This is a genomic window from Bacillus sp. SM2101 (genome assembly GCF_018588585.1).
GTDB classification, from domain to species: domain Bacteria; phylum Bacillota; class Bacilli; order Bacillales; family SM2101; genus Nanhaiella; species Nanhaiella sioensis.
Genome location: NZ_JAEUFG010000007.1, coordinates 57,672 through 173,014 on the forward strand (window position 1 = coordinate 57,672; position 115,343 = coordinate 173,014).

The following is a 115,343-nucleotide window of genomic DNA, read 5'->3' on the forward strand; positions in this document are numbered from 1 at the left end:
TTAATGTAGTTTTAGAAGGTTCTCATACTAAAAAATAAAGGTTTCGAGGCATCTATTCTTCGATAACGATGACTTATGTATAATGTGACACCTTTATCTTCTGCAATAGCAACAAGCGTTTTTATTATAGGATGTTTGCGCATTAATTGTTGCTTTTCGTACTAAGAGCCAAACACGTATACAACTTGAGATCGTGGCATCTTTCCTTTTGTACACCAACGACTAACCATGTTAAACCATTTTTTTGTGCTATTTGGACAACATTATCAAACAAAGTATACGAAAAGAGCCCTATAATTCAACCTTGATATGAGGATAGATCATTGACAAAATGACCTTTTAACAAGTACACTTCAATATGTTAACATTATGGTTTTATAAGTTAACAATTCTTTTGTGTAGAATTAATGGAGGAAGGGAGAATACATCATGGGAAAGAATTCAAGGAAGTTCAGGGTGATTGACGTAACATATGGAGCTGTGTTTGTAGCATTAATGGCAATTGGGGCTAATATTATTTCTTGGCTACCTTTCTTAAAAGTTGGGAATGTACCACTCTCAATGCAACCATTTTTTGCTATTTTAGCAGGATTGTTGTTAGGAAGTAGAGTTGGCTCTTTATCAATGGTCGTTTATGCTCTTGTCGGTATCGCTGGTTTACCAGTGTTTGCCGAATTTAAAAGTGGATTACCAGTTCTCATGTTACCTACAGGTGGATTTATTATTTCATATATTTTTGTAGCTTATTTTGCTGGTAAAATTGTCGAGCGCAAAGAGCAGCCGACTTTGTCAACATTTATGATTGCATCATTTGTTGGTATTATACTCGTTTATATGATTGGTACTAATTATATGTATCTTTCTATAAACACTTGGACTGGTGCAGAAATTGGATACTCAGCTGCATGGAAAACAATGATCTTTTTTGCGATAAAGGATTTTGTCTTTACGATTATTGCAGCGATGATCGCACCAAGAATTTATCATTTAGTAAATAATACTAAATCGACACCTACTTATAATAAAGCAATGTAAACTTTGAAATTTAACAAATTGAAACCCTTGATCGAAGGCATGAACACAAACCTTTAGATCAAGGGTTTCCCCATTTTACCTTTATTTACATGTACAGTGATGTCGTTCAAATGACTATTAACGTGATTCCTGTATACTGATTTTATAAAGCTTAACGGCATGGGAGATAACAACTTTTGCAACAGCATAAGTAGGGATGGCAAAAATAATACCTAGTATCCCGACTAAATTCCCTGCAGTTAGTATTAAAATGATAATTGTTAACGGGTGTATATTCAATGTCTTTCCCATTATTTGTGGTGATATTACATTACCCTCAACTTGTTGTGCAATGAGCATAATAATAGCAACATAAATTGCCATTATAGGATCTTGGAAAAGCGCAACAAGAAATGCAGGAATAACAGCTAGATAAGGTCCTAGAAACGGTATCACATTCGTAAACATACCAAAAATAGCTAAGATGATCGAATAATCAAGACCAATAATGAGATAGCCTATAAATAGCATCAACCCAACAGAGACACTGACGATTACTTGTCCTTGTACATAGGAAGAAATGGTTTTATCCATATCTTTCAACACTGCAAGAATATTACCACGCTTATTTTCAGGAAAGAATTTAGCGACGCTCGGTTGGAAACGATCTCCATCCTTTAACATATATAACAATATAAAAGGAACGAGGAACAGATAAAAGATCGTATTAACGAATCCACCAACAAAGCTAATGATCCCACTAGATATATTTCCGATATTTTCAGTTAGTTTTTGTTCGAAGTCTCCACTGAAGGATAAGGCTGCTTCTTGAAAATCAGGGAATAAATCCATGTTTTTTTGTACATACTCGATCCCCTCAAACATCACATTTATCATAGATGGTAAGTTATTCATTAGTCTTTCTAGCTGATCATTAATAACAGGAGTTACTAGTTTGTAGAAGATATAAAAGAATAGAATGATTACCAAATAAACGATTATTATCGCTAACCAATTTGGAATTCTTCTTTTTTCTAACCACTTAATAAGTGGCCTACATAAATAAAATAAGACCCCAGATATAACGAATGGTAAAAAAATCGTTTTAATTAGTACGAAAACCGGGGTAAACACAAATAACGTTTTCTCAAGAAGAAATGCAATTAATAGAATCAAGATGATTCCTATCATTGTTCTAAACCAGCGTTTTTCACTTAAACTCATTTTTTCACTCTCATTCCATAGAATCACTTATTTCATATTCCTATCATTAAGCTTTACCATTATAACTAATCATAAACCGTCGCAGATATATTATTGTTAGTCTCATGTATAATATGAAATTTTAAGTTCAACAGATTTAACTCTGGTAACCGCTTAAGGAATATAAAATTCTATGACATATATTTTAACATAATTGCCTAAAATTCGTGAAATGAATTGTGAATAAGATTGTAAGTAGGAGTAATATGCCTGTAAAATCATAATTGATATGTAACAAATTTCCTTAAGGCTCTCTTTACAGCTTACCACAATCGTTTTGCATCGTAATAGACTTTACATGTTGAGCAATAGATGGCTGCTTGTCCAATTTTCATTTCCTCATTTAATTTTGAATGACATTGCTTACATTTTGCATCAATATATTGTAAATATTTAGCTAAAATTTTGTCAGATAATACACGTTTACTATAGCAATGCTTACACTCAAGTAGAATCTTTCCTTCCTCATCTATAAAACTACTCTGCTGGTGATTGCAAACGTAACAATAGTGCCAAGTTGCAATATACTTCTTCAGTGAAATCGTTGGATGATGTAGAAGTATTGTTTCTCTAACTTGCATCTGATTTCGTTTAGCCAATGGGATATTTAAGTATTTTAATAGCAACCGAACTGTTTGTGGCGCGTTCATCTTTGCTGCAACCTGTATATCTGTTTGAGCGATAGCCCATATGATTCTTTCATCAATAATCACAAACGGCTGTAAAACTCTTTTTTGTACTAAATGGTAGCTTTGTAGTGGAATTTGTTCAGGTTCTTCAGTAATAATTGTTATGACCAATTTATTAGATAAATCTTTTAACACTGGCCAAAGTTGATTATGATAGTTGTGTAATTGTGGTACAGAGATCATAATTCTTTTGTTGGCATTTGAAATATCCTTTAATAATATATCATTCACTTCATTATTCCGATACCAAGTTAATTGTTTACTACCTCGTTCATCTGTTAATGATGCTACAATGTTGTCGTGGCTCTGTTTGTGATTTTTCTTATGCATATGATTTAACAGTTTACTAATCGCTTTATCTTTACCTACCTTGCTCTTAATAAAAGGTTGATCAGCAATTGTTAATAACTTGCCTTTTGCTCTTGTGACAGCTACATTTACTAGTCGTGATGATTGTTTATTAGTTAACAACTGACCAGCAGTAAGCTGACCATTACTGTCCACAATATCAAATATCATGAAATCTCGTTCAGAGCCTTGGAATTTGTGAATAGTTGCAGCTGTAATTGTCGTACCTTCTGCTAATTTTGATAATGGCATTCTTTCATTTAGCCAAGTGGATATGATTCGAGCTTGGGCACGATATGGCGTCACGTACCCTATGGATTTATGCCCGTTTCGATAGGCAACAAATATATGGTGTAGTGCAAGACAGGCTGTGATTAAGTTAAACCTTGATTCATAGATTTCATCCTTCATAGCAAAAGCTTGAAAATAGGAGCTATCAATGAAAATCATTGCATCACCCGGATAAGGCTTTTTTCTAGCTATGATTGCTCTCTTTTTAACTGTTAAGTGATCACTTACATTGGATTGATACATTTCTACATTAGAAAATGCGGAAATATCAGGATGCATCCTTCTCTGTTTAGTTAACATAAACAAATTCGGGTGTCTTCCCTGTTGTTCCAAAGTTGTCACAATGTTTGTCTTCCGAAATATATCTTCCTTAAGCCATCTATTTACATACATATTGTCTGAAAGAGCAATAGGAGGTAACTGTTGAAAATCACCACAAACAACAATTCTCTTACCAAGAGTAGCTGCAAAGGCTATTTGTGGGACATACGCCATACTTGCTTCATCAATCACGATAAGATCATAGTTTCTATCAAAAATTTGCTTATCCACTGCCGCTTTCGTTAGCGTTACCCCTATTACTCGTGCTCGCTGGATAACTTCTTTCTCAGCCTCTGTTAATTCAGAACGATACCCTTCTAGCTCAGTTTGTAATGACGTAACAGATTGTATCGGAACGTGTTGCTTAGCTTCTATTTTCTCTTTTACATAATCTTTTTGTTCAGTAATCACCATTTTTCGGTCACGTATTTGATGATGGATCTGTTCAGCTATTGTTGAAGACAGTAGACTATCGTGTGCAATGACCTGTTCGTCTCGACTCATACCGTATCTAATAATATCACCTGTTTTCCAACGTCCACGTTCAGACAAGAAATTTGTAACAGCAAGCATTACTACATCAAGTGCAGCATTGCTATGTGTTAAGACGAGGATTTTTTGTCCTTTTACATAATTTTGGACGATAACTCTGGAAAGCGTGAACGTTTTTCCTGTACCAGGTGGTCCCCAAACATAAGTTGTATCGTTATATAAACTTCGATTAACAACCTCTTTCAAAGGAGTTTCAGCATGTTGCTGATGATGATTATCAGCCGCATTACCTCTTAACAACTTTGACACTTGTCTAAGTTTTTGTTGATCGTTTGAAGCTTCATCAAGTCTTGTTAATAAAGCTTCAATTAAACGCCAAGGTTCCGTACTCAATTCTAAATCGCTGACTGTTTTCCCAATATAAGTAGCTAGTGTGACTATAAGTTGGTTACCTTCAACAGATATAATCTCTCCAAGATAATCTTCTTCGTTGTACTTAATTCTTACTGCTGCACCTTCTACCAAATAGACATCTGAACTTGTATAAAAAACATAAATATATTCATCTTTATGAGAAGAAATCATCTTTCCATGTCGAATGTGAACACTAGAGCCACCTTTGTCTTTTAACGTAGATATTTCTGCTTGAAGTGCCTTTTGCCATTGCTCAAAAATCTCATGAATAGTTAATTTCATCTCAGTTTCCCTTCTAATTACGCTTTAATAATTGCAAAAAATAGTATAATATACGAAAATCATAATTATATCAATTAAATCCAACGTGGGAAAGGTGTAAAATAATGAAAACGAACCTCTATTATTCAGACCCAAATATGACTACTTGGCAAACTGTCATTACAAATAAATATGAAAAGGATAATAACTACTTCGTTATCCTTGAAGAAACTGCATTTTATCCAGAAGGTGGAGGACAACCAGCAGATCATGGAACGATAAATGGTGTAGAAGTTATTGATGTGCAAGAAGATGGTACAAGTATCGTTCATCAAGTGACAGCGCCATTAAACATTGGTGAGGCGGATTGTCAAATTGACAAACAACGACGTATAGATCATACACAACATCATACTGGGCAACATTTATTATCGGCTGTATGTATTGAACTGTTTGAACTGGAGACTTTAAGCTTTCACCTTGGGTCAGATACTGTATCCATTGATTTGGATACTCCTAGCATTTCTGATGATCAATTGTTCCAAGTAGAGCAACAGGTGAACAAATATATTTTTGAAAATAGGAAAATAAAAACTTATTATGTGTCTAATGATGAATTACCTTCATTACGATTACGTAAACTTCCGAAAGTATCTGAAAATATTAGGATCGTTGAAATTACTGGCATAGATGTGTCAGCATGTTGCGGTACACATGTGGAATCTACAGGACAAATAGGTATGCTAAAGCTACTTAAAACCGAAAAGCATCGGGGCAAAACAAGACTATACTTCGTATGTGGCTTTAAAGCTTTAGCTGATTATGGATCAGCACATTCAGTAATATCAAATATCGGTTTAAAGCTAAGTACGAGTAGGGAGAATTTTGTAAATAAGCTAGACAAAATGGAACAAGAAAGAAGGCAATTACAAAAAGATCTAAGCGAGGTAAAAAGTCAATTATTTTCATATGTGGCGGATCATATAATTCACGAAGCAAATGACCATGTTATACACTTTATATCAAAGGATTACAGTAGTAAAGACTTACAAATCATATCAAAACAAATTTTAGCAAAACAGCAGGCTATCGTGTTATTACTATCAACGATCGAAAATCGGCTATTGATAGCACAAGACGGTAAATTTGATATACATATCGGGGCTATGGTTAAAGAGCATGCTAAAGAGTATGAAGGTAAAGGCGGAGGAAACGACAAACAAGCACAAGTCTCATTTTCATCAACTAGTGATGCTACAAAATTTTTGACTTTTGTAAAAGAGTATACTAAGAATAGTAAGGTTAGCGAAAAGATATAGTATTTTTAACAAAAAGTTAAAGTGAGTACGAATACATACCCCCAAGTCATCATATGATTTTGGGGGTGATAGCAAGTGGGGTAATTATTTTTTGGCTACCTCTCAATGAAAGCGTTTTAACGTACCATTATTTAAAACGATGCTTAATTTATACGAGCAATGCTATTTTAGTTACAATAAGGACCATCTTTCTCAAATAGTATTAATTATTAGAACTTATACTTCACCACCTCCTATTACATTAAAGAAATAGCATTTTTGGGTTATATATTTCACCCTGTTTAGTACTTTAGGCTGTTTTCGCATTGATTGTTGCTGTGCGTTCTAAGAAATAAGCATGTATACATTTAGTGATCGGGGCATCTTCCCTACTTTTTCAATTATTAAGCACTAATATAACTAGCAACAAAGTTAACGAAAAAAGTCATACTTTAACGAACTCACTTCAATAGGTTAATATTATATTTTTCGACAAATTCTTTCACTCTAGGTAAACTAGTTTCAATAAAATCTACAGGATCATTACTAACTTCCAATATATAATTCAAGAAGTTCACTCTTCTAGCGGTCATAAATAGCTCTAGCTCGTAGTCAGTTATATTAGGTAAATCGCGGACCTTTCTATAACCTTGAAAATAGAAACGTTTTACTTCATCAAAATTTTGCGTCTCCTCATACTTGTAGTAATACAACATAATGGATATGTCGTGTATTGGCAACCCAAACATAGAATCCTCAAAGTCTATTAAATGCATTTGTTCCCCGTTAACTTTAATATTCGATGGGTTTAGATCACCATGTATTAATTGAAGGTCTTCATTATTATTTTTATAGTAAGTCGATAATTGATCATTTAAAAAAGGAATGATCCCATCCATTATTTGATGGAATTCGTTTGACAAAAACTTCTGGTATTTTTCATGTTTATAGATTGCTTCTTCTCCCTGATAATAAAATACTTTATCCCATGTTTTTGGAGTAATTTTTGAAGGAATCTGTATCCCATAAGTTGTTTTATGCAGACGAGCAGTTAACTCACCTAATTGTATAAAGCGCTTCTCACATTCATTCCCCTCTAGATCATCACCTTCCAACCAACTATATAAAGCAACACGTTTGGGTGTAGAAGTATATGTTGATTTAATAACTTGTAATTTTTCCCCATCTTTCCCTGAGATCATTCTCGGAGCAGAGACGTAATTTGCTTTATTTACAATGTCCATAAAGAATATTTCCGTAAGATTATCCTCTAAAGAACTAGATTCCTCTTGAAAGATCTTCATGACATATGTGTAACCTAAATGATCTTTAAGTTTATATAAGATGTTAGTTTCTTCACTTAGAAAAACTAACTCATCAACTTGTACATCATATTTCTCTGTCGCAAGTTCTGCTACCTTATACAATGCTTTATCTTTTGTTATTACACCACTTTGTTCTTGTTCCATAAATATAACTTCCCTTCTACTATAAATAAAGATTGAAATAATCTATTTAGTTTGTTTCCTAATGTCAACTCTAATTGATGTATAAGCATTTAGAAATAGCAAGAATCATTTGTAATCAAACTTGCCATAAAAAAGCTGATCATCCATTGAGTTTTTATTTATTTTTTGTATAAACTATTTTTTTCAGTATCTGGTAATAGGAAACATAGTTCAGCTAGCGGAATTATTTTAAAATTGCACTACATCATTTTTCAGCGAGCCCATTATTAAAAAATTCATTACCTTTGCAAGATTGAGTATTTATTACTTAGTTAAAATAACTCCATAGAGTTTGAAAGTTTAGTACCAGTTTAACCCCTAAAAATTGTGGCATGCCGAGTATGTGTGTACTCACCTATTAATTAGAATCATCTTTACAGAAAGAAAAATCTCCTGTATAGTTAGTTACACGAGTGACTAACTATACAACTAAGCTGTATTTTTACGTAAAGTGAGGTGGCACAAATGAAATCAACTCTTGATGAATCTCAACCTATTTTCCAACAAATTGCTGTGATGATAATGGATGACATCGTTGACGGAAGGTTAAAAGTTGAAGAGCAAGTTCCATCAACAAATGAGCTTTCACGATTCTACAACATTAATCCTGCAACCGCACGAAAGGGTTTGCAGTCCCTTGTTGATAAAGGAATCATATACAAGCAACGAGGTGTTGGAATGTTTGTTGCAAAAGGAGCGAGAGAAAAATTGCTTATAGAAAGAAAACAACATTTTTATGAAGAATACATCATGCCTTTACTTGAAGAAGCACGCCGCATTCACATTGATGAAGAAATGATTATTGACTTAATAAGAGGACAACAGAAAAAAGATAAGGAGAGTGAATCATGATTAATGTACAAAATGTCACTTACGGATACCATCAGACACCTGTGTTGAATCATTTTTCATTTAAGGAGGATGCACCAATTATTTCCGGTATATGGGGGAAAAATGGGGCTGGAAAAACAACACTTATGAGTTTGTTAGCAGGACATGACCGACCAGATAATGGGGAAATCACCATTATGGATCAAAATCCATACAACAACTTATCTGCACAGCAACATATATGTTACATTCAAGAAAATCATCCCTTCGGTAAAAATTGGACAGTACAGGATGTATTAAAATACGGTCAATATTTTCATCCAAATTGGGATCATGAGCTAGCAAAATCTTTGTGTGATCTATTCGAATTACCTGTAAAAAAGAAAATTACTAAATTCTCTAAAGGAATGAAAACCGCAGCACAAATCATACTAGGCTTGGCAAGCAACGCTACCGTGACAATTCTAGATGAGCCAACAAATGGTTTAGATGCAGTGAAGCGCAAGCAGTTTTATGATGTATTATTAGAAAGCTATGAAGACCATCCTCGATTAATTTTACTCTCCACCCACCATATAGAGGAAATTCAGCCTTTATGTGAATCGCTAGTTGTTGTACATGAAGGAAAAGTATTGTTCCATCATCAAATGGAAGAAATGCGTGAACGTGGTATTCTCCTATCAGGTACTGAAGAAGATATTCATAAAGTGTCGAAGCATGCAAAAATCATAGAATCTTCAACAATAGGCTCTACAACTAAAATTATGATTGATGCTCCATACTCTAAAGAATGGAAAAAAATTGCTTCTGAACAAAATCTCTTGATTGAAAAAGCTACTTTACAAGGCTATTTAATTAACATGACTACGACTAAGAAGGTGGTTAATGTATGAATGCTGTAAAAGGAACATACAGACTGTTATTCGAAGATATGCGTTGGTGGTTATTGTTATTTTCAGCGATAACATTAGGGCTAGCTGTTATTTTTATAGCAATTGGGGTTATTTTTGAAGTCAGTTTTTCTGCTTCCCTTTTCGGCCCAATATATGGAGCTATTTGTACAATTGCGTGTATTGGAATTGTTTATTCCTTCCCAGTTTTAATAGGCCTAGGCAGTACTCGAAAACAGTTTTTAAAGTCATACTATTTTATCGCTTCCATTATGGTTATTTGCTTTATTACCGTTTTAAATATTATATATTTTATTATGAACACATTGAATCAATTAGGTGTTCACAAATTATCCTTCTTTCATCCAGGCATGTTCTATTCAATGAATTATCATATTCTAGCATATGTGTGGATTGATTTGATGGTTGGTTTTTTATTACTTGGACTAAGTGCCTTTCTTACCGTCAGTTGGAAAAGACTAGGAACCCGAAATTTCTTAATCATTTTTTTCGCATTTAACCTTCTTATTACAATATTAATAAATATTATTAACATTACTTCTTTATTGGAGTGGGTTTTTGAATTAAATGTCATTTATACATTTACAATTGTAGGATTTATAGGATTTTGTTTGTTAATATGCACTTTCCCAATGATGAAACATGCGCCACTTGTAATGAAAGCAAGAAACGCTTAATTGACCAAACTTCTCATAGAATTTGTACGATATGTTTTAACTCTTTTTCTCATATTGTAATTAGCACGAGAATATTATGTAGATATCTATGCAGATTAGCCGCATTTATAGTGTATTAGACCGACATTGCCTACTATTTACTCAGCTATAGACATATTCTCAATCAAAAAGTGTGATCCTAAAGCTAGAATGTACAATTGAACTATTACTTATATTAGGAAGTCCTTTAACCAATTTCCATATTACGACGGTTAATTAGATCCTGAAAAATAAACCTTTATAACTACCAACGATACGATCATTTTAAAATTAATCGTATCGTTTTATTATTAGTGCTTTAAAAAAAATTCTTATTCCTCCAGGTGTTCCCATTATGCAACCTTGTTGAAGTGGTAAGAAATTTCATCTATCACTTAATTTATAGCTGTTTTCGTATGAATTGTTGTTTTTCTTTTTAAGAAAGTATACAAGGTAACATAATTCGTATCAGCTAACCTTAAGTAATACAACGAAAAACGTATAATAATACATATTATTGTTCTAGTTTGATATCAATAAGAACAAAGTCTAAGAGTATATTCATCGTAAAATATCCTTCCGTTCCATAACTATCTATCTTGATACACTTTGTACTAAAGAAGCTCTTCTTAATACTAACCATGTTAGGAAAATAAATGTGATTACAACTATCGTAACTGCGCCAAAATTTAAGTCTATCGTGCGCCCCTCTATACTCATAACAAAATCTATAAATAAATCACGGACGTTAGGTATTAAAATGAATATACCTAGCAAAGCTAGGTTGACGAACCCACCAATTAGACCGAACCTGTAGAATATAGCACTAGAGAAGAAACCCACTGATATGATGAAAAGACAAATGACAAAGTCAATGAAAAAGTGATTGAACCATGTAAATGATAATGTTGTAGCATCTAAAGTGTAAAATATCGCTAAATTTGATAGTTCCGGCGAAGTAGTTATTAATTGAAAAATAACAGATACGAGTAAATTCATTGCAGACATAAAAATGGCAAAAAGAATAGCGAAAAAACTAGCTGCTATAATGTAGTTATTCCGTGTCGCTCCCATTTTAATACAATTAGGAAAAATTTCTTTAGTAATTGAAAATCCAGCAATAGCAGCATAAATGTATACCGCTAAACTAGTATTTATTCTCACAATTGAGTCAAGAGATAATGAAGCTATAGAAAGTACTACTAAACTTGAACACAACACAACCCAAAAGATACTTATCGTGAAGCGAAAATCATAAATGAAATAATTTAAGGTTGCTCGAATATCATTATGCATATAAGCGTCCCCCTTCTTTTTCTGTCAAGTGAACCATTAATTCCTGAATATTGCACCGCCCTACATCTAAGCCTTTTAATTTTGCCTCTTGTATGTTTAATTTTTCACCAAATAACATAGCTGTTTTTCTTCCAATCATCTCATTCTCAAAAATAACATTTTTTTCATGACAATACTCATTAACTGCTTGTATATTCCCACTTATTTGAAGACTCATTTCTTGTAATTCATCTGCCGTTTTGTGTAGGAGCAACTCCCCATCCTGGATTAACAAAATTTCTTCAAATAAATTACTCGCCTCATCAATTAGATGGGTTGATAAAATAAACGTTCGAGGATTCCTCTTATACTCGTCTAGTAAAAGATCATAAAACTTATATCGTGCTGATGCATCTAAACCGATATACGGTTCATCAAAAATGGTTATTTTTGCTCCGCTTGAAAGTCCTATAATGATACCTAATGCAGATTCCATCCCTTTAGACAATGATCTAGCACTCATATTCGGATCTAAATTGAACACATGTAGTAAATGATCGGCTGTTTGCTTTGACCATGTTGGATAAAATTTAGATGCAACGTGTAGTACATGTTTAAGCTTTAATTTTCTTTTAAAATTATTACTTTCATTAATTAGGCAAACACTTTTTAACACGTTTCGATTATTGAAAGGTTGTTCGTTATTAATTAATATTTTACCTTTGCTTGGTAATATATGACCAGCAAGTATTTGCATAAATGTCGTCTTCCCTGCCCCATTTCTACCTAATAGCCCATAAATTTTATCCTCCTCAAGCGTGATGTTAAGGTTATGTAATGCTGTTTTGGAACCATACTTCTGACTAAGGTTTTGTATATATATTTTCATCATTCTTCCTCCTTGTTAATCATAATAGAAAGTTCTTCCTTAGCTAAACCAAGCTTATTTGCTTCAGCTTTTAATGGAATGATGTAATCATTGTAAAAATCTTTTTTCCGCTTCTCGAAAATCATTTCTTTTGCACCATCTGTGACAAACATACCTATCCCTCTTTTTTTAAATAATATCTTTTGATCCACAAGCTGATTAATTCCTTTTGCTGCTGTAGCAGGGTTAATTTGATAATATTTGCCAAACTCATTTGTAGAAGGTACTTTTTCCCCTTCCTTAATAGACCCATCTAAGATACTTGATTCAATATTTTCAGCGATTTGAGAAAAAATGGGTTTTTCACTGTTTAATTTCTGATCCATAATGGTTCCTTCCTTCATTGGTTAGCTACTTATGTAACTAACTTAAATGTTTTTGAATAAAATGTCAATACTTTCTATATAAAAATTTTTTTTACTTGTTTTGTGGACTATGCAGTTTTTTCTCTATGATGAGCAATTCAATTAGTACGGTTATAGCAAATGGGAAATAGTTTATGCTATGAAGATATTTGATTAAATCGTATTTTTGGGCTTGCAAATAACCCCCCCTAGGGGATATAGTGATCAGTGAGGTGATAACATATGTCAGAACATCATAAACATCGCAAAAGTATAGTAAATCGGTTAGCCAGGATTGAAGGACATGTTCGTTCTGTGAAAGATATGGCTGCATCAGATAGAGATTGCGGTGATCTACTTATTCAAATAGCCGCTATTCGTTCAGCACTTGACAATTGTGGCAAACTGATACTAAAGGACCACCTTGAGGGCTGTGTAGTCGAAGCTGTCAAAGAAGGTGATGATCAAGTAATGGATAAATTAAACGACGCTATTGACAAATTTATACGTTAGAGGAAGGTATATTAATGGAGCATCAAATTGAACAACAAAAGAATTCATCGGAAACAACAAAACATTTAATCATCACAATTTTAGCTCTAGCATTACCAGCAGTAATCGAGAATTTTTTTCAAACAATACTTGGATTTGTAGATACGTTATTTGTTTCAAAGCTTGGTTTAATTGAAGTGTCTGCTGTCGGAGTTACGAACGCTATTTTGGCTATTTATTTTGCAGTATTTATGTCGTTAGGGGTTGCGACAAATGTTTACGTAGCAAAAAATATAGGAGCAAATAACAAGGAAAAAGCGAGTCAAATTGGCCAACAGGCCATTATTTTGGCGACATTATTTGGTATTTTCTTTGGTGTTATATCGATATTCTTTGCTGAATCTCTATTACTCTTAATGGGTGTAGAACACGATGTGTTAAGCGCGGCAGTTACATATTTTCAAATTGTAGCCATCCCTTCAATTTTAATATCACTAATGTTTGTACTTAGTAGCATTATGCGAGGAACTGGTGATACTAAAACACCCATGAAAATAAGTGTTACGATCAACCTATTAAATATATTACTAGATTATATTCTCATTTTTGGATTTTTCTTAATCCCTTCTTTCGGACTTGCGGGCGCTGCCTTTGCTACTGTCATTTCTAGGTTTATTGGTGTAATTGGCTTAACAATCTACTTAGCAAAATCGAACATTCTTGCATTTAAGAAAAAAAATTGGAAGATTAATAAAAAGTCCCAGCTACAATTAATTACATTAGGTGCCCCAGCTGCTGGAGAAAGACTTGTTATGAGAGTCGGCCAGGTGCTTTACTTTGGGATGATTGTTGCTCTTGGAACAAACACATTTGCAGCCCACCAAATTGCAGGAAATATTGAAATATTTTCTTATATGATTGGGTATGGATTTGCAACAGCAGCAACCACATTAGTCAGTCAAAAGCTTGGAGAAAAAGATTTTGCAGGAGCACAAAGGTATGGGAATTATTCGATTCTAATTGGCACGATTGCTATGACTATTTTTGGTCTACTACTCTTCTTCTTTGGAGAATGGGCAGCATCATTTTTCACAACAGATACTAATGTTATTCAACAAATCACACTTGCATTGAAAATAGATGCATTTATTCAACCGGTTCTTGCATTTGTTCTCATCCTAACAGGAATTTATCAAGGCGGAGAAAATACTAAATTTCCGATGTATACAACTGCAATCGGGATCTGGTTAATTAGAACACTAGGTGTTTATCTACTAGGATTATACTTTGGTTTTGGAATTGCGGGCATATGGATTGCAATTGGTTTAGATAACTTATTTAGAGCAATCTTTTTGTGGATACGATATAAAAATAATAATTGGATAAATAATATAACAAAGTTGGAAGCATAACTTTGTTAATTATAAAGAACTTTGTTCTTATTACATTTTCAATTTTTTAAAAAAAACTCTATTCGAAAACTTTGCTACCATCGTTCCTATACTAGATTATATATACGTTTTTCAATCAAAAGTCATCGCTATATAGAAGAAAAGATGCCACGAAATGTTGGAGTATACATGTTTTGTGCTTAGTATAATAACTACAATACATGGGGAAAAAGTACTTCATTCAGACATAAATTAAAAGGGAGTTATAAGATTTAGAATGTAATCTATAAGACTCCCTTTTGTTATGCTCATTTATTTATCTACGTGTGTAAGTTTTATAAATTAACAAGGATGAAACTAATAATTTAGAATATGGAAAAATCATTGAAGGTCCAACCACATTATAACCTATCTCTTATTGAATCATATAGTAAACAAGGTTTAGCACAACCGCAACAGTAAGTAAGGTAACTGCGACTGTTAACTGAATGCTGACTATTTCTTTTTTAAGAATATTTTTTTGCATTTTTTGCTGTTCTTGCTCTTTTATCGTATCAGGTTCAACCTTGTAATCTACTAAGCTGTTAGCATGTTTTTCTTTCGAACGAAAATCTTTACCCGAACTCATCAAAAAAACAGGAGTGAACCAACGCTCCAATAAATAAAAAATCGTGCAAAGCGTTAACATAAGTAATCCAAATATAAATGTGTAGTTTGTTAGAGTAAATATAAAACCTTTATCATTGACAAATAAGAAACTTAACACGATACATAACAGTAATATAAAAATACTTAAGATGTATTTTGTATGTTTGTAAGAATACACAAAAATCTTTCCTTTCTTACAATGAGAAATGATCTATCTGCATAGGTTGTTGTTATTAATTTCATATACAGCTCGCGTTTAGTTGCATATAATTTTCTAGAAAATCTCGTTTTGCAACATTAAATAACATAACTATTAAATGACAACAAGAGCTCATTAGTAAATATTGAACATAGATTATTATAGATTTAGATGTTCAACATAATGTATTTCTGACATGCTATTCATATAAATGACAAGCAACAAAATGACCTTTTTTGACCTCCACCAGCTCAGGTTTTATTTCTTCGCATTCTTTTTTGACATAAGGACATCTTGTGCGAAAATGACAGCCACTAGGAGGGTTCATTGGACTTGGCACGTCTCCCTGCAGAACGATACGTTCCCTGCTTTGTTCAATATCTGGATCTGGAATAGGTATAGCTGAAAGTAGAGCCTGTGTATACGGATGAAGTGGATCCTCATACAATTCTACACTTTCTGCTACTTCAACTAGTTTACCGAGGTACATGACACCAATGCGATCAGATATATGTTTGACCATCGCTAAATCATGAGCGATGAATAAGTAAGTTAGCTTGTGCTTTTCCTGTAATTCTTGAAATAAATTAACAACCTGTGCTTGGATAGATACATCTAACGCTGATATTGGTTCATCTGCTATAATAAATCTCGGCTGAACTGCTAGTGCTCTAGCGATACCTATACGCTGGCGCTGTCCACCAGAAAATTCGTGTGGATACCTGTTTGCATGATTTTTATTTAAGCCAACCAATTCTAACAACTCGTATACTCGTGCAAGCTTTGCCTTTTTATTCTTTTTGTACATTTTTTGTGCATCCATTCCTTCAGCAATGATCTCAGTGACTGTTAACCTTGGATTTAATGATGCATATGGATCCTGAAAGATCATTTGGATATCACTGTGTAAGGCTCTTTTTCTTTTTTTATCCATTTTTGAGATGTCTTCACCATCAAATATAATTTCACCGCTTGTAGCTTCATATAACTGCAATATTGTTCTTCCTGTTGTTGATTTTCCACAACCTGACTCTCCTACTAAACCAAAAGTTTCACCTTCATTTACTGTAAAAGATACGTCATTTACTGCTTTAAGCTTCTGGCCTCCTCCAACTTTAAACTCTTTGTGTAAATTCTTCACTTTTAGTAACGGCTTAACGTTTCCCATTATACATGTCCTCCTATCTGCATAGGCTGATGTATCGGAGGAACCGCTGGATCCTCAAGCCAACAAGCTACTTTATGAGTTGCTGATTTAGTAGTTTCATAAGGAAATTCTTCGGCACAAATATTCATAGCGTAATCACAGCGCTCTGCAAATGGACAGCCGTTAGGTGGGTTATTCAATGGTGGTGGTGTACCAGGAATTGATGTTAACCTTCCGTGTTCCCTCGAATCTAGACGGGGGACAGACTTTAACAATCCCCATGTATAAGGGTGCCTAGGGTTATAAAATATTTCTTCTAAAAAGCCTTGTTCAACAATCTTTCCTGCGTACATAATCATGACTCTCTGTGCAATATTAGCTACAACTCCTAGGTCATGTGTAATTAAAATAATGGATGTATCGATCTTTTTTTGTAAATCTTTCATTAAATCTATAATTTGAGCTTGTATCGTTACATCAAGTGCAGTAGTGGGTTCATCTGCAATTAACAGCTTCGGGTTACAAGCTAATGCAATGGCAATCATGACACGTTGTCTCATTCCACCACTAAATTGATGTGCGTAATTATTTAATAGTTTTTCAGGGTTAGGAATACCTACTAAACTAAGCATTTGAATGGCTTTTTGTTTAGCAGCTTCCTTTGATAACCCTTGATGCTTTATTAGGCCCTCGCTAATTTGTTTGCCAATCTTCATTGTTGGGTTTAACGAAGTCATCGGGTCTTGGAAAATCATTGATATTTCAGCGCCACGTACTTTTTGCAGTTCTTTATCGTTTAGTTTGGATATATCTTTTCCTTCGAATAGTATTTCACCTGATTTATAGCGCCCTGGAGGCATTGGGTTTAACCCGACAATGGTTTGAGACGTAACACTTTTTCCAGAACCTGATTCTCCTACTAAGGCGATTACTTCTCCCTTCTTCACTTCAAAGCTTACTCCTCGTATTGCTTCAACTTCACCTTCAAATGTATCAAAAGAAAAGTATAAGTCTTTTACTTCTAATAGCTTTTTCATTAAGTCTATACCCCCCTAAGCTGAAAAAAATAGTTGATTATAAGGCTATTGATATTTAGTACATTGAATAAATTAACATGGAACATTTCTGTTATTTTCGAAGTCTTGGATCTACTGCATCACGTAAACCGTCTCCAAAAATACTGAACGAAAGAATAATCAAAGTAATAATCGTTGCTGGGAAAAATAACAAGTGTGGTTCTAAAAGAAGTAACTTTCTTCCATCATTGACTAAAGAACCTAAAGACGCATCTGGTAATGGTACACCTAAACCAATAAAACTCAGTACAGCTTCAGCAAAAATAGCTGCCGGTATCGTAAAAGACATGTTTACCATCATTGGACCTACCATATTAGGAATAAGATGTACACGTATGAGTTTCATAGGTTTTGTTCCTAAAGAACGTGCTGCTAATACGTATTCTCTACTTTTTAAGCTCATTACTTGACCACGGATGAGGCGGGCCATCCCGACCCAACCTGTAAGAGCAATTGCGATAATAATAGCTAATATTCCTCGGTCAATGACCATTAATAGTAAAATTGTAAATATAATGTTAGGTATACTTACGATTATTTCTATAAAACGCATCATGATAAAATCAATTCTTCCTCCAAAGTAACCCGCAATAGCTCCATAAACAACGCCAAAAATAACATCTAATGTTGCTGCGACAACACCAATGAGTAGAGATATTTTTGCACCTTCCCACGTCCTGGTCCACATATCTCGACCTAATGTGTCTGTGCCAAACCAATAATCATTTTCCATCGTGGGTTCCATTTTAATACTGTCATAATTTTGGTAGTCTGCATCATGTTCATTCATATATGGACCAGCAAACGCCATAAAAGTAATCACTATTAGGAAAAAAAATGAAATCATGGCTGGTTTATGCTTTTTTAAACGGCGCCAAACATCTTGAGAAAAAGACATACTTTTATACTGCTTATCATGATCAGCTTTATAGATACTCTTGTCTAAAGGCTGGAATCTCTTATCTTGAATCATAGGATCTGTATTCATGCTATTCAGTCCCCCCTATGATACGAATTCTTGGGTCAACAATAGAATACAATAGGTCCACAATAAATAGACTAATGATGTATAAAATCGCATAAAATAACGTCAAACCCATCGTTACTGTATAATCTCGTGTTATGACTGAAGTTACTAATTCCTTACCAATACCTGGGATGGCAAAGATTTCTTCAACGACTAACGAGCCTGTCATACTGAAAATGATTACAACTGGTAAGCTAGTGATGAGTGGAATCATCGCATTTCTTAAACCATGTCTCATAAGAACAAGAGGCTGAGACAACCCTTTAGATTTTGCAGTTTTTATATAGTCTTGTCCTAATACTTCGAGTAGCTCCGAACGCATCATCCTTGTGTAATATGCAAAACCTCCTAACGCAATTGCTAACGAAGGTAGTATCGTATGTTTATACGATTCAAATTGCGCAATAGGTAATAATTCTAGTTTCCCTGCAACTACATATTGGAGTAGTACTGCTGCTACAAAGCTTGGAATTGCGAATCCAAATACGGCAATACCGACAGCTAAATAATCTATTAATGTATTTCTCCATATCGCAGCAATAATGCCAAGTAATATTCCAAATGGGATACTTAACGCAACTGCTTGCAACCCGATTGCCGCAGAAGGTCCAATTTTCTCTGCAATAATAGTCGTTACTTCTCTATTTTTTATTCTGTACGATACACCAAAATCAAGTTGTACAACATTTGACAAATATATTGCATACTGTTCTGGTATCGGTTTGTCTAATCCGTACTTTGCTTTCATATTTTCTAACACTGCTGGTGGAATTTTGTCTTCTTCAAAAGGCGTTCCAGGAATTGCTTTCATAAAGAAAAATGATAACGTACATATTACCCATAAAGTTAAGATCATAAAACATAAACGCCGGAGGAAAAACTTTAGCATACTTATCCATCTCCTATCTTGGTGTGACTTGAAAAAAGAGTAGTCAAGTTAAATCAAGGTATATGTACAAAACATATACCTTGATTATTTTGAAATTCAAATTAGTACATACCTTTTGAGTTAAAGCAATAACAATAGAAGTTACGTTTGTGTTTTTTTACTTTTCTGTTACCGATGCCCATTTGTATGATGATCTTGGACCAACAGCATGAGTGACAATACCATCAACATATGTTCTTTCTAAACTATAATACCCATCATGTGATAGAGGAATATATGCATAATCTGACACAACAATTCTTTCCAGTTCAGCGTATAAGTTAAATTTCTCTTTCATGTCATTCGTTGCTCTAACATCCTCAAGTACTTGATCGTATTTCTCACTTACATATCCATTTTTGTTAAACGATCCTGTTGAAACAAATAAATCTAAATACGTACTTGGCTCATCATAATCTGCAGTCCATCCTGCTGCTACTAAATTGTAATCTCTACTATCCATTAATGCTCTTCTTATTTTGGAGTCTGTTTGTTTAATCGTAAATGGGACACCGATTTCTCCCCATTTTTGTTGTAAGTACTGTCCTGTTTTTGCCCAATCATCACTTTGATAAACGATTAATTCAAATTCTGGAACATCTTCACCAATTTCAGCTTTTGCTTCTTCAATGAGTTGTTTAGCTCTATCAAAATCAAATTTTAGCAAATTAGAATTTTCTGTGAATTCAGAACGGAAATCTACACCTGATTGTGAACCAGCCATACCTGGAGGAATGATACCACCTGCAGGAACCTGTGTTCCTCCCCATGCAACTTGACTCATTTCTGCACGATCAAAGCCAATTGCTAATGCTTCACGAAATTTTGCATTTCTTAAATACTCACCTTGGAGACCTTCTGCTTCTTGGTTTAATACAAACCACCACGTATTCGCTCTTGTACGCAACGTTGCTTCATCACTATTTGCATATTGATCAATATAATCACTAGGGAGAGCTACACCATCAATATCACCTTGCTCATACATTTGCATTCTTGTATTATCATCTGAGATCCATGGCATGTTGATTTTATCAAGTTGAACCGTATCCTTATCCCAATATTTTTCATTTTTCGCTAAAACAACTACTTCATCGTGGGACCACTCTTCTACTACAAAAGGACCTGCATAAAGCATATTACTTGCTTCAGTTCCATACACATCTACACCGCCAACTTCTTCAAAATACTGTTGTTGAATTGGTACTAACGATGGAAAAGCAAGTAACTCTAGAAAAGCTGGGCTTTCTCCATTCACTTTAATCTCTAGTGTTTTATCATCAAGTGCTTTGACACCTACAGCATCTTTCGCAGTTTGTATAGCTGTTTCAGCTTCAGCCTCGTTTTCTGGAATTTCCATATACACCAAATCCGCCGCTCCAGTAATTAATGTAATTTCAAACAAATACCCATATTCTGCGGCATTGCGTGGATCCATCACAGTCTTCCAACCGAATTCAAAATCATAAGCCGTTACAGGCTCACCATTTGACCATGTTGCGTCTCTTAAATAGAATGTATAGGTATTATTTTCAAAATCATGACTTTCTGCTAAGCCATATTCAAGAGTAGCACCATCTTGCCCTTTTCTCATTAACCCCTCTTGAATGTTATTTAAGAGAAGTAAATCTTGAGTATAGGCACCATAGACAGGACTTAATGAAGTAGGTTCACTCATAATCGTGTTATAAACTTGTTCACTATTCGTGCTTTCAGCTTCCTTATTGTTATTATCGCTACTACTTTCGTTACTTTTTTGAGATGATGAGTCGGATGTCTGTGAAGCTCCTTCACTATTGCAACCAGCAAGACCAAGTACGACTGCCAATACAACTGTTAACATAACCATTAACCAACTTGTTCTCTTTTTCATAATTTCCCCTCCTCTTATTTTTGCGTGAGCCTTGAGTTACGGAAACATTACCGGTAACCTTTATTGCAATCTTCAGTGGATGCTGTCATAGAGTGATTACAATTATTCCACGCTCTTACATATGTATATTGCAAGATGTGTGCCAAGGTAAATTAAATGTGTATCAAAGTATTTGAAGTCAATGTACAAATTGGATATCGTGCTCATATAAAGATGTGTGATAAAAACAGGGATCTTTGTTGAAGGATAAATAATTTGTATTTAGTTATGGACGGTGATAAGAGCTTGTTAGTTATGTGTATATGTATCCATACACATTGTAAAAATATTTTAAATATTCAATGTTTTTATCTTCTATGTTGTACATATAGATTCTTCTGCTCTAGTGTTACACACTAACAAAATAAACAAGTATTTAAGTAGCGTTCTTGGCTTTTTTCTTATTTAGAATTCTTGTTATAATTATAAAACTACTATCTACCTGTTTAAATTTTATTGAAAAGGAATTCAGCTTACGAAAAGTGCCTACAGCAATTTTTCTTCTTTTTGAAACCATGTTGGTATTTTTACGTAAATTGGACAGCATGAATTTGATAGGTTTACTAATCAAATGTTATATTGTGTTAGTTTTGTATGACATTCATTAATGTGTGCGACACCAGATTGAAACTGTTATTAAACACACCTACGGATGTTTTCATTAATAATTTTCAGTCATATAACAAAAGTAGTCTCAGGAAGGTGCTTTCCCAAGACTACGTTTATAACCTATATATTCTCCATTTTTAATTCATCAATAATATTATCTTTTTTTACTTTAGTACTGGAATACAGCATAGATACAACTACAATTAAAAATATAGCAATAATAACAATTATCATATCCGCCCAAGGGATCGAAAACTCAAGTTTGATTGTGTTCAACATGGCCCGGTGAATGGCATAGATGATTACGATACTAATTGGTAAGCCATATAACAAAGACTTTATTCCGTAAAAGAAACTTTCATAATTAATCATTTTGTTAAACTCTTTAGAAGTCATACCAATTGATTTTAGCATTGCAAATTCTCTTTTACGTAAAGCAATACTAGTTGAAATCGTATTAAATATATTTGCAACTGATATCACTGTTATGAGTATCGTAAATCCATAGGAAAATGCTTTAATTAATAGCATCAGCTGTTTGTTTTGTTTTCGTTCTACATGAGAACTATAAATAGTGAAATTGGCATCATTTAGCTCTTCGATTTCAGTGTATGTTTGCATTGGATCGGAAGATGTTAAATAGAGATCCGTAAAAAATCCTTGAACATAATTAGTAGGAAACAGTTGTTCCACTAAGCTTTCTGGTATGACGATTTCAAATTCAAGGAAATCTATATTAATATCTCCCATTGGATATTGGTCAGTGACGGCTGCTATTTGCACAGAATTTATAAATGTTTCGCCTGCTTGTTTACCAGTTCCGAAAACTTTGTCAATTAAACTTATTTTCATTTCAGGTTGTGCGTAAATAGATTTTTCTTCAATTATTTGCTGCGTCTTTTCATCTATGTGTTTAAATGTATCTATCAATATCACGTTAAGCTGATCAGAAGTCTTCAACTTTTCGGGATCTACATTAATTGATTTAGCATATTTAATGTAGCTATCTTCATCTAGTACATTTACATCTACGTTATAGAGGATTTTTCCACCTTCTTTTTTACTAGTTGGACCAATCCATTTTTTAGAATCATCAGGTACGATGTTATCATCAATCCATGAGTATAGATGCATTGTTTTTACAATACTAGCACTCGTCACATTATCTAACGTAGATAAAGGCTTTAACATTGTTGTATCTTCATTTCTAGTTGTTATTTGAATGTCATAATTAACGTTCCTTTGTGAAAGTTCTATTGATTTTTGTAAATGATCGGTAAAAAAAGAAACTGTTATAAAAAGGATAATACTCACTACAAAAGAAAAGATAGTTACTTGGTACCTTCTTTTATTTCTCTTTACATTTTTCAAACCGATTTCAGCCTGAATTCCAAACAAATTCCGAACAATTTTTGATGTTTTTATTTCTTTCCCCGTTAGCTTCACATCTTGAGTTTGGCGTATGGCATCAATAGCTGAAACTTTTGAAGCTTTCCGAGCTGGTAAATAACATGATATAAAGATTGTTATTAGTGAAACACCAATTGCAACCAACATTGACATTGGCGTAACGGTTAGCGTTAATAGTTTCTCACCTATATTTAAAGATTGTTGTATATATGTGTTAATGATTGAGAGAGTAATCATTACACCTATTAACCCTATAATAATACCTATTGGAATGCTAATGAAGCCGACAATTGCTGCTTCGAATAAAACAGAATTACGTTTTTGAATCTTTGTTGCACCTACACTGCTTAACATACCTAAATATCGAGCACGTTCAGCAAAACTTATGGTAAAGGCATTATAAATTAAGGCTACCGAGCCAGCGACAATAACCGCTATAATAATGAATTCTGAAGCCAAGATCGTCAATCTCAAGTTTCCTAAACCTGTCACTCCATAATAACCCAATAAGTGAGTATTATATTGGATCTTATCAGCATCGATATTATTTTTCTTAGCTAAAGAACTCGAGGTATCATATAAAGATTGACTGACTTTATCTAGAGCTAAATATGCATCAACTGTTTTGTTTGATGGAAGTAAATTCTCATCTAAATAGCTAATAATCATATATCCAGGTGTCGATAATGTTGACTCCCATGACGGACTTTCAATCTCCCCAACAATTGTATAAGGTTTTATTTGTGTATTTTTTAATGTTTCGATGTTAACTCCATTCGCCCTTTGTAATGGTACCATATGGTCTAAAGGTTCGCTAGCACTCTCACCAGTTACATATCGTTCGCCAATTTCTAATGTTATTTGATCACCAACTTCGTATTTTCCACCTGTATTTGCTACGAGATCTTTTGAAATAACGACTTCATTATCTGATTTCGGGAACCTTCCAGCAAGTAATTGAAACGGAAATTGGTTATATGCCTGCTCATTATATTCTTTTACGAATAAATAAGGCTTACTCGTGTTTTCTGCGCCTTCTAAAAGAACAGTCCCAACCTCATTACCAAGCGACATTGCCTTAATATTTTCATCCAGTTTAATACTTTCAATCTGATCTTTATTAACATCATTGTAGACAACATGCCATTCCCCAGTTTGTTCCATCGCATTTTTTTGCAAGGCACTTATAAATGAGGTCGTAAGCGTCGCTGCAGCCGTCACCATTGCAACAGAAATAACGATCCCAATAATGGTTACGATTGTACGCCTTTTATTTTTCTTCAAATGCCTAAGGGTTAGTTTGTTAATAATATTCATGGACGAATGACCTCGTTTTTGACAATTCTTCCATCTTCAATAGATATAATTCGATCTGCTTGCAAAGCAATTTTTTCATCATGTGTAATGACGATCAATGTTTGGTTATATTTTTTATTAAACAGTTTTAATAAATTTATTACTTCATTACTGTTCTTGCTATCTAGGTTACCTGTCGGCTCATCCGCTAACATAATGGTCGGATTACTAATCAATGCTCTTCCGATCGATATTCGTTGTTGTTGTCCACCTGAAAGTTGATTTGGTAAATATCCTAAGCGGTTATTTAGCCCTATGGTCGTAACGATTTCATTAAGTAGCTTGTTATCTACTTTATGTCCATCGAGTAATAATGGCAACGTAATATTTTCTTCAACGGTTAATATCGGTATTAGATTATAAAATTGATAAATTAAGCCTATTTGCCTTCGCCGAAAAACAGCTAATTGAGTCTCGTTTAGCTGATAAATATCGGTGTTATCGACTACTACTTTTCCGCTTGAAGGTTTGTCGACACCTCCCAGCATATGAAGTAGTGTTGACTTCCCAGATCCTGACGGTCCAATAATTGCGACAAATTCACCTTTATGAATCGAAAATGTAACATCATCAAGTGCTTTAACTGCCGTGTCACCTTTACCGTATATTTTAGACAGATTATCTATTTTTAAAATTTCCAATGGTATAACCTCCAAAAGTCGACGTACTTCTAATATAACTGTCTAAAATGACTATCCAATGACTGTAAAATGACAATATAGTCACCTACTGATATTATATAACTTGTTTATAAAACTTAATCAAAAAGCGTGTTCCCTCACCTTCCTTACTCTGAACCTCAATATCACCGTTTTGACTAGTAATGATACTGTAAGCTATCGCTAGACCAATACCGATACTATCGGTATTGGCATTTTTTCCTTTATAAAAACGTTTGAAAATATAAGGTATGTCTTCCTTTGGAATCCCTTTACCATTGTCAGCAATGATGAGTTCAGTGAACAGCGCATTTTCTGAAAAAGAAATGGTGATTACACCACCGTCAGGCGTGTGTTCCACACAGTTTTTTAATATATTTATAACAGCTTCGGCTGACCAGTTAAGGTCCCCAAGAAAAGATGTTGTGTCTTCACCATTAATTGATAATACTTGTTCTTTAATATCCATCGGAATCAAAACAGGATCTATTGATTTTTGGATAAGGTTTTTCACGTTTATTCGATCCTTTTTGAATTGAACCGTTCCTGCATCGATTTTAGATATCTTTAATAATGAGGAAACAAGCCATTCAATACGCTCAATTTGAATACGTAGATTATGAGTGAATTCATCTCTTTTTGCTGTTGGCAGCTCATCATCACTTAACAAATCTGTCATTACCATCATTGAGGTGAGCGGGGTTTTAAGCTGGTGGGAAATATCTGAAATAGCATCAGTTAGCTTGCTTTTGTCTTGTTGCAATAGAGATTTATGCTCCGATAGCATAGACGTGACCTTATAAATATTGTTCTTTAGTATACTTAACTCACCTTCTTCGTTATCACGGACATCAAGAGTGTAATCACCTGAGCTAATTCGGCGCAAATAATGAGAGAGCATTTCTATTTCTCGGTATCTCCGGTGTGTAAAAATGAGGGTGATACTAATTAACATTGTGGAACATATGAAAATAAGTACCATTGCACTAATTGACAACAAACCACCAAGCATCGTTGCACAAAGACTAATCAAACACATAATAAATAAAAACATTTGTACCTCTTTATGACGTAACAAGCTATTCACCAACCCTATACCCTAACCCACGAATTGTTTTGATTATCGTCGGTTTTTGGGGGTGATCCTCTAGCTTTTCACGTAGTCGCTTAATATAAACGGTTAAAGTGTTATCGTTTACAAAATCCCCTGCTACATCCCAAATCTGTTCCAATAGCTGGTTTCTTGAAAGAACTTGACCGATATGGTTAGCGAAGATAAGTAAGAGACGATATTCTAAAGCTGTCAAGGTAATTTCCACTCCATTTTTATACACTTTACCTTCATTTGTATTAATTTGAACATTTTCTATTGTAATGACAGATTTTGTCTGTGTCTGCTTTTGGTATCTTCGTAAAACTGATCTGATCCTTGAAAGTAGCTCACGAATACGAAACGGCTTGGTTATATAATCATCTGCGCCCATGTCTAGACCCATTACAACATTAACTTCATCATCAACCGCAGTTAAAAAAATCACCGGAACATCAGCTTGTTTTTTCACAATACGGCATAAATCATACCCACTGCCATCAGGCAGAGATAAATCAAACAAACATAACGCTAATTCGTCTAATTGATCTGAGAGCTCCTTTTTCGCACATGCAACATCATGACAAAGAATTGTAGAATAGTTTTCTTCTTGCAAAGAATATTCAAGCCCTGAAGCAATCGTCTTATCATCTTCCACAATCAATATTTTCATCTCATATTCATCCTATCTATATATTTCTTACACTTATTTAAGTTCTAACCTTTGATTAAATAATCTAAACTTATTTTAGTTTTTAAAGATATATCATATGTAAACGAGCTCGGCCAGTCGTAGTTTATGGATTTTAACGACTTGATTGTTGTTTCCCAATCAAGTAATGGAATGTATACGACTATCGCTCTCTAAAAAACGATGTTAAATGTATTAACCCCCTTCTTACTATGGTAGTTTGGTCAGAATTTCAACAAAGTTTCCGAAAAATGCCAGATTTATTTATGAATTACATCCTCCACTGCTATAGGTTGCTTATGATTATTTATAGTACGCCAAACCAGTAGTTTATACAAACTACATACCTCCACAAAATCTTTGAGCTAATTTTTAAACTAGGCTATTTAGCATTGATTTTTGTTTTTTGGTTAAAGATGGAACCTTACCTCACTGCTTTGCTCCAAAACAAAATAACCACCTACATAGGAGGTGGCTATTTTTGTTATGTTTTTATTAATATCGATGGCTATGATCATGATGAGTAACCCATGCATCTTACCACTCAAATTATAATGATAATCTTCTTTTAGGCACAATCATTATCCTTCCAAATCACTCGCAGGGCCGAAGAATTCATAATGAATGTTGTCTTGTGGTGCACCTATTTCTTTTAGTAACTGATACACTGTTTTCATAAATGGAAGAGGACCACAGAAATAAAAATCAGCGTTTGTATTATGAACTATTTGTTGTAACCACTCTAGTGTAATGAATCCTTCATGGTCAAAGGCTTTATTATTTATATCTTCTACCGTTGGAGCATTGTAGCTATAGTATGCTGAAATTTGTTCATTTTTTGACGTAACAGCACTTACCTCATCCTTCATCGCATGAACATTTCCGTTAATAGCCGCATGGATAAAAGTAACTTTACGTTCAGGTTGAGTATCCGCGATCGTATTAAGCATACTTACCATTGGTGTAATTCCTACCCCTCCACTTAATAAGACAACATCATTTTGTACTTCAGTATTAAGTACGAAATCACCAGCTGGGGCACTGAGGTTTAATATATCCCCTTCTTGTACGTCATCATGTAAATAATTAGAAATTTTACCGTCAGGAATATCCCCCTGTCCCGTTTCTCTTTTAACACTTATACGATAATGCCCTTTATTTGGAGCATCTGATAAACTATACTGGCGAATATGAGTGTATTCTTCACCATCAATGCTACATTTTACACTAATGTATTGACCTGGTATAAAGCTAGAAATAGCTTGTTTATCTTCTGCTTTTAAATAGAAAGATGTGATGACATCACTTTCCTTGACCTTTTTATCTACAATAAACTTCCTAAAACCTTTCCAACCACCATGGCTTTGTTCAGCTTCATTATACATATCGGCTTCAACTGAAATAAACGCATCTGCTATCACACCGTATGCTTTTTCCCATGCATTCATGATTTCGTCTGTCGCGGCGTCACCTAACACATCTTTAATAGCTAATAACAAATGCTTACCTACTATCGGATATTGTTCGGCTGTAATTCCTAAACTTCGATGTTTATGGCCAATTTGCTTCACCACAGGAATAATGGCTTCTAAATTATCAATATATTTTGCCGCATTATATACTGCACTAGCTAATGCTTTTTGTTGTCTGCCTTGCTTTTGATTAGCGTGATTAAAAATATTCAATAATTCAGGATGATTTCCAAACATTAATTCATAAAATCTAGTTGTAATAGCTTCACCATGTTCTTCAAGTACTGGAACTGTTGATTTAATAATTTCAATTGTTTTTTGATCTAGCATCTTCTATCTCTCCTAGTCAAGTAGTTATTATCGTTTACAATGTAATTATAGTAAAAACTAAGACCTCGACTTGTGATTTGAATCACATATAATTTGTCTAATTTGTGACAATGATTTTCCTTCAAAAAAAACGACCTTTCAGATTCAGATATAAACTCACTGAAATCAGATTAGAATAGCATACGTCTAAACCGAGATAAAACCTCTTACAGCTAAAATATACCCTTTTTAATGGAATTTATGTATTTTAAACGTAAAGTATGGACGTTTATTAGTTCTTTCTTTATAATAGTTCCATGAAACATATATTTCACGGAACTATTAATACGAATATTATAGACTCATAGTTAAGGGTGAACGATTATGTCAATCTTTCATAAGATTAATCAATCAGATGAACTACAAACTTTAGCAATTGACAATGACTATACTGATGTCGAAAAAAACTATCACTATTTTTCTAACATGCCTCAATTTATACAGGCATATTTAATAAGTAGAATTTCTTTAAACTATTCAACAAATACAATTCAACGCTACATATACGACTTCAAGTTTTTCTTCGAGTACGTCATCGAAAAAGCGAGTATTGAGCTTAATATGAATGACATTACGTTGGATGATTTTATAGCTTTGGAGCCCTCAGGCGTTAGAAATTACGTTCGTTATCTTGCGATTGAACAAAAAAATAATCCAAAAACAATTAATAGAAAATTATCAGCGTTAAAATCTGTCTTCTCTTATTTGCAGCAACAAGACGTAATTATAAGTAACCCAATTGAAGGGATCGAAAGACCTAAAGTAGGACGTTCTGAGCCGGTATTCTTAACAAAACAGGAATGTAGTGAATTATTAACATTTATCAATAACGAAGATAATTATAAATCTAACAGGGAGAAAACTTATCAACAGTTATTTAAATATAGAGACATTACAATCATTCACTTAATGATGATGACAGGATTACGGATTTCAGAATTATGTAGCTTACAAGTACATAATATTTCATGGCATCGGAAGGAAATTACAGTCATCGGTAAAGGTAGTAAACAAAGAAGTGTCCCCTTATCAGACGACACACTTAACAATATACAATTGTATCTACATAAGCTTGATGAAGACATTCGTCCCACAAAACCAAATGATCCACTCTTTGTCGGTTATGATTTTAAATTAAAAAAACTAAAACTCGGAATTTCAGTTAGTGCAGTACAAAAGATGATCAACCGCCATCTAATTAGAGCAAAGGAACACCTGCCATTTTTGACATACAAACATATTACTGCACATAAACTCCGACATAGTTTTGCAACAGAGCTAGCTCAGCAAGGGGTTGATGTATTAACGATTCAAAATTTATTAGGGCATGAATCTGTTGCAACTACTCAAATTTATGCACATATCCAAAGCGAAACGAAGAAAAAAGCAATCGCTCTACTTAATGATGGATAGATCATTTGCCTAATGATTGATGTACAATGCTCTAGTTTTATAGAAGGTGAACTACCTTAACCTTGTCATTTTACGTGTGTATTAGTTGCATAAAAGCATGCGATATCAGCTTAATATAGTGAGTGATGAACGAAATCTTTATTATCCTCTACGCGAACAGGTTATACAATCACTCAATATAATCACCACAAATTTATGTTGAGTATTAATCATACAAATAAAAAGGACTATATATGTCAGAAATGACACTTATATTAGTCCTTTTATTAGTTGTTTTCATAATCCTAGTAAAAAATACATATCTTCTACCTTCGAAGTTAATACTATACATAAATATAAAATATTTCCTGTTTCAAAATATAGGAGAACAATCATGCAAGAAAAACTTTTTCCTTATCAAGTTGCAATACTTATCTACATGACTCAAATTAGTGTAGGTATTTTTAGTTTACCTCGTGTTACAGCAGAAGCTTTTGGAACGAACGGCTGGATTGGAATAAGTATAGTATCAATGATTTTCGTAGTGAATATTTTACTAATAGGGCTTGTATTTCATTATAGTAAAGGTAAATCGATCTTCCAGATTTTTAACAGTCATTTACCCAACTTCTTATTAAAGCCATTTTATATTATTATTGCTTTAATTTATAGTTCACTTAGCATCTTAATAGCTAAAAACTTTCAATTAATAATAGGTATGCAATATTATCCGACAATGCCACCATCATTATTTGTTATTATGGTTTTACTTATCACCTACTGGCTAGTTAGGAGTGGTATATACCATATTGCAAAAGCTACAGTTGTTTTTTTTATAACAATTTTAATTGTTTTCGTATTGGGATATAATCTAGGGGAATTTAGACTAACAAGATTAACACCCTTTATTTTTGAGGGAGAGAAAGAACTGCTAAAAAAAGGTAATCAAGTTGCATTGCACTTCTTAGGTATCGAAATGTCATTATTTTTAATACCGTATATCGCAAAATTAAAAGGAGCTTTTAAGCCAGTTTTATTTTCCCAATTATTGCTTACTTTCATATATTCCATCACGTGTCTCATTTCATTCGGTTTCTTTAGCTATGACCAATTATCTAATGAAACGTATCCGTTATTAACGATGTTTGAGTATATTGAGTTCCCTTTTATAGAGCGAGTTGAAGGGATCGTAATCCATTTATTTTTGTTTGAAGTACTCATTACGATTATTGTATTTTTTTGGGGGGCCGACCAGTTAATCCAACATGCAATTCCTAAAATTTCTCCAAGACTTTCGATCATATGCTTATTGCTCGTTTCTTTCCTATGTACTATTGTAGTAAATACTCAAGTTGAATTAGAAAAGTGGATTTATTTTCTTCGTTCAGCTGAGTTCATTATCGCATTCTTACTCCCAATATTACTTCTATTATTAATTAGTATTTCAACATTACGCAAAAAACTTAAAAAATAACAATAAGAACATATTTTAGTTTACATAATATTATTATTTTATACTTATATGATAACATAGATTATTTATATATATTTGGTTATCAATATAGAGCTATTACCGTACCACATATTATAACAATAACCTTTATTTTAAATCAGTTAGTACGACTAATGAACGCAATATTATTAGCTAACCCTTGTTAAATACTTTTTCATCACTATATTCAGCCATATGATATGAACAAGAAGACCGATAGCATATAATAAAGCTACACGATTACTATCCTCCATAAAGATGATTGCTGGCCAATAAAAGGGTACAATTCCAAACAACATCGTCCAACTATTGTGAAAAATATATGGTGGGACAGGTGTGAAAAACATTAGTGTAAGGACCTTCGAAATTGCTAACCCTTCTACTTTATTTGATGCAACAGTAACCATAATAAGTGATAGCAACGGTGCTTCCAATGCCAACATGACTGCAATTGGGAAAAAATTAATAACATGCCAAGGTACTAAACCTTGTAACATAATAACTATATAAGACAGAAAGAATGTTAGAACAGCTGGGCTAAAAACCCTGAACATGAAGTACCCAGACTTCGTTAATGGAGTCACAGCAAAATAAAGATCAACACCTTCATCTTTTTCATCTAATAAAATAAACCCCATTAACACTCCCATCCATAAAGGCGTCATTAATAATAACAAACTAATAATAAAGGGATAATGATTTGATAGATCAAATTGAAATGTGCCAAGTACCCAGCTATGAATAACTGGTAAGACGAACCGTGCAGTCAATCCTAAAATAAAGGGAAAACAAATTGCGATGACAAGTATCGGGTCTTTAATAATATTTCTAGCGTCTTGTACAGCTAATGCAGCTACTCGTTTCATTATTTGCTCCCTCCTATACGTAACACAATAAATTTATAAAAAGCCTTATATGCAATTACATAAACGACCAATATCCAAACAGCTTGAATGATACAAGCATATATGAACTGTGAAACAGTTATTGTATCGAGACTGCCATCAAGTAACAACAGTGTAGCTCTTGTCGGTAATAAATTCATAAGCCATGTATCATAAATGTTGAAATACTCTAATAAAGGAAGAAAAAACACAATGATGTATAGAGGTGATAAATATAAGTACCCGTTCACTGAAGAAACCCTTACAGCTAAAATTAGTCCAAGTAAGGTAAAGAAAATTGAAGTTAACACCACTGCTACAGAAAAGGTGAGTATATTCAATTGATCATGATGGAAAATGAGCATGGTGAAAGTACTCGACATTAGCGCTAATATAGTAAGTGACATTATTTTTGAGATGAAGTACTCATGGATGCGAAGTGGTGTAACGAATAACGAATCTAAAGTTGATTGCTCACGCTCTAATAACACAATTCCACCAATAAAGAAAAAGCCTAAGGCAGAAGGGTCAGAAAAAACTATAGCAATAGAGACTTTTTCCAAATGGGCATCAGGTAAAAAGTGAAATACGATCACATAGAATAGACACACTAATGCGTATGCATAATAGAACCCTTGACGCATCTGAAAGCGAATATCCATTCCAACCGCATGTACAAGTCTCATGCCAATCTCCTTCCTGTCATTTCAATAAAAATATCTTCAAGTGTCGCTTCTTGTGTATGAATAGTTAAAAGTTCATAATTTCTAATAATTTGCTGAAAATCTTCATTCTCTCCTAGATTCATTAACGGAAATTCGTCAGCATAACAAGATTGATTGTTCCGATATTCTAATTTAACGATTTTTCTTCCTTTTGATAACTTTAAATTTTTTGGAGAATCGATTGCCGCAATTGTACCGTCTACAATGAAAGCTACACGATCACATAAATGTTCTGCAGTCAGCATATTATGAGTTGTTATAATAATTGTCGTACCTCTCTCCTTTTCTGCTAGAATGAGGTCTTTTATTTTTTTTGCATTTACTGGATCAAGCCCAGATGTAGGTTCATCTAAAAATAGAATGTTTGGATTATTAAGTAAGGCACGACAAAAATTCAATCTCATTTTCATACCTTTTGAAAATTTACTCACTTTCACATTAGCGTATTCCTCAAGGCCAACGAGCTTTAATAGTTTTTCTGGGTCACTCGTTTTTTCTGCATACATTTTGTTAAAAAATCTCAAATTTTCTAATGCAGTAAACTTTTGATAGAAATTAGGAAATTCAAATGCAACACCTATTTGTTCATAGTAAGTTGAGTTTAGAGAATGCAACTCATTTGAATTAACTTTCACGCTACCCTCGTAATTTTTTAACAGTCCTATCAAAATCTTTTGTGTTGTACTTTTTCCTGCACCAGATGGGCCTAAAAAGCCAAATATTTCTCCTTTATTCACACTGAAATCAAGGCCCCTAATCGTTTTTTCAGTAGCGCCTGGATATTGATATCTAAGCTTAGCAACTTCAATCAACAAAATCACCCCATAGTTAGCATTTGATTTAAGAGCATAGAATGTATGGATGCTTACCCTGAAACCATTACCGCTTTTACTTAAAACCTGATTCCAATTGCGCTAAAGCTTGGTCAATAGCGTCAACAACATTAACGTTAGGATGTTGAATACAATAATATGCCACTGAAAAAAGTGCACCTATTATAGATCCAGCAAGTGTAGTGACAGCTAAATCATTCTCATCACAACCAAGCCTCTCAGATATCAGCTTTGCAATTAACTTTGCAGTCCCGCTAGCATGAATTAATGTTGCTGCACGGAGTTCAGGTACAGACATAATTAGCTTCATTCTCTCTTGAAGTGCTTCTTTCCCTTCCTCTGGTATGTAAGACATCCCCTCATTTACTGCTCCTCGAAAAGCTTGGATTGGTGTAAGTTCCTTCGACTGCGCTTGAAATGCTTTAATTAAAATTGGATCATAATCATCGTCGAGTACGACAGATTCCTTCGTTGGGAAATAGCGAAAAAACGTACTTGGCGATATTTCTGATGCCTCTGCTATTTGTTCAACAGTCGTATTGGCATAGCCTTGCTGTTCAAACAAGGCTAAAGCATGATGTTGGATAGCGGCTCTCGTTTTTGCCTTCTTTCTATCTCTGAGACTTGCCTTTTTATGCTCAGTCATCGAATCGCCTCCTAGTTTGAAGTCGGACTTTAATTGTGGAATTATATTGATAGTCTATGCTAATTGACAGTCACTGTCAATTTTTATGAGACATATTTTTTTATCATTTTCCTTATGAACCTTATTAGCTAGGTAGCCCGCTTCATTCAATTGAATGGTTTTATTTGACTGCAAACTTTTATGTTTCAAGTGCTAAATGTATTTGTCTAATGTCTAAATACACTAATCAATACTCAAGGATCATTATTAAAAACATACGCTCTTACCCTCAACTTGCACCTAGTATGTAGTATTTCGCAGAGTCTTTTCGTAATCTTTTATTGCAATTGTAGCTAAATTAATACCAACTAAGTGGTTTTATATGTTAGTCATCGTTGGTACAGACTAAAAATGATAAGAAAAGTACCGTCTAATCTTTCCGTATAAATTATTGTTATTCGTTCTTAGTTATAATCACACATACACTTACGTTCGTAATATTTTTCTACTTTAAAAATTTTTGATTTTAAAAAACACGTAGATTGTTCTTTGTTAGGAAGGTTGTTCTCATATTAAGAAATAAACATATACTCAACTAGAGAGAGTGATTGATCTTTGTTCATTAAATAATTGATTAAACGTTTGTTGTTTACATAATGTTTTTATAATAAACACTCATATTTCTTTTACGTTAATTCTATTCGATGGAACATTTTCCCCTATTGAGGTGGTAAAATTAAATGAGGAACACAAATTGGGGGTGTAAGCGATGCCAGATTGGTCCTACCATCAAATATTTAAACCAGTAATTAAACACCTGTCGCCGACCACCTCTCGTGAGTTTATTCATAGAAGTATGAACATGGTTGCTTCTCTCCCAGATGGTCATCATATTATTAACTTTTTGGGTAGGGAAGAATCCTCACCCTTACTTACGACAGAAGTTAACAATATTCACTTCAAACACACTGTTGGTTTATCGGGAAAAATAGACCCATTACTTTCTGGGACAAAGGCCTTTTCCAACTTAGGATTTAGCTTTATTGAGATCGGGCCTATCACGATAGACTCAAAGAAAGGAACTGCACCAGAAGTTAACTTTCAGGAAGAGTATATTAAGTTTTCTAATGACTTCGAATCCATTGGTCTAGATGAAACTAAACGGAAATTACATAAACTAAAGCTACAACAGAAACTCTTAATGAGTTTAGTTGGGAATGAACAAGAACTTAAGACGATGATTCTAGAATTAGAAGAGTTAGCTGATGTTTTTATCATTCAAGAAGACATGGCGAAAAAAGGGAACATTTTCTCTACGACTAAACCTATTTACGTCGCAACACCTATTCAATCTCTCAACGATCACACGCTCGATTTCTTTGAGACTTTCGATGGTATTGTATTAGATGAGGATTGGTTAACTACAAATAATACAGACGAACTAATAAAAAAAATAAGATACTTGAAAAAAAGTGAGTTCACAAAACCTATAGTTACGGTTGGGGGGGTTAAAGAGCCTAATGACGCCTTATTGCTTTTAGAAGCTGGTGCAGATTTAATCATGCTTTCTAGTGGTTATGTTTTCGCAGGTCCAGGCTTAACGAAGCGGATAAATGAAGCGGTATTAACAACTAGACAAGAAAAAATAATACCCCAACTAGGTTGGAAATATTATTGGTTGTTCGGTTTATTTATTTTGTTTGGTGGAATAATTGCTCTCTTTATTAGCTTGACGTCTGTTCTGTTACCATATGATGAACAGTTCTTACGAATGAACAAGGAATCGATTTGGATTTTTAATGAACGCATTCTGTTATTTATGTCTCACGACCGAATGACGCTTGCTGGAACAATGATTTCAGGTGGCATTGTTTATATGAATTTAGCTTCATACGGTGTTAAGAAGGGGCTTCGATGGGCAAAACAAGCGATTGATCTTGCAGCTATAACCGGATTTCTCGGCATTTTTTTATTTATAGGGTATGGTTATTTTGATTGGCTTCATCTACTGTTTTGGCTACTATTATTACCCTTTTACGTGTTAGGGTTTTTAAAAACGAAAGGGATTATTAATACCCCTACTTCTACGAATACAAAAAACCATAAAATATGGAAGCAAAGTTTATTTGGCCAACTTGCTTTTGTAATGTTAGGATTTTCATTTGTTCTTGGGGGCATAATTATTTCTTATATTGGTGTTACATCGGTATTTGTACCAACAGATTTATTGTATATTTGCATGCCTCCAGAACTTATACAGTTGTTCAATGAGCGATTAATTCCTGTAATTGCCCACGATCGTGCTGGTTTTGGCAGTGCCTTATTTAGTGTCGGCTTATTAGTGTTAACGGTATCTTTATGGGGATTTCAACAAGGTAACAAATGGGTATGGTGGACTTTGTTCATTGGAGGTATCCCAGCTTTTATAACTGGGATTTCAATACATATAGCGATCGGTTATACGACCTTTATACACCTGTTACCAGCGTATATAGCATTAATGTTATTCTTTACTGGTCTAATATGGAGCTATCGATTTTTTCAAAAACAAACAGATGAACTCAGATAGTAAACTACAATAATATTAGTAGTTTACTATATTTTTTTCTGTGAAATTTAAACGCTTCATTATCCAAGCACGAATTATGTTATGATGATATATCATAGCAAATCATAGAGAATACTATAGCGAAGCCATTAATTTATTCATTCGAAAACAACAAAAAAGACATGAAAAAATGGGGGTAATAATCATGAAAAAATGGGCATTTGTTTCCGATTTCGATGGTACAATTTCGAAAAAAGACTTTTATTATATCGTCATCGAAAAATATTTTAAACAAGGTGAAGAGCTACGTAAGCAATGGAAGGCTGGAGATATAAAGGACATTGATTTCTTATCAACAGTATTTACATCCATCCATCAAGAAGAACAACAAATCATTAATGATATTCTTGCTATTCCGATTGATGAATACGTACCTACATTCATCGAACATGTTCAACAAAACGGTGGTGATTTTTATATTTTAAGTGCAGGAACTGACTACTACATAAAACATATTTTACAGAAATATCATGTATCTGACGTAGAAGTGCTTTCTAATAAAGGATTTTATCAAGAAAGAAATGTGCATTTAAATATTGACCCAGAACATAGACATTACTCTGAACGGTACGGAATTGATAAAGCAAAAGTAATTCAAGAGTTAAAAGAACAATATGACCTTGTATATTTCGCGGGAGATAGTGAACCTGATTCTCATCCTGCTGCACATGCAGATATCACTTTTGCCAAGAATGGACTACAGGATTTATTAAGTGAAAAGAAATTACCATATGTTGCTGTAGATGATTTCACAGAAATTGAACAGTATTTGGTGAACAAAGGAATGATATCTCAATGATCAATCCTGTGACTTCTATACCCATCCCTGCTATTTTAGAAATACGGCAAGGAGCTTCGCTACATCTAGAACAAATTTTACAGAAGCATGGTTTTACGAATGCGGTTATTCTTTTTGATGATTTTACTTACCATACTTATAAAGATACGATTCAACAATCGATAACAACGTTGAAGTTAGATATGAAACTGTTATCAAGTAATTTAGATATCCAAGCACTTATCAAAACTGCCTTTGAGATGGAACGTTATGAAGTCGTTTTGGCAATGGGCGGTGGAACAATCATTGATTATGGAAAATATATTGCTTTTTCTAGAAGAGTACCATTTATAAGTATACCTACCTCAGCGTCCAATGATGGATTTGCAAGCAGTAATTGTTCTATCGAGGTTAATGGCAAGAAAACAACGGTACCCGCGAAAGTCCCTTATGGTATTATTGCTGATTTGCAAATTATAGAACAAGTACCTAAGCGATTCATTTTAGCAGGTATCGGTGACTTAATGTCAAATATCACTGCATTGTATGATTGGGAATTTGAAGAGAACCATGGGGTGAGTTCTGTTAGCGCTTTTGCATCAATGCTTAGTAAAAAAGCTGTAAATAGCTTTATACGAACTCCGATGAATGAAATAAGTAGCCCTATTTTTTTAAAGGAATTAATAAGCTCATTGACTATGGGTGGAATTGCAACAGCGATAAGTGGCAATAGTTCTCCTATTAGTGGCTCAGAACATCTTATATCTCATGCACTTGATAAAATATCCACTTCACCACAAATGCATGGGATTCAAGTTGGCCTCGCTACATATATTATGGCTAATGTACAATGTCATCGTGCAGAACGAATGATGAAAGTATTTACTAGAACTGGCTTTTTTGAATATATAAAAACGTTACAATTACATAAGGATGAATACCGACAGGCCATTGAAATCGCTCCAACAATTAAACCGAACCGGTATACATATTTGCATGATGATGAGTATCGGCAGCAAGCATTGAAATTTCTAGAGGATGACCCTATGTTGCAACAAATTTTTGGGTGCTAAAGGGGTATGACCCTCACTGCGTAAAAGCAGTGCTAAAGGGGTCATACCCTACTACGATATTGATCAACTAAAAGAGTTTGCGGGTCAAATCCTATAGTTTATCGGTCAATTTCCTGGATTTACGGGTCAAATCTTTTAGTTTATCGGTCAATTTTTATCATTTTTGGGTCAGTTACTCGGGTTTATCGGTCAATTCGCATTGTTTATCAGTCGTGATTATTATCGGAGTGTGAAATCACCAGATGAAATATCAACAATTAATTCATGATCCCCAGATCCAATCGTGCCGATTATCCGGCCATCAGATTTCTCGTCATAGTTCACACCATCTAGTTCAACGACTCCATCACCTGAACTACTTCTAAAATTAATGTATAGAGATGACGGGGGTTTTATAAATTCGATATCTACATCACCACTCGCAGCATCTGCGGTAATGTTTCCAAAAGATTCCTCATTAAATATGGAAATATCCCCAGAAGCATTATTTGCTTTTACATCACCTATTACATTTGTTAAAATCATATCACCAGATGATGCCTTAAATGATGAATGAACAGCTTGCTGATCATCTACTGTAATATCTCCTGATGCAGTTGTTACAAAAATCCGATCAGCCTCTATGCCTTTCGTTTCAATATCACCAGATGCTGCTGATATATTAAATTCAGTAGCTTTTATTTGTTCAGCTTCAATATCACCTGACGCTGTGTGTAATGTTACTGATTCATATAACTTTGTAGGCAAAAACACTGATACAGTTGTATCTACTATAGATATTCCAATATGAAAATAAGTATCTGGTTTTTTAAACTGTACCTTCAACAAATCACCTGTTTCTTCTACTTCTAATTGATATTTTTCTTTCAGCTTTTCACTTACTTTACCATTTACCTCAATAGTAAAGCGGTCATCGTCAGAAGGTAACACTTCTATATCAGTTGACGCAAAGTCTATGTCAATTTTTTTTATCTCTTCATTCTGAACTACTTTTTTATCATGTAAAGTTACCGTATTAATTGATAAGCCTCCTGTTGCATTAATTGAAACGACGGATCCAACAACTCCTATAAGAAAAACGACTAGCAACCCAAGTAACAGTTTTTTCATACTGTCTGTCCTCCTTTAATAATATGAATGTTAAATTTAATGTAACGGAGAATAATATTATATAAATACTTTCCGAGCTTTATCATACCTATCCCCATTAATAAACCTAAGCTACATAATGTGATTGCTACAAAAAAGTTAACAGCTAAACTCCCTGCTGGGCCATTAATTAGTAGCGACAGTATAAGTACTACTGGCGAAAGTGTAAACGCAATAGCAACTCCACATAACGCAATATATACACCTATTAAACCTAATACAGGACCCAATACAAATACAATATTAATAAAACTAAGGCTCGTTGTAGCAAAAATTGCGTTCATCATATTTGAAACTGACTTGTCTTTTTCAGCTAACTCAACACGGTAGACTGTCAAAAGATCACGCGCAATCTGTTCTGGGTCACCCAGTTCACTTATCAATTCCTCTTCACTCTTTCCATTATCTAGCCCTACTTCAAAATGCTCTATATAGTCATATAACATTTCTTTTCGTTCATGCTCAGGAACACGCTTTAACAATTGCTCGAGCTTAGTTAAAAATTCTTGTTTACTCATGATTTAATCCCTCCTCTATAAATAAATTGACAGCCTTAGAAAATTGCTGCCATTCATCAACTAGAATGGTCATATAGTCGCTTCCTTTAGTTGTTAATGAATAATACTTTCTCGGTGGTCCTTCCGTCGATTCAGCTAAATAAGTTGATACATATTCGTCCTTCGTTAGCCTTCTAAGTAAAGGGTATAAAGTTCCTTCTGCCATTTGAATTTTATTCGATATATTTTGAGCTAGTTCATACCCATATTGATCTTTTTTTGATATTAAAAGTAAGACGCATAATTCTAAGACACCTTTTTTAAATTGTACATTCACTATATGCACCTCCTATTTTTCTTTCCTTTAAGTTTTTTCTAGTTACTACCTATAAAACTAATATTTACCACAACTTAATGATAATATACAGTATTGAATAATGCAAGGTACTAAACAAAGTTTTACCGCCCATATTTCATATATACAAACTGTGCATAGAAAATATGCAATAAAACAACATAGAATCTTTATCAATTTATTTCTACCTTCATAATGATCATTAATCCTATTTAAATTTTGTTGCTATTGAAATCCTATTTTAAATGTGCATTAAATTTCCACCAGACTCGAAATATACGTGAATATCCTAAGTACGAAAAATAACGAACAGTATAATTTAAAATAAGGAAAAAAATAAGAAGACGGTAAGTATTACAACACTATACTGTCTTCCACATTTAGTACTTATTACATTTGGTCACTTATGAATCTTGATTCTTTAGATAAGCTATTAATTCTACATCTACAATAGTCTACATTTAACGAGCGAAATTTCAATAACGAGTTCATTTATTTCTTGTCTTAAGAAACATGGACATAACAGTTAATAACACAGCTACAGACAGTAATATATCCGTCATAATTTGAAATAAGGTACTGCTTTCCATACCCAAACGAATGATTATGTAAAGAATTACGAAGATAAAAAAGATAAATATCCCAAATCCTCTTAGTATTTTCATGTTGTGTTAAGGTGTAAAATGAACCACCTTCAACCCTCCTGTAAGATTAATGTTATAGACTTATTAACCATTATAGTTCATATAGCTTGTGTTTTTTTAAGTCCCCATATAAATATGCTATAAATTCATTATTTTTACTCCCGAACTTTTGTTAATACCATTATGCTTAGGTTTTCAAAAAGTTTGAAATGACTTTTCCGTTAATTTATTCTTTAATAGGTCTTTCGTTGATTCTCCGCTTAACTATTAGCAACACAGTAAACGAAAAGAGGATGATATAATGAAAAAACTATTCTCTAAGATAAAAAACTTACATTTAGTTAGAGTAAAGTGTTGAGCTCTTCTCTATTTTACACTATAATTAAGAACAAATATTCTTAAGGAGTGATTATTTTGGCACAATCTAAAGCAAAAAAGATTCGGCTGAAAGCAATAAGAGAAGGAAAAAGGAACCCCGAAGAAAACAGGAGCCCCTTTGTTTTTGCTGATATGAGAACACGGAAAACGAAAACGAAAAAAGACTTAGTTTATAAGCACAAGCATAAGCATAAGAACCAATCTCCAGATAAAAATAGAGATGGTTCTTTTTATTTGCTTGTTTCAAATGAATAAATTAAAACATACAAGTTATACATGCTATTTATATATATGTCTCTTCTAAGTGTTAATTTCGCAATAACAGCTAAACACGAAAGAGCTAACATACTTGAACATCTTTTCTTCTTAAAAACTTACAAATTGCAAGTAAAAAAAAGCAATAAAGTATACGAAAAGAGTTTTTATAGAAAGATAAAATTTAAGAACATGAACAACAAAGTTAAAAAAGCTGTTATTTTATTCTTTGTTGTTGAATAGCTTCCTTGCCATTTTTCAACACTGCCTGAAGTAGTGAAAGCCAAACAGGATGATTATGTTTTATCTTTTTCCCTTGCCCTAATCTCTTCATTTGTTGTGAATACCATATTATTTCAAATGGCACCTTATTATCAATGCCTTTCACCCCGATTTTCTTTTGAGGTAAGACGACTTCTTGAAGACTTTTGTTTGCAATTAAACGTGGAAAGTCTGGATAAACTGCTAGTGGACGAGCAATTCCTATAAAATCTGTCGCATTAGATTGAATTGCATTTTCCATTCCTATCGTTGACCGGAATCCTCCTGTAACACATAATGGCATATGTACTGTTTTTCTAAGATTTTCAGCAAAATCAAGAAAATACGCCTCTCTAACCTTTGTACTCTCCTTCACATTTCTTCCTGTCATTTGAGGATTTTCATATGAACCTCCTGAAATTTCTAACAAGTCTACTCCTTCTATTTCTAACTGTTTAGCGACATACATCGCTTCTTCCTCAGTAAAACCTGCTTTCATAAAGTCAGCAGAATTCATCTTCACACTTATCGGAAACGATCCAGTTTGATTTCTTATTTCTCTATATATTTCTATTAAAAATTTCATTCTACCATCTATATCTCCTCCCCATTCATCATTACGTTGGTTATGTCTTGGAGATAGAAATTGACTAATAAGGTATCCGTGTGCTCCGTGAATTTGCACACCAGTAAACCCTGCTTTTTTTGCTAGCTTAGCACTGTTACCAAACCTACGAATTAAATCATTAATCTCCGAGCTTGTAATTTCCCTAGGGTGAGGAAAAAACCTACTTAAACTTTCATGCAACGGAATCGCTGATGGAGCAACTGTTTCTTTTACGACACCTTTTGGAGCTTGCTTGCCTGGATGATTCAATTGCATCCATAAGTGTGTATCATTTATTGTTCCTTTTTCTGCCCATTTTTCTAAAAAAGGTAAGATACTTTCATCTTCAACAACGACATTTCTCGTTTCACCTAATGCTTTTCTATCCACCATGACATTACCAGTCACAACTATTCCCGTGCCACCTCGCGCCCACGTTTCATATAAATGATAAATTGCTTCAGTAGGTTGATGATGCTTATTTGCGAGAGCCTCACTCATAGCACCTTTGAAAAATCGGTTTTTTATTTTAATTCCATTGTTTAATGTAAATTCTTTGAAAAGAACTGAATCCACAAATTTCACTCCTTTGGTTTCAATATGTTATGTAAATAATATAAGATGACCTATAAACCGTTATAATCAGGTGGATAATGTTTTCCACCTGATGATTTTTATTGTATAAACGGTGTCGCTGAGAATAATCCTTTGTATCTAATCGCTCTTGATTTATGAAAATAAACTAGCTCAGCATATCTATAGTAAGAACTAGAATTACTTGCAAAAGCCATCATCTGACGAGTGTAGTGCTCTGCTAGTGCAGCATGTTGCATAAATAGTTGCTGATAATTAGCGATATTCTGAGCTTGAGTAGTGCCCATTTGCTGATACTGCATATATCGTGCAAACCTCCTTTTTCTTACATGCTAATATATTATGTAAAGGAAGTTTGTCACGTCCAAATAAAAGTTAACCATACATTATCACAAGCTAAACGACAGGAAGTTTACGAAGTAACAAGTTTTTTACTGCTCTGTATCTAATCGTAATATAGATGTAACAAAAAGTGCAATCAAAAAAGTTGTCAATAGGTCTATCAATGTAATATTTCTCTATGATGTATATATATGGTATCGTAAAATATGTACATAAAGCTTTATTCCTGTGGGTCAGCCTTGTTCTCTCAATGTTATATATGTTTTTTTAAAAATTCTGTCTTTATAACTGGGTATTTTAACCAGAAATATGACAAAAAACAGCTGTTATAGTGGAGTTGTAAGCAAAACACCAAGGAGGAATGACATTATGAAAAAATCATTCTTATTATCAACTGCAGCGGCTGTAACATTATTAATCTCTTCACCTGGTATGAGTTCTGCAGCTAGTAACCCAAATACTAATACTTCTAATTTTAAAATAGATTGTCCAACTCCACAAGAAATCCAATTTAATGAAGGTCAATTGACTCCAAACTTGCAAAAAGTAATGACACAAATGACAGAGGGCAATGTAAATATACAAGATATGCTCAATCAAATTGCTGAGAAATATAATATTGATTTAACTGAAGTAAAAAAACTTTTAAATAATGGAAATGTAACTGTTCCAGAACAAGAAATATCTAAACCAAAACCAGTTGAGCAAAATACTTCTAAACCTGCTCCACAAACTGAAGTTAAAGAGCCAGCTACTGAACAGTCAAGCGCTTTAAGCAAGTTTGAACAAGAAGTCGTAGATTTAACGAATGCTGAGCGTGCAAAAAATGGATTATCGGCGTTAAAAATTGATGAGGAATTAAGTAAAGTAGCACGTACTAAATCTGCCGATATGCAGTCAAACAAATATTTTGATCACAATAGTCCAACTTATGGTTCGCCGTTTGATATGATGAAAAAGTTCGGTATCACATATAAATCGGCTGGAGAAAATATTGCTTACGGTCAACAAACACCTCAAGAAGTTGTGAATGCTTGGATGAATAGTGAAGGTCATCGCAAAAACATTTTAAATTCTAGCTTCACTCATATTGGTGTTGGTTATGTTGAACAAGGTAACTATTGGACTCAAATGTTTATTGGTAAATAATAATAAAACTATTAATCTCAAAGTTAGCTATTCTTAGAAATATAGAATAGCTAACTTTTTTTCGTATTAATCTTTTTAATTCTACATTTAAAAATGGTCTCTACATAATTATTTTCGAATCCATTTTTCATTTTGTCAGTTCAATACCTTTGTTCCAATGATTAGGTTTGCATACATCATTTTATAGAAGAAAAGATGCTACGAATACTAGTTTTTTCCTGATTTAATATCTTCTCACTAGAATATCGAACAATGTGAAAATAGCCCCTTTTTAACTTCATTCAACTTGTTATAAATTTAGCTATTCTTCGATATTTTTCTGCAATGATATACCAATGTCTCTCTTACCTTTATTCATGTCAGTATTTTTTAATTCTTATTGTAAGGCTCTTTTCGTAAACTTTGTTGCTATTGTTAACAATTTAGTCCAAAAAAGTGGTTTTATATTGTTAGGCATCGTTGTTCAGAAGAAAAGATGCTACGAACTTTAGTTGTGTAAAGTTTATTTCTTAATACGAAAAACAACAATCAATGCGAAAGCAGCCTCTTAATATGAACGTTAAAATATGTCTGAAGATTCTAACCTATAACTTAGCTCAAATCATGCAAAAAATATAATTTCAAAGATGGATGATCACAGTAATTCAACACTACAAATTATTATAGCAATTTTAACTATATATTCTTTACAAGTATTTTAATACTTAGTTACTAAATGTAATTTGCTTGAAATATAATTTGCAATTTAAAAAGTTGTCAATATATATATCAATGTAATATTTTTCTGTCTTAACTAATTTTGGTACAATTACCATTATGAATTATAAACTATATATTCCCTGTTTACCTTGATCTATCAGTATGTCTCACCTTTTCATCCTGCCTTTTGGCTAAGTGCTTAAATAACTAAGGTGATTTATTCCAGTATTATTACAAAAAACGGCTGTTATAGTGGATATGTAAGATAAACAACGAGGAGGAATAACAATATGAAAAAAACTTTCTTATTATCAACTGCAGCGGCTGTAACATTATTAATCTCTTCACCTGGTATGAGTTCTGCAGCTAGTAATCCAAATACTAATACTTCTAATTTTAAAATAGATTGTCCAACTCCACAAGAAATCCAATTTAATGAAGGTCAATTGACTCCAAACTTACAAAAAGTAATTACTCAAATGACAGCGGGCAATGTAAATGTACAAGAAATGCTTAACCAAATTGCTGAGAAATATAATATTGATTTAACTGAAGCAACAGAACTTTTAAATAACGGTAACGTAGCTGTGCCTGAACAAGAAGTAGCTAAACCAAAACCAGTTGAGCAAAATACTTCTAAACCTGCTCCACAAACTGAAGTTAAAGAGCCGACTACTGAACAGTCAAGCGCTTTAAGCAAGTTTGAACAAGAAGTCGTAGATTTAACGAATGCTGAGCGTGCAAAAAATGGGCTATCAGCGTTAAAAATTGATGAGGAATTAAGTAAAGTAGCACGTACTAAATCTGCTGATATGCAGTCAAACAAATATTTTGACCACAATAGTCCAACTTATGGTTCACCGTTTGATATGATGAAAAAGTTCGGTATCACATATAAATCGGCTGGAGAAAATATTGCTTACGGCCAAAAAACACCTCAAGAAGTTGTAAATGCTTGGATGAATAGTGAAGGCCATCGCAAAAACATTTTAAATTCAAGCTTCACTCATATTGGTGTTGGTTATGTTGAACAAGGTAACTATTGGACTCAAATGTTTATTGGTAAATAATAAAACTATTAATCTCAAAGTTAGCTATTCTTAGAAATATAGAATAGCTAACTTTTTTTCGTATTAATTTTCTAATTCTACATTATAAAATGGTACATACATAAATTTTATATATCTTAAGCTTCTGTTTGGTACCTTTGTTCCAAATATTAAGTCTGTAGGGATTCATGATCAGCATGTTTTAATTCTCATTGATTGGCTCTTTTCGTAAACTATGTTGTTATTGTTACCAATTTAATACCATCAAAGCAGTTTTAAATTGTTTGTCATCGTTGTTAAGAAGTAATGTTGCCTCGAACTTTAGTTGTGTACGGTTTGTTTCTTAATATGCAAAACAACAATCAATGTGAAAACTGGCTATTAAAAGTACCTAAAAATTTACCTGAAGACTTTTTAAAGTCAAATTGCATTTGTATCAAATTTTATTTAATAACAGTCTTGGCATTTTGAAACAGGTATTTTCAAACATGGCTATAACTAAATATTTTCTCCGAAAAAATAAATTATTTTTTCAATTTTTCCTATATGATAATTACACGTATTTTAACATCATGTTACTTAATGTAATATGTTTGAAATAAAATCTGCAATCTAAAAAGTTGTCAATACTTATATCAATGTAATATTTATCTTTAATGTTTATATATGGTATTCCAATATATACACGTATACCTTTATATTTATAGCTCAGCCTTGACTTCTCAATGTTTTATTAGTTTTTTAACTATTCTTTCTTTTACATTGGGTATTTCAACCAGAAATATGACAAAAAACAGCTGTTATAGTGGATATGTAAGATAAACAACGAGGAGGAATAACAATATGAAAAAAACATTCTTATTATCAACTGCAGCGGCTGTAACGTTATTAATCTCTTCACCTGGAATGAGTTCTGCAGCTAGTAATCCTAATACTAATACTTCTAATTTTAAAATAGATTGTCCAACTCCACAAGAAATCACATTGAATGAAGGTCAATTCTCTCCAAACTTGCAAAAAGTAATGACGCAAATGACAGAGGGCAATGTAAATATACAAGATATGCTTAACCAAATTGCTGAGAAATATAATATTGATTTAACTGAAGCAAAAAAACTTTTAAATAACGGCAACGTAGCTGTGCCTGAACAAGAAGTAGCTAAACCAAAACCAGTTGAGCAAAATACTTCTAAACCAGCTCCACAAACTGAAGTTAAAGAGCCGACTACTGAACAGTCAAGCGCTTTAAGCAAGTTTGAACAAGAAGTCGTAGATTTAACGAATGCTGAGCGTGCAAAAAATGGATTATCCGCGTTAAAAATTGATGAGGAATTAAGTAAAGTAGCACGTACTAAATCTGCTGATATGCAGTCTAACAAATATTTTGACCACAATAGTCCAACTTATGGTTCGCCTTTTGATATGATGAAAAAGTTCGGTATCACATATAAATCAGCTGGAGAAAATATTGCTTACGGTCAAAAAACACCTCAAGAAGTTGTAAATGCTTGGATGAATAGTGAAGGTCATCGTAAAAACATTTTAAACTCTAGCTTCACTCATATTGGTGTTGGTTATGTTGAACAGGGTAACTATTGGACTCAAATGTTTATTGGTAAATAATGAAACAACTAAGCTAACAAACTATTAAAAAATGAGCTATTCTATGACAAAATAGAGTAGCTCATTTTTTATTTTATTGGAGTAGTTTCTACATTGACTGTAGTTACTTGAGTTAGAAAGCCACCATTTCTGTTAAAAAAACGAGTTTGTATAAATATTTCAACGTAGGAGCTTTATTGTTTATTAAAGAAAAACGAATTGACGAGTGCTGCATACTCTCTAATATGCGAGTAGACTGTCTCATACAATGGGGTTTTAGCAGAAACTCCGTATGCATCATAGTCTAGACGGTTTGCTAGCATTTTAGCACGAAGCAAATGAAAGTCACTAGTTACTATAGCTACGCGATTATTATTATTAAAGTCAGTTATTAATCCTTTAGAGTAAAGTAAGTTTTCAAATGTACTCGTTGCGACTGTTTCGGGAATAATCAATGATTCTTTAACACCTAAGGATATTAGATATTCTTCCATAGCTTCACCTTCAGATTTTACTTCACCGATACCAGTTCCTCCAGTAGTAATTACCTGTATGTCGGGATGCTCTTTCATAAAATCGAAAGCCATATTTAATCTATTTTGTAAAGTTGCAGATGGTTTACCATCTTTTAAACCCGAACCAAGAACTATAATAAAATCAATATCAGCAGGAATTGAATCATTTTGTGCTTTATACATAAGAATTTCGAACGATAGGCTCATTAATACAAACAGCCCTAAAAATAAATAAAGTAAAAAGCTAAGCTTTTTTCTTTTTGAGATATAAAGCAACACTTGTTTATAATAAAATGTGCTCAATAATAAAATTAATGCAAAAATCGATAAAAAAATCGTTACAATATCAATATGACCTTTGATATAAATCATTGACAAGGCATAAAGAAAACAAGCTATAGATATAATTCTTAATAGAATTTTCATAAAACCCCCTATATTTTCATAAATGTCATAAACAATACTGAATAAATAAAAGAACATTCCTACTATTCAAATCTTTAGCTCGACATTGATTCAGCGATTTGTATGTCAACAAATACGACTCTGCTTTATTAAAGGCTGTTTTAACATTGATTGTTGTTTTTCGTACAAAGAACTAAATACGTATAAACCAAGCATTCGTGGCATCTTTTCTCATATAAAATGTAGTCAATTGCAAAAAATCATTAATTACTGTACTAAATAAGTCTCAATATCACAGATGTTGACGAATAGAGCCTCTCGTAAACTTTTGTGCTATTGTTCTTAATTTGGAAGATGAAGACATGAATTTACACAACAGTCATCGTTTAGCTAAAAAGTTGCACGATATCTAGTTGAATTCGTGTTGATTTTTATCGTAAAAAAACTATCCATACAAGAATAGCCACTGTACACCCAAAATACGTCAGTTTCAATGTTCAGCAGCTATCATTTCAGTCTACTTAATAATAATATAGTATAAATCTCAATTATAATCCACATTATTCCATATTGACTCTCACACAAATTTAAATGAATTACAAAACAAAAAGCAATTGCCTTTTACATGAAGGAATTGCTTTTTAGCACATTATATTGTTAAATTGCACTTATCGTTTATCTTACCTTAAGACGCTTTCTTAAGTCTCTTTTTCACATTGATTGTTGCTTTCCGTTGTAAAAAGTATAAGTCTCGTATATGCTGTTTCTGCTATTTTAAATATTATTCCCCCTCCCCTTTACACTTAACATATTGTCTGTTTTTAATAACAAAGCAACAAAGTTACGAAAAGAACTTATTGTAAACGTGTTTACTACTCGTTGCTGCGATGATAATGATAGTGAATACTACTGTTAATTTTTTCATCATTCAACTCTCCTTAATTGATAGTTTAGTGATCCTATTTTCTATTTGAATTGTGTAAAGTACAAAGTTAGCAAACAACTGTAAAAAAATATTTGTGATAAATTATACTACCATTTCATGTTCGTATATCGTCACGATTATTCCATCTATATTATTGCCTGAAAGCTCATAACGTTTGTTTTGTGGTAACTTTACCGAGCTCATTTGTGTCATATGGTAATAATAAACAGTATAACTAAGTCCGTTCACACTGACAGAAACAACCTTCTCTTCTTTTAAATAATCTAAATATTCTTCTAAAACAAGATTATTTTCATACATAATGGCGCTGTGCGGTAAACCAACATACCGAATATGCCACGGTTCGTATTGTATACCTGTAATTTCGGTCTTATCCTTTGGATAGCGTAAAATAAAACCAAACCGCCAAGCATTTTTTTCAATCCATTTTCCTTCAGCTGCATGAATCATTTTCGTTTTAGTTGAACCTACATCAAGTGATAAGCCGGCATTATGTTCACTATAGCCTGGGGGCATTGCAATCGTTGGTCCCATTTCTTTATAAAGTCTATTTTGCTCATCAAACCCTCTAAAACCACTATTAATTGTGAAATTCCGAACACCATCTCTTTTAGCGAAATATACCATTTGCGAAAACCTTTGTGCTACATCTCTAGATAATTCAATTTTAGTATTACGTAATCTATATCCCTGCTTTAATTCTTTATACTTGGATAATTTTACAATATCTGATCTTACACTTTCTTCACGAACAGGGTATTGAGACTTGATTAGGACTAAATCTCCCTGATAAATGAGTGATTTATTTAAAGGTTGTTCTACTACATTTTTATGTGTATTGATATCGTCTACTTTGACGACTTTATTATTATTTTCATTTATTGGTTGATTTCTTTGATTATCTTCAATAATTGGGTCAACGAATACATTTACAGCTGCTACACTTAGACATATTATTAAAACTAAAAAATATCCCCACTCAAGCAACTTCTGTTTCCTCCTTTGTGATAAGTATTTGTTAGTATTGTTCAATGGGTCAATCATTCAGCAAATGTAATTTTTAAGTTACTACTAATATACTGGATATTTATTAACTATAAGCTCATATAACTATGAAGAACTTCTTAAGATTCTTTTAATATAGTTAGCCAAAACTATTATATGCCATAGAAAAGAGGTGTCTTAAAGTCTGCATTTATACTTTTTAGACACCTCTTTTCTATGCAAATCTGTTACGAAAGAGAAACCGATATTTATACCTTTTCATTCTTATATCAACTGTATGCTCTTCGATTTTTGACAAATTAAACTAATTGATTGATGTGATGCGTTTCTTTAATCAAATTCATTTTATTGTTGCTTTCATTGTCATAAAAAGAGACTTTAAATGAAGCGTTATGTAATTTAGCCAATAAAAAATGCACAACTATTTGCTGCGCATTATTTTCCGACATTGTTAGCTTGTTTATGTCGTGTAAATCGAAAAAGAATTTACTAACAGATTTTTTTATTATTTTGACTTTATAGTATATAGTACAAACTTTTCTTCGCCACATTTGCCCCACTTGGCTAAATATGTTTATGGAGAATCTTAAATCGCATTTAAAAAGAGCACGATATAGATATTATATCCATATCTACTAAAATTCAGAAGAATTCAATGTATCCCTTCTCATCATTTTTTACAAATATGTTATATATCATCAAAATTATGTAATAAGCTGTAATAAAATTGTAGTAAATAGTGCTATCTAAAAAGTTGTCAATACTTATATCAATGTAATATTTCTCTTTAATGTTTATATATGGTATTTCACCATATGCACGTAAACCTTTATCTCTGTCGCTCAGCCTTGATCTCTCAATGTTTTATCAGTTATTTAACTATTCTTTCTTTTATATTGGGTATTTCAACCATAAATATGACAAAAAAGAGATGTTATAGTGGATATGTAAGATAAACAACGAGGAGGAATAACAATATGAAAAAAACATTCTTATTATCAACTGCAGCAGCTGTAACGTTATTAATCTCTTCACCTGGAATGAGTTCTGCAGCTAGTAACCCAAATAATAATACTTCTAATTTTAAAATAGATTGTCCAACCCCACAAGAAATCACATTTAATGAAGGTCAAGTGACTCCAAATTTACAAAAAATAATGACGCAAATGACAGAGGGCAATGTAAATATACAAGATATGCTCAATCAAATTGCTGAGAAATATAATATTGATTTAACTGAAGCTAAAAAACTTTTAAATAATGGAAATGTAACTGTTCCTGAACAAGAAATAGCTAAACCAAAACCAGTTGAGCAAAATACTTCTAAACCTGCTCCACAAACTGAAGTTAAAGAGCCAACTACTGAACAGTCAAGCGCTTTAAGCAAGTTTGAACAAGAAGTTGTAGATTTAACGAATGCTGAGCGTGCAAAAAATGGATTATCGGCGTTAAAAATTGATGAGGAATTAAGTAAAGTAGCACGTACTAAATCTGCCGATATGCAGTCAAACAAATATTTTGATCACAATAGTCCAACTTATGGTTCGCCGTTTGATATGATGAAAAAGTTCGGTATCACATATAAATCGGCTGGAGAAAATATTGCTTACGGTCAACAAACACCTCAAGAAGTTGTGAATGCTTGGATGAATAGTGAAGGTCATCGTAAAAACATTTTAAACTCTAGCTTCACTCATATTGGTGTTGGTTACGTTGAACAAGGTAACTATTGGACTCAAATGTTTATTAGTAAATAACTAGAATCATAACTTTAAAGTCACCAATCAAATGAACAGTTTGAAGATTGGTGGCTTTTTTATTCTTATGATACACTTTGTTCCTATTTATTTATTTATTTTAGATGGCAAACAAGGTATTTATAATTGTTAAAATTATAAAGTACAAGATGTTGCAAGTTTTAATACAATCCGCAATTAAATTTTGGAAAGAATAACAATAATCAATGCGAAAAATAACTTTAAGTAAACCCCTACAATAGCATTCTTCAAACTTTCACCTTAACCGGAAAATACTTTTAACATTCTCATCCCCAACTCATTATCAGCTAATATTCATGTATAGCTTGAAGTTTAACTTAATTTCTATTACACTTTCGGTGAAGTAGAAAAACTGGAGGACTATTCATTGAACAACTTGTTACTTCAAGAAGCACAGAAATTTATTAAAGAATGTTACACGGAATTTAAAAAAACAGAACGAGAAGTGAATGATCGAATAACGTGCATAAAAGAAGAAATTACTGAACATGGCACTTACTCGCACACGTTTGATGAGTTAGAATATGGGGCTAAGGTAGCCTGGCGCAATAGTAATCGATGTATTGGCAGACTCTTTTGGGACAGCCTAAAAGTTTTTGATTTTCGTCACCTCACAACTGAAGAAGATATAAGTGATGCATTGTTTAAACATATTGATTATGCTTCAAACAACGGCAATATTAGATCCACCATAACCATTTTTAACCCAATGAAGAAAGACGAGCAAATAAGGATCTGGAACCATCAATTAATTCGTTACGCTGGCTATGAAACGGACAATGGTGTAATCGGAGACCCAAGCTCCATCCCCTTCACTAAACAATGCCAACAGCTTGGGTGGAAAGGTGAAGGTACACACTTTGATTTATTACCGATTGTCATACAAATAAATAATAACATACCTAAGTTTTTTCATATCCCTAAAGAAAAAGTCATTGAAGTACATTTAGAACATCCAGAATATCCTTGGTTTAAAGATTTAAATATTAAATGGTATGCTGTTCCAATTATCGCTGATATGAAATTAGAAATTGGAGGTATACAATACACAGCTGCTCCATTTAACGGGTGGTACATGGGAACAGAAATTGGAGCAAGAAACCTCGCAGATGAACTCAGATATAATTTACTTCCCAAGTTAGCATCTTTAATGGAACTTGATACGACAAAGCAAGCTAATCTTTGGAAGGACAGAGCACTTATTGAATTAAATACAGCTGTGTTACACTCTTATAAACGTGATGGCGTTAGTATTGTTGATCATCATACTGCAAGTCAACAATTTAAGATGTTTGAACAAAAAGAACGAGCTTGCGGGAGACAAGTTACTGGGGATTGGACATGGCTAATCCCACCTGTATCCCCTGCAACAACTCACATTTTTCACAAAGAATATAATAATGCACTTATAACGCCTAACTTCTTTAAACAGGAAAATCTTAATTTATAATTAGTATTTAAATCGTAACTCATTAACAGTACATCGAACATGTATATAGAGTTACGATTTTCTAATGTTCAACAAGAAGTTCAGCACCCCCTCACCTAACCTCTTTGTTAAATTTTACCTTAATCCTATTTATAATATTACAAACATATAACAGTGCTTGTTAACAATTTGTAATGAAATTGTCTTAAAAGTTAGTAATAGAAAATATGTCAACCGTCAATTAAATGTAATATTTATCTTTGATGGATTTTAATAGCAAGATAAATCTTGATGGATTTATTTGGAAATGTCTTATATTCACTTAAGTAATCATCGTTTTCATCGAATTAAAACGATTAGAACTTCCTTATATATGTCACTGGCATGTTCTCCCTTAATTATTACAAAAATTGCATGATATAGTTGATGTAAGAGAGAAATAAAACTAGATACAATTTTCTTAAACACCGAGGAGGAATAAACACTATGAAAAAAGGAATATTACTATCTACCGCAACTGCTATGACTCTATTATTTGCTTCACCAGGGATGAGTTCAGCAGAAAGTAATCAATTTGCTTCACCAGGGATGAGTTCAGCAGAAAGTAATCAAACCACAATAAAACCAATTATAAAGTATGAAGTACATTCACAGATCCCACAAGAAACAATAAATGAAATGATTCAACAATTGTTACAACAATTGAGCGAACAGTACAATATTAAGCTTGACATCCCAACTCAACCATCTACTGAAGAACAATCGAATAATACACCTATAGAAGAAGCTCCTGTTGTTCAACCACCGACAAGTGCACCAACACAGCCTGAAAAGCCACAGGAAGAACAACCACAACAGGAATCTTCAGCATTAAGTCAATTTGAGCTTCAAGTAGTTGAATTAACAAATGCAGAACGTGCTAAAAGCGGACTTCCTGCATTAAAAATAGACGAGAGTCTAAGTAAAGTTGCTCGTACTAAGTCTGCTGATATGCAGTCTAACAAATATTTTGATCATAATAGTCCAACATATGGTTCTCCGTTTGATATGATGAAGAAATTCGGTATAACTTATAAGTCAGCTGGAGAAAACATTGCATACGGTCAAAAAACACCACAGGAAGTTGTAAATGCTTGGATGAACAGTGAAGGTCATCGTAAAAACATCCTTAACTCAAGTTTTACTCACATTGGTGTAGGATATGTTGAGCAAGGAAATTACTGGACTCAAATGTTTATCGGTAAATAAATAGCCATTCAATTTAATTATTACGTAGTGTAATTACGGTTAGTATTTCTATAGCTAGAATTTATAGAAATACTAACTTTTTTTATCTGCAACATTGTAAATAATGTTTATCATATTTCCTACTCAATTAATTAAACGAATTAGATTGAAAAAAGTTTTAAAAATATCGTACTTATATAAATAAAATAAATGGATAACATGTTAATTTATAGGATATTTATTCGTCAGTAAAATGTCACAAAATTGTCACACTTTCAGCACACTGCTGACATATTTATAGTTCATAATACTTACTAAGTGGTGAAACAATTTTTCTCTTTTTCATTTTAGTCCTTTCTCTCACAGGGTGAAGAGGACTATTTTTTTGGACTTAAATTATGATCATTGAATATTAGTCACTCTTTTTTAAAAATCAAGACACATCCATTACACTTTTTACTAAACAGCTCTACATGAGAGCTGTTTTTTCTTGGTAATAACCCATGGCTCTTTTTGTAAACTATGTTGTAATTTTTATTAACAATGGATTTTTGATGATTTTTATAAAAGCTCAAGAGAAGAAGAAAAGATGCAACTGATGTTAGTTGTACGTGCTTATATCATTCACGAAAAGCAATAATTATTACGAAAACAACTAATAAATACTCGTACTCCTACATTCACTTGTTTCTATATAAATGGTGTACTCCTAGAAGAATTAACAAAAAAATGGGTAACAGCATTGCTATTAATAGTTCACCTGATCGGAGCCAGTATATCCATAGCTCTAATTCACTCCTTGTATTTATAAACGCTGTGATTAAAGAAGAAATGACTAATAAACATAGTATTGATAAGCGTGGTGAAATTTTTGGTAAAGCTTGCTGTAAAAATTGGTCTGCTCCCCAAAAAAATAAGACAATGGTAACTAGGACTTCAAACATGAATAAGTTAACAACAAAACCTTCAACTCTTTCGACAATTGGAAATTCAACATATTCAAGCAGTGTTATAACAGGGTATACATCATTTACTAATTGCTCAAAACTAAAAAATCCAAACGATATAAAACAAGTAGCTAGATAAATAAATGTGAGTAAGAGATGAGCAAATAATATAGGTCTCACAGCAGTACTCAGTTTCGAAATATAAGGTATAAAAAGTAAAGCAATCTCAACACCTAGAAAGTGTAAGCCTACTTGGTTCCCTTTCATTAATACTTCCTTTTCCCCTTCAAACAAAAATGGAGTTAATCTTGTGAACGAAAATTCTGGTATATGAAACCCTAATAGGAGCGCGATTAATATCGTTGAAAAAAATACAACTGTTGCTTTAGCGATATGATAAATTCCTCTACGAACAAGCCAATATGTTAATATAGCCATTAAGACAACAAATAAAATAGACATGTTCGGGTAATAAAGCATACTGAGTATTAATTGGAAATTTTTGGCTATCAATATTCCAAGGGCACCATAAAGCAATGCAACACAAATATAAAGTGGACATAAAAGGAACTTCGGTAGTACATCCATAATATTAAAAATTGTACGTCCCTTTCCAAAACTAAAGACTAAGCCGATAAGAAGTATATGTACAACAAAAAATACGGACACTAATCCAATTCCAAGCCACCCATTTGTTCCAAATGCTTCAGCTGTTATGCGGGGTAAACTAAATATACCTACACTGATTTGACACATATAAATAAGAGCAAATATTTGATGAGGTTGTAGTTTTTCTTGCATATGCTTCTCCTATTAGTAAGGTAATCCAATAATAGTAATATTAATATTTTTTACTAATTCCAGTATTTTATTATTATAAAAATACAATGACTTTTACGTAATAGAAGAATATTATTAATATGCTTTACACACAAACTTTTCTTCTTCCCATATTAAATGGTATACATTACATTGTCCCAAACCACTCCGTTCAACAATTAATTATAAAATGGAGCTTTTATTAATTAATTCTAGACAATAATAATGAACTCATTGCTATAAGTAACCCGAATAATCAATTCATTAGTCTAAGAAAAAAATTTCGATTCCTAGACAATTATCAGTTTCACATCTAAGTAATCACTCATTAACTAGTTAGTAGATAGATGTAATGACAAATTGTTATTGCCAAGGGAAAGACAGCAAAATATTCTGTAAGTGTGAAAATACTCCTTTCACATTGTTAGAGACTGGAACTCCCTTTATGCCTATCGTTTTAACTACAGATATGGTTCATGTCACAGATATAGATATGATTGCAAAAGTGGACACAATGGTAGGCATACAAGCTTCTGTCGGGAGTGGTGAAGTAGTTAATGTAAATTATGTTGTAGAGCGAATTACAGGTCATACTACTACAACTTTATGTAGTTACAATCTTGTAGACGAAAGAGATCAACAATTATACACATTAACTCCAAACAATACAGTCTGTGATCACCCACCTCTCGGTTGTCACATGTATCGTCTATCTATCTTACATAATGGAACAGGAGAATCGCTCGTCACTCTTAACAATAATTGCAGATGCATTAACGTAACTACTTATCATACAAGTAAATAATCATATAAAACGCCCTACTCAATTCTAACGGTAGGGCTATTTTCATAACATCATGTCATTATATAAAGTTTTATTCTCCCTTCTCTTGATTTTTTAGTACAAAATATAGCCACTACTCAAGCTATTCTCTTAATGGTGTTCTAAATAAACCTCTTGTTAAAATTCTATGATTCTCCCTCTGCCCATTTCAGCTAGTGTTCTCCAGCTTGTTTAATTGAATGAAAACGATAGTAATATTTAGAAATGAGATTAATTACAGAACCTCCATTAGTATACTCCTCTTATGCAATATCTCTTACTTATTTTCATAAACGTATTGACCTTATTCAGTTATAATCTAAACAACAACACATTTTTATCGTATTCCTGTAAGCACCAGTTATATTTAGCAATAATCGTTTCATGAATTTCATCTTCTTGAAGATCAACTTTTTTAAATCCATATTTTTTATAAAAGTTTCCAAGATTTTCAAAGGGTATACAATAAACATTAGGAGCATCTGCTTTTCTTGCTTGTTGAACTAAAAAAGATACTAGCTTTTGTGCTAATTTATGCCCTCTGTAAGCTGGAAGAATATAAACACCTCCCATTTCCAGGTTATCCTTATCAATTTGAACTAAGCGTCCTACACCTGCTTTTTTTCCATTGTAAGTTACAATTGCAACTATTTCGTTTTTCAAATCACTTGGAACAAATCCTGCTAACTTATACTGGTTATTAATCCATTCTACATCCTTTTCTGTTGCTAAAATAATTCCCATTTTCGTTCACACCTTTTAGATTTAATTATGTTTATTGTAAACGATATGGTTTTATTTGTAATTCAATGTTCACATATACAATCAAAATTTGGTAACACATTGGCATGTAAGATTACCTAATTTAAACGTGTCTTAGGATATTTGTGTTGGTATGATATGGGGAAGCAAAGATTGATTGGTCTAACCAATGGGTTTTAAAGGTAAGGGGTCAGTTAAAATAGAATTTTTTTAAAATTTAACAGGAACTTTTCTTTGTTTGTTGAATTGTACATTCAATGATAATGTAGGAGGTATGTATATGGATTACAAAGTTTATCAAATCTCTGGTCAATTAGAACGGGAAAACCTTGTTGAATTAGAGTCAATTTTATATGAAGAGGAGCAAGCTGGTTATAAGTTACACTCCATTATTCCCCAAACGAATGAGGGATATTGTGATAGTAATATTGTAGTATTAGAAAATGATGATAATGATCATATCGAAATACAAATTGTCGATATCGATTCAGGAGATCTAATTATCAGCTATTTAAGAAGGGATACTGCTGGTTTTCTTACATTATTAAAAAACAATCAAGATATTGAAATCAGAAGAAATGATACGTTGTTAAAAGGTACATTTAAATACTCTACATTCCAAATAATAGATGAAAATGAAGAACTAATTGAAGTATTAAAAATCTACATAAAATTATTAACCCCAGTTAACGCTAATTAAAACGCCACCTACATATTATAACTTCCAAAGTATACATTCTGTTATGATCATCGTTCTTTCCCTGTATGCAAATTTGTTTTGTAACTCAAAGTGAATAATGATATATAAGTGCTACTAACTCTCTACAAATAAAAAGGATGTTTTCATAATCTATATTGTTAATTTTAATGATAAATCAGATTTAAATCAATGCAACAGTTTTACTAGGCTGTTTTATCATTGATTGTTGCTATACGTTCCAAGATAGTACTTTTCTATTTTTACAGTTATTAAGTTTATAGAACTCTTCATTTTGTCCATTTTTAAATAAAATACCATTAAGCCTACGAAAAGAGTGTTTTACTGTGATAAAATGCATAAGCATAGTCAGAAAAACAATAAATTTGAAGATCGATTATATAAAACGCGGTTTAAAAGACAAAAAACGAAGAGTTTACTTATCTAACAATTAATATTTATAACAATGTTAGTACCAAATAAAGTAACTTCAAATCACTAATCTGGATACGTATCCATTAGGTGTTATCTTTTTGACTTTCCATTTGTTTATCTATTTTACAAATCTATTATTCTCCTACCTTATTCAGGTATTTTAAAGTATTATTAATTCCTTGTTCCAGTTGGAAATTTGGGTACCAATTTAACATTTTTTGTGCTTTACTATTACTTAAATAGCTCTTATTAATATCACCTTCTCTTGCTGTCACATACACAGGTTTAATTACTCTATTCATAGCCTTTGACAACAAATCTATTAGTTCGTTAATTGACGTTTGACTCCCTGTACTAATATTCATTATTTGATTATCACCACCGCTTAGTGCAAGATAACTTGCGTTTGCGACATCTTTAACATGAATAAAGTCTCTCGTTTGATCACCATTACCAAAAACTTCAATCCGCTCATTTTCAAGGACTTTGTTTAAGAAGATAGAAATAACGCCAGCTTCACCTTTCATTCCTTGCCTTGGCCCATAGACATTAGCATATCTTAAAATACAATATTTGAGCCCATACATACTTTCGTATAACTGAATGTACATTTCTGCAGATAACTTCGACACACCATAAAACGATTTTGGGCGGAGTACGTGACTTTCATCCACAGGAATCGTATGAGGTTTACCATATACCGCAGCTGTTGACGCAAAAATGATTTTTTTTACATTAAATTTGATACAGCATTGCAGTAAATTAATTGTACCTTGTATGTTCATTTTGCTGTCGTCCAACGGATTTTCCATTGAATAAGGGACAGATGCTTGTGCCGCTTGATGAATAACGAATGTCGGTTTCTCTTTTGAAAATACATCTTCAAGATCAGAGCTTGTAATATCAACTTGATGAACACATACATGTCCAAGAATATTCTCCCTTGCCCCATTTGACATATTATCTACTACAGAAACTTCATAATTCTCTCGCACAAGTCTTTCTACAATATGTGAACCAATAAATCCTGCTCCCCCGGTGACTAATACTTTCAAAATCCTACCCCCTTTCATATAAATAGCTTTAATTGCTCTCCTTTAAATAGCCTTTTTCATTCTAAAAATAAAAATCCAGACGAAAACATCCTTTCTTAACCAATAATTTGATGAGTGTAAAAACTTAATTTTCACATAGATATCTTTGTTCGAATTCACAATGAATGCAAAAAGAGTCTTTAAACAACAATCTTATTTGTGTACGTTATGAGAAGCTGAATTTACCGTATTAAATTAAATAATAATTTCTTCCTTTTTTGTAATTTGACAGCCGTTATAATAGGTGTTCCTTTAATAATATGAAGAGCATTTTCCTTGAAATAGTTCGAATAATGTATTGATAATTTTTTGTCAAGAAACTTGTATGCACATACTAAATCAAAAGATCGAGTATTTGTATTGTGTGCATCTGATGCTATGAAATGAACAAGGTTTTGCTTAATTAATGCTAATGTTACTTTCTGTAATCTATGTCCCAATAAGCCAATTACACTAGCAGCTGTAACTTGCGCTAATGCACCTTGGTTAATTAAATGTAATAATTTAGTTGGGTGTCTTCGAATTTCAGCATTCCTTTCAACATGAGCAATGATCGGTACGTATCCCATAAATTTTAATTTTTCAAATATTTCTTCAGTGTAACGAGGTATATATTCATTTGGTAATTCAATTAACAAGTATTTATGTGAATCATTCAAATATATGAGCTTATTACTCTCTAGATCTTTAATGATATCTTCATATATGCCAATTTCCATACCAGGACAAACCGTTAACGGCATATTTTCAGATTTTAATAGTCTATTAACTTCGTCTATTTTTTCATATATTTTTGTTGGAGGATTATAGTATTTTTTTAAATCGTGATGAGGCGTAGCAACAACATGGCTTATTCCAAATTGAATAGCTTTCTTTGCCATATCAATTGTATCCTTTAATGTTGTAGCCCCATCGTCTAATCCATATAAAATGTGGTTATGGATATCGACAATCATCCCTTCCTCTCCCTCCATTTTTTTATATTAATTGCTCTATTTCAACGTTATGGGAATATTGATTTAACAATATACGCACAACAATAGCTCATTATTACTACATTGCCATTTATTCTTAAGCCAATTTGCGTTTTTATCACTCTTTAAATATAAGATTCAAAACTCATTTTACACCCTTGCATATATGGCTTTATAAGACCTTAGGACATACTTCTGGACCTGTTTGTCCAAGCTTCATGCCTTCTACTAAAACAGTATCTATTTGTTTCGTAAAGAAACGCAATATTGGACTCTACGATTATATGCGATGAAAAAAATATAAAGCCTTAATTTTTGATTTTTTACAAGCTCAATAAAAATCAAACCTATACTTTTTCCTTTTAGGATTTTCTCCAATAATACAGTTGATTAAAATTCAGTAATTTCCTCACTCATCACATTGGCAAACACCAAGATTGTCTCATGTATTTATTGTTATGCTCATTTTTATGTAAAATTCACAAATTTATCTCGAAGCCGAGATTACTATTCTTAAAAATCAAGTACTGTGAAATTAAAAACTAAACTTCGTATATGATTATCAACACATATACAGCATCAGTCCCCCATCACATGAACGTACTACTATGATGGGGGACCGTCTCGTTAAAATTATTTTAATTGGGCTCGATTAGTAAAGAATGTTTTGTAGCCGAACTGGATAAATAAGAAAACTGATAATGATACACTTCCAGTAATGCCTAAAACAATAGCAATTTGGTATTTTATTGAAACTAAAGGATCAGCTCCTGATAGGATAACTCCTGTCATCATTCCTGGTAAAAAAACAATTCCCATACCAACCATACTATTTATCGTTGGTAGGATAGCTGCATCAAATGCTTGATTAACTATGGCTTTAGAAGCTTCTTTTGGTGTTGCCCCGAGCATAAGGGCAGATTCGACCAAATGTCGTTTACTTTTCATTCCTTCTATTAACGTATTCACTCCCAAGTTAATACCAGTCATTGCATTGCCAATGATCATGCCTGAAATAGGAATAAAATATCTAGGATCATACCAAGGCATAAAATTGATAACGACAAAGTCGAAATACAATATCGTGGCTATTGTTCCGATAAATAACGAGATCGTTATATACCATTTTAGCTCTGATGAAATAGTCTCCTTTGACCTTTTGAAAATATTATAAACAGCAAATAATTCCATAAGTAATATTATAATAATAGTTAACCAAGGGTTAGAGTGTTTAAATACATAAGTAAGTATGTACCCAACTAATATTAATTGGAAAGTCATGCGTATAGAAGCAATTAAGATTTCTCGTTCTCTACTTATGCCCTTCCGTTTTACGATAAATAATAAAATAATAATAAATATATATGCGCTTAATAGTTGAATTAGTGAAATATCTTCAATCGTATTCATAGCTTTCACATCCTATATCACTGTTGGTATTTGCTATATGTTTTGAGAAGATAAGAAAATTACTTTTTTGTCATATACTCATTAAATGTATCATTTATAAGCATTAACATCTTCCATGTTTATTATAAAATCTGAGTATGTCTCCGCGACTTTCATAGAATGTGTTACCATGACAACAGTTGTTTGCTCTGCTTTTGCACGAGAAATAAACCGATCCATAACCAAATCCTCTGTTTCTTCATCAAGAGAAGATGTGGGCTCATCTAATAGGTACACAGGCGCTTTCATAAGCGTTATTCGTGCAAAGGCAAGACGCTGCTGTTCTCCCCCTGACAATTTATTCGCATCTACACCCAACTTAGTTTGTAAGTTAAACATTGCTAACGTTCTTGATAAGACTTCATCATTCACTGTTGTATAATTCTTCTCTGATAACTTAAGTCCTAAAAGCAAATTGTCTTTAACAGTTCCTTCAAAAATGGCAGGATATTGTGTTAAAGTTACTACTTGACGTCTTAATTCAACTGGCTCTATCTCTTCTATAGATTTATCATTATAATAAATTACGCCACTATCACTTGATATCATATTGTTTAACAACTTTAATAAAGTAGATTTTCCTGATCCACTTTTCCCGATAATACTTGTTACACTGCCACCTTGAATTTGTAATAATTTTAGTTGTAAAATGTTCTTATAAGTAACATTTTCTAATTGAAACATCACAATGTCCCTGCCTCCAAATAATATTAAAAAAGTTACAATACCTTCTTGGGCATTGTAACCTTCAGCATCCCTATATAAGGAATTAATAACTAGTTTGCCTCTTTATAATAAGAAACATTCTTTTTCCTTTTTCTATAAACCGAAATCATGATAAAAAAAACAAACAATGGACTCACAAACATAAATGAAGTTATCAACAAACTACCTTCCTCGTTTTCAGCAGCCTCTGTTTGTTCTCCATCTTTCATTTTCTCATTCATGTCAACGTTTTCCAACTGATACGTATTTATTACTCTATTTTGTTCTCCTAAAATGCTTAGCACTCCTTGCTCATCGGTCGATAATGAAACATCTTCGTTACTTTTTTTAGTATAGGTCACATCTTCAGAAAGGAAATATTCATTATTTTGCTCGTCAAGAAATTGTTTGTTTTTTGAAATCACATTCTTTATAAAATTCTCAAAGCCATAATCAAAAAGTGCAGTCGTATCATCATAGGCCAGATTTTTAGAAGATGCTTTTAAAACAACTGCTATTAAGTTTAAGTTTCCTTTTGTTGCAGAGGTAATTAATGTATGACCTGATTCATCAACATACCCTGTTTTGCCACCGGTAACGCCATCATACCATCTTAATAGTTCGTTATGTGTATATAGAGTCGTTTCCCAGCCCGTGCCCTTCCAGTCTAATTCCACTGTACCAAATATTTCACGAAACGTATCATTTTTCATCGCGTATTTAGTAATTTCAGCCATATCTGAGGCTGTTGTATAGTGTTCAGGATCAAATAAACCGTGTGGGTTCTGGAACTGTGAATGTTGAACATTTATTTTTTCTTTACTAAATTTGTTCATTCGTTCAGCGAATTTTTCTTCGCTGCCATCAAAGTATTCAGCAATAGCTACACCAGCATCATTACCCGAATTAATTAATAAACCTTGAATTAATTTAAGTAAGGTAACTTGTTCACCTTCCTCTAGATAAACTCGTGTACCATCAACATTCCTGGCATTTTCACTTACTGTAACTTGATCCTTTAAATTTCCTTCTTCTATAGCAATAATAGCCGATAATATTTTGGTTAGACTTGCTGGATACATTAATTGATCGCCATTTTTACTATATAATACATCTCCAGTGCTTCCATCAAGTAAAAATGCCGCTTCACTATTAATGTTGAAGGTCGGTTCATCTGATGCATAAGCAATATAATTATTTATTTTAATGGAGCACATAAATGTAACTATTATACACAATTTCACTAGTTTCTTTATCATAGTTGCCTCCACATATGTTGTATCTAAACTAATAGACTCACTAAACTATGATAACATAAATTCTTTTACATTTCAGGCCGTTACAAAGCCCTATATCAAAGTGTCCATATCAATATAACCGCCAAACTGCTATAAAAATGTATTCTATTACCAATTAATTCGTACAAGCAAAGCAATTACGAGTTCATATATTATTACTACCACCAACCTTATCTTTCATCTATCTCTATTACCTTATTCTTACATTTTTTATATTAAAGAAAGATTCTTTTCTTATACGTTTTTGCTATGATTACTAAAACATGGACAGTATGATCTGTTTTATGAAAGCTCATACAAATAGAAAAGATGTCACGAACGCAAGGGGTTACGTCTTAGATCTAATAACGAAAAAGCAACAATCAATGCGAAAACAGCCTTAAACCATATTATTCACTTGATAGGAGGTTTTAAAAAATGAGTCATACTACTACCTTCATTCCAATTTTGGTTATCGTATTATTTATCCTATTAATTATCGTCTTATGTAATTGTAATGTTGTGTGCTAGACGGGTACAATTTTAAGTATTTATATATACAACTTGAAAGGAGGTTGAAACTATCATGTGTTACGGTGTGTCACGAAGTTATGGTTACGGTCCATCTTGTAGTCATGGTTACGGTCCATCTAGTAATAGTTCATTCGCTGTAATTGTTGTGTTGTTTATTCTATTAGTTATCGTACTTTTTACTGTCGCTAGAGCCGTTTGTTAATTCATTATCTTGCAATATAACAAATAGAGCATAAAATACAAAGCATTTAATCAACTGCTTTTATTTCATGCTCTCTATTTGATATTCTTTAAAGTAATGCAATCTTGCCTTGGAAATCACTTACATACCAATGAACGAACGTTTGTAATTTGTTCCCATTACTTAAGGATGTTAGCTTGGAAATTATGACGATTGATTGCATACGCAATCTACTACGTGATCATTTACCATACCAACAGCTTGCATAAAAGCATAACAAATTGTTGTTCCAACAAATTTAAAACCTCGCTTTTTTAAATCCTTGCTAAGTGCATCGCTAATTGGAGTTGAAACCGGTACTTCTTCAATAGATTGAAAGTGATTTTGGATAGGCTTTCCATCAACGAATGACCAAATATAATTAGAGAAAGAGCCGACCTCTTCTACCACCCTTAAATAGCTTTGTGCATTTGTAACAGCAGCTCGTATTTTTAACTTATTCCGAACTATCCCTTTATTATTTAATAAGCTTTGAATCTTTTCTTCATCATATTTAGCTATTAACTCAGGATCAAACCCATCAAATGCTTTGCGATAGTTCTCTCTCTTTTTTAAAATGGTGTACCAACTTAATCCCGCTTGTGCTCCTTCCAACAAAATGTACTCAAACAAAAGACGGCCATCATAAACAGGTACACCCCACTCCTTATCATGGTAATGTATATATAAAGGGTCATCATTTACCCATTCGCAACGTTTAACAGTCATATAGCAAACTCCTCTCAATACATTTAAAAAACTACTATCGCTAGAACTATTATTGTAGTGATATTATAGCTATCATTACTTGTATTTTTCATCGTTGTTTCAAGATATGTATATAGGAAAGTCGGAAAATAAACATAAGGAAATCCTCGATAACAACATACTTTTTTAACGGCTCATATTCAGAATCAGTATATATTTTAGGTACAACTATTCCATCATTTAAAAAAACTTAACTGATTAACTTATATTTACATGATAATCCCTATATGAATTGCATTTTCACCTAGGCTGTTGTTTTCATTATCAATTTTCTTAATAAACATTAACAGCAATCAGTGTAACCCCTTCATTTAAAATTTGTACAACATTCCACCTAGAGACTTTAATTAAGTAATAATAATTACCTTATTTACGACAAGAGTTTCAGAAAATAGACGATTTAATTATGGACATTCGTACACGCAAATCACCCATTCTAACATAGGTTATAGTATATTCCGGAAAGGAGGAAAAGTTATGGTGGATGGTTATGGTTCTGGATTTGGTTCAATGTTTGCTTTTGTCATAGTCATTTTTGTTCTGTTAATTATTGTAGGTTGTGTATGTACAGGATTTTATTAAAAAATAAAGAGCTTCTATAGAAAGAGAAAAAAGCTAAACTAACGTTACACAGCAAATAGTAGGATGCCAAAATTTCACTATCATAAAGATAATTGGTTGCGAATTCCTGTAATCGACAACCTATACACTCCTCAACATATTGGATTCCAATAAGAGTGGTGTTTTCACCACTCTTTGCATGCGTAAAAATAATGAGTTTAAACTATTTACTCATTAATGTTTACCTCAATACTACCCATAACTGTATATGAACCAGTAGCCTTGATATCTGCAACAACACTCTGTAACCCCTCTTGTTCTAATTTAGAGAATAATTCTTCCGGTTTGTCAATCTTAAACATTAACATTTGATCTTTATCTAAACCAGTAATTCTAATATCATCTAATAAATGATTGTAATCGGGATCAGCAAATACACCAATTGCAATTTCGTAACTAATTCGAGCTGTATCGGAACCATCTAGTTCTACCTCTTCAGATTTTAAGTACCAAAAATCAAAATAAATCTTCTCCATTCAATTCATCCTTTCTGTTTATTCATTTCATTTTGGTTTGGAATATCGAAATGAATCATTTGCCTCAAATAAATAAAAAATAATTATATTTTTGATTATGAAAAAACTATGTTATAATCAATTAAACCTTTTTACTTACCTGTTTTTATTTGAGGGTGACTTATGAATAAAGCTGGGAAACATTTCTATTGTGACATACTCTTTAATATTTACATATAGAAATTTCGAACAAGCCTCTTCTTAGTCACCCTTTTTATAATGAAGCAATTATCTAAAATGCAACTTTCGTTCGTGGGACCTTCGATCAGGTCATATCTTACAACACCTTGCTGTTATAATTTATAATAATAATAAGAAAGTATAAGAAAAGTGAATTGATAAAAAAAGAGACTCAAGATGAGTCTCTTTTCAAAAGTATGAATTAGAATTTTTGAACGTTTGTAGCTTGTGGTCCACGGCTACCTTCTTCAATTTCAAATGATACTTCTTGACCTTCTTCTAAAGTTTTGAATCCGTCACCTGAAATAGCTGAGTAATGTACGAATACATCGTCTCCACCTTCAACTTCGATAAATCCAAAACCTTTTTCTGAGTTAAACCATTTAACTTTACCTTGTACCATTATACTTCCTCCTGTGTGGATGTTTCCCACATTGTATTACTATTCTTGCTCTTAATGATATTCAGATGAAAAGTTTAACACTCGTTCTATCCTTACATACGAACAAAAATAATTCTAATTAATAGTACCAATAAGAAGCAAAAAATGCAAATACATTTAAAAAAATAATTCAAAATCATTTTATTAAAAACATTATATTAAAGATACCTTTAGCAACTATGCTGGTTTAACCATTTTTCAAAGCTTCCTCACTATAGCTACATATTGACTAACTTCAATATCTCTCTTTTATGAAAGATGATATTTTGAAATTATTGTGAAATTATATTATTAACCGTTTTTTTGTGTATAATCATTAACAGAAGTACGAGTTTATGTTATCTAATGTGAGATCAGGTTGAAACTCCTACTCATTGAATTCCCATCGATCAACAATACGAAAACAAATTTTAAAATAACATAAAATTTAGAGGTAGGTGGTCATCATGAAAGCTGAAGAAACTAAAAAATCTCAATTAAGCTCTGGTAATATAAATGCCTTATTAGCCTTCGCTAGTCTCATGGGAGCTTTATTTTTCGCTAGCATGCAAAATCAAATTGCATATGTATTTGCCGTTGCTTTTATTTATTTTTTACTAATGTCAGTGTCTAAACTGAATTTTATTAAAAAGCGTATTAACAAATGATTCTTTTATGTCATGATCAGGTGGTTAGCATCCTCCACCTGATTAAATATGATCAACACCACTTACAACAAATTTACGCTCTTTTCGTAAACATTGTTGCTATTTAACAATAACCAGTAAGATGGGATTCTGTCCAACCCAAAAAGATGCCACGAACGCTAGATGTATACGTGCTTACGTTTTTGTACGAAACGGAACAATCCGTACAAGTACAGCCCTTTTCAATATGTGCACTAGCTACGCATTCATATTAACTCACATCATTTATCCTCTGTTCGTAACTTGTATTGTTATATTTACTCCATTTTAAACAACAAAATTCAGCGCTATGTAGAAGTCATTAATTGATAATAAATTTTTATATACGCTTATTGCCACATAATAATAATCAATGTAATAACACCCTCTATTTACTTCACAAAGCCCCTTTACCAAATTACAAATTACATATTTGATTTAAAACTGTTCAAGGGCTGCACTCATGTCTTCTATGCCACACCCTTCTGAACCTTCCTAACGTGTGTGATCTAAAAGTATTTCTCATTAGTTATATTTATCTAGTTACTATGTAAAAAAACTAACAAAACCATGTAGAAAATAGACAATAATAAAATCTCTGAAAATATTAAATATTACTTTTATTTATATGCATATATGCTGTATAATAATTAAAATTAATTGCGAAGTATAGGACTTATCAATGAATATATTGAATATCTATACCATTAAGCTTAATTAATATGTATATACTCATAAGGGTGTGAACGGAATGCAACAAAGAATTGTAGTTAAGATTGGTAGTAGCTCTCTTACAACAGCTGATGGAGAACTAAGCAAGCAAAAAATAGCGTATTTTGCTAATGAAATGTTCGAGCTTTATAAGTCTGGTTATAAAATAATATTAGTTACTTCCGGTGGAGTTGCTGCTGGGTTTAAACAAATCGGATATAAGAGTCGACCAAAACAATTATTCGAAAAACAAGCTGCTGCTGCTGTAGGCCAAGCATTGTTAATGCAAGCATACAATGATGTATTTTCTAAACACAACTGTACCACAGCACAAATATTACTAACACGTGCGAACTTTACAAATCGTAAACAAATGCATAATGCATCAATGGCAATTGAGGAGCTTTTACGGCAAAAAACCATTCCAATAATCAACGAAAACGATACAGTTTCTGTAGAGGAATTAAATTTTGGTGATAATGATACTTTATCTGCTCTTGTTGCCAACTTAGTAAAAGCAAATCAGTTACTCATATTTACAGACACCGATGGTTTATATACCGCAGATCCACGTAAGGATGGAAATGCAAAGAAAATTGATGTTGTTGAAGAAATTACTGAAGATATGTTTAATAATGCAGGTGACGCTGGTTCATCAGTTGGTACAGGAGGTATGCGTTCAAAAATTGAAGCTGCAAGAATCGCAATGCGCGGAGGAGTATTGGTGTTTGTCGGAAGAGCCCGTGAATATTTAGATATGATGAAAGCTGTAAACGGTAATGGCAAGGGAACATATTTTCATACACACTTGAATAATCTTCCAATGAAAAAACAATGGGTTGGCTTTCACTCCATGTCACATGGCACTATTACTGTTGATAATGGAGCAGAACATGCGCTATCTTCTTGTGGTAAAAGTCTTCTGCCAGTTGGAGTGACTACAGTCGAAGGTGATTTCGATCCCGGGCATGTTGTAGAAGTAATAAATGAAAATGAACATGTCATCGGACGTGGGGTTGTAAACTATGCATCTTGGCAGTTGAAAGCGGTAGTCGGACTTTCAACAGAAGAAGTAAAGAATAGAATAGACGTACAACGTATAGAGGTCATTCATCGGGATGAATGGGTTACGCTGTAAACCCCCTACTAGCGCAGACCCTATACCCTTACTTTGTTTGTTCTTCTTTCCCAAATATAAACAAAAACAAATAAATGACGAGGTGGTCTAAATCATGAGTGAAGTGAAAAAGAAAGCTTATCTTGCAAAAGAAGCTTCTCATCAACTGGCTAGCATCACAACTGAACAGAAAAACAAGGCATTAACTGCGATAGCAGATGCACTTGTCCACAATGAGAAGTCTATTATTGAAGCAAATAAAATAGATCTAATGAACGGTAAACAAAACGGTTTAAGTAAGTCTCTACAAGATAGGTTAGCATTAAGCACTGATCGAATTACAGCGATAGCAGACGGCTTAAGACAAATCGTGGATCTTAAAGACCCTATAGGAAAAACAATAGATGAATTTCAACCAACTAATGGTCTATGTATAAATAAAGTCACAGTCCCAATAGGTTTAATTGGCATGATTTATGAGGCACGCCCTAATGTTACAGTAGATGCAGCTGGTCTATGTTTAAAAAGTGGAAATGCAGTCATATTACGAGGCGGGACATCGGCCCTATCTTCTAACATACGTATTGTAGAAATCATGCATGATGTACTTGATAAAACGGATATACCGAAGGATGTTATCCAACTAATATCAAATCCAGACCGATCTTCTGTTAATGAAATGTTAATATTAAATGGCTTAGTAGATGTCGTAATTCCTAGAGGAGGTGCTTCTCTTATTCAAAATGTAATACAAAATGCCACTGTACCAGTTATTGAAACAGGTGCGGGGATTTGTCATACGTATATTGATAAAGAAGCCAATCCTACTATGGCAACAAACATTGTCTTAAACGCAAAAGTTCAACGTCCATCAGTATGTAACGCTATGGAAACACTTTTACTTCATAAACAATTTGCAGAAACTCATTTTCCTTCGCTTGCAAACTTATATCGTGAAGAAAAAGTTCATTTAAAAGGTTGTGCAAAAGCAAAACAAATCGTCCCATGGATTAATGACGCAACAGAAGATGATTACAACACAGAATACAATGATTACACACTAAATATAAAAATTGTTGAGCATATTGAAGAAGCATTAATCCATATCAAAACATATGGAACACATCATTCTGAATGTATAGTAACAGAAAATAGTCAACATGCTGAGTTGTTCTTACATGCTGTAGATGCTGCAGCTGTTTATCATAATGCATCTACTAGATTTACAGACGGTTTTGAATTTGGTTTTGGAGCAGAAATTGGGATTAGCACACAAAAATTGCACGTTCGAGGACCTATGGGACTAGAGGCATTAACATCAACTAAATATCGAATTTATGGTAATGGTCAAACAAAAAAATAAAGCTATTAATCATGTCCCCCTCTTTTTCTTAATTAGATAGGTTTATACAATAATAGCTAAAATTATTAACACTCAAACTAAAAACTCATTTGACAAATAATAGTGTCAAGTGAGTTTTTTTACTAGTTTTAAATTTACTAATTACATACTTGTAAGTAACCTACGCCTTTTTCTTCAACAAACTCACCTTTTATCTCTCCGACACCTTCTATCGTTATTGAGTTCTTATTAGTAATCGGTTTCGAGGATAGCACAAAATGTATTTTAGTAATATTGCTTATATCACCTTCAAAATAACGAAGAACTGGTTGTTTAATAACATAGTCATTATTGGTTAATGATTATCCGTAAAAAATTTTTATCTAATATCATATTGTCGATATGGATAATATTCATTGGATCCATATTACTAATCATAATATTACCTTCTATGCTTATGAATTATTGCATTGAACTCGCTTTTCTTTTGTTCCGATACAGCATTAGTAATTTTTCTCGTTTCTTGACTAATTGTTACTTCCTCAACATGAGCAGCTATCTCTTTATGTTCGACATATTGCAAAAGGTACTCATATAAAGATTTATTCGTTTCAAAAAAGTTTTCCTTCCACGACATTGTGATTTGATCTAATAGCAAGCATATAAACAATCCCGAACTATAGCAGCTCCTCCTAATATTCATCATAGAGTCTTTATTGTCTAAAAGCTGTTCACCAAATTTCTTTAATACATCATCATTTGATAGAGGGCTTTTATCCATATATGCCTTTAATTCCACGTACAATGCTGGACCTTCTACTGATTCAATAAGTGCTTCATACACAAGAAACTCATCTATTAAGTCTTCTCGTTTTTTCCTAAAACGTAAAAACATATTAATATTTTGTTTCTGTTCTCTCAAGGTGTCTGCCATTACTGCATGATACAAATATTTCCTCTCTTGACTTCGCAACTCCACATTTTCATTGCATATTGGATAAGTTATTCCTACAAACTCATTTGGAAATCTCTTCTCATCTTTTAGAAATTGATATCCATGAAATAATTCGTGAACTAATAAAGAAAATATACTTACATAGTCATTATGTAGTTCTAAATTGATGATAGCAGTAGGGCATTCCTCATATATTATTAATGCGTCTGCAACAAATTGATCGTTTCGCTCTATTGACAAAATGCTGAGTGTTGAGGCATAAATTTTGGGTGATTGCAGAGATACACATTTTTTTCATCATATAATGCAAAAGCAACCTTTTTAAAATTGGGCCAATATTTTGTTAAATCTAATGCTATAATTTCCTGACATATCTTTTCAATGTTTTGTACCACGTTTCCCCTCCTACAAACATCAACCCTTAATTTTCTTAGGCCACTGTATACTATTGTATTAATCTAAAAACCGTAAGAAAAATTCACTTACAATTGTCATAGTCTTCTAAAGATGATTTTTGTATATATAATTTAGAAGTTATGAATAAACTATGAATCATATGACATACAGCACATCTGATTGTTAATACCATTGTATCACAAAGCAATATTATACAATTGAAAAATAACGGTATTATCATTCAGCGAATAATAATGTGTCCGTCTTAAGAATCATTTTTTGATTTAGTATACTAAATCGGACCTGCTAATTGAAAGTCTCACCTGTAGGTTAATTGGTTGTAACTCTTTTACAGCTCCCCCTTACCCATTAAATTTAAACAACTCCTGGATTTTTCAGTTTCATAGGATCAAGAATATGATCCAATTGTTCTTCTGTTAACACATCTAACTTTAAACAAACAGCTCTCACACATTTGCCAGTTAAAATAGCCTGCCTAGCAATTTGTGATGTTTTTTCATGACCTAAATATGGTGTTAGTGCAGTTAGGCTTGGAACATTCCTTTCGATATTCTTCATTATTTTCATTTCATCAGCTTCAACTCTTTTTAAACAATAATTTGTAAAAACATTAAATCCATTCCTCATCATATTGATTGATTGAATCAAATTAAAAACTAATACAGGCTCCATCACATGTAAACCATATTTTCCTGTTTCAGTTGACATTCCAATATTCAGATCATTGCCAACAACATGGTTAGTAATATGATTGATGATTTCGCTTATAACTGGGTTGATTTGTCCTGACATTTCAGATGTAGCAGACAAAGATTTTCTATATAGGCCAGCGTTTGATCCAACCGACATTAACCTTAGGTCGTTACATATTTTAGATATATTTATCATGTTATTTTTTAAAGCTTCAATCACATCAGAATATACAACTGTATGTTCATTCGCATCAAGGATCTGTTCGGTCTTTTTCAGTTGAAATCCACTAATTTGTGATATATTGTCAACAACTAGATCGCTAAAAATAGTTACTTCTTTTAGCCTTGTTCCTATGGATTTTGCCCCGATATGAATCTTAAATAATTGATCTTTTGAGTTAGTAATTCTTATAATATCGTGCTGGATCATGTTTCGGTAGTTTTCAAATTCTAGTCCTAAACGTATAGGGAAAACATCATGTAGGTGTGTGTCACTAAAGTGAAATAATTGTTCAAATTTATTTACAATTTGTATTATAACTTGCTCCATATTTCTCATCGTTGTTATTAGTTGATCTATCATATCAAGTGTAGCTAATCGAAACGAAGTAGGAAACACATCACCCGTTGATTGAGACATGTTTACATGGCTATTTGGGCTAATAAATGAATAATCACCTTTTTCTCTTCCGATAATTTCAAGCGCTCGATTAGCAATGACTTCATTAGCGTTCATATTAAGTGAAGCACAAGCACCAGGTTGTATTGGGTCTACGATGAATTGATCATGCAACTTACCAATAATAATCTCATCTGTAGCTTGAACTATAGCTTGTCCTATCTGTTTATCTAATACGCCAATTTTAACATTAGCTAGAGCTGTAGCTTTTTTAACTATAGCGATTCCTTTTATTAATGAAGTATGTACCCGATATCCTGTGATCGGAAACATCTCTATTGCCCTCAACGTCTGTAATCCGTAATATGCAGCTTCTGGAATACCCTTCGTACCTAGAAAATCTGTTTCGCTCCTTTGGCCTATTGCCATCATAATTATTTCCCCCTTCATTACGGTTACAACTTTCTCTTTTTCTATAAATTTAATCAATTATACTATTTGCAAAAAATATGCCAATTAAAAAAGCTGAAAAACCCCGATTTTTCAGCTTTTTTATTGTCGAAAAATAATAACGGGACAAAAAAACGTCCCGTTATCAATCCCATTATCCATTTTTGTTTTATTTTTCGTGTTTTATAGTTTTAAGCTAGACAATGTTGCTACACCTTTTTCTGTAACGACAGTCCCTTTCATCCCCGTATAACTATGAATTAACTCCAAATTATACATCTTTTTCAGTAATCTACGAATCTTGCTTTCACCTAGATCAATTCCTTCACTTTTCGCTAAATCAGTAAGAGCTCTTCTGCCAATCCCATTACGCTCATTAATTTTATTTAGCAGCCATAACATGTCTTCATCGATAAAACGATCGTTCTCTGTACATAAATCGTCAAATCTTTCAGACAAAACATACCCTGGTAAGTCTGTAACTTGTATTCTTATAGATGGATTTTTAATGTTTACTAAATATTCAATAACATTAACTAATTCTCTGACATTCCCTGGCCAATGATAACCTACTAAATAGCTAATCGTTTCGTCGTCAAAAAAACAATCTAGTGGAATATTTTTCCCATTTGAAAAACGTTTTAAATAATGCGCTAATAAGAGAGGAATATCTTCTCTACGCTCTCTTAAACTTGGAGAGTACAACGGTAATACATTTATTCGGTAAAATAAATCTTGTCGGAACTTTCCCTTTGCTACTTCTTCTTTTAAGTCTTTGTTTGTTGCTGCGATTACTCTAACATCAATTGGAATCCGCTTTGAACCACCTACTCTTCGAACGTCTTTCTCCTGTAACACTCTTAATAATCTAGATTGCAACTCTAGCGGAGTATCTCCAATCTCATCAAGAAAGATCGATCCACCGTGAGCAAGCTCAAAAAGTCCAACCTTTCCACCTTTAACAGCACCAGTAAAAGCCCCTTCTTCATACCCAAACAATTCACTTTCTAACAAATTTACAGGTAATGCTGCAAAATTCACTGCGACAAAAGGGCCTTTTTTACGCTTTGAGAAATTATGTATAGATTGGGCAAAAAATTCCTTTCCAGTTCCACTTTCTCCTTGTATTAACACAGTTGAGCTACTTAATGACAATCTTTTTGCTAAATTAATATTCTTTACGATCATATCACTATTTCCAATAATATCTTCAAATATATATGTTGCATTATGATCTGTTTTTCTCATACGTCGTCTAAGCTCATATTCTATGTTTTTGATCTCCATTACATCTTCAAAAGTGATTAAATACCCAACTATATAAGCATTCTTTTTGACAGGAACTTTTTTTACTACAACCTCTCTTTCGCTTATTTTCATGATTTCTCTATCAACCTCTTCAACTTGCCATATATGTAGACTCGGCAATACCTCCTCAATTCTTTTTCCTAAGATGATATCCTTTTCTTCTCCTAAAATTGATTGCATTAATTCATTTACTACAGATATTTCTCCCTTTGAATTTAAGTAAATAATCCCATCGTTCGTATTATCTATTATCGTTTGAAACATATTTTTAATCTGCTCTGATTCTTCAGAAATTTTTGTTAATTTTTTTGATAATTTTATTATTTCACTTACATAATCAGATGATAACACTTCACTACTTTCTGACAGTAAATTTAATTCTTGGAGTATTTCTATAATTGTTGTTATGTCTAATTTTCTTATTCCAATATCAATCACTTTGTTAACGCAATCAGGAATCCATTTTGTTTCACCTGGTGTAATAGCTAGTGTTAATTGTTTATATTGTTTGATTCCTGGATAATAAGGATGGTAATTGATGTGATCGATACCATAATTTTTTAATTGTTTAATAACGTGTAAACTTGAGTCCTTATGATCATTCACTAGTAATACATCAGTACCAGCTGGTATATCTATCAATTCTTTTAAAAATTGATGATTGATAACTCGCTTTGCATAAATATGCTTTACATGCTGTGGTATTTTGATCAATCTTAAATTATCTATTTGTAAATCTACCGAATTTACAACTATACAATTTGAGAAATCCTCATCTACCGTATCGCCTATACAATACCCTTTTACTTCAATACGATGGCCAGTTATTTCTCGTACTTGTCTACAAATATATTTATTTGTTTCTCTACCTAGGCTCATGACTATTACTTTCTCCACTTTTGCACATCCTATCGTAAATCCTTTGTTTTTATATTATGCTAATAATTATTATACCACCAGATTTGTTGGATGAAGCTTCCAAAAGACCTATTTATTTTGAATACTAACAAAACAAACGTTTCCTAGAATAAAAGGATATAGACTTGTAATTATCCTTATAGGACATTCTTGTTGCATTCGTTCTAAGATATAAACACGTATATGTCTAACAGTTATAACACCTTTTTTACATATACAATTATTTGGTTTGCCTGCATATAACTCACCCTAATGTCCATTATTAGTAATAAGATCAACAAAGTTTACGAGAAAAACTTTTTAAAAATGAATATAGCCGTAAAAGGCAAAATAATTGATGAAGGGATATGCTTGTGCAAGCTGATACTGATTTTACATATATTAATGAACTAAAAAAACATAACCTGAGTTCAACTCTAATTGAACTCAGGCTCAATATTTCAAAATACTTCTGTTTATTAATAAGGATGTTCATTATTTGTTTGAGATGTAAAATAAACTGTCTGGAATATTTACAAGTACCTTTAATAAATTGTGCAATGCGTTAATTATCATTATAACTGCCCCATCTAGAAACTATTATCCTTTTTAAATGGCCACCAGTTGGCAGTCCCAAACGTGTTTACCATCACTGGAATGAATAATGGTAATACGACACATGCGTATAATAATAAGCCGACTAACAATATCGTTGCAATTTGTATGAGTGAAAGAACCCCTGAAGGTATCATAGCTGCAAAAGTTCCTCCTAATATAAGTGCAGCTGAAATAATTACTGTCCCCATATTTTTCATTGCATACTGCATAGCTTCTTTTACTGATAAAGATTTATTTTCATTAAATCTATCCATTAAGAAAATGCTATAATCTACACCTAAAGCAACTAACATAACGAAGGCAAAAAATGGTACAGCCCAACTTACTCCTGCATAGCCTAATATATCCACAAATAAAATTTCTGCAAAGGCTACCGAAGTAAAATATGTTAATATTAATGATAAAATGATATAGATTGGCATAATTAATGATCTTAATAAAATCGTTAGCATGATAAAGATGCCAATGATCATAATACAGACAGTACGCAAAAAGTCTTCTGATGACATTTTTTTCAAATCTGCATTAATACCTGTTTCTCCACCTATGCCAAACGTTGCATTTTCTAATTTACTACCATTTATACCTCGATATATTGCTTCCTCAATATATTCAATTTGGCTTAGCGCAGCCTCTGAGTATGGGTGTTCATTAAAAATCACATCAATAGTAACGGTCTTTTGATCAGCCGACATGTAGGTTTCAAATACACGACTAAAATCATTATCTTCTAATACATCATTTGGTAAATACCAACCTGTTAAAGCTTCATCAGGAGCAGCAGACAATTCAGCTAGGTAGTCCGTTGCCGTCTCCAATCCCGTATAAACTTCATTTAAGCCAGTAACACTTTGGTCTAAACCATCTGTCAGCTGAGTGATTTGACCACCTAGATCCTGAAAACCGTCCCTTAATTCCTGCTGACCAACAACAATTTGTTCGATTCCACTACTAACACCTGGAAGAGAAACGATTATGCTCTCTTGCCCCGCTGCTAGCCCAGATAAACCCGAAGCTAATTGTCCGATATTGTCAATGAAGCCTGCAAACCCATCAGCCAATGCTTCTTGACCTTTAATCGCTTCATCAAATCCTATATTTGCTAGTTCAACACTTTCAACAACATTTATAAATTCGATATTTAATTGTTGTAAACCTGTACCAAGCTCTGTTAAACCACCATAAACTTCATTAATTGTACTAGTGATTGCTATAAATTGTGGGTCTTCCGCTAGATCAGGATATTTTTCTGTTATATCTGAGAATTGGCTGCTCACATTTGCTAAAGCTAACTGAAGGTTTTCTAGATTAACTTCAATTTCTTCATAACCTGCTGAAAAACTAGTTAGTCCATTTGCAATCTCATTGTATCCATTGAGTAGTTCAGATTGTGAGTTTGCTAATATTTGAGCATTATGCTGTAACTCCATTAGCCCACCCTTTAATTGGCTTGCCCCGTATGAACTATCCCACATTCCTTGTTCAATTGATTTTAAGCCCTCTGCAAGCCCTGCTACACCACTTTTCAATTCATTTGTGCCGTTAATCAAATCACTAATACCGTCAGTAGCTTCACTCAACTTAGGTGTATTTTGTGACATTAAGGTGCTAGCTTCTTGTAAACCTTCACTAATCAGCTGAATTCCGTCATTGCCTTCCGCCAATCCACCATTTAGTTCCGCTAGTTGATTTTGAACGAATAACTCTTCAAGTGGCTTTCCAATTGGTCTAGTAATACTTCTAACTGAAGCTACTCCATTTACTGAAGCTACTTCTCTACTAATTTTTTCAATAATGGAAATTGATTCTAAATCGCCCATCGGCTCATCATTTTTAATGACGATAGTCGTCGGTAAAGATTCTCCAGGTCCAAAGCTATCTGAAATAATTTGAAAGGCTTTCACTGAATTGAAATCGTCACCTAATTCATCTAAGTTGTTAAAGGAAAGTTTGTTTTCATAAAAAATGAGAAATGGAGTGACAATGACCAGTACTGTAACTAAAGCGATAATAGGTCGTTTGAAGGTAAACTGTCCAGCTTTATCCCAAAGTTTGCTTTCGCGATGTTCAATTGATTTTTTCACTGGCCAAAATAGTTTTTCACCTAATAGACTCATAAAGAATGGAACAACAGTAAATAATGCAACAAGCAATACCGCGATGCCAACTGCAACCGCTGAAGCAGATTGATATAGCTTAAATGTTGAAAATCCAATAGAAGCAAAACCAATCATTACAGCTATCCCACTGAAAATAACAGTTTTACCAGCAGTGCGATACGTTTCAACTATGGCATCTGAGACATCTTCATGCTTTGATATTTCCTCTTTAAATCTACTTAACAATAAAATACAGTAATCCGTTCCGATCCCGAACAGAATTGCAACGAGAAAAATTTGCGTAAACGTTGAAACTGGGAAGTTAAAACCATCAATTAAGAATGCGACGATTGACTGAGATGCTAAATATGTAAGCCCTACTGTGACGAGTGGAATAAATGGCGCAATGAGTGATCTAAAAACAAATATTAGCACCAACAAAATAAATCCGACTGTTATGAACTCTGTTTTTTTCAGTCCTTCTTCAGAGTTTACAATCACGTCCTCGTTTATGATCATGGAGCCTGTATAAAAATGATCTACCTTAATATGGTTGATGACGTCATATAAATCATTTTTAATTTCTATAGGCTGACGATTCATACTGTCAACAGTTAATGTTACTAATATTGTTTTACCATCTTCTGATACAAATTGATCTTTTAACTCTTGCTCGTGAAAATGGGAGAGCATCTCAGTGATGCCGAGTTGTTCCTTCTTTGTATCCAATATTTTTACTGCAACTTCCGCTTCAGCTATATCAGCCGTTGAAAGAGTGTTTTCGTCATAAAATACGAGGACGATTTGTTCACCAGATACACCTTGCTCATCAAGAATTTTATTTGCTAAGCCTGAAGAGTATTGTTCAGGCATAGTTAGTTCCCCTTTTTCTCGAACTAGATCAACGAAGCTGGGTGCCAATAGCATAAGTGACGTTACAAGCACTACCCAGGCTAGTATAACTATCCACTTTCCTTTTAAAACATACTTCATATTTCTCCCCCCTAGTTTATTTATTTACTAAATACATTAATTTTTCATAAGTATTTAGAAAGGAATGAATTTCTTCATCATCAAAATTACTTAAATAAGCACCAACTATTTTATTCACTTTCTGTTCTGTATATTGATAAATCTTCTCTCCTTCCTCAGTGGTAGACAAATATATGACACGACGGTCATGATCATCCCGTGACCTTTTAATATACCCCTTTTCAACTAGTCGATTGATTATAGCTGTTATAGCACTTTTTTGAACATTAAAAATTTCAGATAATTCTGTAGAGATACAAGGTCCAAATTTATGAATGTAACGAAGAATTAAATGTTGATCACTCGTAATGACATCTTGAATTTGCTCTTTGATTTCAGCACCAATCTTTTTCGACACGGTAAATGATGCAATTTCAAAGCGTTCTATCGTTTTCTTTAACTTTTCTTGGTTCATCTATTGCCACATCCCTTTATAGTTCAACTATTTAACTATTCAACAATTAAACTATAATTTGTGAAGTCAGTTTTGTCAATTTAGTTTTTCGTAAATCATATATAAGGTTAATCTAATGATGTGAACTAAAGGAGGTAAGTTTATTTCTTAAGCTGGCTAAACATTTCGAACTAAAATCAATAGTCACTTATTTTCCAATTTATTATGAAGCGACCATGCAGGGACTTCTCTTGGTTTTATATAATCGAGGTTCTTTATATCTTTTAATTTTGTTAACATCTTTTTATATAGAACTTCCATTACACTTTTAAATTTTCAAAAGTATTTATCAAAAATCTCCATTCAGTGCTGGATATTAATTGTTCGTTCAGTGTTCAACCATAGAAATACATTTATTATGAGTTATATTGCAACCTGGTTTTAAATCGACAATCATTTTAACATCTCATAAAGTTGTGATTTAACTCAACAGTCATTACTATGTCGTCTCTCTCGCAGTTAGTAATGGCTCGTAAACGATAAAATTCTACCTCATCATATCGACTCCTAATACAAAGTTGTTATGAGTTATAAATTCGACACATAGGAGCATTTTGACTGTAATATTAAAGACCATAGCATTAAAGCTACAGTCTTTTAGTGTAAACTCATGGGATAAATTAATTCCAACCTTCCATTCCAGTATTATCTACCTAGTTCCCATTCCAAGCAATATTTGACCATCACAGCCACCGAAATACATCCCTGCCCCAACCACCATTTGTATCTTTCAATGGATGACTTGAATCCCCAGCATAAGCCGACGCCACTGCTACCACAAGGTAATATTTTTTCAAATCGTTTGAACATTAATATATTTTCTAATACATTTTTCAGTATAAAAAAGGGGATTGCTATTTAGGACATTAATTCTTTACCTATAATTTTTTTTTGAATTTTTAATTACTTTAAATTAAGTTTAAATCCCTTCAACACTCTTTTTCTTAATTAAGTTTCATTGATTTTTCATATGTATAATTCTATAATTGTATATAATAGCATTTAAGAACATATGTTTTTGGAGATGGTTGTTTTGATAGAATTTTTTGAAGCATTACCTTTAATATTATATTTGTTTGGCGCCTATTTGCTTTTAAGTGGAATTAAAAGCATTTTTGAAGAGAGAACATACAAAAAATATAAAATATTAACGAGGATTTTGTTAGGTAATCTAGTGCTATATTGGTCGTTTTCTTCACCCTTTTATTATTATATATATACTGAAGGGCAAGCAACTAGCCTAGAAAGTAAAATAAGACAAGAATATAGAATGAAAGACTCGCATTTTAGTAAATTAACTATTTTTACATATCCAGGGGTAAAGCAGAAAGATTTGACAATAATTAAACAAATAACAAAGGAAACTAATACAGATATTAACATAATATTACCTCTTACAAAGTCCATTGTTTCATCTGCAATTGACAAAAGTAAAGAAAGCAAAGTAAATGGATATAAAGAGGGAATGAACTTTGCGAGCTCATTCTTAAATCGTGAAATTCCTGAAGATATTATAATAATGAAGGATGGTGAAACTGGTGGTTCTGACGGTATGATAATGACTCTAGAATTGATACACCAACTTGGAGATAAAGACTTAATCAAAGGGCGAAAAATCGCAGGAACAGGAACTATAAACAACAAAGGTGAGGTAGGTAGTATAGATGGGTTAGAAATTAAAATAGAGGCAGCAGCAAAATCCGGTTATGAATTTTGTATAATTCCAAAATCGATGGAGAATAAAGGGAAGAAAATAGTTGAAGAAAATAATTACAGCATCCAATTAATCTCAGTTAAAACGATTGAAGAGGCATATGATTATTTAACGAGTAAATAATTAATTAAGAAATAATATATATATTTGGTTGGGTTCGGTCATCCTATACATCAAAAAGTCTTTGCTTTAAATGAGTAGGGACTTTTTAGTTATTAAAAGTGGAAGAATCCTAAAAACCATCGTTTTGGGATAGTTTTTTTAGTTAATAAATAGATGTGAATTTAAGAGATAAATTGCACTATAAACACTATTTTTCACTATATGCAAATAAATGCCAAATTGTTCAAAACCATTTAGTTAGTAAACAGGACCAACATCCTGCAACATACTTTATTTGGCTTGAGGAAGATAAATAAAGTTTTTTTGAGAGTTTCAACAAACTATAACCTGTTTTTGTTGAACAACAATCCAGGTTGAACATTAGTCAATAAAACTTATAGACTCATTCATCATTATGTTGCCTTCCTCCAATTAGTTAACCCTCTTAAAACTAGTTGCTTCTGAGATATATTCGTCGACCTCCAATAGAAGGGTCAAACAAACTTTGTTTCATGTTTACATTATTATTTGTTTATATAGATCTTAAACTCTAGTTATAATTGTGCATATTTTTAGCAGTGAATAGGTTAATATATATGATGGTATTTTGGAAATAAGCCTCTCGTCGTAATCTTTGTTGTTTTTATTCACTTTAATTTTGGAAACTGCAGTTGATTCATTTGACTATTATCCCCTTTATAGAAGGTAAAGATGGCCTTAGCATTCGTTATAATGGTAATAGTTCTATTAAGCTATAATTAATTCGGTTAAAAATGAAAAAGCCGGCTGCATATAGAAGCAACGCGGCTTTGAGTTGTTGTTTAAGAATTATTGTTCAATTAAATTTGCAATTCGATGTAACAAAGCAGCAGTGTGTGCTCTAGTCGTTTTGCCTAATGGATCGAACGAGCCGTCTTCACGACCTTGAAAAATGTCTCTTTCTTTCATAATCGCTATTGCATCATGCGACCACCTTGATGAATCTACGTCTGAAAAAGGATTTTGTAGTACTTCTGAGACATCCCCGTTACCAAGTATTCGGTACAGTACTGTAGCAAATTGTTCCCTAGTTATGTCGTCATTTGGGTTAAAATTGCCATTACTACCTTTAAATATATTATGTTGGGCAATAATTGCAATGTCATTATAAGCCCAGTGCTCAGTAGAAACATCATTGAATGTTTGACTAACTTCTTTTGTTGGCTGTAAATCCAATGCTCTTACTAAGATGGCAGCAGCTTGAGCCCGAGTTAGATGGTCATTAGGTGCGAATATTGATGATGATTTCCCATTTATCCAACCTTTTTCTTTTACAAAAATGATATCAGCAAGCGCCCAAAAGTCAGCTGGTACATCTGAGAAATATCCGGTTTCTTTTTTCGGATTGTCGCTTGTCTCATTGCCTTGATGCCATTCACCATAATAAGTCCAAAATGACGGATCTTCTTGGCCAAGACTCCAGCTCCCTGTACCCTTCAAGTTATACTTATCTACAAGCTTTAGTTTCTCATTATATGATTGTTCGTTTTCGAACCATAATTCATATTTGCCTGGCTCAAGGGGGTCTTTCCAAGATGCTAATTGAAATTCAGCGTCTCCTTCTTTTATTTCAAAGGTAGCTTTAGGAGTTTCATATTCATCCGAATAACTTATCGTTATATCATATGTTTCAAATAACTTGTTCGTTTTAGTGAGTGATACCCCATCTCCTATGATTTTATCACTTTTAGGTTTTTCTTCATCATCCAAATCTTCTAATTTCCAAATACGTCCGTAAAATGGTAGACCCAACACGATTTTATTTGCTGGAACATTGAAATTAAGTGCAGATTCGATTGACTTTTCTACAAATGAAATGCTTGCAACAGGACCCGGGTTACTTCCCCTATATGATTGATCGTAGGTCATTATCATTAAATAATCTGCATAGTTTGCTAGTTTTTCATAATCGTATTGTCCTGCCCAACCAACTGTTGACCCATTTGGATTAGATGCTACTGCTACTGCAATTTCCTTATCTGATGGAAGCTTTGAACGTAAGAGTTTCACAAAATCTGTCATCATATCTCTAACAGTTTCATTTAGACCTTCTAAATCAATATTAATTCCATCTAGATTATAAGTTTCAATTGCTTTAGCAATGTCAGTAGATAATTGTTCTCGATTCTTTAAAGCATTTTCGCCTTGAGTAAAGTCCCAATGATTACTTAAAAAAGGAACAATTTTAAGATTCTGATCATGAATCTGATTAACAAAGTTTGGATCAATGTTTTCTAGTGCTAGATCACCATCATCTGTTAAGTTAAAGTAGTTAGGGCTGACGACATCTAATAGTTCATTTGTATTCTCTATCGATTCTAGATAACTATCATTTGAACCACCATACAAATATGACATATTAAATCGCCCTTCTGCTTGTACGACACCAGTAAGTAAAAAGACAGATACAAGCAGCATTAAGCCTATTTTTTTCATTTCCGCACACCTTTCTCATAGAAGTATTCTGCCCGTAAAATAAAAAAGCCTTCATTTTTATAATCTATTATCTAGGAATGAAGGACAGTTTTCTTTATATTCTACTATACTACAAAAAAGGACATTTTAAATGTATTGTTGCAGAAATGTAACTAAAATGAAACTTTCATTCTTTAAATTATTTCCAAACTTTCATTCTATCAGCTAATGTCGAAGTATGTAGCTCTAGCTGTGTTCCATCAGGGTCAAGAAAGTTAATTGCCCACCCTGTTCCTCTTTTTATTGGACCTCTCACAATTATTACTTCGTTATCATTTAATATGTTAACAGCAGCATCAAAATGATCTTCTGAAATTGAAAATGCAACATGATCTACACTCAGTTGTTCAACTAGTTTGTTTGGATACTGCTCCCGTTCCTGTAAGCATATCCACGCACTTCCCCATTCTAAATAGGCATCTTTCTTCCCTTGGTGAACTAGTTCCATTCCTAAAACTTCAACATAAAACTTAAGAGAGTTAGTGAGGTTACTAATATTTATTGTTACATGATTAAAGCCTTGCACGTGCATTCCTTTTATTTCTCCTTCTATTAAACCGTTGTGATAGACTAATGCTTACTGCTTTAACATGCAACAGTATTCCTTACGTCTATCATCTTATAAGTTATGATAATTGACAATTTAAATCCCAACAAACACCAAACATATCTACCACTTTACCATACTTTGCTCCCCAAAACATGTCTTGAAGAGGCATAATTATTTCTCCTCGTTCTGCTAATTTACTATATACAGTTTCAACTTGATCAACTTTTGAAAACTCGATCGTTAATGTCACTTGGTTTCCTTTCTCGATAGATTGGGTATCTAGGCCATCTGAAAAATAAACTGTTTGCTCTCCCATCTGGAAACGTGCATGCAACACTTTGTTTTTGTTTTCTTCGGTAACTGGCATATCAGGTGCTTCATGAAAACGTTGCAAAGATATAATTTCACCTTCAAAAACATCTTTATAATAGTTTAAAGCTTGTTCACAATTCCCTGCAAAATATAAATATGGTATTATCTTCATTTTACCATCCTCCCTCATAATAATCTTACGAATATTTATTTCTATCTGGAGGATGAAAAACCTCTTTAAAACTTGAAAATTTTGTATGAATCATTCCATTAATATATTCGTACTTCACAACTTCTGATAAAAAAGGATAATAGTTGTTTATGAGGTGACTAGATTCCTTTCTCAAAACATTACCAACATAAATGCATAAGCATTTTCAATGTATGTATTAAAGTAATAACTAAATAAAACAGTTAAATTTTTGTTTACATAATATTCTTATGGTAAATAAATGAATATTACTAATACTTCACAAGAACAATGTTGTAGACTAAAGTTGTAACAATATCTGCTTTCTCATTATGTTTATGATTACGTAAAAAAAAGACATTTTAAATAAAACTGTACAAGTCATACAATTTGATCGCTTACTTAATATCCTTTAAATAGTTTAGCAAATTTACATAGTCTCAATAGTCGTTGTATAACGATTTTTTTATAAAATAAAAAGGATAATTTCTCATTTATTTGAATTTACCCTTTTATTTATATAAATGCGTTTGTTAAAGATCAATATAGTATTGTTAATAATTTTTTTTAACATATTTGTTTGTATACTTCTAAATGGCCTTTGACTAAATAGAATTGCCCTAGAATACCAGACTGTTCTTACACTTAGCTTTCATTGTCATGAGCAGGTATATCACTTTAATTGAGAACTAGGTTAACAGCCACCCATACATTGTCCAGCGGGGTCGCTCGTATTACAAACATTGTTTGCGACAGTGTTCGTATTTGGATCAACGATAAGGTCTATATTTTTATTTTCGAGGGTAGTATTTTTAATCACAATATTTTGTTCACTAGTTGATGCTACATCAATTCCGTTAACCTTATTTTTTAAAATCGTATTTGATTCAAGCGTGTTATTGTCCGAAACTTCTAATTCTATACCATCAGATCCATTATTTTGAACAAGATTTTTTTTAAGGGAATTATCGTGAGAAACTTCTAACTCTATCCCATCAAACTCATTATTTTGAATGGTATTATTTTTAAGCGTATTGTCGTGGGAAACTTCTACCTCAATCCCATCAAAGCCATTATTTTGAGCGGTATTTTTTTCAAGCATATTGTAATCAGACCCTACTAGTTCTATACCATCAAAAGCATTATTTTGAACCGTATTTTTTTCAAGGGAATTGTTGTCGGAACCTTCTAATTCTATCCCATCAAAAAAATTGTTCTGAACCGTATTTTTCTCAAGCGCATTGTTATTAGAACCTGCTAATTGTATTCCGTCAAAATCATTATTTTGAACGGTATTTTTTTCAAGCGTATTGTAGTCGGAACCTTCTAATTCTATCCCGTCAAAAATATTGTTTTGAACGGTGTTCTTTTCGAGCATATTGTAGTCAGAACGTTCTAACCCTACTCCGTCAGAACCATTATTTTGAACGGTATTCTTTTCAAGTGTATTGTTGTTACCAACCAATACATTTATGCCATTAAGAAAATTATTCTGAACGGTATTTTTTTCAAGTGTATTGTTGTTACTAGTCATTAAAGTTATACCGTTAAGATTATTATTTTCAATGATATTTTTTTCAAGCATGTTGTTGTTACTAGACGCTATAGTTACACCACTAACACTATTCCTTTGAGCGGTATTTTTTTCAAGCGTGTTGTCATTACTGGAGGCTAAAGTTATGCCATGAATACTATTTTTTTGAGCGATATTTTTTTCAAGGGTGTTATTGTTACTAGAAGATAACCATATACCCTGAACACTATTATTTTGAACAGTATTCTTTTCAATGATGTTGTTGTTACTGAACGCTAAATTTATTCCATCTACATTATTATTATCAATAATATTCTTTCCAATAGTATTGAAATCACTAGCCAATAAGCTTACACCACTAACACTATTATCTTGAACATTATTTTTTATAATAGTGTTATTGTTGCTTGACATTAAATTTATACCATGAACACTATTTTGGACAGTAAAACCCTCAATTAAGACATCCGAAACAGTGTTAAGTAGAAATCCATTAACAGAACCTTCTATTATAGGATTACCTTCACCTTTGAGGGAAAGATTGCTCGTTGAAATCATCGCGCCAGCGTAGGGTCCACCAGCTCCAAGTACCTTGATGATATCACTTTGCTTTGCTGCGTCAACCGCTTCTTGAATCGTACTAAAATCTGTTGGAACGATAAGTGTGTTCATGTTTTCATATCCTTTCATTATTTCATTGCTTTAAGCAAGCAGGTTAGGATAATTCAGATTATCAATATATTTCTGAGATTCTATCACTTAACCATCTTATGCGAGGATAGAAAAAACGTGTAGACGAGTGTTTTAGTTTTTGCAAAAAGGCGTGTAACAGACAAGGAATATCTGTTACTATAGATAGAATCCAAATCGATAGACTTAATTCAACTGCTGAACATAAGAAAAAATACAATTGAATGGATCATAATAACTTTTTACAAATATCTTCATATAATCCATCCTAAAAATTTTGTACTGTATCCGAAAAATTCTGATAATTAATAACAATAAATATATGTCCAACGTCTTATCCCATTAATTTGAATATAGTTCTCCTATCATTCCGTCATAGTAACTACACGATATAAAGCGAAGTATGTTTTTCAACTAGGAGGGAGATTTTGATTTTTTTTATGGAGAAAGATTTATGATGCTACCTTTTTAAAGAATTAAACTGTTGTTGCAAAACATATATCTTAACAACTTACTACGGTGGTAAGTCATTGTAATAATAAAGGAACCAGAGGACTTTGAGAGGACGAGGAAAGTTCTAATAATAGAACAACATTTTAATTATAAGATTAAGTAGGATCTTTTAAAATACTCATGTGTTAACAAGAATAGATACTATGAACCTAATAATATACGTATTAAATTAACAACATAAGTGACTCCATCAAGTTAACTTTAATATTGAAAAATCAGGTGGAGACTCTACTCCACTTGATTAAAAATACCACCAATGAAAACTACACATTGTTAAATGCAACAGTTGGGTAAATATCAACGTATTATTAATTAATACGCTGAATTATTCATTACCTACGATCGCTTCAGCTTCTATTTCAACTAATAACCTTGGATCTATAAGTGCGTTGACCTCAACCATCGTAGCAACAGGTTGTATATCTTTGAAAATCTCTCCATGAGCTTTTCCTATTTCTTCCCATTTAGATATATCAGTTACAAACATTCTTGTTCTAACAACATCATTTATGGTTGAACCAAGATTTTGGAGTGTCTCTTCTATTATTTTCAAAATACAAACAGTCTGTTGATAAGCATCACCCTCACCTATAACTAGACCATTTTTCATAGAAGTCGTTCCTGCTATTTCTATTTGATCACCCACACGAATCCCCCTTGAATAACCCACAGTTGATTCCCAAGGTGACCCAGTCAAGACCTTTTTTCTCTCACTCATTCACGCTCTACCTCCCAATTTTACAATAGTATCATATGATAGATAACTATGGTGTTAAATCATATTTTAAACCTTCCCATAACAATAGTATTGTAGTACTTACCATCTGATAGCATTTTATCATTTTTTAATACTCCCTCAACTTCAAAACCGAGCTTTTTATATAGATAAACTGCTTTCTCGTTATATTCTAAGACATTCAATGTCATTTTTTTAATGCTATTTGCATCAGCCCACTTAATTGATTCTTTTAATAAATTTTTTCCTATACTATGTCCCCAGAAATCTTTTAATACACCGACACCGAACTCTACTTTATGAGCGAACCTTCTTAAATAAACACCTTCACATCTTGCAAATCCTACAATCTGATTACGAGTTTCAGCAACTAAAAATAGATTTCTTTCTTTTTCACTATCAGTTTTTATGATCCCTTCAAATCCTGAGGAATCAATAAATGCCTCACCTTTTTCCCTATCCAAATTCTCTGTTTCTCCATCAATCTGTAGTCTTAATTCGGACAACTCTCGTGCATCTTGAACGACTGCTGATCTAATCGTATAGTGTAGGCCCTTTTCACAAAATTCTTGGTTACTAATAATCATGGTATACTCCCTTGTATGTTTTAAATCTTCTTCCCTCTTATGCTGAAACTAAATTATGAATATTAGCCATCTAGTTTTCTACATATTTTGCTACTATCCATTGACTTAGTGAAAATTAGAAAAATTATATATAGTTAAAGTAACATTTTAGCAAAAATTTCATCTAATAAACGAAAATTTTAAAAATGAGTGATGAATCATTAATAAAGGAGTGAAATGGGTTGATTATATACACCTCAGCTATAATAATCATTATAGGAAGTTGGTATTTCTTTGTAAAAAATATTAAAAATAATAATTCAAACTTAAAATTATGTTTGATTATGCTAGTTATTCCTTTTCTATACTTCTTTATAGGTTTGCAACTGGCCATGCTTCTACATAATGAAGGACTTGGATATGTTGTTGCTGCTTTATTATACTTATTACTTTTTAATAGCTTGATTTTGCTTGTTGCTCATTTTGTTCACTTTTTCGTTAAAGGCTCTTTTCGTTAGCGTTCTATTGAATTTTCTTTCTCCATCTTACATTTTTCCAATCTTTATTTTCCATAGCTTGTGTAAAGGACTAGCCTTATTTTCCGTCAATGCAAAATCAGTCTTTTAAAAATATTGATTATCGTTTATAGTTATTACATTACACAACTGCGAAGAGATGTGAAAGCAATGAAAAAATATATGCTAATTTTAATTCTATTACTAAACAGTCTTCTTTTCGGTTTAAATATACAAGATGATACTCATATTATTGCAATTGAAGAGACATCTAATATTGGGACCTCCCACTTAGAATCATTCATGCCATTAGATAATAATAATCAATTGGATATGTGGGTACCACCGTTAATAGTAGTCTGCTTCATCATATTAAACATATTAATATTACATTCTCATTATATTAACTTAATAAAACGCCTATCCTCAATGATTGCCGTCTTTTTCCAGTCAAATTATGTGGATAAAGCCCTCCTTTAAAATAATATTTCGATAACAAGGGGGAGCATGAAGATGACATGGATTAAATTAATTATGATGGGATTTTTCTCTGCTACTGCAATCACGCTATTTTCTTATCAGGGCTTCGAAATTTATCATGCTATAGTAGATTATTTTAATCAAAAATAATTTAAAAGGCACATGTTAAAATACATGTGCCTTTGTCATGTTAAAAATATATTTTTTTTATCTTTCCTTTTTCACTTGGCTGATAAAAAAGAGTTCATAGACTACAGGAATAATGATTAATGTTAACAGCGTAGACGAAGTAAGTCCCCCAATTACTGTAATTGCCAAGCCCTTAGAAATTAGTGTCCCAGATGATGTTGTAAATGCTAAAGGCAACAGCGCAGCGATCGTCGCAAATGCGGTCATTAATATCGGGCGTAGCCTTGTTTTACCGGCTTCAACTATTGACTGTCGTATAGTAAACCCTTTTTCTTCACGATTTTGGCCAATTCTGTCAACAAGAACAATCGCATTTGTCGTGACGATACCAATTAACATTAAAAATCCAATCATCACACTTACAGATAGTGGTTCACGTGCAATTGACAATCCAACAAATGATCCGATCGGTACAAATATAAGTGAAGATAGGATGATAAATGGAATTCGAGCTTTACCGAAAGTGATCAGCATGGTGATGTATACGAGTCCAATTGCAAAAATCATAGCCATCCCTAGTTGTTGGAATGTCTCAACAGTCTCATCACTACCTCCGCCGCCTTCAAAAGACACATCTTCCGGAAGAACTACATCTCTTTCAACTCCTACGATAACCTCCTGTGTAATCTGTTGAATATTTTCTGAATCAATTTGAGCTGAGATACGTGCAAATACTTTTCCATCTAATTTTTGAATCGACGTAAACGTTTCAATTTTTTTAACCTCTGCAAGCTCTTTTATAGCAATAGGTCCTTGTGCAGTAAAAATTTGTGTATTCTTTAATTGCTCGAGCGAGGTGATGTCATCGTTATATGATAACTGAACACGATGATTTTTCTCTTCAAAAGCAAGATTACCGAGGGAAACTGGCTTTGTTTGATCAACAACCGTCCCTAGAATTTGAAAACCTGATACATCGTATTGCTGTGCTTTATCCGAATATATATTTACAACAACTTGCTTTTGCTTATCTTCAAAGTTGTTCGTTACATATTTCAAAGAGGGGTGATTTAGCAAATAGTCTTCCACTAATATTGATGCTTCTTGAAGTTTTTCTAAATTATTTGAATACAAATCGATATTGACGTTATTATTCGTAGGTGGTCCTCCTGTTTCAAGCTCTTGAATACCGATCTTTGTTCCAGGAGCATTATCATCAACGATTTGTTCCATTTTCCCTTCTAATTTTTTCACTAATGAAGCAGTATTTACATCTTCATTCAACGTAAGAAAATAACTAGCCTGATTTTGTTTTTTTAATCCGGTACGAAAATCGCGGCTACCTACACCAGCTGTAACCTCATTGATTTCTGATTGATCTATATACATTTTTTCAATTTGCAAAGATACATCATTCGCTTTATCTAATGATGTAGAGGATGGGAGCTCGACACTCGCAACTAGTGTCTTTTCTTCTTCATTAGGGATAAATGTAAATCCTAAGGATTGAACTAAGAATCCCGAACCAACGAGTAAGAGGAGCGAAACTACTAACACAAGCGCTTTATGATTCAATGACCAAGAGATTGTTTTACCATAAAACCTCTGTAAGACACCCTCTTTTTCTTCTTCGGGTATTTTTTTGAAAGAAAATTTTGCTAATATAGGTACAATAGTTATAGCTACAAGCAACGATGTTAATAATGAAAACACAATTGTTAAAGCAAACGGTAGAAAAAATTCTCCTGTTATCCCCCCAACAAAGCCGAGGGGTAAAAACACTACAACAGTCGTTAGCGTAGAAGATGTGATAGCTTTTAATATTTCTTTCGTTGAATCTTGAATAATGTCGTCTGTTATACTCGACTTTGATTTCCTTACTCTTCTAAATATATTTTCTATAACTACGATACTATCATCTACTACTCTTCCTACTGCTACCGCCATTCCTCCAAGCGTCATAACATTTAACGTAATATCCATTTGAGCTAGAAATATTGAAGACACAAGTAGTGATAATGGTATGGAGATAATTGCTATAATCGTTGCTCTTACATTTCGAAGAAACAGCAATACTGCTACTGATGCAAACAGTGCTCCTAATAAACCTTCTCGTACTAATGTTTCAACTGATTTTTCAATACCTTCAGCAGAGTCTAAGCCTATCGCATAATCTAGTTCATTTGAATATTTATCCAACACAGTTAACACTTCTTCAGCTACTTCAACAGTATTTGCATCTTGTTTTTTAATAACCGCTAAGGAAAGTGAATCATTTAAGTTATATCTTGTTAATTCTGATTGTTCTATAACCGAATCTATTGTCGCTATATCTTTCAAATAGAGAAGTTTACCGTCTTGTGCGAATGGCGATGAAACAATAAGATTCTCTAATTCTTGAACTGATTGTAAGCCCTCTTTAATACGTATGGGGATCTGTATATCATCTGCTTTAATATTACCTGCAGGAAACGACAAGTATTTTCCGTTTATTTGCTCCTTTATTTGTGCAAGACTTAAACCCGCACGCTGGGCTTCTTCTCGATCTACTGTAATTTGTACAAGTTCTTCTTGCAAACCGCCAACGCTAACACTATTTATGCCTGGAATTTTATTAAGTTCTTGTAAAATTTCTGCCTCTAATAATTCCTGCAAGTCATTATTGTTTTTAGCAAATAGTGAAATGTTGTAAATAGGTAATGAACCAAATGAAAAACGGTTCACAGTCGTAATGGCTTCTTCAGGGAGTATAGTTTCCTTCATATAGTTATTAACTTGTGCTTCAATATCGTCCATCTCTGCATTAAATGGAAATTCTAAATTTAAAATGGCTACACTTTCAAATGACGAGCTTTGGACTCTTTTCACACCTTCGATCGTTTTAAATTTATCTTCCAGTTTACTTGTCACTAACTCATCCATATCCTCAGGCGAAGCACCAGGATATATTACTTCAACAGATATTTGTGGAAATTCAATATCAGGCAACAAATCAAGCTTTAACGTAGTAAAAGAATATGCACCTGCAAATAATAAAAGAAAAGATATAATAAAAACAGCAACGGCATTTTTCAAGCTAAATTTTGTTAAAAAAGTCATCGTCATGTCCTTTCTGTTCGTTTAATATTATATTTTTTAACACTCTTTTTTCCATAAGCTGTAAGCATGCATAATGTAATGTCAGAAGTTATGTTTATCATAATCACGGTTTGCATCGGTTATAAGTTTTCAAACTGTTTGACTAAAAAATTATTAATCTCTTAAATCATAGCTTAGTTATATAGCAAAAATAACTTTTAAGTCCATCACTCCCCTTTTTTCGACACATGTGTCGAATACGTCCAAAAAAAATCCTTAATCAGAGTTATTATCACATATTCCCGACAGAAGTGTCAACTATTTGGCCTTAATGCCATCAAAAAATAAAGTAAATAATGTTTCACTCCATTGGTCAATATCCATATTTAAAGTATTTGGGATCAAAATAGAACTAAAAAAGACACTGGCTATGCTATGCGCTTGCAAATCATTGCGGATAACAAACCCTCGTTGCCCACATTTTATCACATCAACTAATATCTCAAAGAAACGCTCATTTTCTTTTTCAAGTACATCCATTTTTTCATCATGATGATTTGATGACGCCTTCATATGTTTATATACTTGGATCATTTCGTGAATCGTTTCCCCGTGCTTAAGAAAAATAGTAAGCAATTCTTGAAGCTGTACTAAAGGATCAGTATGCTCTAACATCTTTTTACATTCACCATAAATTTTATCTGAAACGTGCTTTATGTAATGAAAAATAAGCTCATCTTTATTAGCATAGTATTCATAAATGGTACTTCTACCTACACTAAGTTGTTCAGCAAGTGCTTTAAAATGAAAACCTTCGTACCCTTTTTCAATAAGTAATTTACGAGTTGATTCAAAAAGATCTTTTTTTTCTATTCTTTTCTTTCTTCCCATGAAGTTCACCTTCATTCCGTAGAGCTACAGTTTAATTACAAATTGTTATACCTTTTATTAAGGCTCTTTTCATAAACTTTGTTGCAGTTGTGTTACCAAACCTCTATTTTTGTATGTGCTTATTTTTTAATACGCAAAACAACATGCGAAAACACCTTTATTTAAGCTAATATATAAGTCTTAACTGTTATTTTTTGCATTTATCGTATCTTATTTTTGAGTAGAAAACAATTCCTCTTAAACAATTTACATAAATGAGGATGTAAAAGCTTTGATGTCGTTCAAAGAATTTTAGTTAAAGTCAGTACCACTTGAGTGGAGAATTGAAACCTTACAATACATAAAGCATTACTAAATTAACCGTGTGAATGGCGTAGCTCAACGAGGAATAATTAATTCGGTTTAACGATAGCCAAAATATGTTATGAAATCCTTATTAATTATTACTCGTTCTCTGACAATTGTATAGAGTTGAGTGGACAAACCTATGCGAAAGCCAATATTCCCATCTGCTTGGAATATAGTTACCGTACAGACTAAACTCCCTTTATTTGACATCTACAAGAGGTACGATGGCAAGTAACATTTAGGGATACAAAAGGCTAGCTCCATTGTCGAACTTAGAGGCTTCATCCCATGCGTTAGCTGAGCAGTGAGAAGTACCGCATTGTCAATCAATCTTCATCCCTCACATCTATATCCTCTGGGATAGGTTCTTGAAGTATCTCATCTATTAGTTGCTTATATTTTTCTATTTGTTCCATATGTGTCGTAAACTGATCTTTATTAACTAAATACTGATCACCATCAAATACAGCCCGAATTTTTTTATGTAGTATTAAATCTTCAATAGCTGCTTCAGATATGGATAAATAATCTGCAAGTTCCTTTATTGTGAGATACATTGTTATCAATTCCTTTTAATTGGCTGTTATAGCATATTTTTATTGTAACTGGATCTACTTTCAATAATTCAGTGCCTGCGCTCAACACCACTATTATACTATTCAAATACTAACAAATTTTACGAAAAAAACCTTATTTTTTCACATTCATTTTCCAATGACTAAATATACCACTAACCTACGTATATCTACACATGATTTTGATGGAAAGAACCAGGTAAGTTTATCTTACCTGATTCCATATTATTAATCAGTATGAATCGTTTTTAGTAATAGCTTCTTTAATAATGGGAATAGTACATCAGATAACTCTTCAAGATTTTCTACAACGATACTGAACTTCCCATATATATTCTCGAAGGTACTCCTTTGACCTTCACTAATTTCTCCATTTGCCAGAAAAATGTTAATCACTTCTATATTGTTTTTTCTTGCGTATAGAACAGCTTCATGCGTGTCAACTATACCATTTTGATCGTAGCCAAAGGCCGCTGGCTCACCATCTGAAAAAACAAGTAAAAACTTTTGATTTTCTATTCTTTGTAGTAGCTGCTTAGTAATATACCGTATAGCAAAGCCGTCACGATTGTCTTCTTGCGCTTGAAGCTGCATTATTTCAAAACCACTCGTTTTTCTTAAAGAAGATTGAAAATCGATGACTGTTTGAAAATAGTTCGGCTGATTAGTTTCTGTAGCGTCCGCTGTGTCTTCCCAAAAACCTACAATTTGGTGTGGAATGAAAAGAGTCTTCAACGTTTCATGAAACAATGTTATCCCACTCTTTGTGTGATCCATCTTATCAAACATTGATGCGGAACAATCAACTAATAATGAAAAAACAGCGTCCAATTGTGTAGAAGGATTCGTTTTTTTATAAAACATTCGTGGACGATCATCAGTTAATAGCTTAGTTAGTTTTCGATTCAAGCGGCCAAAATGCAAATCATTTTTTGGCAAAATCTTTTTTGCTTCAACAGTTTTTTTAATTGTTTGTGTTAGCTTTTTTTGGTAGGGTGTTACTAAAGTTTTATAGTCTCTATATAAAGCTATATCATTTGCTGAAGGACTCAGAATATCCACTTGATGAGCGACAGCATACCTATTTTCTTTACCATACGGGGAATCCCCTCCAACGTTTTTCTCCTCGTGATCCCCTTCCATTAATTCCATTTGCGAAAAATCACTTTGAGAGCTTTGCTGCGAGCTACCTTGCACGATACCCATCGCTTGGTCTCCACTTTCACCTTTCCTTACACCTTGTCCGATAAGATCTGTCTTTGTTCCTTGCTCTAGATCAAATTGCAAAAAGCTCTTTGTTGTCGTTTCTGTTTCTCGATGCCATGTCGGGAGTGCATCTTCATGCTTGTCTTCATCATCGTGATTTTTTGTCAACATGTCGTCATTCTTCAATTTATCTTTACGTTTTAAGTCACTGAATGTTTGCCCATTATCAATTTCTAGCAACACCGTTTCTGGCAACAAGAAGTAAATGTTTAACATATCAGCTGTTAATACTTCATCCAAAACTTCTATGATTGTCCAACATATTTTTGTAGTATCTTCAGTATTTGATGCTTCATATATATTTGGCAGCTCTCTTTGAAGAAACGGAATGATTAAATCCACGCTCTGATTAATAGTTGGAATTTCTTCTAACGGTGACTCGGATGTAATGAGTAAATAAATTGCATTAAATAGTGCATCTGTATATACGCTTTTTACAATATTGACTTTAAGTTGATCTTCAAAATACTTTCTATAAACTTCTCTTCTTTTGACAAATGCCTTTTTCGTACCTGGTCTTTGTCGGATACAAATTCCTTCTAAACGTATATCCTCAAGAAGCATAAATAATTGCTTTGCAAAGCTTGTAAGATTTGCAGATTTTATCTTCCTGACAAAAGCTTTATATTCCAGCATATTAGTATGGTTTATATTACCAATACAACGTAAATATACTTCACTCTTTAACCCAGCTATCATTTCTTTACGCTCTCGAAGATCCCAAAAATGACTAACATATGCTTTTTGTTGAATGACATCGTAATATGAACGAAAGCCAAACTCTACCTCGACCTCTTCGTTTTTTGTGAGTGCTTTAGCAAGGTCAGATAACTCCATAAATAAGAAAGAATCAATCTTTTTATCGTTAAATTGTATCGGCTTCATTAATAGTTCCTCATTCAAATAGAGTTTCGACTATATTTTTTACCGCAGACTTTTCTCTTTCATCTTCGAGCTTATCAATAATACCTCGTTGAACAGCCCTTTCAGGAGGTAAGTGAACTGCTAAGTCACATGTATCAATAAGTGCACGTATTGAAGCAGCCTCTTCAGATATGTTCCCTTGTTTCACATGTGTAATTAAATCAGCAGATAGAGTGACAAACGATTTAATTAGCTTTTCATCTGATAACATTGATTGCTCTTTAAGAACATTCTCTAAACTATTACCTTGAATATACGGTACCTCAATAACAATAAACCTATTTTTTAATGCCTCATTTAAAGGAACTGTCCCTACATAGCCTTCATTAATTGCAGCAATGACTCCAAATCCTTCTTCAGCTTGAACTACTTCACTAGTAAATGGATTTGTAATCATCTTTCTATAATCTAAGACACCATTTAAAATAGGTAATGTTTCTGGCTTTGCCATGTTAATTTCATCTATATATAAGAGGTGCCCTTTTTGCATCGCGTTTATTACTGGACCAGGAATAAAATCGATTGTCGGTCTATCATTGACGTCACTAATCGTTTTATATCCAAGTAAAGCTTCGGCATCTAAATCAACCGAACAGTTAACGCTATGCATCGGCTGCTGAAACAAGCTAGATAAGGTGTCAGCTAGTTTCGTTTTACCTGATCCTGTTGGTCCTTTAAGCAACACATTTTTTCCTAAAGATAGTGCAACGATGGCATCAAATAAAATATTTGTATTGTCGCTCGTATAACCACCTTTTCCAATTAGGAAACTGTCCTCTTGTTGATACTTATTATTGGTTCTACTTTTCAGTATATTACTTATTTGACTAGGCAATTGTATCGTATTTATGTTAGCTTTCATGCTGTAGTTACAAACCCTTCTATTATTTTTATGGCTCTTTTCGATAACTTTGTTGCTAATGGAATGAAAAATAGCAAGGTAAAGTTTATAGAGGAAGAGATTCTTCGAAATTCTATTTGTGCGTTAAATTGAAAAGTATATGCTCATTCAGCCTACTTTTAAAAAAATATTACTTAATGTATTGTATAAAGAATAATAGTAAGTTGGCAAGATGTGTGCTCATTGATAAATAATTATCTGCAAGTATATAAGGAAGATACTGAGGAATCTACGTTATATTGACGAATTTACTTATTTAACTACAATTATTATACATTATTGTTACTTATATTTGTGTTAGGTAAAAGTGCTTTGCATGCATGATGTTAGTACTAGATACTATTTTATTAATATTACTTATTGGCTTAACCATATTTCATTATAATAAAACAAAAAAACTGATCCAAATCTCTGATACATTAGTATATCCTACGCCAAAAGACCTGCAACAACACGGCATGTTAGTCGACGGCATGATCATTACAAATCACTCCTTTGCATCCAAACAATAGAAAATAATCAAATGAACTACTTTTAGCATGACACTAATACTAACTACTGTTTTGGTTTTGGGTTATATAAAGAATAAAAGTATGATTGAGACTTTCCCGAACCTCTTTTTATTAACTATTCTCGTTACTTGGACGGGTGACAGAAGTATATTTGCAGTATTGCAAGAAGGAATGCTAGTAAAAGGCAAAGTGTATAAATGGGAGCAATTTAACTGCTTCAATGTTCCAAGAATGAGTAGGTGGCATGAATACGCTGGAATCCATGACAGGAAAGCTTCACATCATCCATCCTTCCAAAAAAATAAGAACAGTCAGTATAGTAATTGACAATGTTAATTTTTGTTTACTAAATGCTGATTTGAAGGAAACAGATGATACTAATTCATGTAAATCTCAGTGGTTGCAAAGGTTAACTACGTTATTAATAATATATAATAAAAATCAAACAATCATTTTTTCCTTATACTAATTAAAGCTAGCCTTTGGGATAGGCTAGCTTAATTTTTTCTTATTGCTGTTTTCGCATTGGTCTTTTTCTCGAATTAAGAAATAAACACATTCGCAACTAGAGTTGGGGAGATCTATTTGACATCTATTCTTCTGTAATCAATGATATATATAACTAATTTGTTAACAAGAACAAAATTTTAGAAAGGCCCTCCTAGATAAAACATTCAATGACTATAAAGGTAAATTTCGACGTTTAAAAACGAATACTGCTAAAATAAACATGATTACGCCAATACTCAATAGAATAAGAGATGAAGAGAATACATCTCCTTCACCAATAGCAATCTGACTCGGTTCATACAGCGAGAACAAAGTGATATTTCTCAACCAGTCTAAGTCAGTGCTTATTTTCCCTGCCATATCTAACCCATAAAAGAGAAAAGTCAATCCACCGGCAAGACCAAATGCTAGTTTCTCATCGTTCAGCAGGGCAGAAATAAGGAAAGAGTAGCCTCCAACGGCGAAAAACAATAATAATCCAACTATATTGATCTTAAAAAATACGTTGGTTCCAATTGCATATTGGTCATCAATAAGCCATTCTCCTCCAATAACACCACCGATGAATGTTAAAAAAACAATGATTATTAATCCACTAACTAATACTGCTATTTGTGTAATTACGACTGAACTACGTGTGACTTTGGTTGAAAGTAAATACGCCATTGAGCCTCTGTCAACTAGTTTTGCAATTAGTTGCACAGCTGTCATCACACTAAATACTCCTAAAATAATAGGAAAAAACAAACCAAAATACTCTACAGAAATAAATTCGCTATAAGTCCCGAAAGACTCAAGTCCAAATGCTTGTTTTAGAGCATCTGGATATATTTCTAACATATCATTTATTTGCTCAGCGTTGTCAGCAATAAATGGATATAAGGAAGTCATTAGAATAACATAGAGAGCTGACCCTACTCCGAAGCTTAAAAACCCCTTAACATTCGATTTGATCATTTGTTTATATAGTGGTGCATTCACTTTATCCCCTCCTTTGAATCATAGTAATTCATAAAAATTTCCTCAAGGCTTTGGTTGCTTACACTCATATTGGTAATATCGTAATTACCTAATTCTTTAATTAAATCATTATAATTCCCTTGAATGACAACCCGAGCTACTCCATTTTTTATTACTTCTACCGTAAGCCCGGAAGCTGTTAATCTTTCAATATCATTTTCATTTGCAAAAGTAATTTCAAAGATTTTTCTTTGCATAGATTGGAGTTGATGTATATCTTTTACTGTAATGATTCGACCATCCTTAATGATTGCTGCTCGATCACAAGTCCTTTCGATTTCTGCAAAGCTATGTGAAGACATTAAAAACGTTTTTCCCTTTGCCTTTTCTTCTAGCACAATATCAATAAATATTTTTTGCATTAAAGGGTCTAAACCTGATGTCGGTTCATCTAGAATTAAGATTTCTGGATCATGCATAAATGTGACAACAATACCTATCTTTTGTTTCATTCCTTTTGACATTTTTCTAATAGGTGTTTTAGGATCAAATTGTAGTCGCTCAATTAACTCATCACGCTTTCTAAAGTCTTTAATTTCTTGCATGCCCGCCATCATATTAATAAATTCCATCCCACTCATACCTTCTAAAAATGAAATTTCTCCAGGTAAATAACCTACGTAGCTACGTGCCTTGCCTTGATCTTCCCAGCAATTTACGCCATTTATTGAGGAAAAGCCTCGTTGTGGTTTCATAAACCCCATTAAATGCCGTATAGTAGTAGATTTACCAGCACCATTCGGGCCTAAGAAACCGAAAACCTCTCCTTTATGGACTTCAAATGATACATCAAATATCCCTTTGTCATTGGAAAATTGTTGAGTCAGGCCGTTGACTTGAATCACTTTGCACTCCTCCTTAAAATTTATGAAATATATGATATATTTCATTACATTAATTTTAAATTTTTAAAATGTTAAAGTCAATGGTATAATGAAATATATTAATTGAAATATTTCATAATATTACGTGAGATAAAAAGGTGATAGTTTAATGAATGGGTTTGAAAAACGAGCACAACGAATCAAAGACAGTATTAAGAATGCCACTTTGGAATTATTGAGTAGTATGGAGCCAAGAGCTATTCGGATTACTGATATAGCTAATAAAGCCGACGTATCACAAGTCTCAATTTATAATCATTTTGGCAGTAAAGAGGAGCTAATCAGAGAGGCGCTAAAATCGTTCTACTTTCAACATCTAGAGGAATACGAAAAACTAATTTCAGAAGGATCGAAGTCATTTAAGGAAACAATAAGTTTCATTCTATTTCAAAAAAGAGGGACCATACAAAAATTCTCTGCAAAAAAATTAAATGAATTATTGCTGCAAGACCCTGAAATGAATAAGTTTGTAAAAGAAATTTATTCAACTAAAGTATTTCCCCTTTTCATAGAAATGATTGAAAAGGCGAAAAGAAACGGTGAAATTGATAATGATATTGCACCATCTTTAGTAATTTTTTATTTGAACATGTTTAGTGAAAAGAGTGAGGAAATGCTCCAGTTGTCAATTTCATATTCAAGTGAAGAGCAATTTATCGAAGATCTTACTAATTTATTTTTCTATGGCATAGCAGGAAGACGATGATCATTGACCACCTTATTCAAGGTGGTCAATACTTTAGTCATTTCGTTTTTGCCGGCTGTGTAGTATTTTGATGTTGTTTGTTGTTTACTTTGTTATTAGGGTTGTTAGGTGCAAGCTCCTCTGCAAATTCGAAATTTGGCAATGGTGACTTAACATTTGCATTATTAGTCATTCTTTCAGCCATGCGTTTCATCTCATCACCTAGCTGTGTCATCGTCTTGTTATTTCTCATCCTTACCATTCCGAGTAAAGCAGGAACGGATAATGCTACTACCGATGCACTCATTGCAACCCAATTATTCCTTCTTCGCTTTCTAAAGCGATTCACCAGTCGTCCAGACCTTTTACCTACGTTAAACATCGTTGACATCCAACGCATATTGTTCATAACAGTTATCCCCCTTCTCTTCAAAAGTAACTTTTTCCGGATTTGTTCTAACCAACAGCATTAACGAAAAAAGCCTTATTAATTTGAAGAAGAGCATGTACACTCATCGTACACATATATTATTTTTTCTTATTGTATGACACAATATTTGTGTTAACATTTTACACAAAGATTTGAATCGTCAGAGGAACAACTAACTTAAATTGTTTCAACACAGGATGATGCTTAATATGTATATATAGCGATATTTTTTCTACTTGAATAGAGTCACATCTTCTCACCATTTTATTCGTAAACTATCGTAATAACGTTTACGAATAGAGCCACCCGATGCCATTTCCGTTATTAGTAAAAATATTCACTAACTTACACCAAAGAATTGATGTAAATAAACAAGTCCATCTACAAATGAAAGGGCAAAACACTAGTTCAGCCTAATTAACATATATCTCAATAATACAAACTGACTATATGCAAAAAAGCATAAGCAATATACTTATGCAAACATCATGAATTCAGGCTAATTTCTCCCTATTTTTAGTGGGCTGGATGAATAGTTCACAAATATCATTTATTCCAACTAGACATATATGCACGATCTTCAATATCTAGCGCATTGCTGACAACCTTTAGTGGTTTAAATGTATCAATCATAACTGCGAGCTCCGCTGTTTCCTTTTTACCTATACTTGCTTCTGTTTTTCCAGGGTGTGGACCGTGAGGAATACCACTTGGATGAAGCGTAATTGAACCTTCTTCAATCCCTTTTCTACTCATAAAATTTCCATCAACATAATATATTACTTCATCGCTGTTAACATTGCTATGATAGTATGGTGCAGGAATCGCTTCTGGATGATAATCATATAATCTTGGCACAAAAGAACAGATGACAAAGTTATGTCCTTCAAACGTTTGATGGACTGGTGGCGGTTGATGGATACGACCCGTAATTGGTTCAAAATCATGTATACTAAACTTCCACGGATATAAATACCCGTCCCAACCAATAACATCTAGCGGATGATGTTGGAAAATATGCTCAGTCATACTTCCTCTAGCTTTAGTTAATACTGAAAAAGCACCTGTTTGATCATACGTTTCTAATTGAGCTGGTCCATGTATATCCCGTTCACAAAATGGACTATGTTCAAGAAGTTGTCCGTATTCGTTACGATATCTACGTGGAGATGTAATTTGACTATTCGTTTCAACGAAGAGAAATGTTTGCATCACTTCTGTATTTGGTACAATCCGATAAATGGTACCAATTGGAATAACTATATAATCTCCTTCTTCATAATAAATACTACCGAATATTGTTTCAATTTTCCCTGAACCATAATGAATGTAAAACAGTTCATCACCATCTCCATTACGGTAATAATGCTTCATTGCTATTTTTGGCTTTACGACTCCGATAAGCAAGTCTTCATTACCTAACAAATATTCGCGACCGAATAAAGCATCACTTGTCGCATTACATTTTTCAGTTCTTAAATGCCGATGCATTAATGACGAATTTTCTTCAAATTTTATTTCAGGATTTGAAAAATGTTTCGTTTCTAAAACTTTCGTTGGCATGTTGTGATGATATAATATTGATTGTGTTCCAGAAAACCCTTTGGTGCCCATTACTTGTTCACGATATAATGTACCATCTTCTTTTTTAAATTGTATATGCCGTTTATTTGGAATTGAGCCCATTTGCCTGTAGTACACAAATATCCCCCTTTACTCTACAATTGTATTTTTTAAGATCCCTAAGCCAGTGATCTCTAGTTCAACTAAATCACCAGGCTCCAACCATCGTTGTTTTTCAGGTCCAAGCTCTAAAATACAACCAGTTCCTACCGTGCCTGAGCCTATAATATCACCAGGATATAGTGTTACATCCTTCGATGCTCTTTCTATCATTTGTGCGAATGAATAATAAATAGTATTAAAATTGCCAACAGATGTCGTGCTGCCATTAACCTTAGCCACCATCTGTAAATCATAAAGATCTCCTATTTTATATTTTTCAAGTTCATCTTTCGTAACAATATAAGGGCCCATTGATGTAGCAAAGTCCTTTCCTTTTGCAGGACCTAAACCTACCTTCATTTCTTTCGCTTGTATATCCCGAGCACTCCAATCATTCATTATTGTGTACCCGAAAATATAATCTTCCGCTTCTATTCGCGAGATATTCGTTCCTTGCTTACCGATAACACATGCAATTTCAAGTTCATAATCAAGACGATTACAATTCTTTGGTTTTTTAATAAGCTCATCAGGTCCAGTGATCGCTTGATGGTTTGAAAAGTAAAAAACTGGCATCTCATACCATTCAGGAATAACTTGAAGCCCCCTCCTACTTCTTGCTGTCTTCACGTGATCTTCGAAGGCATAAAAATCTCGAACACTTGGTGGCTTAGGTAGTGGAGCACAAATATTAACTTCTTCTAGTGCGTAAATAGCATCATTAAACAGATGTACATTATTCTGTAGATTGATATATGAATCATAGTTTTCAATAAAATGTAATAAGTTATGTGGAAGCTTGCCACCACTAACAGCATGCATGTCGACTATTTTTTCTTCATGTACCCATCCGGCTCTCTCAATACCTGCTTCCGTCTTGAAGGTGACATATTTCACTTTTGTCCCTCCTTAGTCATTAAGTTATATTAGCTTTTTATTATTACTGTTAATAACGAATTTCCACTATTAATCAAGACTATTTCTCTTTACTTATATTGTTTCTTGTTAAAATAAATGTGTCGCTATTTGCACGAGTGTACGCATGCCCTGCTAATCTACCGACTGGATTTAACTTACTAGTATTAATTTTTCCATCCTCGTACAAATTGTCTGCAACAGAAACTAATACAACTTTTCCAACAACTAAGCTGCCTGACCCAGGGTGAGAACCGTAATGATGTAATTCATGCAATTTACATTCCAAATGTATTTTACACTCTTGAACTCTTGGTATTTGTACTTTTTGACCAGCTTCTTTGCCAAGACCAGCTATTGTAAACTCATCAACCCCAGATGAATACTCTGTTGCACATTCATTAACTTGTGAAATAATGTCCTCGCTTACAATATTAATGATAAACTCCTTAGTCTTTTCAATATTCCTCAAGGTGTCCTTTTTCCCACAGTCACTTCCTCTAACCATAGGAGCAAAACATATAAGCATAGGATTAGCACTAATACATGTAAAAAAACTGAAGGGGGCAAGATTTGCCCGTCCCTCTTCATCAACTGTAGAAACAAATGCAATTGGACGTGGCAAAACAGACCCAACTAACAACTTATAAGCGTCCTGCCATGAAATATCGCTTGGCTCGATCTGCAAATGCACTCAACTCCTCAAATTACTATTAGTATAATAAGACTCGAAATTTTATGTTTTTCTAGATTAAATACATATGTTAGATAAGACTTATGGGATTTCACCGTTTTTATAAAGTAAAGTGATCACGTTTACTAGCTGAATATACGGTAATTTCCTGGTACAAAAAATAACAATGCATCATTGTGAAAATTGTTCGTTACAAATTCCCGCGTCTTGCTTGTTCGCGTTCAATTGACTCAAACAACGCCTTGAAATTGCCTTCACCAAAGCCCTTGGCACCTTTTCTTTGAATAATTTCAATAAATAATGTTGGACGATCGACTATTGGTTTTGTGAAGATTTGTAATAAATAACCTTCATCATCACGATCTACTAAGATTTTTAACTGTTTCAGCTTCTCAATTTCTTCATCAATTTCCCCAACACGTTCAGATAACATTTCATAATACGAATCTGGTGTCTCAAGAAACTCAATTCCATTTGCTTTTAACGATGAAACAGTTTTTATAATATCTTCCGTTAATAAAGCGATATGCTGCACACCCGCTCCGTTATTAAACTCTAGATATTCTTGAATTTGAGATTTACGCTTCCCTTCTGCAGGCTCATTTATCGGGAATTTAATTCTACCACCATTGGTCATCACTTTTGACATTAGCGCGGAGTATTCTGTGCTTATATCATCATCATCAAAATGAATTAATTGCTTAAAGCCCATTACTTCTTCGTAATAAGTAACCCATTGCTCCATCTCTTCAACGTTTCCTACAACATGATCAACTGCAATTAAACCAGCATCATCATATGGTATATTCATATTAATTTTTTCGAAACCTGGTAAAAAAGTTCCGTTATAATTTGTACGTTCGATTAAACTATGAATTGTGTCACCGTATGTACCGATGACCGCCTTTTTAACTGATCCGTTTTCATCCGATAATATAGTTGGCGGTAAAAGTTCAATGGCTCCACGGCTTACTGCTTCACTGTATGCTTTATCTACATCGTCTACAACTAATGCTACATCCCGTACACCATCGCCATGTTTTTTAACAAAAGAAGATACTCGACTTTCCGATTCTAATGTACCTGTTAAAATATATCGAATATTATTCTGTTGAATAACGTACGAGATCGTTTCTCTATTCCCTGTTTCTAAACCAGAATAAGCTATTGGTTTAAAGCCAAATGTTCTACAAAAATAGTGACATGCCTGCTTCGCATTCCCAACATAAAACTCAATATAGTCTACATCTCTTACTGGAAAAAATTCCTCTTGCTTCTCAACAGTTTCTAACAATTGTTCTTTCATTCACATAAACCTCCTATTTTTCATAAAATAATTAATTTTCTTAATTTTATAATAGTAAAAAAATGGCGTATGACTCAAGAGTATACTGTGAAGCCAAAACGCTTTAGTTGAATACAGAAAAGCTAGTTACTCAATTAAGAGATAACTAGCTTTTTAGTCTTATATACATATATTATTTTATCTAAAAAAATTTATAATTGAGAATATTGTTAAGAATAAAAGCCACCGTTCACATTTAACACCTGACCATTTACATAATTAGATAATGGCGATGCTAGATAGAAGATACTTTGTGCAGCTTCTAAAGCTGTTCCTGCTCTTTGTTGAGGAATAGACATTTGAATCATCTGCCTCATATTTTCTGGAATGCCAATTGCAACACCATTAATAGATTCACCCTTTTCTTTTGGTTGTGTTAGCCTCGTTTCAACCATACCAAATGCGACTGCATTACAATTCACATGATAAGGTGCCCATTCTCGAGCAACTGTTTTCGTTAAGCCGATTAAGCCAGCTTTGGCAGATGAATAATTCGCTTGCCCCACATTGCCCATCACTCCAGCTACTGATGTGACATTTACTATCTTCCGATAATGATCAACACCTTTTGCCACGTCATCTTTATGAGCATTTCTTAAATATGGTGTTGCTTCACGGATAAGTCGAAATGGAGCAAATAAATGAATATCGACCATGGCTTGAAATTGCTCATCTGTCATTTTATGGATCATCCCATCCCATGTGTAGCCAGCATTGTTCACCAAAATATCCAGCTTGCCATAAGCTTGAATCGTTTCATCCATAATCTGTTTTGGAAACTCTGAAGAAGTGACATCTCCATTAACTGAAATAGCATCTCCACCTTTTTCTTTAATTGCACTAACGACTTCTTCGGCAGGTTCTTGATCTTTATCTGACACAACAACATGTGCCCCATGTTCAGCCAGCAATTCAGCTACTTGCCTTCCAACTCCTCGTCCAGATCCTGTAACAATTGCAACTTGATTTTCTAACATTTTCATTACCTTATCTCCCTTCCTTGTCTCTATTTTCGTTTAGGCAGTTTCCGTTTAGATTTTTGATTTTGCACTAAAAAATTATCGTGACATCATTTCTCATTTTTCATAAAGTCAATTGCATCAACTTTCTGTCACTGTCTCAAACTAGTCTCAATAGCAGCAAAGTCTACGAAAAGAGTCATTACTTTATGGTCGTGTTCAAAATGAGGAAAAAAGACGTAAAAAATATGGATGGATAACTCCGAGTACCACAATTTTTTTAATGTACTAGAAAGTGGCAAACAAGACTAACACAGTTATTCAACATTAAATTTCCTCAGTTTTTTTAAATATCTTTACTGTGGCTAATTTTTCATAACTTCAAAGTCACCTTTAAGCTTCAATTCCTCATTTTCATTTTGTACCAATATTTTTCCGCACATTATGGTTTCTCCATCTTCGTTTTTTTCTTCTACAATCTTTCCGGAAATTGACAGCTTCTCTCCTGGGAAAGTCATTTTGGAAAATCTCACTTTAAAATTCCGTAAATCTTTTCTTGGAAACCACTGTGTAAGTGCATCACCAGCCATTCCCATAACGAGCATACCGTGTGCTATAACATCTGGTAAACCTACACTTTTTGCAATTGGTACAACTGTATGAATTGGATTAAAGTCACCAGATGCTCCAGCATATTTCACGATTTGTGTGTGAGAAATATTGTCTTTCTCTATCACTTGAAGGTCACTCATAAATTCAATCCTCTCCCTCTATAGTCATTTTAGATACTAGACCAACAGTGAGCTTACATTAATCCACTCAAGTCGATCAGAGTAAAGAATGGGATATTAATGCCGCTCTATAATAACCGATTTTCCAATTAATACTTTTTCTTTATCAGCGTTAGAATATGTTGTTTCTATCGTAATAAAATTCATATTTCTCTTTGTCGTAGCATGAACAACTTGACTTACTGCTGTTACTACATCCCCAACATAAATCATGCCGACATATTCATATGATTGTTCACCGTGTAACACTTTCAAAGCGTCTAAATCAAGTGCGTTTACTAATGAATCAAAGTCAGCACCACCCCACATATCAATAACTGTTGAAAATGTTGGAGGAACTGGTATTTTAACATAGCCCTGCTTTCTTGCTTCTTCAGTTGAATAATAAATCGGATTATTATCCCCAATTGCTAAAACAAATTCTTTCACTTTACCTTGTTCGACAGAAAATGTGTATGGTTCAAACTTCATTCCAACTTTTGTAGATATGTCTTTTAGCAAAACTCATCACTCCTTTATCATTTACTAGTAAACTAGTAATATTAGTAACTATAAGATCGTGACATTTTATTAAACTGGAATGTACAAAGATATACTTTTACGAAGCTTTATACATCGTTACTACAACAGCACCACCTAATCCAAGATTATGCTGTAAAGCAATATTAGCACCTTCAACTTGTCTTTTGTCTGCTTGACCCCTTAGTTGCCATACGAGCTCTGTACATTGCGCAAGACCTGTTGCACCAAGTGGATGCCCCTTTGACATTAATCCTCCAGAAGGATTAATAACATATTTCCCACCATATGTGTTATCCTCATCGTTAATGAACTTTTCTGCTTCACCTTCTTGACAAAGCCCCAGACCTTCGTAAGTAAGTATTTCATTAGGTGTAAAACAATCATGCAATTCAACTACATGGACTTCCTCTGGTCCAATTCCAGCTTGTTCATATAATTGTTTTGCCGCACGCTTTGTCATGTCTGCTCCAACTAGATTGATTGGGTCTTGAAAGGTTGAAATTGTATCTGTTGCCATCGTTTGTGACACGATTTCAACAGCATTACCAATTCCTTTTTTCCTCGCAAAATTCTCAGTACAAACAATGACAGCGGCTGCACCACAAGATGGTGGACAAACACATAATCTTGTTAAATGCTCTGGATAAACGACTGGGGAGTTTAATACTTCATCAACTGTTAGTTTTGTATCAAAAATGGAATAAGGATTATTTACAGCATGACTTCTTGTCTTTACAGCGACCTTAGCAAAAACATCTGGGTTAGCACCGTATCTACGTAAGTATTCGTTTCCAGCCTCACCAAAAATGCGCAAAGTTAACGGGAACCCTTTAGTTTGTGGAGTTAATTCATCTAATTTATCTTGAAACAGATCAAGGGGTGATGTACGGTCATTCCATACAGATTGCAATGCACCAGGTTTCATTTCTTCAAAACCGAATGCAAGAACACACTCAGCTGACCCTGACTCAACAGCTTGACGTGCTAAAAAAAGCGCTGTTGATCCACTTGAACAATTGTTATTTACATTTACGACTGGAATACCAGTCATTCCTACTTTATAGATTGCAGCTTGACCAGAAGTGCTTTCGCCATAAACATAACTTGCAAAAGCTTGTTGTACTTCGTCAATGCCTATTCCAGCATCCTTTAATGCCCCACTAATCGCTTTTGCAGCCATATCCTCATACGGATCATTTTTACCTGGTTTAGCGAACTTCACCATATCAGCTCCAATTATTCTTGCTTTGCTCATATTACCATAACCTCCCATGAATTCCTGTTAATGTTTACTTCACCCGATAATTCCATCTTTCTTATAAGAGCTTATTTGACCTTTCTTCAATCCTAATTCTTCCAATACTTCATCAGTATGATAACCTAACTCGCTACCTACATGACTGTATGATGGTTGAAATGAAGAAAACTTAATAGGACAAGCAAGTTGCTTTTGACTTCCTCCTTCATCCTTCGGTACGTCAGCTATCATATTACGCGCTTTTATTTGTGGATGATGAACGGCTTCAGAAAAATGAAGAACAGGCTCTATACAAGCATCGAATTTATTAAATATTGATATCCACTCTTCGTAGGTTTTCAATCGAAATATATACTTTAATTTGTCTTTAAACAATTCCATATCCTCTTTACTCATGCTTAAACTAAGAGATAACAATTCCTCAGCTCCGACAGCTTCGCAAAGTTGCTTTCTAAAGTTCGGTTCAAGGCTTCCAACAGAAAAGTAACGTCCATCTTTAGTCTCGTAGTAATCGTAGAAAGTTCCACCATTTAGCATTAATGCTTCTGCTTCTGGCTCTACTTCACTTGCTAGGTACCCAGCACCAGAAATCCCATTCAAAGCAAATGCTGCATCTGTCATGCTTACATCAATTGACTGCCCTTGACCTGTTAATTGTCGGTGATATGCTGCAGCTAATATAGCAATAACAGTATGATGGGATCCTCCTGCTACGTCTGCTATTTGAATCCCATAAGGGGTTGGAACGGACCCCTTTCTAGCTGAATAGCTAGTAACTCCTGATATGGACAAATAGTTATTATCGTGTCCTGCTCTATTACGATACGGCCCTGTTTGCCCGTACCCTGTTAATGAGCAATATATTAACTCAGGGTTAATTTGTTTTAGCTCATTATAACCAAGGCCCAATCTATCCATGACACCTGGTCGAAATTGTTCTAACACTATGTCGTATTTATGAATTAACTTTTTTACTATATCTATTGATTCTTCTCTCTTTAAGTCTAGAGCAATAGCACGCTTTGAACGATTCAAGTATTGATGTGCTACTGAATCTTCGCCATCGATAGGTGGTGTCATGCGTAACAAATCTGGCCTTGATGGAGATTCAACTCTTAAAATATTTGCACCTAAATCTGCTAAAAACATCGTCGCATATGGTCCTGGTAGCAGCCCAGAAAAATCAAGAATATTTAGCGAAGATAAAAGAGACATATGAATTCACCGCTCTTTCACATTATTTCACTTTATTAAATTGTTCCCGAAGTTTAT

General features: G+C 33.1%; 100 protein-coding genes (1 of these 100 only partly in view). 32 read left to right on the top strand and 68 right to left on the bottom strand.

The window, feature by feature from the left end; genetic code table 11:
- The first annotated feature begins 429 nt into the window (after nt 1–429).
- Nucleotides 430–1,035, top strand: a complete 606-nt coding sequence (locus JM172_RS08455; RefSeq protein ID WP_214481749.1) for a biotin transporter BioY — start codon at nt 430–432, stop codon at nt 1,033–1,035.
- A gap of 117 nt (nt 1,036–1,152) precedes the next feature.
- Here JM172_RS08455 and JM172_RS08460 read toward each other — a convergent pair whose 3' ends face one another.
- Nucleotides 1,153–2,238: an AI-2E family transporter gene (locus JM172_RS08460; RefSeq protein WP_214481750.1), complete on the bottom strand. Its 1,086-nt coding sequence runs from the start codon at nt 2,236–2,238 to the stop codon at nt 1,153–1,155.
- Between the two features lie 302 nt (nt 2,239–2,540).
- The gene (locus JM172_RS08465; protein WP_214481751.1) at nt 2,541–5,114 is read right to left on the bottom strand and encodes an AAA domain-containing protein; all 2,574 of its coding nucleotides are present in this window, start codon (nt 5,112–5,114) and stop codon (nt 2,541–2,543) included.
- Nucleotides 5,115–5,218: 104 nt separating this feature from the next.
- On the opposite strand from JM172_RS08465, the gene JM172_RS08470 reads away from it, so the two are divergent.
- Nucleotides 5,219–6,412, top strand: coding sequence for an alanyl-tRNA editing protein (locus tag JM172_RS08470; protein WP_214481752.1), 1,194 nt, complete (start codon nt 5,219–5,221; stop codon nt 6,410–6,412).
- A 440-nt stretch (nt 6,413–6,852) separates the two neighbouring features.
- On the opposite strand, the gene JM172_RS08475 is transcribed toward JM172_RS08470, so the two are convergent.
- Nucleotides 6,853–7,860 carry a phosphotransferase enzyme family protein gene (locus JM172_RS08475; RefSeq protein WP_214481753.1) on the bottom strand — a complete coding sequence of 336 codons (1,008 nt, stop codon included), beginning with the start codon at nt 7,858–7,860 and terminating at the stop codon, nt 6,853–6,855.
- A gap of 504 nt (nt 7,861–8,364) precedes the next feature.
- Between JM172_RS08475 and JM172_RS08480 the strand changes: the two genes are divergently transcribed.
- From JM172_RS08480 to JM172_RS08490, 3 genes are read left to right on the top strand one after another with little or no spacing between them, the layout of a single operon-like run.
- On the top strand, nt 8,365–8,751 hold the full coding sequence (locus JM172_RS08480) for a GntR family transcriptional regulator (RefSeq protein WP_214481754.1): 387 nt from the start codon (nt 8,365–8,367) through the stop codon (nt 8,749–8,751).
- Complete coding sequence (locus JM172_RS08485) at nt 8,748–9,623, top strand: ATP-binding cassette domain-containing protein (RefSeq protein WP_214481755.1); 876 nt, start codon at nt 8,748–8,750, stop codon at nt 9,621–9,623. Before JM172_RS08480 ends, JM172_RS08485 begins: the two co-directional genes overlap by 4 nt.
- Nucleotides 9,620–10,318, top strand: coding sequence for a hypothetical protein (locus JM172_RS08490; protein ID WP_214481756.1), 699 nt, complete (start codon nt 9,620–9,622; stop codon nt 10,316–10,318). Before JM172_RS08485 ends, JM172_RS08490 begins: the two co-directional genes overlap by 4 nt.
- Nucleotides 10,319–10,930: 612 nt before the next feature.
- On the opposite strand, the gene JM172_RS08495 is transcribed toward JM172_RS08490, so the two are convergent.
- Genes JM172_RS08495 through JM172_RS08505 form a run of 3 tightly spaced genes read right to left on the bottom strand, consistent with a single transcriptional unit; the run spans nt 10,931 to nt 12,865 of the window.
- The gene (locus JM172_RS08495; RefSeq protein WP_214481757.1) at nt 10,931–11,632 is read right to left on the bottom strand and encodes a hypothetical protein; all 702 of its coding nucleotides are present in this window, start codon (nt 11,630–11,632) and stop codon (nt 10,931–10,933) included.
- Nucleotides 11,625–12,500, bottom strand: coding sequence for an ABC transporter ATP-binding protein (locus JM172_RS08500; RefSeq protein ID WP_214481758.1), 876 nt, complete (start codon nt 12,498–12,500; stop codon nt 11,625–11,627). Before JM172_RS08500 ends, JM172_RS08495 begins: the two co-directional genes overlap by 8 nt.
- On the bottom strand, nt 12,500–12,865 hold the full coding sequence (locus JM172_RS08505; protein ID WP_214481759.1) for a GntR family transcriptional regulator: 366 nt from the start codon (nt 12,863–12,865) through the stop codon (nt 12,500–12,502). The genes JM172_RS08500 and JM172_RS08505 overlap by 1 nt, the downstream gene beginning before the upstream one ends.
- 261 nt (nt 12,866–13,126) lie before the next feature.
- Here JM172_RS08505 and JM172_RS08510 point away from each other — a divergent pair, with 261 nt between their 5' ends.
- Entirely contained in the window at nt 13,127–13,396 is a 270-nt protein-coding gene (locus JM172_RS08510; RefSeq protein ID WP_214481760.1) for a metal-sensing transcriptional repressor, read from the top strand.
- Nucleotides 13,397–13,410: 14 nt separating this feature from the next.
- Nucleotides 13,411–14,787: an MATE family efflux transporter gene (locus tag JM172_RS08515; RefSeq protein ID WP_214481761.1), complete on the top strand. Its 1,377-nt coding sequence runs from the start codon at nt 13,411–13,413 to the stop codon at nt 14,785–14,787.
- Nucleotides 14,788–15,181: 394 nt separating this feature from the next.
- Here JM172_RS08515 and JM172_RS08520 read toward each other — a convergent pair whose 3' ends face one another.
- From JM172_RS08520 to hmpA, 11 genes are all read right to left on the bottom strand, one after another.
- Entirely contained in the window at nt 15,182–15,394 is a 213-nt protein-coding gene (locus JM172_RS08520) for a hypothetical protein (RefSeq protein ID WP_214481762.1), read from the bottom strand.
- Nucleotides 15,395–15,812: 418 nt separating this feature from the next.
- Nucleotides 15,813–16,781: an ABC transporter ATP-binding protein gene (locus tag JM172_RS08525; RefSeq protein ID WP_214481763.1), complete on the bottom strand. Its 969-nt coding sequence runs from the start codon at nt 16,779–16,781 to the stop codon at nt 15,813–15,815.
- Nucleotides 16,781–17,797 (bottom strand): ABC transporter ATP-binding protein, encoded by a 1,017-nt coding sequence (locus JM172_RS08530; RefSeq protein ID WP_214481764.1) that lies wholly within the window; start codon nt 17,795–17,797, stop codon nt 16,781–16,783. The genes JM172_RS08525 and JM172_RS08530 overlap by 1 nt, the downstream gene beginning before the upstream one ends.
- A gap of 91 nt (nt 17,798–17,888) precedes the next feature.
- Nucleotides 17,889–18,824, bottom strand: a complete 936-nt coding sequence (locus JM172_RS08535) for an ABC transporter permease (RefSeq protein ID WP_214481765.1) — start codon at nt 18,822–18,824, stop codon at nt 17,889–17,891.
- 1 nt (nt 18,825) lies between these two features.
- A complete protein-coding gene (locus JM172_RS08540) occupies nt 18,826–19,752 on the bottom strand; it encodes an ABC transporter permease (protein ID WP_214481766.1) in 927 nt (308 codons plus the stop codon).
- 157 nt (nt 19,753–19,909) lie between these two features.
- A complete protein-coding gene (locus JM172_RS08545; RefSeq protein WP_214481767.1) occupies nt 19,910–21,664 on the bottom strand; it encodes a peptide ABC transporter substrate-binding protein in 1,755 nt (584 codons plus the stop codon).
- 768 nt (nt 21,665–22,432) lie between these two features.
- Complete coding sequence (locus JM172_RS08550; RefSeq protein ID WP_214481768.1) at nt 22,433–25,039, bottom strand: ABC transporter permease; 2,607 nt, start codon at nt 25,037–25,039, stop codon at nt 22,433–22,435.
- Complete coding sequence (locus JM172_RS08555; protein WP_214481769.1) at nt 25,036–25,719, bottom strand: ABC transporter ATP-binding protein; 684 nt, start codon at nt 25,717–25,719, stop codon at nt 25,036–25,038. The genes JM172_RS08550 and JM172_RS08555 overlap by 4 nt, the downstream gene beginning before the upstream one ends.
- Nucleotides 25,720–25,813: 94 nt before the next feature.
- Nucleotides 25,814–26,815: a sensor histidine kinase gene (locus JM172_RS08560; RefSeq protein ID WP_214481770.1), complete on the bottom strand. Its 1,002-nt coding sequence runs from the start codon at nt 26,813–26,815 to the stop codon at nt 25,814–25,816.
- A gap of 1 nt (nt 26,816) precedes the next feature.
- Complete coding sequence (locus JM172_RS08565; protein ID WP_214481771.1) at nt 26,817–27,500, bottom strand: response regulator transcription factor; 684 nt, start codon at nt 27,498–27,500, stop codon at nt 26,817–26,819.
- 599 nt (nt 27,501–28,099) lie between these two features.
- On the bottom strand, nt 28,100–29,320 hold the full coding sequence (gene hmpA / locus JM172_RS08570) for an NO-inducible flavohemoprotein (RefSeq protein ID WP_214481772.1): 1,221 nt from the start codon (nt 29,318–29,320) through the stop codon (nt 28,100–28,102).
- A gap of 363 nt (nt 29,321–29,683) precedes the next feature.
- On the opposite strand from hmpA, the gene JM172_RS08575 reads away from it, so the two are divergent.
- Nucleotides 29,684–30,772: a tyrosine-type recombinase/integrase gene (locus JM172_RS08575; protein WP_214481773.1), complete on the top strand. Its 1,089-nt coding sequence runs from the start codon at nt 29,684–29,686 to the stop codon at nt 30,770–30,772.
- 373 nt (nt 30,773–31,145) lie between these two features.
- On the top strand, nt 31,146–32,225 hold the full coding sequence (locus JM172_RS08580; RefSeq protein ID WP_214481774.1) for a GerAB/ArcD/ProY family transporter: 1,080 nt from the start codon (nt 31,146–31,148) through the stop codon (nt 32,223–32,225).
- Between the two features lie 167 nt (nt 32,226–32,392).
- On the opposite strand, the gene JM172_RS08585 is transcribed toward JM172_RS08580, so the two are convergent.
- From JM172_RS08585 to JM172_RS08600, 4 genes are all read right to left on the bottom strand, one after another.
- Entirely contained in the window at nt 32,393–33,109 is a 717-nt protein-coding gene (locus JM172_RS08585) for a hypothetical protein (RefSeq protein ID WP_214481775.1), read from the bottom strand.
- A complete protein-coding gene (locus JM172_RS08590) occupies nt 33,109–33,813 on the bottom strand; it encodes a fluoroquinolone export ABC transporter permease subunit (protein ID WP_214481776.1) in 705 nt (234 codons plus the stop codon). Before JM172_RS08590 ends, JM172_RS08585 begins: the two co-directional genes overlap by 1 nt.
- Nucleotides 33,810–34,664, bottom strand: a complete 855-nt coding sequence (locus JM172_RS08595; RefSeq protein WP_214481777.1) for an ABC transporter ATP-binding protein — start codon at nt 34,662–34,664, stop codon at nt 33,810–33,812. Before JM172_RS08595 ends, JM172_RS08590 begins: the two co-directional genes overlap by 4 nt.
- 76 nt (nt 34,665–34,740) lie before the next feature.
- On the bottom strand, nt 34,741–35,331 hold the full coding sequence (locus tag JM172_RS08600) for an acyl-CoA-like ligand-binding transcription factor (protein WP_214481778.1): 591 nt from the start codon (nt 35,329–35,331) through the stop codon (nt 34,741–34,743).
- A 748-nt stretch (nt 35,332–36,079) separates the two neighbouring features.
- On the opposite strand from JM172_RS08600, the gene JM172_RS08605 reads away from it, so the two are divergent.
- From JM172_RS08605 to JM172_RS08615, 3 genes are all read left to right on the top strand, one after another.
- Nucleotides 36,080–37,879: a dihydroorotate dehydrogenase gene (locus JM172_RS08605; RefSeq protein WP_214481779.1), complete on the top strand. Its 1,800-nt coding sequence runs from the start codon at nt 36,080–36,082 to the stop codon at nt 37,877–37,879.
- A 184-nt stretch (nt 37,880–38,063) separates the two neighbouring features.
- Nucleotides 38,064–38,717, top strand: coding sequence for an MtnX-like HAD-IB family phosphatase (locus JM172_RS08610; RefSeq protein ID WP_214481780.1), 654 nt, complete (start codon nt 38,064–38,066; stop codon nt 38,715–38,717).
- A complete protein-coding gene (locus tag JM172_RS08615) occupies nt 38,714–39,769 on the top strand; it encodes an iron-containing alcohol dehydrogenase family protein (RefSeq protein WP_214481781.1) in 1,056 nt (351 codons plus the stop codon). The genes JM172_RS08610 and JM172_RS08615 overlap by 4 nt, the downstream gene beginning before the upstream one ends.
- Before the next feature lie 219 nt (nt 39,770–39,988).
- Here the strand turns inward: JM172_RS08615 and JM172_RS08620 are convergent, their stop codons facing one another.
- The 3 genes from JM172_RS08620 to JM172_RS08630 are packed head-to-tail and all read right to left on the bottom strand — an operon-like array spanning nt 39,989 to nt 41,752.
- Nucleotides 39,989–40,879, bottom strand: a complete 891-nt coding sequence (locus JM172_RS08620) for a DUF4097 family beta strand repeat-containing protein (protein ID WP_214481782.1) — start codon at nt 40,877–40,879, stop codon at nt 39,989–39,991.
- The gene (locus JM172_RS08625) at nt 40,876–41,436 is read right to left on the bottom strand and encodes an HAAS signaling domain-containing protein (protein ID WP_214481783.1); all 561 of its coding nucleotides are present in this window, start codon (nt 41,434–41,436) and stop codon (nt 40,876–40,878) included. Before JM172_RS08625 ends, JM172_RS08620 begins: the two co-directional genes overlap by 4 nt.
- Entirely contained in the window at nt 41,429–41,752 is a 324-nt protein-coding gene (locus JM172_RS08630) for a PadR family transcriptional regulator (RefSeq protein ID WP_214481784.1), read from the bottom strand. The genes JM172_RS08625 and JM172_RS08630 overlap by 8 nt, the downstream gene beginning before the upstream one ends.
- Before the next feature lie 1,076 nt (nt 41,753–42,828).
- Here JM172_RS08630 and JM172_RS08635 point away from each other — a divergent pair.
- A complete protein-coding gene (locus tag JM172_RS08635; protein WP_214481785.1) occupies nt 42,829–43,047 on the top strand; it encodes a hypothetical protein in 219 nt (72 codons plus the stop codon).
- Nucleotides 43,048–43,264: 217 nt separating this feature from the next.
- On the opposite strand, the gene JM172_RS08640 is transcribed toward JM172_RS08635, so the two are convergent.
- Both JM172_RS08640 and JM172_RS08645 read right to left on the bottom strand, forming a co-directional pair.
- Nucleotides 43,265–44,491 (bottom strand): NADH:flavin oxidoreductase/NADH oxidase family protein, encoded by a 1,227-nt coding sequence (locus tag JM172_RS08640; protein WP_214481786.1) that lies wholly within the window; start codon nt 44,489–44,491, stop codon nt 43,265–43,267.
- A gap of 98 nt (nt 44,492–44,589) precedes the next feature.
- Entirely contained in the window at nt 44,590–44,811 is a 222-nt protein-coding gene (locus JM172_RS08645; protein ID WP_214481787.1) for a hypothetical protein, read from the bottom strand.
- Nucleotides 44,812–45,220: 409 nt separating this feature from the next.
- Between JM172_RS08645 and JM172_RS08650 the strand changes: the two genes are divergently transcribed.
- From JM172_RS08650 to JM172_RS08660, 3 genes are all read left to right on the top strand, one after another.
- Entirely contained in the window at nt 45,221–46,000 is a 780-nt protein-coding gene (locus tag JM172_RS08650; RefSeq protein ID WP_214481788.1) for a CAP domain-containing protein, read from the top strand.
- A gap of 989 nt (nt 46,001–46,989) precedes the next feature.
- Nucleotides 46,990–47,769, top strand: a complete 780-nt coding sequence (locus JM172_RS08655; RefSeq protein ID WP_214481789.1) for a CAP domain-containing protein — start codon at nt 46,990–46,992, stop codon at nt 47,767–47,769.
- 822 nt (nt 47,770–48,591) lie between these two features.
- On the top strand, nt 48,592–49,371 hold the full coding sequence (locus JM172_RS08660; protein WP_214481790.1) for a CAP domain-containing protein: 780 nt from the start codon (nt 48,592–48,594) through the stop codon (nt 49,369–49,371).
- 173 nt (nt 49,372–49,544) lie between these two features.
- On the opposite strand, the gene JM172_RS08665 is transcribed toward JM172_RS08660, so the two are convergent.
- Nucleotides 49,545–50,291, bottom strand: coding sequence for a YdcF family protein (locus JM172_RS08665; RefSeq protein ID WP_214481791.1), 747 nt, complete (start codon nt 50,289–50,291; stop codon nt 49,545–49,547).
- Nucleotides 50,292–51,297: 1,006 nt separating this feature from the next.
- On the bottom strand, nt 51,298–52,203 hold the full coding sequence (locus tag JM172_RS08670) for a M15 family metallopeptidase (protein WP_250886581.1): 906 nt from the start codon (nt 52,201–52,203) through the stop codon (nt 51,298–51,300).
- A 995-nt stretch (nt 52,204–53,198) separates the two neighbouring features.
- On the opposite strand from JM172_RS08670, the gene JM172_RS08675 reads away from it, so the two are divergent.
- The 3 genes from JM172_RS08675 to JM172_RS08685 all read left to right on the top strand — a co-directional run bounded on the left by JM172_RS08675 (nt 53,199) and on the right by JM172_RS08685 (nt 56,676).
- A complete protein-coding gene (locus JM172_RS08675) occupies nt 53,199–53,978 on the top strand; it encodes a CAP domain-containing protein (protein ID WP_214481793.1) in 780 nt (259 codons plus the stop codon).
- 397 nt (nt 53,979–54,375) lie between these two features.
- Nucleotides 54,376–55,449 carry a nitric oxide synthase oxygenase gene (locus JM172_RS08680; RefSeq protein ID WP_214481904.1) on the top strand — a complete coding sequence of 358 codons (1,074 nt, stop codon included), beginning with the start codon at nt 54,376–54,378 and terminating at the stop codon, nt 55,447–55,449.
- 465 nt (nt 55,450–55,914) lie between these two features.
- Nucleotides 55,915–56,676 (top strand): CAP domain-containing protein, encoded by a 762-nt coding sequence (locus tag JM172_RS08685; protein ID WP_214481794.1) that lies wholly within the window; start codon nt 55,915–55,917, stop codon nt 56,674–56,676.
- A gap of 659 nt (nt 56,677–57,335) precedes the next feature.
- On the opposite strand, the gene JM172_RS08690 is transcribed toward JM172_RS08685, so the two are convergent.
- Complete coding sequence (locus JM172_RS08690; RefSeq protein ID WP_214481795.1) at nt 57,336–58,403, bottom strand: GerAB/ArcD/ProY family transporter; 1,068 nt, start codon at nt 58,401–58,403, stop codon at nt 57,336–57,338.
- 370 nt (nt 58,404–58,773) lie between these two features.
- Here JM172_RS08690 and JM172_RS08695 point away from each other — a divergent pair, with 370 nt between their 5' ends.
- A complete protein-coding gene (locus JM172_RS08695; RefSeq protein WP_214481796.1) occupies nt 58,774–59,226 on the top strand; it encodes a hypothetical protein in 453 nt (150 codons plus the stop codon).
- A gap of 330 nt (nt 59,227–59,556) precedes the next feature.
- On the opposite strand, the gene JM172_RS08700 is transcribed toward JM172_RS08695, so the two are convergent.
- Entirely contained in the window at nt 59,557–59,988 is a 432-nt protein-coding gene (locus JM172_RS08700; RefSeq protein WP_214481797.1) for a GNAT family N-acetyltransferase, read from the bottom strand.
- A gap of 298 nt (nt 59,989–60,286) precedes the next feature.
- Between JM172_RS08700 and JM172_RS08705 the strand changes: the two genes are divergently transcribed.
- Nucleotides 60,287–60,706 (top strand): hypothetical protein, encoded by a 420-nt coding sequence (locus JM172_RS08705; RefSeq protein ID WP_214481798.1) that lies wholly within the window; start codon nt 60,287–60,289, stop codon nt 60,704–60,706.
- 566 nt (nt 60,707–61,272) lie between these two features.
- Here the strand turns inward: JM172_RS08705 and JM172_RS08710 are convergent.
- The 5 genes from JM172_RS08710 to JM172_RS08730 form a co-directional block, all read right to left on the bottom strand.
- Nucleotides 61,273–62,193 (bottom strand): NAD-dependent epimerase/dehydratase family protein, encoded by a 921-nt coding sequence (locus tag JM172_RS08710; RefSeq protein WP_214481799.1) that lies wholly within the window; start codon nt 62,191–62,193, stop codon nt 61,273–61,275.
- A 221-nt stretch (nt 62,194–62,414) separates the two neighbouring features.
- Complete coding sequence (locus JM172_RS08715) at nt 62,415–63,188, bottom strand: tyrosine-protein phosphatase (RefSeq protein ID WP_214481800.1); 774 nt, start codon at nt 63,186–63,188, stop codon at nt 62,415–62,417.
- 651 nt (nt 63,189–63,839) lie between these two features.
- Nucleotides 63,840–64,616 (bottom strand): ABC transporter permease, encoded by a 777-nt coding sequence (locus tag JM172_RS08720; protein ID WP_214481801.1) that lies wholly within the window; start codon nt 64,614–64,616, stop codon nt 63,840–63,842.
- Between the two features lie 90 nt (nt 64,617–64,706).
- The gene (locus JM172_RS08725) at nt 64,707–65,339 is read right to left on the bottom strand and encodes an ABC transporter ATP-binding protein (protein WP_214481905.1); all 633 of its coding nucleotides are present in this window, start codon (nt 65,337–65,339) and stop codon (nt 64,707–64,709) included.
- A 92-nt stretch (nt 65,340–65,431) separates the two neighbouring features.
- Nucleotides 65,432–66,619, bottom strand: a complete 1,188-nt coding sequence (locus tag JM172_RS08730; protein WP_250886582.1) for a D-alanyl-D-alanine carboxypeptidase family protein — start codon at nt 66,617–66,619, stop codon at nt 65,432–65,434.
- A gap of 604 nt (nt 66,620–67,223) precedes the next feature.
- Here JM172_RS08730 and JM172_RS08735 point away from each other — a divergent pair.
- Entirely contained in the window at nt 67,224–67,373 is a 150-nt protein-coding gene (locus JM172_RS08735; protein ID WP_214481802.1) for a YjcZ family sporulation protein, read from the top strand.
- 183 nt (nt 67,374–67,556) lie between these two features.
- Here the strand turns inward: JM172_RS08735 and JM172_RS08740 are convergent, their stop codons facing one another.
- Nucleotides 67,557–68,120, bottom strand: coding sequence for a DNA-3-methyladenine glycosylase I (locus JM172_RS08740; protein WP_214481803.1), 564 nt, complete (start codon nt 68,118–68,120; stop codon nt 67,557–67,559).
- Between the two features lie 516 nt (nt 68,121–68,636).
- On the opposite strand from JM172_RS08740, the gene yjcZ reads away from it, so the two are divergent.
- The gene (gene yjcZ / locus JM172_RS08745; protein ID WP_214481804.1) at nt 68,637–68,741 is read left to right on the top strand and encodes a sporulation protein YjcZ; all 105 of its coding nucleotides are present in this window, start codon (nt 68,637–68,639) and stop codon (nt 68,739–68,741) included.
- Between the two features lie 206 nt (nt 68,742–68,947).
- Here yjcZ and JM172_RS08750 read toward each other — a convergent pair whose 3' ends face one another.
- Nucleotides 68,948–69,256 carry a hypothetical protein gene (locus JM172_RS08750; RefSeq protein WP_214481805.1) on the bottom strand — a complete coding sequence of 103 codons (309 nt, stop codon included), beginning with the start codon at nt 69,254–69,256 and terminating at the stop codon, nt 68,948–68,950.
- Nucleotides 69,257–69,677: 421 nt separating this feature from the next.
- Nucleotides 69,678–69,878 (bottom strand): cold-shock protein CspD, encoded by a 201-nt coding sequence (gene cspD, locus JM172_RS08755; protein WP_214481806.1) that lies wholly within the window; start codon nt 69,876–69,878, stop codon nt 69,678–69,680.
- 485 nt (nt 69,879–70,363) lie between these two features.
- Here cspD and JM172_RS08760 point away from each other — a divergent pair, with 485 nt between their 5' ends.
- The 3 genes from JM172_RS08760 (at nt 70,364) to JM172_RS08770 (ending at nt 73,773) form a co-directional block, all read left to right on the top strand.
- Entirely contained in the window at nt 70,364–70,564 is a 201-nt protein-coding gene (locus tag JM172_RS08760) for a hypothetical protein (RefSeq protein ID WP_214481807.1), read from the top strand.
- A gap of 769 nt (nt 70,565–71,333) precedes the next feature.
- Nucleotides 71,334–72,431 carry a glutamate 5-kinase gene (proB, locus tag JM172_RS08765; RefSeq protein WP_214481808.1) on the top strand — a complete coding sequence of 366 codons (1,098 nt, stop codon included), beginning with the start codon at nt 71,334–71,336 and terminating at the stop codon, nt 72,429–72,431.
- Between the two features lie 94 nt (nt 72,432–72,525).
- Nucleotides 72,526–73,773: a glutamate-5-semialdehyde dehydrogenase gene (locus JM172_RS08770; RefSeq protein WP_214481809.1), complete on the top strand. Its 1,248-nt coding sequence runs from the start codon at nt 72,526–72,528 to the stop codon at nt 73,771–73,773.
- A 421-nt stretch (nt 73,774–74,194) separates the two neighbouring features.
- On the opposite strand, the gene JM172_RS08775 is transcribed toward JM172_RS08770, so the two are convergent.
- The 6 genes from JM172_RS08775 to JM172_RS08800 form a co-directional block, all read right to left on the bottom strand.
- Nucleotides 74,195–74,947, bottom strand: a complete 753-nt coding sequence (locus tag JM172_RS08775) for a hypothetical protein (RefSeq protein WP_214481810.1) — start codon at nt 74,945–74,947, stop codon at nt 74,195–74,197.
- Complete coding sequence (locus JM172_RS08780) at nt 74,938–75,102, bottom strand: hypothetical protein (protein ID WP_214481811.1); 165 nt, start codon at nt 75,100–75,102, stop codon at nt 74,938–74,940. The genes JM172_RS08775 and JM172_RS08780 overlap by 10 nt, the downstream gene beginning before the upstream one ends.
- 376 nt (nt 75,103–75,478) lie before the next feature.
- Entirely contained in the window at nt 75,479–76,867 is a 1,389-nt protein-coding gene (locus JM172_RS08785) for a lyase family protein (RefSeq protein WP_214481812.1), read from the bottom strand.
- A 201-nt stretch (nt 76,868–77,068) separates the two neighbouring features.
- A complete protein-coding gene (locus JM172_RS08790) occupies nt 77,069–79,090 on the bottom strand; it encodes a sigma-54 interaction domain-containing protein (RefSeq protein ID WP_214481813.1) in 2,022 nt (673 codons plus the stop codon).
- A 590-nt stretch (nt 79,091–79,680) separates the two neighbouring features.
- A complete protein-coding gene (locus JM172_RS08795) occupies nt 79,681–82,800 on the bottom strand; it encodes an MMPL family transporter (protein WP_214481814.1) in 3,120 nt (1,039 codons plus the stop codon).
- 16 nt (nt 82,801–82,816) lie between these two features.
- A complete protein-coding gene (locus JM172_RS08800) occupies nt 82,817–83,254 on the bottom strand; it encodes a MarR family winged helix-turn-helix transcriptional regulator (protein ID WP_214481815.1) in 438 nt (145 codons plus the stop codon).
- 1,072 nt (nt 83,255–84,326) lie between these two features.
- Between JM172_RS08800 and JM172_RS08805 the strand changes: the two genes are divergently transcribed.
- Nucleotides 84,327–85,130, top strand: coding sequence for a S16 family serine protease (locus tag JM172_RS08805; protein WP_250886583.1), 804 nt, complete (start codon nt 84,327–84,329; stop codon nt 85,128–85,130).
- A gap of 807 nt (nt 85,131–85,937) precedes the next feature.
- Here the strand turns inward: JM172_RS08805 and JM172_RS08810 are convergent.
- The 6 genes from JM172_RS08810 to JM172_RS08835 form a co-directional block, all read right to left on the bottom strand.
- Nucleotides 85,938–87,584 carry a glycosyl hydrolase family 18 protein gene (locus JM172_RS08810; protein WP_214481817.1) on the bottom strand — a complete coding sequence of 549 codons (1,647 nt, stop codon included), beginning with the start codon at nt 87,582–87,584 and terminating at the stop codon, nt 85,938–85,940.
- Between the two features lie 178 nt (nt 87,585–87,762).
- A complete protein-coding gene (locus JM172_RS08815; protein WP_214481818.1) occupies nt 87,763–88,155 on the bottom strand; it encodes a VOC family protein in 393 nt (130 codons plus the stop codon).
- Between the two features lie 94 nt (nt 88,156–88,249).
- Nucleotides 88,250–88,657: a VOC family protein gene (locus JM172_RS08820; protein ID WP_214481819.1), complete on the bottom strand. Its 408-nt coding sequence runs from the start codon at nt 88,655–88,657 to the stop codon at nt 88,250–88,252.
- A 712-nt stretch (nt 88,658–89,369) separates the two neighbouring features.
- The gene (locus tag JM172_RS08825; protein ID WP_214481820.1) at nt 89,370–90,881 is read right to left on the bottom strand and encodes a right-handed parallel beta-helix repeat-containing protein; all 1,512 of its coding nucleotides are present in this window, start codon (nt 90,879–90,881) and stop codon (nt 89,370–89,372) included.
- Nucleotides 90,882–91,737: 856 nt separating this feature from the next.
- The gene (locus tag JM172_RS08830) at nt 91,738–92,130 is read right to left on the bottom strand and encodes a RidA family protein (protein ID WP_214481821.1); all 393 of its coding nucleotides are present in this window, start codon (nt 92,128–92,130) and stop codon (nt 91,738–91,740) included.
- Nucleotides 92,131–92,189: 59 nt separating this feature from the next.
- Entirely contained in the window at nt 92,190–92,735 is a 546-nt protein-coding gene (locus tag JM172_RS08835; protein WP_214481822.1) for a GNAT family N-acetyltransferase, read from the bottom strand.
- Between the two features lie 221 nt (nt 92,736–92,956).
- Here JM172_RS08835 and JM172_RS08840 point away from each other — a divergent pair, with 221 nt between their 5' ends.
- Nucleotides 92,957–93,232, top strand: coding sequence for a hypothetical protein (locus JM172_RS08840; RefSeq protein ID WP_214481823.1), 276 nt, complete (start codon nt 92,957–92,959; stop codon nt 93,230–93,232).
- Nucleotides 93,233–93,412: 180 nt separating this feature from the next.
- Complete coding sequence (locus JM172_RS08845) at nt 93,413–93,709, top strand: hypothetical protein (RefSeq protein WP_214481824.1); 297 nt, start codon at nt 93,413–93,415, stop codon at nt 93,707–93,709.
- A gap of 207 nt (nt 93,710–93,916) precedes the next feature.
- Here the strand turns inward: JM172_RS08845 and JM172_RS08850 are convergent, their stop codons facing one another.
- The 5 genes from JM172_RS08850 to JM172_RS08870 all read right to left on the bottom strand — a co-directional run bounded on the left by JM172_RS08850 (nt 93,917) and on the right by JM172_RS08870 (nt 101,782).
- Nucleotides 93,917–96,937, bottom strand: a complete 3,021-nt coding sequence (locus JM172_RS08850) for an efflux RND transporter permease subunit (RefSeq protein WP_214481825.1) — start codon at nt 96,935–96,937, stop codon at nt 93,917–93,919.
- Nucleotides 96,938–97,234: 297 nt separating this feature from the next.
- Complete coding sequence (locus JM172_RS08855; protein ID WP_214481826.1) at nt 97,235–97,807, bottom strand: TetR/AcrR family transcriptional regulator; 573 nt, start codon at nt 97,805–97,807, stop codon at nt 97,235–97,237.
- A 674-nt stretch (nt 97,808–98,481) separates the two neighbouring features.
- Entirely contained in the window at nt 98,482–98,712 is a 231-nt protein-coding gene (locus JM172_RS08860) for an excisionase family DNA-binding protein (RefSeq protein ID WP_214481827.1), read from the bottom strand.
- A gap of 246 nt (nt 98,713–98,958) precedes the next feature.
- Nucleotides 98,959–100,881, bottom strand: coding sequence for a vWA domain-containing protein (locus JM172_RS08865; RefSeq protein ID WP_214481828.1), 1,923 nt, complete (start codon nt 100,879–100,881; stop codon nt 98,959–98,961).
- Between the two features lie 10 nt (nt 100,882–100,891).
- Complete coding sequence (locus JM172_RS08870) at nt 100,892–101,782, bottom strand: ATP-binding protein (RefSeq protein ID WP_214481829.1); 891 nt, start codon at nt 101,780–101,782, stop codon at nt 100,892–100,894.
- 362 nt (nt 101,783–102,144) lie between these two features.
- Between JM172_RS08870 and JM172_RS08875 the strand changes: the two genes are divergently transcribed.
- Nucleotides 102,145–102,333 (top strand): hypothetical protein, encoded by a 189-nt coding sequence (locus JM172_RS08875; protein WP_214481830.1) that lies wholly within the window; start codon nt 102,145–102,147, stop codon nt 102,331–102,333.
- Between the two features lie 81 nt (nt 102,334–102,414).
- Nucleotides 102,415–102,660 carry a hypothetical protein gene (locus JM172_RS08880; protein WP_214481831.1) on the top strand — a complete coding sequence of 82 codons (246 nt, stop codon included), beginning with the start codon at nt 102,415–102,417 and terminating at the stop codon, nt 102,658–102,660.
- A 354-nt stretch (nt 102,661–103,014) separates the two neighbouring features.
- On the opposite strand, the gene JM172_RS08885 is transcribed toward JM172_RS08880, so the two are convergent.
- Both JM172_RS08885 and JM172_RS08890 read right to left on the bottom strand, forming a co-directional pair.
- Nucleotides 103,015–103,824 (bottom strand): ABC transporter permease subunit, encoded by an 810-nt coding sequence (locus JM172_RS08885; RefSeq protein WP_214481832.1) that lies wholly within the window; start codon nt 103,822–103,824, stop codon nt 103,015–103,017.
- Nucleotides 103,821–104,708 carry an ABC transporter ATP-binding protein gene (locus tag JM172_RS08890; RefSeq protein ID WP_214481833.1) on the bottom strand — a complete coding sequence of 296 codons (888 nt, stop codon included), beginning with the start codon at nt 104,706–104,708 and terminating at the stop codon, nt 103,821–103,823. The genes JM172_RS08885 and JM172_RS08890 overlap by 4 nt, the downstream gene beginning before the upstream one ends.
- Before the next feature lie 148 nt (nt 104,709–104,856).
- Between JM172_RS08890 and JM172_RS08895 the strand changes: the two genes are divergently transcribed.
- Complete coding sequence (locus JM172_RS08895) at nt 104,857–105,453, top strand: TetR/AcrR family transcriptional regulator (RefSeq protein WP_214481834.1); 597 nt, start codon at nt 104,857–104,859, stop codon at nt 105,451–105,453.
- A 37-nt stretch (nt 105,454–105,490) separates the two neighbouring features.
- Here the strand turns inward: JM172_RS08895 and JM172_RS08900 are convergent, their stop codons facing one another.
- The 11 genes from JM172_RS08900 to JM172_RS08950 form a co-directional block, all read right to left on the bottom strand.
- Nucleotides 105,491–105,841 (bottom strand): hypothetical protein, encoded by a 351-nt coding sequence (locus tag JM172_RS08900; protein WP_214481835.1) that lies wholly within the window; start codon nt 105,839–105,841, stop codon nt 105,491–105,493.
- A 567-nt stretch (nt 105,842–106,408) separates the two neighbouring features.
- Complete coding sequence (locus JM172_RS08905; protein ID WP_214481836.1) at nt 106,409–107,563, bottom strand: homogentisate 1,2-dioxygenase; 1,155 nt, start codon at nt 107,561–107,563, stop codon at nt 106,409–106,411.
- 12 nt (nt 107,564–107,575) lie between these two features.
- Nucleotides 107,576–108,484, bottom strand: a complete 909-nt coding sequence (locus JM172_RS08910) for a fumarylacetoacetate hydrolase family protein (protein WP_214481837.1) — start codon at nt 108,482–108,484, stop codon at nt 107,576–107,578.
- Between the two features lie 79 nt (nt 108,485–108,563).
- Nucleotides 108,564–109,190, bottom strand: a complete 627-nt coding sequence (locus JM172_RS08915) for a flavin reductase family protein (RefSeq protein WP_214481838.1) — start codon at nt 109,188–109,190, stop codon at nt 108,564–108,566.
- 196 nt (nt 109,191–109,386) lie between these two features.
- Entirely contained in the window at nt 109,387–110,502 is a 1,116-nt protein-coding gene (gene hppD / locus JM172_RS08920; protein ID WP_214481839.1) for a 4-hydroxyphenylpyruvate dioxygenase, read from the bottom strand.
- Nucleotides 110,503–110,711: 209 nt separating this feature from the next.
- Nucleotides 110,712–111,524, bottom strand: coding sequence for an SDR family NAD(P)-dependent oxidoreductase (locus JM172_RS08925; RefSeq protein WP_214481840.1), 813 nt, complete (start codon nt 111,522–111,524; stop codon nt 110,712–110,714).
- 341 nt (nt 111,525–111,865) lie between these two features.
- Entirely contained in the window at nt 111,866–112,252 is a 387-nt protein-coding gene (locus JM172_RS08930) for a MaoC/PaaZ C-terminal domain-containing protein (protein WP_214481841.1), read from the bottom strand.
- A 96-nt stretch (nt 112,253–112,348) separates the two neighbouring features.
- Nucleotides 112,349–112,792: a MaoC family dehydratase N-terminal domain-containing protein gene (locus JM172_RS08935; RefSeq protein WP_250886585.1), complete on the bottom strand. Its 444-nt coding sequence runs from the start codon at nt 112,790–112,792 to the stop codon at nt 112,349–112,351.
- A gap of 97 nt (nt 112,793–112,889) precedes the next feature.
- Nucleotides 112,890–114,068 (bottom strand): lipid-transfer protein, encoded by a 1,179-nt coding sequence (locus JM172_RS08940; RefSeq protein WP_214481842.1) that lies wholly within the window; start codon nt 114,066–114,068, stop codon nt 112,890–112,892.
- Nucleotides 114,069–114,107: 39 nt separating this feature from the next.
- The gene (locus tag JM172_RS08945) at nt 114,108–115,286 is read right to left on the bottom strand and encodes a CaiB/BaiF CoA transferase family protein (protein ID WP_214481843.1); all 1,179 of its coding nucleotides are present in this window, start codon (nt 115,284–115,286) and stop codon (nt 114,108–114,110) included.
- Between the two features lie 22 nt (nt 115,287–115,308).
- On the bottom strand, nt 115,309–115,343 hold the end of the coding sequence (locus JM172_RS08950; RefSeq protein WP_214481844.1) for an acyl-CoA synthetase. 1,489 nt of this gene lie beyond the right edge of the window; the window shows 35 of its 1,524 coding nt (coding positions 1,490–1,524); its start codon lies beyond the right edge, outside the window; it ends in the stop codon at nt 115,309–115,311.

Bases quoted from the DNA above. Each gene is read 5' to 3' on its own strand.
- JM172_RS08455 (WP_214481749.1), top strand. From the start codon at position 430: ATGGGAAAGAATTCAAGGAAGTTCAGGGTGATTGACGTAACATATGGA.
- JM172_RS08460 (WP_214481750.1), bottom strand. From the start codon at position 2,238: ATGAGTTTAAGTGAAAAACGCTGGTTTAGAACAATGATAGGAATCATC.
- JM172_RS08465 (WP_214481751.1), bottom strand. From the start codon at position 5,114: ATGAAATTAACTATTCATGAGATTTTTGAGCAATGGCAAAAGGCACTT.
- JM172_RS08470 (WP_214481752.1), top strand. From the start codon at position 5,219: ATGAAAACGAACCTCTATTATTCAGACCCAAATATGACTACTTGGCAA.
- JM172_RS08475 (WP_214481753.1), bottom strand. From the start codon at position 7,860: ATGGAACAAGAACAAAGTGGTGTAATAACAAAAGATAAAGCATTGTAT.
- JM172_RS08480 (WP_214481754.1), top strand. From the start codon at position 8,365: ATGAAATCAACTCTTGATGAATCTCAACCTATTTTCCAACAAATTGCT.
- JM172_RS08485 (WP_214481755.1), top strand. From the start codon at position 8,748: ATGATTAATGTACAAAATGTCACTTACGGATACCATCAGACACCTGTG.
- JM172_RS08490 (WP_214481756.1), top strand. From the start codon at position 9,620: ATGAATGCTGTAAAAGGAACATACAGACTGTTATTCGAAGATATGCGT.
- JM172_RS08495 (WP_214481757.1), bottom strand. From the start codon at position 11,632: ATGCATAATGATATTCGAGCAACCTTAAATTATTTCATTTATGATTTT.
- JM172_RS08500 (WP_214481758.1), bottom strand. From the start codon at position 12,500: ATGAAAATATATATACAAAACCTTAGTCAGAAGTATGGTTCCAAAACA.
- JM172_RS08505 (WP_214481759.1), bottom strand. From the start codon at position 12,865: ATGGATCAGAAATTAAACAGTGAAAAACCCATTTTTTCTCAAATCGCT.
- JM172_RS08510 (WP_214481760.1), top strand. From the start codon at position 13,127: ATGTCAGAACATCATAAACATCGCAAAAGTATAGTAAATCGGTTAGCC.
- JM172_RS08515 (WP_214481761.1), top strand. From the start codon at position 13,411: ATGGAGCATCAAATTGAACAACAAAAGAATTCATCGGAAACAACAAAA.
- JM172_RS08520 (WP_214481762.1), bottom strand. From the start codon at position 15,394: ATGAGTTCGGGTAAAGATTTTCGTTCGAAAGAAAAACATGCTAACAGC.
- JM172_RS08525 (WP_214481763.1), bottom strand. From the start codon at position 16,781: ATGGGAAACGTTAAGCCGTTACTAAAAGTGAAGAATTTACACAAAGAG.
- JM172_RS08530 (WP_214481764.1), bottom strand. From the start codon at position 17,797: ATGAAAAAGCTATTAGAAGTAAAAGACTTATACTTTTCTTTTGATACA.
- JM172_RS08535 (WP_214481765.1), bottom strand. From the start codon at position 18,824: ATGAATACAGATCCTATGATTCAAGATAAGAGATTCCAGCCTTTAGAC.
- JM172_RS08540 (WP_214481766.1), bottom strand. From the start codon at position 19,752: ATGCTAAAGTTTTTCCTCCGGCGTTTATGTTTTATGATCTTAACTTTA.
- JM172_RS08545 (WP_214481767.1), bottom strand. From the start codon at position 21,664: ATGAAAAAGAGAACAAGTTGGTTAATGGTTATGTTAACAGTTGTATTG.
- JM172_RS08550 (WP_214481768.1), bottom strand. From the start codon at position 25,039: ATGAATATTATTAACAAACTAACCCTTAGGCATTTGAAGAAAAATAAA.
- JM172_RS08565 (WP_214481771.1), bottom strand. From the start codon at position 27,500: ATGAAAATATTGATTGTGGAAGATGATAAGACGATTGCTTCAGGGCTT.
- hmpA (WP_214481772.1), bottom strand. From the start codon at position 29,320: ATGCTAGATCAAAAAACAATTGAAATTATTAAATCAACAGTTCCAGTA.
- JM172_RS08575 (WP_214481773.1), top strand. From the start codon at position 29,684: ATGTCAATCTTTCATAAGATTAATCAATCAGATGAACTACAAACTTTA.
- JM172_RS08580 (WP_214481774.1), top strand. From the start codon at position 31,146: ATGCAAGAAAAACTTTTTCCTTATCAAGTTGCAATACTTATCTACATG.
- JM172_RS08585 (WP_214481775.1), bottom strand. From the start codon at position 33,109: ATGAAACGAGTAGCTGCATTAGCTGTACAAGACGCTAGAAATATTATT.
- JM172_RS08590 (WP_214481776.1), bottom strand. From the start codon at position 33,813: ATGAGACTTGTACATGCGGTTGGAATGGATATTCGCTTTCAGATGCGT.
- JM172_RS08600 (WP_214481778.1), bottom strand. From the start codon at position 35,331: ATGACTGAGCATAAAAAGGCAAGTCTCAGAGATAGAAAGAAGGCAAAA.
- JM172_RS08605 (WP_214481779.1), top strand. From the start codon at position 36,080: ATGCCAGATTGGTCCTACCATCAAATATTTAAACCAGTAATTAAACAC.
- JM172_RS08610 (WP_214481780.1), top strand. From the start codon at position 38,064: ATGAAAAAATGGGCATTTGTTTCCGATTTCGATGGTACAATTTCGAAA.
- JM172_RS08615 (WP_214481781.1), top strand. From the start codon at position 38,714: ATGATCAATCCTGTGACTTCTATACCCATCCCTGCTATTTTAGAAATA.
- JM172_RS08620 (WP_214481782.1), bottom strand. From the start codon at position 40,879: ATGAAAAAACTGTTACTTGGGTTGCTAGTCGTTTTTCTTATAGGAGTT.
- JM172_RS08625 (WP_214481783.1), bottom strand. From the start codon at position 41,436: ATGAGTAAACAAGAATTTTTAACTAAGCTCGAGCAATTGTTAAAGCGT.
- JM172_RS08645 (WP_214481787.1), bottom strand. From the start codon at position 44,811: ATGCAGTATCAGCAAATGGGCACTACTCAAGCTCAGAATATCGCTAAT.
- JM172_RS08650 (WP_214481788.1), top strand. From the start codon at position 45,221: ATGAAAAAATCATTCTTATTATCAACTGCAGCGGCTGTAACATTATTA.
- JM172_RS08655 (WP_214481789.1), top strand. From the start codon at position 46,990: ATGAAAAAAACTTTCTTATTATCAACTGCAGCGGCTGTAACATTATTA.
- JM172_RS08660 (WP_214481790.1), top strand. From the start codon at position 48,592: ATGAAAAAAACATTCTTATTATCAACTGCAGCGGCTGTAACGTTATTA.
- JM172_RS08665 (WP_214481791.1), bottom strand. From the start codon at position 50,291: ATGAAAATTCTATTAAGAATTATATCTATAGCTTGTTTTCTTTATGCC.
- JM172_RS08675 (WP_214481793.1), top strand. From the start codon at position 53,199: ATGAAAAAAACATTCTTATTATCAACTGCAGCAGCTGTAACGTTATTA.
- JM172_RS08685 (WP_214481794.1), top strand. From the start codon at position 55,915: ATGAAAAAAGGAATATTACTATCTACCGCAACTGCTATGACTCTATTA.
- JM172_RS08690 (WP_214481795.1), bottom strand. From the start codon at position 58,403: ATGCAAGAAAAACTACAACCTCATCAAATATTTGCTCTTATTTATATG.
- JM172_RS08695 (WP_214481796.1), top strand. From the start codon at position 58,774: ATGACAAATTGTTATTGCCAAGGGAAAGACAGCAAAATATTCTGTAAG.
- JM172_RS08700 (WP_214481797.1), bottom strand. From the start codon at position 59,988: ATGGGAATTATTTTAGCAACAGAAAAGGATGTAGAATGGATTAATAAC.
- JM172_RS08705 (WP_214481798.1), top strand. From the start codon at position 60,287: ATGGATTACAAAGTTTATCAAATCTCTGGTCAATTAGAACGGGAAAAC.
- JM172_RS08715 (WP_214481800.1), bottom strand. From the start codon at position 63,188: ATGATTGTCGATATCCATAACCACATTTTATATGGATTAGACGATGGG.
- JM172_RS08720 (WP_214481801.1), bottom strand. From the start codon at position 64,616: ATGAATACGATTGAAGATATTTCACTAATTCAACTATTAAGCGCATAT.
- JM172_RS08725 (WP_214481905.1), bottom strand. From the start codon at position 65,339: ATGTTTCAATTAGAAAATGTTACTTATAAGAACATTTTACAACTAAAA.
- JM172_RS08730 (WP_250886582.1), bottom strand. From the start codon at position 66,619: ATGATAAAGAAACTAGTGAAATTGTGTATAATAGTTACATTTATGTGC.
- JM172_RS08735 (WP_214481802.1), top strand. From the start codon at position 67,224: ATGTGTTACGGTGTGTCACGAAGTTATGGTTACGGTCCATCTTGTAGT.
- JM172_RS08740 (WP_214481803.1), bottom strand. From the start codon at position 68,120: ATGACTGTTAAACGTTGCGAATGGGTAAATGATGACCCTTTATATATA.
- yjcZ (WP_214481804.1), top strand. From the start codon at position 68,637: ATGGTGGATGGTTATGGTTCTGGATTTGGTTCAATGTTTGCTTTTGTC.
- JM172_RS08750 (WP_214481805.1), bottom strand. From the start codon at position 69,256: ATGGAGAAGATTTATTTTGATTTTTGGTACTTAAAATCTGAAGAGGTA.
- cspD (WP_214481806.1), bottom strand. From the start codon at position 69,878: ATGGTACAAGGTAAAGTTAAATGGTTTAACTCAGAAAAAGGTTTTGGA.
- JM172_RS08760 (WP_214481807.1), top strand. From the start codon at position 70,364: ATGAAAGCTGAAGAAACTAAAAAATCTCAATTAAGCTCTGGTAATATA.
- proB (WP_214481808.1), top strand. From the start codon at position 71,334: ATGCAACAAAGAATTGTAGTTAAGATTGGTAGTAGCTCTCTTACAACA.
- JM172_RS08770 (WP_214481809.1), top strand. From the start codon at position 72,526: ATGAGTGAAGTGAAAAAGAAAGCTTATCTTGCAAAAGAAGCTTCTCAT.
- JM172_RS08785 (WP_214481812.1), bottom strand. From the start codon at position 76,867: ATGATGGCAATAGGCCAAAGGAGCGAAACAGATTTTCTAGGTACGAAG.
- JM172_RS08795 (WP_214481814.1), bottom strand. From the start codon at position 82,800: ATGAAGTATGTTTTAAAAGGAAAGTGGATAGTTATACTAGCCTGGGTA.
- JM172_RS08800 (WP_214481815.1), bottom strand. From the start codon at position 83,254: ATGAACCAAGAAAAGTTAAAGAAAACGATAGAACGCTTTGAAATTGCA.
- JM172_RS08810 (WP_214481817.1), bottom strand. From the start codon at position 87,584: ATGAAAAAAATAGGCTTAATGCTGCTTGTATCTGTCTTTTTACTTACT.
- JM172_RS08815 (WP_214481818.1), bottom strand. From the start codon at position 88,155: ATGCACGTGCAAGGCTTTAATCATGTAACAATAAATATTAGTAACCTC.
- JM172_RS08820 (WP_214481819.1), bottom strand. From the start codon at position 88,657: ATGAAGATAATACCATATTTATATTTTGCAGGGAATTGTGAACAAGCT.
- JM172_RS08825 (WP_214481820.1), bottom strand. From the start codon at position 90,881: ATGAACACACTTATCGTTCCAACAGATTTTAGTACGATTCAAGAAGCG.
- JM172_RS08830 (WP_214481821.1), bottom strand. From the start codon at position 92,130: ATGAGTGAGAGAAAAAAGGTCTTGACTGGGTCACCTTGGGAATCAACT.
- JM172_RS08835 (WP_214481822.1), bottom strand. From the start codon at position 92,735: ATGATTATTAGTAACCAAGAATTTTGTGAAAAGGGCCTACACTATACG.
- JM172_RS08845 (WP_214481824.1), top strand. From the start codon at position 93,413: ATGCTAATTTTAATTCTATTACTAAACAGTCTTCTTTTCGGTTTAAAT.
- JM172_RS08850 (WP_214481825.1), bottom strand. From the start codon at position 96,937: ATGACTTTTTTAACAAAATTTAGCTTGAAAAATGCCGTTGCTGTTTTT.
- JM172_RS08855 (WP_214481826.1), bottom strand. From the start codon at position 97,807: ATGGGAAGAAAGAAAAGAATAGAAAAAAAAGATCTTTTTGAATCAACT.
- JM172_RS08860 (WP_214481827.1), bottom strand. From the start codon at position 98,712: ATGTATCTCACAATAAAGGAACTTGCAGATTATTTATCCATATCTGAA.
- JM172_RS08865 (WP_214481828.1), bottom strand. From the start codon at position 100,881: ATGAAGCCGATACAATTTAACGATAAAAAGATTGATTCTTTCTTATTT.
- JM172_RS08870 (WP_214481829.1), bottom strand. From the start codon at position 101,782: ATGAAAGCTAACATAAATACGATACAATTGCCTAGTCAAATAAGTAAT.
- JM172_RS08875 (WP_214481830.1), top strand. From the start codon at position 102,145: ATGTTAGTACTAGATACTATTTTATTAATATTACTTATTGGCTTAACC.
- JM172_RS08880 (WP_214481831.1), top strand. From the start codon at position 102,415: ATGATTGAGACTTTCCCGAACCTCTTTTTATTAACTATTCTCGTTACT.
- JM172_RS08895 (WP_214481834.1), top strand. From the start codon at position 104,857: ATGAATGGGTTTGAAAAACGAGCACAACGAATCAAAGACAGTATTAAG.
- JM172_RS08900 (WP_214481835.1), bottom strand. From the start codon at position 105,841: ATGAACAATATGCGTTGGATGTCAACGATGTTTAACGTAGGTAAAAGG.
- hppD (WP_214481839.1), bottom strand. From the start codon at position 110,502: ATGAAAGAACAATTGTTAGAAACTGTTGAGAAGCAAGAGGAATTTTTT.
- JM172_RS08925 (WP_214481840.1), bottom strand. From the start codon at position 111,524: ATGAAAATGTTAGAAAATCAAGTTGCAATTGTTACAGGATCTGGACGA.
- JM172_RS08930 (WP_214481841.1), bottom strand. From the start codon at position 112,252: ATGAGTGACCTTCAAGTGATAGAGAAAGACAATATTTCTCACACACAA.
- JM172_RS08940 (WP_214481842.1), bottom strand. From the start codon at position 114,068: ATGAGCAAAGCAAGAATAATTGGAGCTGATATGGTGAAGTTCGCTAAA.
- JM172_RS08945 (WP_214481843.1), bottom strand. From the start codon at position 115,286: ATGTCTCTTTTATCTTCGCTAAATATTCTTGATTTTTCTGGGCTGCTA.